This is a genomic window from Phocaeicola massiliensis B84634 = Timone 84634 = DSM 17679 = JCM 13223, assembly GCF_000382445.1.
Taxonomy (GTDB): Bacteria; Bacteroidota; Bacteroidia; order Bacteroidales; family Bacteroidaceae; genus Phocaeicola; species Phocaeicola massiliensis.
On sequence record NZ_KB905472.1, the window covers coordinates 118,654 to 207,620 of the forward strand.

Here is an 88,967-nt window from a genome sequence, read left to right on the forward strand (position 1 = left end):
ATAAAATAACAATTAATTAATTAATCTTAAAAATTAGACACACAATGAAAAAGTTATTTGCAATTCTTGCAGTGATGGGAGTCCTTACTTTGGGATCAGTTCAGCCTATTATGGCTCAGGATGAAGCTCCGGCTCAAACAGAACAGACAGCGGTAGTTGAAGAAGGTGGTGGTCTCCACAAAGAACTTAAAACCAAATTTATCGAAGGTGATGCCAGCTTCATGTCTTTGGTAGCTATCGCATTGGTTTTAGGTTTGGCTTTCTGTATTGAACGTATCATTTATTTAAGCTTGGCTGAAGTGAACACAAAGAAGTTGATGGCTAACATCGAAGCTGCTTTGGAAAAAGGTGATGTAGAAGCTGCTAAGACAGTATGTCGTAACACTCGCGGTCCTGTTGCCTCTATCTGCTATCAGGGCTTGATGAGAATTGACGAAGGTGTTGACGTAGTTGAACGTTCGGTTGTTTCTTACGGTGGTGTTCAGGCAGGTTACCTTGAAAAAGGATGCTCTTGGATTACATTGTTCATCGCAATGGCTCCGTCTTTGGGATTCTTGGGTACTGTAATCGGTATGGTTATGGCGTTCGATAAAATCCAACAGGCAGGTGATATTTCTCCGACAGTTGTAGCAGGCGGTATGAAAGTGGCTTTGATTACTACTATCTTCGGTTTGGTTGTAGCATTGATTCTTCAGGTATTCTATAACTACATCCTTTCTAAGATTGAAGCTATCACAAGCCAGATGGAAGATTCTTCTATCACTTTGCTTGATATGATTATGAAATATAACTTGAAATACAAAAAATAATTAGAACAATGGCTAAGTTATCATATAAAATGTCCTACTATGCATTATATGTCTGTTTTGCACTGATTCTGGTGGTGCTGGGCATGTTCTACTTCGTAGGATATAATAACCCGGTCGGTGAATATAACGAACCGGCTCATACAGAAACATTGATTTACTTGATGTATGGCATGTTTGGTGTTTGTGTAGCTGTAACTCTTGTAGGAGCCATTGCACAATTCGGAGCTGCATTGAGAGATAATCCAATGAGTGCTGTTAAATCTTTGTTAGGTATCGTATTATTGGTTGTTGTATTGGTGGTTTCTTACAGCATGGGATCGGAAGCTACTATCATGACCGGTGACGGTCCTTATTCGGATGCTTTCTGGTTGAAGATTACCGATATGTTGATTTACTCTATCTATTGCTTGTTTGGAGTGGCTGCTGTTGGTACTATCCTTAACCTGAGCGGTATCTTCAAGAAATAATAAACATTGATATTAACAATAAAAAAACGAAATAAGTAAAATGGCAAAAAAGAAAAGAGCAGTTCCTGGGATTAACTCCAGTTCAACAGCCGATATTGCCTTTATGTTGCTTATTTTCTTCTTGATTACTACATCTATGGATACTGACCGTGGTTTGGCGAGACGTTTGCCGCCTCCCCCCGAACAGAATCAGAAAGATGATAATATCTTAAAGAAAGAACGTAATGTGCTCCAGGTACGTCTGAATAAAGACGACCAACTGATGTGTGGTAAGGAGTATATTGATATAAAGCAATTGAGAGAAAAGGCAAAAGAATTTATCGCCAATCCGTACGATGATGAAAATCTCCCGGAAAAACATAAGAAGAATATTCCTTTGTTGGGTGATTGCATGGTTACAGAACAGCATGTAATTTCTGTTCAGAATGACGTTGGTACCAGCTATCAGGCATATATCAATGTTCAGAATGAATTGGTTGCTGCATATAATGAACTTCGTGACGAACTTGGTAAAGCTAAGTTTGGCAAGGCTTACAATGAATGTAGCGAAGACGAACAGAAAGCGATTCGTGAATATTATCAGCAGAAAATTTCTGAAGCTGAACCTAAAAAGTATGGAGGTAAGAAGTAATGGGAAAATTTAATAAAACAGGTAAACGTGGAATGCCTGAATTGAATACCTCTTCTTTGCCTGACCTTATCTTTACTATGTTGTTCTTCTTTATGATTGTAACAACAATGCGTGAGGTTACATTGAAGGTTCAATTTAGAGTTCCGCAGGCTACAGAACTTGAAAAGCTGGAAAAGAAGTCTTTGGTTTCCTTTATCTATATCGGTAAGCCATTGCCTGAATTCCAGAAGAAAATGGGTGCTGAAAGCCGTATTCAGTTGAATGATAAGTTCGCTGAAGTTTCAGAAGTTCAGGATTATATTTATCAGGAACGTGAAAACATGAAAGAAGAAGACCAACCGTTTATGACAGTATCTATGAAGGTGGATAGTGAAACTAAAATGGGTATTGTACAGGATGTTAAACAGGCTCTTCGTCAGGCGTATGCTTTGAATATTAACTACTCTGCTACTCAACGTCAGTAAAATAGTTAATACATGATATGAAAAAGGAAGTTGTTTTCGGCAACTTCCTTTTTTGTTTTGTTTCTACATGGTATATGGTCAGACCGGCTGACCGTATACTTCTTTATATAGCATGTTCTTTACTTTATCAAAGTCTTTTTCCATATCTATATCTCCATAAGTCATCAGTAACATGGGCAGGCCTGAGTCGCCGGTGCGGTAAGGAGGCTGCATATATGGCTTTTCGTGCAGTGTGAAATTCAATCGCTTGTAGAAGTTGATACGCCGTATGCTCATCTCTTCTGTCGGTTCTTCTACTTCCAGAACGATGGGACCTTGCAGTTTGGTTTGGATACTTTCTAATACACGTTTGCCGTACCCCCCGTTGCGCAGGGAGGGGTCGATGGCAAAATGCTCGATATAGTAGAAATCTCCCATGTCCCAATAGCTGATCATACCGACGGGTTTTCCGTCTTCCACTATCACATTGTTGCAGAAAAGGGGATTACTGTCCGAATACTCACGCTGTTGGGGAGTATCACGGCGTTCCTGTGCAGGAAACGCCGTGTGCATCAACTCTTCAACAAAACCGTATAGTTCTTGGTCTTCTGTCTTGACTTGTTTAATTTCAATCATTTCTGTCTTGGTTTAGTCATGTAATATATAACTTATTTCTCGGTATAAAAGTTTATCAGTCTTTCAAGTGCACGCTGGCAAACGGGGCAGAAAGCAGGTGCTTCATTGATTTTCATTCTACATTCGGTGACCGGGCGATAAATGCCTTTTTTGGTATAACCGGCTCCCTCATAAACTCCTACTTTGTTGTATATATCCGGCTTTTGAGTTGCTACCGGGGTAGGAATGGGAGTATGGGCAGGAATCATATCTTTCCATTTGCTTTCAAAGTCAACGAGACTGGTGATATTTTGTTCCCACGGTTCTACCTCGTAAGGATATTGCGGGCTGGGAGCTTCCGTATAAGCATATTCGTCTGCCAATCCTCCGAAGCTATGCCCGAACTCGTGCACCACTACCGGTTTGAACATCGGATGGTGGGCAGTGGTCAGTGTATACGAATTATAAATGCCTCCTCCTCCATAAGTGTCGGTATTGGCCAATATGATAATGTGTTCGTATGGGATGCCTGCCAACCAGTTATGAATACTTTTTACCCGGCTTGTAGTCAGGTACCGGTCGGAATAGAAAGTATTGAAATGAGAGCTGACAGCCGTCGATTTCCATTCACCTTTGCCGGGCACACTCACACCGCTGTCCTGCGACGGACTGGCTACTGCCACCACATTGAATTTGTTTTTCAACTTCTTGAAAGGTTCGTGACTGAATAAAGCATCGCAAGCTGTCTGTGCGTCCTTATAGAAAAGATCCATCTCTTGCTCTGTGTAACCTTCTGCCATAATAGCCACATCGATACAATCTTTGGAGCTTCCGCTTTGTAATAAGTAGCGATGAGGGGTGATACGTGCCAATCCTCTCTGATGGATGAGAATGTCATTCGGGTTGACTTCGTGCGTCAGCGAAGTGCTTACCTTATGATATACATTCTTAAGGGCAACGGTAACCACTGCCTCTTTCTTGGGATAAGGAAGCAAGAAGGAGTTTTCAAACCCTTTTCTCACGCGGGAAGCCTCTTCTTCGGTCACCCATTCCTGAAAAAGGCTGGAAAAAGAGGTGCGGTAAATAACTTGCCCTGTAGCTTTATCCTTCATGGTTATTTCTCCGTTTCCTCCTAAAGGAATTTCAGACAAATGGTGCCGGCGGCCTGCCCACTCGGGGAGGCTGGAAAGTTCGTCCAGATAAATATCCAGATGCCCGGCATCTCCCGTAAAGATGTAATCCACCCGAAGAGTCTTGTCTTCAAAAAAATCATCAAAATTCTGTGCGAATGCAGTGATGTTCATAACGCTGCATAAAAGGAAAATAAGTGTCTTTTTCATGTTTTCTTTAATTTTGAACAAAGATACGACTTTCTATTAATTTATAAATATTCATGCAATAAAAGTTATGGATTGTACAAATATTGTCGGGAAAAGTCATATCTTTGCAGAAAATTAAACTAAAAAGAATGGGACATCATCAATTAGACAGTTTGGATGAGCAGATTTTGAAGTTGATAGCCGATAATGCTCGTATTCCGTTTCTGGAAGTTGCCCGTGCGTGCAATGTGTCGGGTGCGGCTATTCACCAGCGCATTCAGAAACTGACCAACTTAGGTATTCTGAAAGGTTCGGAGTATGTTATCGACCCGGAGAAGATAGGTTATGAAACATGTGCATACATTGGTCTTTATTTAAAGGATCCCGAACAGTTTGACTCTGTCACGGAAGCGTTGAAAAAGATTCCGGAAGTCGTGGAATGTCACTTCACTACCGGGCAGTATGATATGTTTATCAAGATATATGCCAAGAACAATCATCATTTGCTTAGCATTATCCATGATAAACTTCAGCCGCTTGGCTTGGCTCGTTCGGAGACCATTATTTCTTTCAACGAAGCGATTAAAAGACAAATGCCTATTTTGAATTTGGCAGACGAGGATTAATATTTTGTTTTATCTTCGTTCGTAGTTGATGAAGCTATAAGGGTAGAGATGTTTCTCATCGGTATGATGGTCTTCTCTACCTGTTTCTTTCCATACTTTTTCATCTATTTCAGGGAAAAAGGCATCTGCCTGCTTGCCGGTGTCATGCACCAATGTGATATATAAACGGTGAGTCAGTGGCAGTGCTTCCTTATACACACTGGCACCTCCCATGATAAAGATTTCCTCTTCGGCATTACAATGAGCCAGGGCCTCCTCCAAAGAGGTGAAACATTCGGCACCTGCACAGACCAATCCGTCCTGACGTGATAAAACGATATTCCGGCGGTTGGGCAATGCACCTTTGGGCAGTGAATCAAAGGTCTTTCGTCCCATGATAACAGTGTGTCCGGTGGTGAGTGCCTTAAAGCGCTTCAAGTCGTTGGGCAACCAGTATAATAATTGATTGTCCTTTCCGATGCCATTGTTTTTTGCGATGGCCACTATGATAGACAGGTTATTCATCTTTTTGAGGTATTACAGTGTTAAACAGATACTTTTCCGGCAATGTGAGGCCACGGGTCGTAATTCACCAGCTCGAAGTCTTCGTATTTGAAGCTGAATATATCCTTTACGTCAGGATTAATTTTCATTTGGGGGAGTGGACGCGGCTCACGGGTGAGCTGCAATTTTACTTGTTCCAAGTGATTCAGATAAATATGTGTATCTCCCAGCGTGTGGACAAAATCACCCGCTTTGAGTCCGGTGACTTGTGCCATCATTTGCAACAGCAGGGCATATGAGGCGATATTGAAGGGTACTCCGAGGAATGTGTCGGCACTGCGCTGATACAGTTGAAGACTTAAACGTCCGTCGGCCACATAGAACTGAAAGAAGGCATGGCAGGGGGGGAGATTCATATTGCCCAAGTCGGCTACATTCCATGCGCTGACAATGATACGCCGTGAATCAGGATTATGTTTGATAGTCTCCACGGCTTCGCTGATTTGGTCGATGAATCCGCCTTTATAGTCAGGCCACGAGCGCCATTGGTAGCCATAGATATGTCCCAAGTCACCGTTTTCGTCCGCCCATTCGTTCCAGATTCGCACTCCGTTGTCTTGCAGGTATTTCACGTTGGTATCTCCTTGCAGGAACCAAAGCAGTTCGTGTATGATGGATTTGAGATGTAACTTCTTGGTAGTGATACAGGGAAAGCCTTCTTCGAGGTTAAAGCGCATTTGATGGCCAAACACGCTGATGGTTCCCGTACCGGTGCGGTCTTCTTTATGGACACCTTCGGTCAGGATGCGGTTTAACAGGTTTAAATATTGTTTCATCTTCGGATTTTCATTTTACAGACTGCAAAAGTACACAATTTATCGGAAACTGGCTACTCGTTGGACACCTATAATGATGACCACCACCGTAGCAATAGCCAATGAAATGAAGTTTGTGTTGCTCATCAGATTGTAAGATTGCGAAGTGATGACTTCTACAATGACACCGAACAAGAAATTGAAACCGTCAAACACATAGAACAGTATGCAGCAAAGCACGGTACAGACTGTAGTGAGTACATCGGACATCCATTTGGCATGTTCGGGCAGCTGCCGTATCACTCGGCGTGAGAATCCGTTGTCTTCTATTTCATGCTTGTTGGCATGCATGAATTGGCTAATCAATTTATCATCATTTTCCATCATAACCGTTCTGTTTTAAGAAGTTAGAAAGTTTTTCTTTTCCACGCGAGAGGTGGGATTTGACAGTTCCGGCAGGCATACCGGTTACTATCGCTATTTTTTCTATCGGCAGGTCCTCCATAAAGAACAGAGTGATGCATGTTCGCTCTGCCTCTTTCAGTCGGCTCAATCCCCGATATATGTCCATTTGCTCGCCTACCTTGGTTTGTTCCACTTGGCAGGAGGCATCTATTTCCCGCTCTTCCAGTCCCGAAGTCTCTTTCTTGCCGCGAATATAGTCATAAAATACATTATAGGCAATACGATAAAGCCAGGTGGAGAAGCTGGAGAGGTTTTTGAATGAGCTCAGATTGGTGTATGCCTTCAAGAAAGTTTCCTGTGCCAAGTCATCGCTCAGTTCTTCATCGCCCAATGTCTGGTGGAGGAAGAAACGGCGCACGGGCGATTGATACTTTTTGACCAAAGTATCAAACGCCCGGGTGTTTTTGAAGACCACCACTTGTGCTACCAACGATATGTCGTTGAGCTGCCCCATTCTTTATTGTTCGTTGTGTGGAGTGTCTTCGTGTCCGTCACCGCTCATCCGGGTAGGGGAGGAGCCGTCTTTTTTTTGTTTGCGGGGAGTGGTGGTATAAGCAATCAGCACTTGTCCTATTCCCATACAGAAGATAAGGAAACCGATAGCGGCCAGTCCTTTGACACCGGTCATAACCCATAGGAAAACTCCCAGTCCGATACCTAAAAAGATATGGGTAATCCCTTTGGTCATAATCTCGTTGTTGCGGTTTCTCTCATTGAAGAGTTCCTGCGGAATGCTGTGCCCTGCAGCGAGTGCTTCGGCTGCCAGCTTGTATTTGGCTTGTTTATTCTTATATCGGAACCATAGTGTGATAGCGACGATGAACAGCGGCAGTCCGAATATCATAATGACGGAAATCAGTACAATAATCCCACCCATATCGTTTGACATGTTGTCTCCGAAGAAACTGAAATTGGTATTTGAATGGGCATCGGTCGGGGCATAAGCATCCGCATCGCTAAGTTCACTTATCACTACAGTATCCATTCGTGTACTGTCACCGGCCGAAGGAACCAGTTTTATTTTTTCTGCTGAAGCCGTCAGGCTGTATCCAATCAGGAAGGCAAAGATTAAAAAAAGCTGTTTCATACGTTTTATCTGTTTATTATTATTTTCTATAAGTTAGACGGAAGATGACTTCCTTTTGGTTGCAAATAGACGAAATATTTTTCATAAAACAGAGAAAAAGGTGGTATTTCCTTTGTCAGGACGCCATCAGCCTGCCGCTTGGAGCCTTGCAACAGAAATGAAACCTGATTGTTACAAAACCTTTAATGCAGTGTAACTCCCACGCAATCCGGTTCATCTACTTTTGCGGCAGATTTATAACGCATAAAAAAATATATGAAAAAGGTTATTAGATTAGTCTCTTGTATGCTGCTGACAGCAGGTATTTGTGGAAATGCTTTTGCAGGGAACAATGAAACGGTGGTAAAACAAGGTGCCATTCGCGGACGTGTGATAGACAACGGCAAACAAACGCTTCCGGGAGCTTCTATTTTTATTGAGAATCTGAAAACAGGAGTGATTAGTGACGTGAACGGTTTTTATACCTTACCTAATCTGAAACCGGGTACTTATACCGTGAAGGTAACTTATGTGGGCTATAGCCCTATCGAAATGAACATCACAGTTCCCGAAGGCAAGACATTGGAGAAGGATATTGTGATGAGTGAAGGACTGGAGTTACAAGCTGTGCAGGTAAAAGGGGCTTTTCAAGGACAGAAGAAAGCTATCAATACGCAAAAAAACAATATGGGAATCACCAATGTGGTGTCGGCCGACCAGGTAGGCAAGTTCCCGGATTCGAATATCGGTGATGCATTGAAGCGTATCAGTGGTATCAATGTGCAATACGACCAGGGAGAAGCCCGTTTCGGACAGGTACGCGGTACGAGCGCCGATTTGAGTTCCGTTACCATCAACGGTAATCGTGTTCCTTCTGCCGAAGGGGATACGCGCAACGTGCAGCTTGACCTGATTCCGGCAGATATGATTCAGACCATCGAAGTAAGTAAGGTCGTTACACCTGATATGGACGGTGATGCTATCGGTGGCTCTATCAATTTGGTGACTAAGAATTCTCCTTATAAACGTACTATCAATGCGACAGCAGGAAGCGGTTATAACTGGATTAGTGAGAAAGCCCAACTGAACTTAGGATTCACTTATGGTGACCGTTTCTTTCATGACAGGCTGGGAATGTTGCTTTCTGCTTCTTATCAAAATGCTCCTTCGGGTTCTTATGATACCGAGTTTATGTGGGAAAAAAGCGAAGACGGAAAGGCGTATGTCAATGATTACCAGATGCGTCAATACTTTGTTACCCGTGAGCGCCAAAGTTATTCGGCAGCATTTGATTTCGATATCAATGAGAACCATAAATTGACTTTCAAAGGTATTTTCAATAACCGTAACGACTGGGAAAACCGTTACCGCACGACTATAAAGGATTTGGATGAGAACGGAAAGGGAACTGTCCGTATTCAGACTAAAGCCGGTACACCCGATAACCGTAATGCCCGTTTGGAACGTCAGCGCACTATGGATTTTGCTTTGGGCGGTGAACATTTGTGGGGAGCTATCGGTATGGACTGGAACGCCAGTTATGCCAAAGCTACGGAAGAACGTCCGAATGAACGTTATCTCGATTTTCAGTTAAAGAAGCAGCAGTTTGATATGGATTTGAGTGATGAACGGCAACCGTTTGCTACTCCTCAATCGGGTTCTACCCTGACGTTGAGTGATAAATTCAGCTTAAAGGAACTGACCGAGCAACAGGAGGATATAAAAGAAGAAGACTTGAAGTTCTCTACCAACTTCAAGGCAACGCTGAATAATGGTGCCAAACTGAAGTTCGGAGCGAAAGTGGTGCGTAAAACCAAAGAAAAAGAAATAGACTTTTATGAATATACACCGATAGATGAGGATGCCTTTATGGAAAACAGTCTGCGGAATATAGTCGACCAAAGTACAGATAAGTTTATGCCGGACAATAAATATCAGGTAGGTTCGTTTGCTGGTAAAGAGTATATCGGCGGATTGAATCTGAATGACCCTTCACAGTTCGAAAAGGAGCAGGTGCAGGCAGAATTGGCGGAGAACTTTGAAGCGCGTGAGACTGTCAGTTCGGGTTATGTACGTTTCGATCATCGGTTCAGCCGTGACATCAGCCTGATGGCAGGATTGCGTTTGGAACATACTTCTCTTCGATATACCGGGCGCAACTATGACGATGAAACGGACCAGACCACTAAGACCGACCGTATGACCAACAGCTACGTGAACTTCCTTCCTTCTCTCTTGGTGAAATGGGATGTAAATGATGATTTCAAGATTCGCGGTTCGTACACACAAACTTTGAGCCGGCCCAAATATTCGGCTTTGGTTCCGAGTGTGAATATTAACCGTGGCGACAACGAGATAAAGATTGGTAACTCAGACTTGAAACCGACTCTCTCTTATAATTTCGATTTGAGTGCGGATTATTATTTCAAGAGTATCGGTTTGGTGAGTGCAGGATTCTTTTATAAGAAGATAGATGACTTCATTGTCGATCAGGTGCTGACCAACTATGAATATCAAGGCACAGAATATACTCGTTTCACTCAGCCTAAAAATGCCGGAAACGCTAATCTGTGGGGATTGGAGTTTTCTTATCAGCGTGATTTCGGTTTCATCGCTCCGGCATTGAAATGTGTAGGTTTCTACGGAACATATACATATACCCACTCACGTGTAGAAGACTTTAACTTTGAAGGTCGCGAAAACGAAAGCGGACTGAGTCTGCCGGGGTCTCCTGAACACACTGCCAATGCTTCTCTCTATTTTGAAAAAGGAGGGTTGAATGTACGCTTAAGCTATAACCATGCATCCAGCTTTATCGATGAAATGGGACCGAGCACATTTTATGACAGATTCTATGATGCTGTGAATTATATGGATGTAAATGCCAGCTATACTTTTGGCAGAAAGGTGAAAATGACGTTCTATGCCGAAGCAAACAATTTATTGAACCAGCCGCTTCGTTACTATCAGGGAATGAAAGACCGGACAATGCAGGCCGAATATTATGGAGTGAAAGTAAATGCAGGTTTTAAAGTAAGTTTTTAAATAAATGAATAATATGAATATGTTGAAGATGATAGGAAAAATAAAAGAAGTATTGACATGGGTGTGGATTGCCGTTATCGGTACGGCTATCTGTGTGAATGTATGCGCTCAGACTCCGCAGGAGTGGAAGGGGCTGGAAAGACAACTGAATTTCTATATGGCTAATGATTTGGGAAGAAACGGTTATTATGACCAGAAACCTATTGCCGAGTTAATGGGCGAAATGGCTGATGCAATCGGTCCCGAATGTGTGTTTGCTGCCGGTGACGTACATCACTTTGAGGGGGTACGCAGTGTGAATGATCCGCTTTGGATGACTAACTATGAACTGATTTACAGCCATCCCGAGTTGATGATAGACTGGTTCCCGGTTTTGGGTAATCATGAGTATCGTGGGAATACACAGGCAGTATTGGATTATACGAACGTGAGTCGCCGTTGGTCAATGCCGGACCGTTATTATACGAAAGTATTCGATAAAAAGGGAACAAGTGTTCGCTTTGTGATGATAGATACGGCTCCGTTGATTGACAAATACCGCAACGAAAGCACTACTTATCCGGATGCTTGCAAACAGGATATGGACAAGCAGCTTGCGTGGATTGACTCTGTGCTGACTGTTGCCAAAGAAGATTGGATAGTGGTGATCGGTCATCATCCCATTTATGCGGAGACTCCGAAAGACAACAGTGAACGCAGTGATATGCAGAAACGTCTGGACCCTATATTGCGTAAACATAAAGTGGATATCTATGCCTGCGGACATATTCATAACTTCCAGCATATTCGTGTGCCGGGCAGTGATATTGATTACGTGGTGAATACCTCTGCTTCTCTGAGTCGGAAGGTGAAGGCTGTGGAAGGCACACAGTTCTGTAGTCCCGAACCGGGCTTTTCTATCTTCACGGTAGATAAAAAAGAGTTGGATATGCACATGATCGACAAGACGGGAAAAGTAATTTATACGGTAAAACGTACGAAATAGACTTAGCAATATGGGGAAAAAGAGTATATTTGCAGCATAATGTATGCTGACAACAATGAATTTACCATCTGATTTTTCCCAAAGAACCCATGAATTACTGGGTGATAATGATTATAGACAGTTGGAGGATGCCTTGCAGGACGAAGCGCCTGTGAGCATCCGTGTTAATAGTGCCAAATGTGATAAAGAGGTAAAAGGGGAGCGAGTTCCCTGGTCTGCCAATGGAATATATTTGGCAGAACGTCCGACTTTTACGTTTGATCCTTTGTTTCATGCCGGATGCTATTATGTACAGGAGGCTTCTTCTATGTTTGTGGAACAGGTGTTGAAGACCTATGTCTCGTCTCCGGTAGTGATGCTCGACCTCTGTGCAGCACCGGGAGGTAAGTCCACTGCTGCACGGGCGGTATTGCCTGATGGCAGTTTGCTGGTAGCGAATGAAGTGATGCGCAACAGGGTGCAGATTTTAGCCGAGAATCTTATTAAATGGGGAAATACGGAAGTGGTAGTGACCAATAACGACCCTTCGGATTTTGCCGCTTTGCCGGGGATGTTTGATGTCGTTTTGACGGATGTACCCTGCTCGGGTGAAGGAATGTTTCGTAAAGATGCTGTGGCGGTAGAGGAGTGGAGTGCTGATAATGTGCAAATCTGCCGGCAGCGTCAACGCCGCATCTTGGCGGATGTGTGGACGGCATTGAAGCCGGGCGGTCTGCTTATTTACAGTACCTGTACGTATAATAGGGAGGAAGATGAAGATAATGTAGCCTGGATAGCCCGCGAATTGGGAGCTGAAGTGCTGGAGGTACCTGTCCGGCCGGAATGGAATATTACCGGCAACTTGACCGAAGCGGATTTTCCGGTGTATCGCTTTTTACCTCATAAGACAAAAGGGGAAGGTTTCTTCTTGGCTGTACTTCGCAAGGATACCGAAGGAGGAGAAGAGGAAAGGACAGGAGATTACCTGAAAGAGCATGCCGGCGGCAGAAAAGATAAAAAGAAGGGTGGAAGAGAGAAACAGCAGGTGATGACCGTTCCTAAAGAAGTAAAAGACTGGTTGCAGCACCCTGAAGACTATCAGTTCGAGGTGAAAGGTACCGGTATTGTTGCTTTTCCCAAAAAACATAGTGAAACGTATGCGCTGTTGCAACAGGTTTTAAAGGTCATTCATGCCGGTGTGACATTGGGCGAATTGAAGGGAAAAGATATTGTGCCCGATCATTCTCTGGCAATGACTATAGCAATGAGACAAGGAAAGTTTCTACAGGCTGAACTGAGTTATGAACAGGCTATCGGCTATTTGCGTAAAGAGGCTGTGGTTTTGGACTCTTCCATTCCCCGCGGTTATATATTGCTTACCTATAAAAAGATTCCGTTAGGCTTTGCCAAGAATATAGGCAATCGTGCCAACAATCTATATCCGCAAGAGTGGCGTATCCGTAGCGGTTATTTGCCGGATGTGCTTAGCATGGTGTGGGACGACTGATACCTTCCGGCATCTATCAGAACGGTTTGCGAAAGGTGCAGCCGTTCTTCCATTCGGAACACCCGTAAGCTGTTTTTCCTTTGATAATCGTTCCTTTTCCACATAGCGGACAAGGTTTACCGATCCATTCATCGGCAGGCGGATTTTCCGGCTTCTCTTCTTTGGTGGCGGCTTTCGGTTTGCGGGGACTTGCTTTCCTTTTGGCAGCAGTCTTCTTGGAGGCTTCTTCTTTGACAGTTTCTTCCATGGTAGTGACGCGGCGATTGGTGTTGTCGCTCAATACGCTGTGCACCACTTCCGCTACCATTTGTTTCAGTTCGTCCAGAAAAGTGGAAGCATCATAGCTTTTCCGTTCTATCTCGCGCAGTTTCTTTTCCCAGATACCTGTCAGTTCTGCTGATTTCAACAGCTCTTCGTGAATCAGTCCGATAAGTTCCACTCCGGTGGGAGTAGCAATCAGGTTCTTGCGTTCTTTTCGGATATAGTGACGTTTGAATAAGGTTTCGATAATGGCAGCGCGGGTAGACGGACGTCCGATGCCGTTCTCTTTCAAGGCATCGCGCAATTCGTCATTGTCCACCAGTTTACCGGCAGTTTCCATGGCACGCAGCAAGGTAGCCTCTGTGTAGGGTTTGGGCGGCTGTGTCCATTTCTCGTTCAATGTGGGCAGATGAGGTCCGCTTTCACCTTTTACAAAAGTAGGCAGAGTGCGTTCTTCATCTCCTTCACGCGGTTCTGTATCAGGGTCGGTCATGCCGTCGGGCAGATTGGTCTGCGGTTTGGCAAAGATGACACGCCATCCCGGTTCCAATATTTGTTTTCCGGTAACTTTGAATTCTATTCCATCTGTTTCGCCAATCACGGTTGTGGTAGAAAACTTACAGTCGGGATAAAATGCGGCAATGAAGCGGCGTGCCACAAGGTCGAACACACGTTTCTCCATATCCGTCAGGTTGACAGGAGGTTGCCCGGTGGGAATGATGGCATGGTGGTCGGTGACTTTCGAATTGTCGAACACCTTCTTTGATTTATTCAGCTTGGTACCGGCAAGCGGAGCTGTCAGTGTTTCGTATGGTTTCAGACCTGCCAGAATGCCGGGACATTTAGGGTAAATATCGTCACTCAGGAAAGTAGTATCCACACGTGGGTAGGTGGTAACTTTCTTTTCGTAGAGCGATTGGATAAGTTTTAATGTATCATCAGCCGAATATCCAAACTTTTTATTGCATTCTACCTGTAAAGAGGTCAAGTCGAAGAGTCGGGGAGGTGCTTCTGTTCCTGCTTTTTTGGTCACTTCTGTCACGGTAAAAGGAACATTCTTGATACGTTCCATCAATGCTTCGCCTGTGGAGAGATCAGTGATGGGAGGTATTCCTCTGTTTTCTACAGTCCTCTTGCTCTTTTTAGCCGATTCTTTTTGGTCACTTTCCTCTTGTGCCAGTTCTTCATCGCTTTTTCGGATGATGGCGGTAAAGGTCGTAGCACGATATACAGTGGCAAGTACCCAATACTGTTGGGGAGTGAAGTTCTCAATTTCCAGTTGCCTTTTGACAATCAGAGCAAGGGTGGGTGTCTGTACGCGACCGATAGATAAAACCTGTCGGTTTTGTCCATACTTTAAGGTGTAAAGACGGGTGGCATTCATCCCCAATACCCAATCGCCGATGGCACGGCTTAAGCCGGCTTCGTACAACGGCTTGAAATCGGACTGGTCTTTCAGGTTTTGGAAACCTTCACGGATAGCTTCTTCGGTCAGTGATGAAATCCACAAGCGTTTCACCGGGCAGTGAGCGCCTGCTTTTTGCATCACCCATCGCTGAATCAGCTCTCCTTCTTGTCCGGCATCACCACAGTTTATAATCTCATCGGCTTTCTGCATTAAACTTTCGATTATGCGGAACTGCTTCTCTATACCCGGGTCATTGATGAGTTTGATTCCGAAACGTGGAGGAATCATCGGAAGGCTGGACAAGCTCCATGCTTTCCATGAAGGAGTATATTCATGCGGCTCCTTCAGGGTACAGAGATGCCCGAATGTCCAGGTCACCTGGTATCCGTTTCCTTCTATGTATCCGTCTTTTTTGTTTTTTGCTCCCAATACATCGGCGATATCGCGTGCAACGGAAGGCTTTTCGGCAATACAAACTATCATAATTTTCGTTCTGTCTAATAGGATTGCAAAGGTAACAAAAACGGCTGAAAGCAACTCTCTTTTCTCTTTAATTTATGAGAATTTAGAAACTGCTTTCAGCCGCTATCTGTACTTGATATGCTATTTAATCCATGTACCGTCTGCTTTTATTCTCAGGTTTTCCACTTCCTCGTCTGTGCTTTTGTTTTCCAAGTCGATGATATACCATTCTTCGGATACGGGTGTTTGTACGTATTCGGCATCATCGATGGTAAATCCGGGATACCGGGCATTAACAGCCTGTATCACAGCTTGGGGAAGTTCGGAAGCACGTACGTCCCAACTGGTTCCCACCCATGTCTTCTTACTGTCGAAATAAACGTCTTTTTCTTTATTTTCATCCCAAATACTCACTTCCATGTAATCTTTTTCTTTTTCGATATCAAGAATACGGGCATTGGGGTACATCTCTTTGATGAGGGCAGAGAAATCGTCCAAATCCGGTTGGGGAATGAAATCTTCATAGTAGTCCGAATCATTATCAACTTCAGTTCTGGTCAGAACACCTTCGGGCGAATAATATAAATCGACTTCCTGTTTGCCTTGCTCCACTTCGATTACATAAATGGTTTCCATGCCTGCTCGGGCTAGCATGTCTACATCGTCTATTTTCCAACCGGCATATTCACTTTGTTTGAAAGTCTCTTTCACCGGTTGTGGCAATGCTTCATAAGGTATATCGCTTTCCGTCATATACCATTCTGCCGACGAAGGATTATACCATGCTTCATGCGATGTTCCTTCGCTGTGGAAACTGGCAACGGCATAATTACCCTTTACTTCCCATTCCACAGACCGGGCTTGTGGATATTTGGAATTAAATGCTTCCCGGACAAGATTGGATACTGCCGATGCATCGGCAGTATCATTGTCGTCGTCACTACATGCGCTGAAAGTAAATACATTGATAGCTGCAAAAAATAAAAATAACATCCAGTTCTTTTTCATAATCGTTTTATTTTTATGGTTTCTTTGCGGCAAATTTAGAGGGAGAATCTAAAAAGATTCTGAAATTTGAAGCAAATTGCAGCTTTTCGGTTATTTTTTTACCTGCTTCTCTTTATTCGTTTTTATGAAGATACCAGTCTTTGTTTTGTGCACCGGAAGATCTTACCCATTCAGCGAATCCGGGGTATGCTGTAGTGATACGTACCTTTTCTGCCGGGACAGGGAAGTCTTTTACATCCGGTAAATGGATAGCAAAGGGCATATTGTCGTTGGATACATAAAACAAATTGTGCTCAGGTTGAGAGGCATCTTCTCCTGTACTCCATAAGTTGTTGTCGGCTTTATCGGTCGGCGGGTAATTGACAAGGTGCACTTCTTTGCCTCTTCCTTGGTCTGTGCTGCAGATAATAAACGGATTATAGGGCGGAATTAGTTTATTATAGTCTGCATTTGCTATTTCTATGGTCACAGTATAGGTCTTTCCTATCACGTTTTTGATATTGTCAAAGAGGAGGACAGTAGGGTAGGTCTGTCCGCTTTCCATATTGTCGTTGCCGATGAATGTGGAACGTTCAGGTCCCTCGATAGTGATACTTTTGACATCTGTATAAGTAATATTTGTCAATTGGTAGCCAAAGCCGTTGTTATAAATACCTCCGTTATGACGAGGGGTAAACTTATCGATAATTTTGGTGATTTTATTGGTTTCTAATGTTTTGTAAATAGTGGATTCATAGTCTATCATAACATCATTCATGTCATAATCACCTTCTTCCGGCCATTTATCCTCATAGGTAAGTGTACCAAAAGTCGTTTGTACATTGTCATCCGGAGTTGGAGCGTTTTCATCCGGTAAATCGGGAATTGTATTTTTTTCCACTGCATCCTTTTGTTCAATGTCAAGATAGAATGTAGCATCGGAAAAGTTGTTATCCTTACCGTCTTCAAAACCGATAGTTACCATTTGTGTAGAAATGGCGTCCAATAAAGCGATGGTTCGTTTTTCACCTTGATAGTTCAGGTTGGGGCTTGAATATTTAGTGGCATTCCAGGCATTTCCTTTTACCGGGTTTTCGATAGTACCGTTATTGTTGGAGAACCCATTGGGTTGAAGGAAAAATCCGATGGTGACCCCTGCCGGGAATTCATCTTGGAATTGTGTTCCATCCCAATATTTTAATTCTACTTGGTCACGGGAAAATATAGAAGCCTGGTCTGTTCTGGTGATATTGGGAAATGCAATAATCTTTGTTATTTTATTTTCTTCAGGGGTTTCATTTTTCGGATAAGTATAATATCCAACTACATTTTTGTATCCGGCTCCGCTATTCACAAATACCAATTTTATTTTGGTTGCTTTCGATAAAATGATATCCGAGCTGAAGTTGTTTTCGAGAAATTCCGGATGTACTATGGATATGTATTTATTCTTTATGGTAGAGTATGTTTCTTTTATATTATAAAGTATATAGTCTGGCGTATTTGCTTTGGGAAGTAAATATGTCGGTTTTCCACTTTCGCTCCAATCTCCTAATATCTTGTATTCATCAGGATATTTAAATTCATTGACGGGGGTCACTGCCCGTGTCCTGTCTCTGTGCGAGGCAATATAGTCGTTTTGATTGAAGCTGATACTTTTGTCTTTGATTGTCAGTTCTATGGGGGAAACTGTTCCCAAATAATCGGAGTATAACCATATTTTCTCGGTTCGGGCCGGGATGGTAACATTGCCTGAGAACCGTCCTGATTTATCCGTTGAGGCTTTAAAAAGCCCTTTTATATTCTCTTTTTTAATAATAGATCCATCCTCCGGTTCTTCTGTGGGGTTTTCATCGAAGAGTTCAAAAAGTACGAGATAGTCATTGAAACCATAATCAATGTTCACTTTAATAGTTTGCATTGTGTTGAAGTCAAAGTAGTCCTCTACGGAAGGTTTTTCCGGTTCGGGAGTCGGTTCGGGTGCACCGTTCAGTCCGTTTTTGTCCATGCAACTATATAACACGAACAGCGTTGCTGTGATTAGCACGCATTTTGTTAAATCCTTCATATCATTTTAAGATGTTAATCAAGCAAATGTAATTAAAAAATCGTTGATAACGAATAAAAGATGGGAATAAAAGCTTAAAAACAAGGATTATTTTATTTGGGGAGACAATTATCGGGATGAAGTGTAGTTTGGGTAAAATATAAAAGGCAAACTTGTTCGAAGTTCGCCTTTTATAAATTGAATGTGGTAAGGAAGACTTTTATTCTTCCAGCAATATTTCCATAATCTGTACTGCTGCTTTGGCTACAGAAGTACCCGGACCAAAGATAGCTGCTACACCTGCTTTATAAAGGAAGTCGTAGTCTTGGGCAGGAATTACACCTCCGGCAATAACCAGAATATCTTCGCGGCCTAACTTCTTCAACTCTTCCATCAGTTGCGGAATCAAAGTCTTGTGTCCGGCAGCCAGTGATGAAACGCCCACTGCATGAACATCGTTTTCCACTGCTTCACGGGCAGCTTCGGCAGGAGTCTGGAACAACGGTCCCATATCTACGTCGAAACCACAGTCTGCATAACCTGTAGCAACCACTTTCGCACCGCGGTCGTGTCCATCCTGTCCCATCTTGGCAACCATGATACGCGGACGGCGACCTTCTTTCTTTGCAAATTCTTCGGTCAGTTCGCAAGCTTTTGCGAAATCTGCATCTTTTTTACTTTCTGATGAATACACGCCTGATATAGTTCTAATTACTGCTTTATAACGTCCTACAATCTTTTCGCAAGCATCTGAAATTTCGCCTAAGGTAGCGCGGACACGGGCTGCTTCTACTGCCAGTTCCAGCAAATTGCCTTCTTTGGTCTCGACGCAACGGGTAATAGCATCCAATGCTTTTTTCACTTCTTCTTCGTTGCGGCCCTCTTTCAGACGTTTCAAGTTCTCAATCTGTTCCAGTCGAACGGCGGTGTTGTCTACTTCGAGGATATCGATGGGGTCTTCTTTTTCCAAGCGATACTTGTTGGTTCCCACGATAGTCTGTGCACCTGAGTCAATGCGGGCCTGAGTGCGTGCGGCAGCTTCTTCGATACGCATTTTGGGCACACCGGTTTCGATAGCTTTTGCCATACCGCCGAGGCTTTCGATTTCCTGAATATGTTCCCAAGCCTTGTGAGCCAGTTCATTTGTCAGAGACTCTACATAGTAAGAACCTCCCCATGGGTCTACATTCTTACAAATGTAAGTTTCTTCCTGAATATAAATCTGAGTATTACGTGCAATACGTGCAGAAAAGTCTGTCGGAAGAGCAATTGCTTCGTCCAATGCATTGGTGTGCAGTGACTGGGTGTGTCCCAGTGCGGCAGCCATTGCTTCGATACAGGTACGGCCTACGTTATTGAATGGATCTTGTTCGGTCAGTGACCAGCCTGAAGTCTGCGAGTGAGTACGCAAAGCCAGTGACTTCGGGTTTTTCGGGTTGAACTGTTTCACGAGTTTTGCCCATAACATACGTGCGGCACGCATTTTGGCAATCTCCATAAAGTGATTCATACCGATAGCCCAGAAGAACGACAAGCGCGGAGCAAAGGCATCGATATCGATACCTGCTGCAACACCTGCACGGAGATATTCCAAACCGTCGGCCAAGGTATAAGCCAATTCGATATCTGCCGTAGCACCTGCTTCCTGCATGTGATAGCCGGAGATAGAGATTGAATTGAACTTAGGCATCTTTTGAGAGGTGTATTCAAAGATGTCGGAGATAATCTTCATAGAGAAGGCAGGCGGATAAATATAGGTGTTACGCACCATGAACTCTTTCAAAATATCATTCTGGATGGTTCCTGCCATTTCTTCAAGTTTCGCTCCCTGTTCCAGTCCTGCATTGATATAGAATGCCATGATAGGAAGTACGGCTCCGTTCATGGTCATGGAAACGGACATCTTGTTCAAGGGGATGCCATCGAACAATACTTTCATGTTTTCCAGTGAACAGATAGATACACCTGCTTTACCTACGTCGCCTACTACACGCTGATGGTCGGGGTCATAGCCACGGTGGGTCGGAAGGTCGAATGCAACAGACAGACCTTTCTGACCTGAGGCCAGATTACGGCGATAGAATGCGTTACTTTCTTCTGCGGTAGAGAAGCCGGCGTATTGGCGGATTGTCCAAGGGCGGAATGTATACATCATGGAGTATGGGCCACGGAGATAGGGAGGAATACCTGCGGTATAGTTCAAATGTTCCATACCTTCCAGGTCTTCTTTCGTATAAACAGGCTTCACACTGATGTGTTCCGGTGTTTTCCAGTCGGCGGTAATGCCGTTGGCTTTTTGCCATTCCATACCGTTCTGCGGCTGGAATCCGGCATAAATATCTATGTTTTTAAAATTCGGTTTCATTGTCTTCCTTACTTAATTCCTAACTTAGCGTTGTATTCTTTCAAAGTTTCCAATACGTTTACACGTACATGGATAAAGTTTTCGATGCCTGCGGCTTTCAGGTCTTCCATGCAAGCCGGAGCACCTGCTACGATAAACATGGCGCGTCCGTTGAGCGCTTTGAATGCCGGAACAGCATATTCGGCATATTCATCATCGCTCGAGCAAATCACTACGATGTCGGCACCTGCTTTCATTGCAGCTTCTACACCTTCTTCTACAGTGGGGAAGCCCAAGTTGTCAATCACTTCATAACCTGCACAAGCCAGGAAGTTACAAGAGAACTGTGCACGTGCCTGACGCATAGCCAGATTGCCTATGGTGAGCATAAATGCTTTCGGACGTTTGCCTGAGCGTTCGGTTTGCAGGCGAAGTGTTTCAAATTCGCTGGCGGCACGGTTGAAGTTCAGTGTTGCGATAGGTTTCTCGCAACTGTTGCCGGAGCAGCAGCATTGTGCTTCGACCGGATTCTTTTCGCCTGCTTTTTCGTTGAAGTTAGGGAATTGGTTGGTGCCGAGCAATACTTCTTTGCGTTTGGAAACAGCATCATGGCGGGCCTTGTTGCTTGCATTGACGGCTTCCTGCACCTTGCCGGCTTTGACAGCTTCCAGCATACCGCCTTCTTCTTCCACATTGAGGAACAAGTCCCATGCTTGTTTGGCGATGGAGACAGTCAGGTTTTCGATAAAATAAGAACCGGCAGCCGGGTCGACTACCTTATTAAAATGACATTCTTCTTTTAACAGTAATTGTTGATTGCGTGCAATGCGTTCCGAGAAATCATCCGGAGTCTTGTAAGTCTTGTCAAACGGAGTGACGGTAATAGAGTTTACACCGGCCAAGGCTGCACTCATTGTTTCTGTCTGGGTGCGGAGCAAGTTTACGTGAGCGTCAAACAGAGTCAGGTTAAAAGTAGATGTTTCTGCATGGGCAATCATTTTGCAAGCACATTCACATTCGGGTTTATATTCGTTCACGATGTTGGCCCATAACATGCGTCCTGCGCGGAATTTGGCGATTTCGAGGAAGTAGTTGGAGCTGATACCGAAGTTGAATTTGATTCTTTTTGCAGCCGATGTAGCCGGAACTCCCGCCTCTATCAGTTTGTTCAGATATTCATTACCCCATGCCAATGCGTATCCCAACTCTTGTGAAATATAAGACCCTGCATTGTTTAACTCTACTGCGTTAACGCAGATGCAACGATACTTGGGCAATGGAGCCAGAACGTCTACCAATTCCTTGGCAATAGCAGCGAAATTGCTCAGGTCTTTGCCTTTTGCCATCATCTTGCCCATCGGGTCATAGTTGACAGAACCTTGCAGTTGAGTCAAGTCATAACCTTGCTTTTGGAAATATTCCACCAATAATTTAGCCAGTTCCACGGTATGTCCCTGACAGGTAGAGAAGTTCAGCTCTACGCATTCGGCACAAATACCGTTCAGCAATGTTTCAATGTATTCGGCATTCAAGTCTTTTGCATTGACCTTGAAACCAAGGGAGTCTATACCTTTATTCAGAATGTCGAGTGCTTTTGCATTTGCTTCTTTCGGGCATTCCACTTGGATATCTTGACGCACCAGCCAGGTGTTGTCATCCTTTTTTATACCTCTCACATAAGGGAACTGTCCGGGCAGCCCTTCTGTTGTTTTTAAACCTTCCAAGTCTTCCTGACGGTAGAAAGGTTTCACTTTAAAGCCTTCATTGGTTTTCCAAACCAGTTTCTTTTCAAAGTCAGCACCTTTCAGGTCTGCTGTAATCTTTTCCATCCACGCTTCCGTAGAAACGCCGGGAAAATCTGAAAAGAGTTTCTCTTTACTATCTGCCATAGTTTATTTGGTATTAATATTTAAGTTAGTAATATCTTGTATCTTGTTCAAGTGTTCGGGCAAATATAGTAATTCCTTTTAAATAGATTCCCTTTTTTACTTATTTTCGCAGCAAGCAACTGCTGATTTCTGTCATTTTGTTAAGGAAAGAAGTAGGTAACTGTGGGGTTTGCTATGTGGATATTGCAAAATAAATCATGCAGGTGAAATAATTATGCCCGGATTATTGGGCTGAGTGGAATGAATTTGCTAATTTTGCGGCAATTTTTAAAACACATTAAATATTATGGATTGGTTACAAAATCTATTTACTGATGAAAACTCGATTGCACACATAGTGCTGCTATATTCTTTTGTGATAGCAGTGGGTGTGTTACTCGGAAAGATTAAGATTTTCGGGGTGTCACTGGGTGTAACCTTCGTCTTGTTTACCGGTATTGTCTGTGGGCATTTCGGTTTTACGGGAAACACGCAGATTTTGACATTCTTGCAAGATTTCGGACTTATTTTGTTCGTCTTTTGCATTGGTCTTCAGGTGGGACCGTCTTTTTTCTCTTCTTTCAAGAAGGGTGGTGTTGCCATGAACCTGATAGCGATTGGCATTGTTTGTCTGAACGTTGCAGTTGCCCTCGGATTGTATTATGGGTTGAACGGACGTATCGAATTGCCCATGATGGTGGGTATTCTTTGCGGTGCGGTTACGAATACGCCCGGACTTGGTGCTGCCAACGAAGCTTTGTCGCAACTGAGCTATAACGGCCCGCAGATAGCCATGGGGTATGCTTGTGCTTATCCGCTTGGTGTGTTGGGTATTATCGGTTCTATCATTGCCATTCGTTACATTTGCCGTGTTAATCTGAAAAAAGAAGAAGAAGCTATTGCCAGGGAAGAGGCGGCTAACCCTCATCTTACTCCCAGAATGATGCATCTTGAAGTGCATAATGAGGCGTTGGAAGGGAAGACATTACTCCAGGTAAAAGACTTTATGGGACGTGATTTTGTATGTTCCCGCATTCTTCAGAACGGACATGTGAGTATTCCGAACCGTGATACTGTTTTTCACATCGGTGACCAGTTGTTTGTGGTTTGTGCCGAAGATGATGCCGAAGCTATCATCGCTTTCATTGGTCCGAAGATTGAAGTAGACTGGGAGAAGCAGGATACTCCGATGGTATCGCGCCGTATCTTGATTACGCAGCCCAAAATGAACGGTAAGCAACTGGGTGAGTTTCATTTCAGCAGTATGTATGGAGTAAATGTGACCCGTGTGAATCGTTCGGGTATGGATATCTTTGCTTCACGAAACCTGACTCTTCAGGTAGGTGACCGTGTCATGGTGGTAGGTGCACAGGATGCAGTAGAGCGTGTTGCCGGTTTGATGGGTAACTCGTTGAAACGCCTTGACCATCCTAATATCGTGACTATATTCGTAGGTATCTTCCTTGGAATCCTGTTCGGCAGTCTGCCCATTGCATTCCCCGGCATTCCTACTCCGGTGAAATTAGGTCTTGCCGGTGGTCCGTTGATTGTATCTATTTTGATCGGACGTTTCGGTTATAAGATGAAGCTGGTCACTTACACCACGATGAGTGCCAACCTGATGTTGCGTGAAATCGGTATCGCCCTGTTCCTTGCCAGTGTGGGCATCAAGGCGGGAGCCAATTTTGTGAGCACGGTGGTAGACGGTGACGGATTATTATATGTAGGTTGCGGATTCTTGATAACGGTTATACCTTTATTGATAATGGGTGCCGTAGCCCGTTTCCATTATAAGATGAACTATTTTATGCTGATGGGTCTTATTGCAGGTAGTAACACCGACCCCCCTGCATTGGCTTACTCCAATCAGACAGCGGGAAACAATGCGCCGGCAGTAGGATATTCTACCGTTTATCCGGTGTCCATGTTCCTTCGCATCCTGACAGCCCAGTTGCTGATATTGATATTGGCTTCATAACTTTTAGTGAGTGAAAATATAGTCAGGCACGGATTACGCGGAAAACACGGTTCTTTCTTTTTACGGACAGACTGTGGGCTCCGTGTCATCCGTGCCTGATTTGCTTTATTATAATAACAAAGAAAAAGAATAAATATGATTTCAGTAGATGGATTGACCGTCGAGTTTGGCGGAACCACCTTGTTTAGTGACATTTCTTTCCAGATAAACGAGAAAGACCGTATTGCCCTGATGGGAAAGAACGGTGCAGGCAAGTCTACCTTGTTGAAGATTTTGGCGGGTGTCCGTCAGCCTTCCCGCGGAAAAGTGACTGCCCCCAAGGATTGTGTAGTCGCTTATCTTCCACAGCATTTGATGACGGAGGACGGTCGTACGGTTTTTGAGGAGGCTTCTCAGGCTTTTGCCCATCTTCATGCCATGGAAGCGGAGATTGAGGCCATTAACAATGAGTTGGCTACGCGTACCGATTACGAGAGCGATTCTTATATGGAACTTATCGAGAAAGTTTCTACCATGAGCGAGAAGTTTTATGCCATCGATCTTACCCATTTTGAGGAAGATGTGGAAAAAGCGTTGCTCGGGCTGGGATTCACGCGCGAAGATTTCAACCGGCAGACCAGTGATTTCAGCGGCGGATGGCGTATGCGCATCGAGTTGGCGAAACTGCTCCTGCAGAATCCTGATGTTCTTCTTCTTGACGAGCCGACCAATCATCTTGATATCGAGTCCATACAATGGTTGGAAGATTTTCTGATAACAAGTGCAAAGGCTGTCATTGTCATCAGTCACGACCGTAAGTTTGTGGATAACATCACTACGCGCACCATCGAAGTAACCATGGGACGTATCTATGACTATAAAGTGAACTATTCGCAATATCTTGTCCTTCGTAAAGAACGCCGCGAGCAACAGATGAAACAATACGAAGAGCAGCAGAAAATGATTCAGGAGACAAAAGACTTTATCGAACGCTTCAAAGGAACTTATAGCAAGACATTGCAAGTGCAAAGCCGTGTCAAGATGCTCGAAAAGCTGGAGCTGGTGGAAGTGGATGAGGAAGACACTTCGGCGCTTCGCCTTAAGTTTCCCCCATCACCCCGAAGTGGAAATTATCCGGTTATTATGGACGGGGTAGGCAAGACGTATGGCGACCACGTAGTGTTCAGCAATGCGTCTCTCACTATCGAGCGCGGTGATAAAGTGGCTTTTGTGGGAAAGAACGGTGAGGGTAAGTCTACGCTGGTGAAATGTATCATGAAGGAGATAGAGCACGAAGGAACACTCACACTGGGACATAATGTTCAGATCGGCTACTTTGCACAGAATCAGGCTTCGCTGCTGGATGAAAACCTGACGGTCTTTCAAACCATCGATGATGTGGCTAAAGGTGAAATCCGTAATAAGATTCGTGACTTGCTGGGAGCTTTCATGTTTGGCAGTCCCGAGGCTTCGATGAAGAAGGTTAAGGTACTTTCGGGAGGTGAACGCACCCGTCTGGCAATGATAAAGTTACTTCTTGAACCGGTCAATCTGCTGATTCTCGATGAGCCTACCAATCACCTCGACATGAAGACAAAAGATATCTTGAAACAGGCTTTGCTTGATTTTGACGGTACGCTTATCGTGGTATCCCATGACCGTGATTTCCTTGATGGGCTGGTGAGCAAGGTGTATGAATTCGGCAACAAGAAAGTGAAAGAGCATCTTTGCGGCATCTATGAATTCCTGGAAACGAAGAAGATGGAAAGCTTGCAAGAGCTTGAAAAGAAATAATGTAAAAGTCACATTGTATCGCCTCCTGCTGCTTAACCGCGGCCAAAGGGAAGATTAAGTCGTTTCCTGCTGTCGGTCAAGGGCTTTTAAACGGAAGATTACTACAGTCTCCGGCAGCGGACTGTACAGTCCACCGTAGTAGACCATACAGTCTCCGGTAATAGACTGTACAGTCCATTGCCGAAGACTATAATACTTCGACTGATAAAAGGGGGTAATCTAACGGATGAGAATGCTTGTTACGGCTGATGAAAGGACATACTTCATTAGCTGTTTCTTTATTCTTGTATGCAAGTCCTCGGTTAGGATAGAACTGTTCCGGTGTTGGTCAAGCTGAAGTTAAAATAATCGGAAAGCGGTGGCAGCAGATTCACGATACATTGATTACCTGCTGCCACCGCTTCCGGTCTATTGATGTATTATCTGTTTTTATACATACTTTCGTAATACTTCTGATAATCACCGCTGGTTACATTTTCCACCCAAGCTTGATTCTCCAGATACCATTGTATTGTTTTCACGATGCCCACTTCAAATTTTGTTTCAGGATACCAGCCCAGTTCCTTTGTAATCTTTTCGGGGTCGATGGCATAACGCTGGTCATGTCCCAAACGGTCTTTGACGAACGTAATCAGTGACTCGTTAATCCAGTCAATGCTGATTTCGCCGTTCTCTTTCCGTTCCTTCTTCTTTAATACCTTGCGATATTCGGGATTTTCGGTCATCATCTGATGGATGGTGGCAATGGTAAGCTTGACTATTTCTATATTTTGCTTTTCATTATGTCCGCCTACATTGTAAACTTCTCCGTTGCGTCCCCGGCGTACCACTAAATCGATGGCTTTGCAATGGTCTTCCACATACAGCCAGTCGCGCACATTGCTTCCGTCGCCGTAGACAGGAAGCTTCTTGCCTTCCAGAATGTTCTTGATGATAAGCGGAATCAGTTTCTCGGGAAAATGATAAGGACCGTAGTTGTTGGAACAACGGGTGATGGTGACAGGCATCTTGTATGTATCACGATATGCCATTACAATCATGTCGGCACTTGTCTTTGAGGCGCTGTAAGGGCTGTGAGGGCAAAGCGGTGTTTCTTCTGTAAAGAAACCTTCGGCTCCCAGACTGCCATATACTTCATCGGTAGACACCTGATGATAGCGCACGTCTTTGCGCCAAGTGGGATATCCGTGTTCGTCCTTACCGGTGACCCATGCACGGCGGGCAGCATCCAGCAGGTTTTGTGTGCCGAGGATGTTGGTCTGTAAAAACAGTTGCGGATTCTCAATGCTGCGGTCTACGTGGCTCTCGGCAGCAAAGTTCACTACATAATCAAACTTATATTCAGCAAAGAGCTGGTCTGCAAGTGCTTGGTCACAGATATCTCCTTTTACAAAGAAGCAACGTTCATTATCAATGTCAGATGCGATGGTTCCCAGATTTCCGGCGTAGGTCAGGGCGTCAAGGACAACGACCTTGATATCGTCATGCTTGGCCAAAATGTACTTTAAATAGTTGGCGCCGATAAATCCGGCAGCTCCTGTAACGAGATAAGTCTTCATATTTTTAGTTATTACTGTTTTTGTGGGGCAAAGTTCGGAAAGATTTTCTTACTATCCAACTTATTCTGCCAATTCTATTACTTCTAAATCTTTAAATTCTCCTTGGTCTATTACAAAACGCACCAGTGTGCGAACGGTGTGGAAACCTGATTTGCCTGCTGCTCCCGGATTGATGTGCAGCAGGCCGAGAGTCTTGTCATATTTCACTTTCAGGATGTGAGAATGCCCGCTGATGAATAATTGGGGCGGCTTTACAAACAGGCTGCCGCGGATGGACGGGTCGTAATTGCCCGGATAACCGCCGATGTGCTTCATCAGTACTTCTGCACCGTCGACGGTAAAACGGTTTATCTGTGGATAAAGTTTACGGATTTCCTGTCCGTCGATATTTCCGTATACGGCACGAAAGGGTCGGAAGGCAGCTAACCGTTCGGCAACTTCCACCGAGCCGATGTCGCCTGCATGCCAAATCTCGTCACATTCCTCAAAGTATTTTAAATATTTATCGTCCCAATATGAATGAGTATCCGATAATAATCCAATTCTAGTCATTGTTTGTTTGTTTATTTCCAACAAAGGTACTATATTTGACACAAATCTTAGCATATTATGGAGAGCAAATATCATTATTTTAAACGTGATATCAGTTGGTTGTCATTTAATCATCGGGTATTACTGGAGGCCGATGATGACTCCCTTCCGCTATATGAGCGAATAAATTTTGTTTCAATATATTCTTCCAATCTCGAAGAGTTCTATAAGATACGTGTGGCAGAACATAAAGCGATTGCTTCGGGCGGTCACAGTGATGATATTACTCAGGAAGAGGCAAAACATCTTATTCATCAGATAACCGAGGTGGTGAATGAGCAGATGGAAGACCGTATTCGCATTTATGAACGCAAGCTGATTCCTGCTTTGCGTGAACAGCAGCATGTGGTGTTTTACCAAAGCAAGCAGGAGGTGGAGCCCGTGCATACGGAGTTCATCAGGAACTTCTTCAAAGAGGAGATTTTTCCTTATTTGCAGCCCGTGCCTGTATGTAAGAATCGCATCAAGACTTTTTTGCGTGACAACCGTCTTTATCTTTCGGTGCGTGTCATCCGTCGTGACACCGATGAGAAGGAATATTATATCATCAAACTGCCATATAGCAAAGTGCCCCGTTTCATCGAGCTTCCCCGGGTGGGTGAGTATTTCTATCTGATGTATATGGAGGATATCATCAAGGCAAATATTGACCGTATGTTTCCCGGCTATGAGTTGGATTGCAGCTATTGTTGCAAGATATCGCGTGATGCCGATATTTTTGTCGATGATGCCGAAAGTTCTGAAAAGATGGTAGAGCAACTGAAAAAGAAGGTGAAGAAGCGCAAGATAGGGGCGGTATGTCGTTTTGTGTATGACCGCAAGATGCCTGTGGACTATCTGGAATTCCTTGTGGATGCCTTTGACATCAATCGCGATGAGCTGGTTCCGGGTGACAAGCATCTCAACCTTGAAGACTTGTCGCATTTGCCCAATCCTAATCGTGGTAATGAAGCACCGGTCAAGCCGGTACCCATGAAACTGAATTATCTGGATGAAAAAGAATCCATCTTCCGATATGTCAATAAGCGTGATTTGCTGTTGCACTTTCCCTATCATTCGTTTGACCATTTTATCCATTTCCTTTACGAAGCGGTGCACGACCCTTCTTGCAAAGAGATTATGATTACCCAGTATCGGGTGGCAGAAAACTCGGAGGTTATCAATACGCTGATAGCTGCTGCACAAAACGGTAAGCAGGTGACTGTCTTTGTGGAGCTGAAGGCACGTTTTGATGAAGAAAATAATTTGGCGACGGCCGAACTGATGGAGAAAGCGGGAATACACATTATATATAGTATTCCGGGACTGAAAGTGCATGCGAAGGTGGCATTGGTGCTTCGCCGCAACAAGGAAGGAAAGCAAGTGCGCAGCTATGCTTATATCAGTACGGGGAATTTTAATGAGAAAACGGCAACGGTATATGCCGATTCGGGTTTGTTTACTTCGAATGAAGTAATTGTCAATGACTTGCATACGCTTTTCCGTGTGTTGCGTAAGGAGGTGGCTGAACCGAAATTCAAACGTCTGCTGGTGGCACGGTTCAATCTGTTGCCGGAGTTGCGCAGGCGGATTGGTTATGAAATAAATATGGCGAAAGCCGGAAAAGAGGCACATATCATTTTGAAAATGAATGCACTGCAAGACCCGGCTATGATTGATGAACTCTATAAGGCGAGTGAAGCGGGGGTGAAGATTGATTTGATAGTCCGTGGTATCTGCTGTTTGATACCCGGCCAGGCATACAGCAAGAATATCCGTATCACCCGTATAGTGGACAGCTTCTTGGAGCATGCCCGTATCTGGTACTTCCTGAACGGTGGGAAACCGCTTCTTTTCATGGGGTCGCCGGACTGGATGAGGCGTAATCTGTATCGGCGGATAGAGGCGGTGACTCCTGTCATGGACGAAGAGTTGAAACAGGAGATGATTGATATGCTTCATATCCAGTTGAGGGATAACCAAAAGGCAGGATGGGTGGATGAGAACTTAAAGAATGTGCTGAAAAAGAATCCGAATGAAGAACCGGTACGCGCCCAATATGCATTTTATGAGTATCTGAAAGAGAAGAATGACCGTAATCGGCTGTAGTCCGGTGAATTCTTCATTTGCGGTGGATGGCATGAATCTCCAATATTTTGCTGTTTTCGGGCGAGCAAACCTCGCCCGAAAACAGTTTGCTTTGTGCATTACTTCCAAGGCCGTGACCGTTGGTTTGGTCTGGACATATTTTCCAAGGTCTTTTTGAGTGTTATTTTTGGATTCCCAGTTTCAGCTTGACAAACTCTTTGATAAACTGCACAGTTCCGTCTATTCCCAATACCGATGAGTCAATGCACAGGTGGTAGGTTTCTGCAGCTCCCCATGTTTTATAGCTGTAATAATTATAATAGGAAGAGCGTTTCTTATCGGCTTTCTCCATTAACTCTTCGGCAGCCTCCGAAGGTATGTTGTGGATTCTCATCAGCCGCTCTATTCGCGCCTCTTTTGAAGCAGATACAAATACATTGACACATCGCGGATGGTCGCGAAGGATATAATCGGCGCATCTTCCCACAAAAAGGCAGGACTGTCTTTCGGCCAACTCGCGTATCACATCACTCTGAATTTTGAACAGTGAATCATTGCTCAGACAGCTTCCATAGGGGATGGCACCGTCACTGATAAAAGGAAAACGAGTACCAAACAGACCGCCGATGATGCTTTGTGAAGCGCGCTCATCGGCTTTCTCGAAGAACTCCTTACACAATCCGCTCTCATCGGAAGCAAGTTTTATCAATTCTTTATCATAGAAGGCGATACCGAATTCTTTTGCCAGCTTCTCGCCTATTTCTTTACCACCACTGCCTAGCTGACGGCCTAGGTTTATGACATAATTCTCGTTCATAGTCGTAATAAATTAGTGAGTATATCGGCAAATATAATTATTTAATTTGAAACTTGCTTCTGTGCATGAGACTTAAAAATCTGAAATTGCCGATAAAGCATGACGGCTGCCACGATGCTGGCTGCCAAGTCGGAAATCGGCATGCTCATCCATATTCCTTTTGAACCCCAGAACATGGGTAAAATAATGATGCAAGGTAACAGGAAAAGCAATTGGCGGGTAAGGGACAGGAAGATAGCCTTGGATGCCATTCCGATACTTTGGAAAAAGTTGGAAGTAACCATCTGAAAACCGATAATGGGGAAAAACATGACTACGATACGCAGTCCGGTGGCCGAACGCTCAATCAATCCTTCGTGGGTGGTAAAGGCGGATACAGCCAGTTCGGGCATCAGTTCGCCTACAAGGAATCCGCTGGTGGTGACAAGGGTGGCTCCGTAGATGGTCAGTTTTAATACTTGGTTAACCCGATGGTATTGACGGGCACCGAAATTGTATCCGGCAATGGGTTGCATGCCTTGATTGAGACCCATCACAATCATGACAAACAAGAATACGATACGGTTTACAATACCGAAAGCGCCAATGGCAAGGTCACCATCATATTCTTTCAATCCTTTGTTGATAAAGATGACAATGAAGCAGGCTGCCAAATTCATCAGGAAAGGAGACATACCGATGGCAATGGTGTTTTTTACGATGCTGCCGCGCAATTTGTAAATGCCGTGGCGCAGATGGAGCAATTCGTTTTTGTTGGTGAAGGTTTTGAACTGCCATGTCAATGAAATGATTTGTGCCAGGATAGTGGCAATCGCCGCACCTTCAATACCCCATTTGAATATATAAATGAAGATAGGGTCGAGCAGTGTATTGATGATAACGGTGGTGATGGTGGCTATCATTGCCTTTTGCGGATGTCCGGATGCCCGAAGCAAAGCGTTCAATCCGAGGTACATGTGTGTCACCACATTACCTAAAAGGATGATGTACATGTAGTCGCGGGCGTATGAAATAGTGTCTGCACTGGCTCCGAAGAAATAGAGAATAGGGTCGAGGAAGAGGAGTGTGAGGATGGTGAAGCCGATGCCGATAATGAGATTCAGGGTGATGACATTGCCCAGAATATGTTGGGCGGTATCATAGTCTTTTTGTCCCAATCGGACAGACACAAGTGTGGAAGCACCTACGCCTACCAGCGAACCGAAGGCGGCTGCCAGATTCATAAGAGGGAAAGTAATTGCCAATCCTGAAATAGCCAAGGGACCCACTCCGTGTCCGATAAAGATACTGTCTACCATGTTGTAAAGTGATGAGGCGGTCATTGCGATAATTGCGGGGATTGCGTATTGCATCAATAATTTTCCAATCCGTTCTGTGCCTAGTTCTGTTGCTGTTCCTGCTTTAGCCATATTCTTTACTTTTTACCTGTTTAATTCTGAAATTCGTTGCAAAGGTACGCAAAAATTGAGCTTGAGGGAAAAGATTATGTATCTTTGCGATGAAAAAAAATAATAAGTAAGAGTTGCTAAGATGAATTTTAAGAGTAGAATTATAATAGGTTGCCTGCTTGGGGTATGCACATTGCAAGTATCGGCGGAAAAGACTTATAAGTATCGTATCAATCTTCGTGATAAGGCAGAAACTGCTTACTCTGTCGGCAGTCCGCAAGCTTATCTTTCCGAGCGCGCCTTGGAACGCCGGGAACGGCAGGGGTTGAAGGTGGATGAAACAGACTTGCCGGTGTGCCGTACTTATATTGACGCCATTATCGGTAAGGGTGCCTCTGTGGTGACAAAAAGTAAATGGAACAATACAGTGGTGGTAGAAGTGGTCGACACCACCTTGATAGAACAAATAGCGAGGCTGCCTTTTGTCACGAAAACAAAGAAGGTATGGACTTCTCCCGACAGTATTCCGGCTCGTAACCCGGAGCGCAGGAAAGAGGTGACGAACAAGTTTTCGAAAACAGATAATTATTACGGTCAGGCTTACCGGCAGATTGCGGTTCACCGGGGAGACAGCCTCCATGCCGCAGGGTTCAAGGGGGAAGGAATGCAGATTGCAGTCATCGATGCAGGTTTTTATAATGCCGACGAGATGAAGTTTTTCAAGAAAATGCATCTTTTGGGTATTCGTGACTTTGTAAATCCGCAGTCGGATATTTATGCCGAGAACTATCACGGCATGAAAGTGTTATCGTGTTTGGCTGCCAACCAACCGGACGTATTGGTAGGGACCGCACCCGAAGCCTCATATTGGTTGCTTCGCAGTGAAGACGATGATACGGAGCAGCCGGTGGAGGAAGATTACTGGGCAGCGGCTTTGGAATTTGCCGATAGCGTGGGAGTCGATGTGGTGAATACTTCGTTGGGTTATTATGAGTTTGACGATAAAACGTGTAATTATCGTTATCGTGACTTGGACGGGCATTATTCTCTGATGTCACATTCGGCTTCGATGGCTGCCGATAAAGGACTGGTAGTGGTGTGCAGTGCCGGCAATTCCGGTCGCGGTACTTGGAAGAAGCTGACTCCTCCGGGAGATGCGGAGAATGTCATTACTGTGGGTGCCATGGATAAAAATCTGGTGAATGCAGATTTCTCTTCTGTCGGTAATACGGCAGACGGTCGCGTAAAACCTGATGTAATGGCAGTGGGGGTAAGTTCTGCGGTGGCCGGAAATGACGGGACAGTGTCGCGTGCCAATGGAACTTCGTTTGCATCGCCCACATTTTGCGGACTGGTGGCTTGTTTCTGGCAGGCATGTCCGTGGCTCACGGCAAAGGAGGTGATAGAAGCGGTACGTCGTTCGGCAGACCGGGCAGATGCTCCCGATAATATTTATGGCTATGGCGTTTCAAATATTTGGAAAGCTTATCAAACGGAATTAAAGAAAAGAAAATAATGGATGCACATCCTCTGTCTTTATATGAACTGAATGCGCTGGTAAAGCGCAGTATTACCTCTTGTATGCCCGATACTTATTGGCTGCAGGCGGAACTGAGCGATGTGCGCAGCAACTACTCCGGTCATTGTTACCTTGAATTTGTGCAAAAAGAGCCGAGAGGAAACAATCTGATAGCCAAGGCACGGGGAACGATTTGGAATAATGTGTATCGCCTGCTGAAACCTTACTTTGAGGAAGAGACCGGACAGGCATTTGTGGCGGGTATCAAGGTATTGGTGGAAGTATCGGTGGAGTTTCACGAACTTTATGGTTATTCGCTGACCGTACTCAATATCGACCCCACCTATACATTGGGAGACATGGCGCGTCGCCGGCGTGAAATATTGAAACAGTTGGACGAAGAAGGCGTCCTTACCTTGAATAAAGAGTTGGAACTCCCTTTGCTCACTCAGCGGATTGCTGTCATTTCATCGGCCACGGCAGCAGGTTACGGAGATTTCTGTAATCAGTTGGAACATAATCCGTATGGCTTTGTATTCTATCCGCGTCTTTTTCCTGCCGTCATGCAGGGTGACAGGGTGGAGGAGACAATCATTGCGGCTCTCGATACCATCAATGCGCGGCGCGATGATTGGGATGTGGTGGTCATTATCCGGGGAGGCGGTGCCACTTCCGATCTTTCGGGCTTTGATACATACGACCTGGCGGCAAATTGCGCGCAGTTTCCGTTGCCTGTCATTACCGGCATCGGTCATGAACGCGACGATACTGTTCTTGACAGTGTATCGCATACACGTGTAAAAACTCCGACAGCTGCTGCCGAGTTTCTCATCAACCATCTGCGCAGCACGGCCGAAACGCTGGAAGATTATGCTTCGTCCATTCTTTATGCGGTCACTACCCAGATGGAGAGGGAAAAGACAAGACTCACCCGCCTGGTGGAACGTATACCGATGCAAACCCGGATGCGCTTACGCGAAGAACGTTATCGGCAGGAACGTGTAATCAGGCAGATGGAAGTCAATTTGCAATCCCGGTTGATGAGGGAAAGTCATCGGTTGGAATTGGTTGAGAAGCAATTGGGCAGTCTGTTGCAGAAGAAACTGACGGAAGAGAATCATCGTCTCCGGTTCCTGGAGCAACAGATAAAGGCAGCCTCGCCCGAACATCTGCTGAAACGCGGTTACAGCATTACCCTTAAAGAAGGCAAAGCAGTCACGGATGCCTCCTGCCTGAAGGGGGGCGACAAACTCGTCACCCGTTTTGCAAAAGGAGAAGTAGAAAGTATAGTAATCACCGATAAATAACATTCAAAGTATATGGCAGCAAAGAAACAGACATACGAACAGGCCATGAAGCGCCTTGAAGAGATAGTAACCCGCATCGATAGCAATGAACTGGATATCGACAGTCTGGGCGAAAGCCTTAAGGAGGCGCAGGAACTCATTAAGTTCTGTCGTGAGAAGCTTTATAAGGCTGACGGAGAAATCAAGAAAATATTGGAAGAGGAAGATAAATGATAAACAATTCTTTTCATTTGGTTGGAATTTGCAAATATAAACCTTAATTTTGCTCGCAATCGTAAATAATAACATTAAAAGCATACACAATGAAAGAGATTGATTGGGCGAATCTGTCCTTCGGTTATATGAAGACAGATTATAATGTACGTTGTTACTATCGCGACGGTGCATGGGGAGAATTGGAACTTTGTTCGGAAGAAACATTGAACATTCACATGGCAGCCACTTGTCTGCATTATGGACAGGAAGCTTTTGAAGGATTGAAAGCGTATCGCGGTAAGGACGGTAAAATCCGTATTTTCCGTCCGGAAGCCAATGCACAGCGTTTGCAGAGTACATGTAACGGTATACTGATGCCTGAATTGCCGACAGAGACTTTTCTTGCAGCAGTGAAGAAGGTGGTGAAAGCCAATGAGCGTTTCATTCCGCCATATGAAAGCGGCGCTTCTCTTTATATCCGTCCGTTGCTTATCGGTACAGGTGCACAGGTAGGTGTACATCCTGCCAACGAATATATGTTTGTGGTATTCGTAACTCCCGTCGGGCCTTATTTTAAGGGAGGTTTCTCTACTAATCCGTACGTTATCATCCGTGAGTTTGACCGTGCGGCTCCTTATGGAACCGGTCGTTACAAGGTAGGTGGAAACTACGCCGCCAGTCTGCGTGCCAATAAGAAAGCACATGACTTGGGCTACTCTTGCGAGTTCTATTTGGATGCCAAAGAAAAGAAATACATCGATGAGTGCGGTGCCGCCAACTTCTTTGGTATCAAAAACAATACGTATATCACTCCGAAATCATCTTCCATCCTGCCTTCCATTACTAACAAGAGCTTGATGCAACTGGCAGAGGATATGGGTATAAAAGTGGAATGCCGTCCTGTTCCCGAAGAAGAACTGGAGACTTTCGAAGAAGCGGGTGCTTGCGGAACAGCAGCCGTTATCAGCCCCATTCAGCGAATTGATGATTTGGAAAACAACAAATCGTATGTTATCTCGAAAGATGGTAAACCGGGACCGATTTGTACTAAGCTGTACACAAAGTTGCGTGCCATTCAGTATGGTGATGAACCTGATACTCATAACTGGGTTACTATTCTCGATTAATAGATAAAGAATAATAAGGTTTGCAAGCGAATTGCAAGCCTTATTTTTTTCTCTTTCTTAGATATTCCCTACCTTTGCCCGACAAAACAATAATCATAAGAATTTGCATGGGAAAAGGAAAACTGGAGAAATTTGCAGATATGCGTGACTACCCGCACGTGTTTGAATATCCCTATTCGGTGGTCGATAATGTTCCGTTTGAGATGAAAGGGAACTGGAATCGTGACTTTTTTAAGAATGATAACCCGATTGTGCTTGAACTGGGATGCGGACGCGGGGAATATACCGTGGGATTGGGACGTATGTATTCTGATAAGAACTTTATCGGAGTAGACATAAAAGGAGCCCGTATGTGGACAGGCGCCACAGATGCGCTGAAAGCAGGCATGAAGAATGTGGCATTTCTGCGTACCAATATTGAAATTATCGAACGCTTCTTTGCTCCCGGCGAGGTAAGTGAAATCTGGCTCACCTTCTCTGACCCTCAGATGAAGAAGGCTACCAAACGGCTCACTTCTACTTATTTTATGAACCGTTATCGCAAGTTCTTGAAACCGGACGGATTAATTCATTTGAAGACAGACAGCAATTTTATGTTCACTTACACTCGCTATATGGTGGAGGAGAATCGTCTTCCCGTCGAGTTCCTGACCGAAGATTTGTATCATTCGGGACTTGTGGACGATATCTTGGGCATTCGCACTTATTATGAACAACAATGGCTGGACCGTGGTTTGAATATCAAATATATGAAGTTCCGTTTGTCGCAGGAAGGAGAGTTGCGCGAACCCGATGTGGAAATAGAGCTGGACGAGTATCGCAGTTACAACCGCAGCAAGCGAAGCGGTTTGCAAACAAGTAAATAATAAATATGTAAATTATGACCTTATATCCGAAATTGATTTTAGACGCTCTGGCAACGGTGCGTTATCCCGGAACGGGAAAGAATTTGGTTGAAGCGGAGATGGTTGCCGACAATCTCCGTATTGACGGAATGTCTGTCAGTTTCTCTCTGATATTTGAGAAGCCCACCGACCCGTTTATGAAATCTATGTTGAAGGCTGCCGAAACAGCTATTCATACTTATGTATCTCCTGATGTTCAGGTAACTATCTCTACGGAGAGCCGTCAGGCGGCACGCCCCGAACCGGGAAAGATGCTTCCTTTGGTGAAGAATGTTATTGCTGTTTCCTCAGGCAAAGGAGGGGTAGGTAAATCTACCGTAGCTGCCAATCTTGCAGTAGCATTGGCTAAGTTGGGTTATAAAGTAGGTTTGCTGGATGCCGATATATTCGGTCCTTCCATGCCTAAAATGTTTCAGGTGGAAGATGCACGCCCATACGCCGAGCAGATTGACGGACGCGATTTGATTATTCCGATTGAGAAGTATGGCATCAAACTTCTTTCCATAGGTTTTTTTGTAGATCCCGACCAAGCGACTTTGTGGCGCGGCGGCATGGCAAGCAATGCCTTGAAGCAATTGATAGGTGATGCTAATTGGGGTGAATTGGATTATTTCATTCTTGATACTCCTCCGGGCACCAGCGATATTCATCTTACTTTGGTACAGACACTTGCCATTACGGGAGCTGTGATTGTCAGCACACCACAGCAAGTAGCACTGGCTGATGCGCGTAAGGGTATTAATATGTATACCAATGATAAGGTGAATGTGCCTATTCTCGGATTGATAGAGAATATGTCATGGTTTACTCCTGCCGAACTGCCCGAAAACAAATATTATCTGTTTGGCAGAGAAGGTGCGAAGCAGTTGGCAGAAGATATGAATGTTCCTTTGCTGGGGCAGATTCCTATCGTACAGAGTATTTGTGAGAATGGTGATAAGGGTACTCCTGCTGCTTTGGACGAAACGACTATCACGGGACGTGCTTTCTTGGAATTGGCGGAAAATGTAGTGAAACAGACAGAGAAGCGTAATGCCGAGCAAGCACCGACACATATTGTAGAGTTGAAAAAGTAACGATGCATTGAACTTTTACAGGAGAATATGCTGGAGGTAAGCTTATTGCTATGGGCACATTCTCCTGTTTATTTTCATTTTTTATATTCTTTAATTTTAAATGGAAGTCTGTTTTGTACTTTCTTTTGAAATGAATAACCATTTAATCTAGTACTATGTATAAAATATTTCATGGCTTCGCTTTGGTGGAAGCCTATCAAAATTTGAAGAAAGCTAAACGTTTAGCTGAAAATAAAAGTGTATCACGGTTTGTGAAGCTGGCAATAGCCATTGTTGTATCTCTTGTATTATGGTGTCTGCCTATCGAAATCTTCGGGGTGGAGGGGCTGACTGTTATTGAACAAAGATTAATTTCCATATTTATTTTTGCAACGTTTATGTGGGTGTTCGAGGCAGTTCCGGCATGGACTACTTCTGTGCTGATTGTAGTTTTATTGTTACTCACTGTTTCGGACAGCAGCCTATGGTTCTTCGTGCAAGGTATTCCTGCTGAGGAATTGGGAAAAGCAGTGAAGTATAAATCCATTATGCACTGTTTTGCCGACCCTATTATTATGCTTTTCATTGGTGGATTTATTTTGGCGATTGCCGCTACTAAGAGTGGATTGGATGTGTTGTTGGCACGTGTTATGCTACGGCCTTTCGGTACTCAGTCGCGCTACGTGTTATTAGGTTTTATTTTGGTGACTGCAGTGTTTTCTATGTTTCTCAGTAACACTGCCACGGCTGCCATGATGTTGACCTTTTTGACTCCTGTGCTGAAAGCACTTCCGGCTGATGGAAAAGGAAAAATTGGTTTGGCTATGGCTATTCCGGTTGCTGCTAATGTGGGCGGTATGGCTACTCCTATTGGTACTCCGCCCAATGCTATTGCATTGAAGTATTTGAATGACCCTGAAGGTTTGAATCTGAACATAGGTTTCGGTGAGTGGATGGGATTCATGCTGCCTTATACTATTGTGGTATTATTCATTGCTTGGTTTATTTTGTTGCGATTATTCCCTTTCAAGCAGAAGACTATTGAGTTGCATATAGAAGGTGAAGCAAAAAAAGATTGGCGTTCTATCTTGGTTTATATTACTTTTGCCGTAACGGTACTTTTGTGGATGTCGGACAAGTTTACGGGAGTCAATTCAAATGTAGTAGCCATGATACCTGTGGCAGTGTTCTGTGTAACAGGAATCATAACAAAGAGAGATTTGGAAGAAATCAGTTGGAGTGTGCTTTGGATGGTGGCAGGAGGTTTTGCATTAGGTGTTGCTTTGCAAGAAACAGGTTTGGCTCAACACATGATTGAGGCTATTCCGTTTAACACTTGGCCTCCTATATTGATGATTGTCGGTTCCGGTCTTATTTGCTATGCAATGGCCAATTTTATTTCTCATACGGCTACTGCTGCTTTGTTAGTCCCCATTTTGGCAATTGCAGGTGTCAGTATGCGTGAAAATTTGTTGCCTTTAGGTGGTGTGGAAACGTTGCTTATCGGTATTGCCATAGGTTCTTCCTTAGCCATGGTACTTCCTATATCTACTCCTCCCAATGCTTTGGCACATGCCACCGGCATGATTCAGCAAAAGGATATGGAGAAAGTGGGTATTATAATGGGAATCATAGGACTGATATTAGGATATTCCATGTTGACCGTGTTGGGATCAAATAACCTGTTGTAAGAGACGTTATTCTACATATTGAGATGTCAGATATCAAAGAGGATGTACTTCACATTTTGAAGTACACCCTCTTATGAATGATAGATTTCTTTATTGTAACTTGAAAATAATCGGAACAGTATATCCTACGCGTACAACTTTACCTCTTTGTTTTCCGGGTTTCCACTTGGGCATGGAATTGACCACTCGTAATGCTTCATCGTTGAGCAATGGGTTACCACCTTTTATAATTTGGGGATTACTGATTGAACCGTCTTTTTCTACAACAAACTTAACAGATACCTTTCCTTCCACTTTCTGAGCTTTTGCCTTTTCCGGATATTCGGTATTAGCCATGAGGAATTTTAAACAAGCCCCCATACCACCGGGAAATTCAGGCATTTCTTCTACAATCTGAAATAGTTGGTTTTCATCGAAATCGGAGCCGGATTGAGCTTGCGTTGCATTGCTTTTGGTATTACCCTTAGCTGTACTCATTGCTTTCTGATAACCTTTGCCGTCTAATGAAAATATAACAGGGACAGTGTAGGATACTCTTACTTCCTTACCTCTTTGTTTACCCGGTTTCCACTTGGGCATGGAGTTAACCACTCTCAATGCTTCTTCATTGAATACCGGGTTGTCAGCTCTTACGACTTTGGCATCCGTAATGCTTCCGTCTTTTTCGATAACGAACTTAACCGATACTTTGCCTGATATTTTATCTCTCTTGGCTTGTTCGGGATACTTGGTGTTATCCATAAGGAACTTTAGACATCCTTGCATTCCGCCATCAACGAATTCAGGCATTACCTCAACAATGGTAAATATCTGATCGTTGTCTTGGTAAACTGCTGGTGTGTCTACAGCTCCGGGTTTGGGTGTTTGGATGGCTGCTACCGTTTCGACCACCTCATTGGTGATACGTTCGGTAGTCCGTGCCACCGTTTCAATGTTGCTGACCAAGAGTAGAGCAGCGGTCAGCGGTGCAAACAGGGCATACTTGATACGACCTGCTGTGCGGGTTCTTCTTTTGTTCATCATAATAATGCGTTTTTTTAAATGTAATAAGTTGAAGTTATTATATAAACCGGTTTGTTTGTGTTGGTTGGCAAGTCCCAGCAAATGATACTGGTACTGTTGCCTGTTGGTTCCCGACTCCATGACCGTGTGGTCGGCAAGGTATTCCAAATTCAGCCTGATTTCACCTTTCAACAGCCACATGAAAGGATTCATCCAACAGATGATATTCACTACCTCACTGGCAATGACATCAATGGAATGGAGCTGACGTGTATGAGTCAGTTCATGTGTCAGGATTTCCTGTCTCTCATTTTCTTTCAGCTCCGGAAGATAGATAAAAACCCAATGCCAGAATGAGAAAGGATTGTTCGGATAAGGAAGGTTTTTTATCCGAATTCCATTTACTGTTTCTTCCTTACTTATCAAAGAGAGCCGGAAGATGCTGAGCAATTGGATGATGAACCGGGCGGAGAGCAGCGCTACTCCGATAAAATATACCCATGTAAACAAGGTCATTAGCGTGGGAGTAGGAGCAGTAACCGCGGTGGTTGCTATTTCATTATTTGTGTTTGTGTTGCCAGTGATTAAAAGTGTATAATAGTCTGTCAGTTCATATATGGCAGGCTGTTCTTTTATCCATGTCTGTATGTTGAGCAATGGGTAAAGGAAAGAAAGCGTAAGAAAGCTGAGCAGAGCAATCCGACGCCACTTAAAGAATGTGTCGCTGCCGCAAAACAGTTTGTAGAAAGCATAGAATAAGGCAATGCCTACATTCACTTTCAGCATGTAGATAAGTTCGGGAGTCATAGTATTGACTTGTTGATGAGGTTATTTTTCTTTTCCTTTTTCTATCAGGTTGATAATGTCTTTCAAGTCATCTGCCGAAATCTTTTGTTCTTTGGCAAAGAAAGACACCATCTCCTTGTAAGAGTTGGCAAAGTAGTTCTGTACTACTCCTCCCATGAATGTACGCTTGTATTCGCTTTGTTTTATCAATGGAGTATATTGGTAGGTGTTTCCAAAGCGTTGAGCAGCCACATAACCTTTACGCTTCAGGTTGTTGACAATGGAAGCGACTGTGGTGTATGGCGGTTTGGGATCAGGAAATTTTGAAACAATTTCTTTAACAAAGCAATCTCCTATGCTCCAAATGTAGAGCATCACTTCTTCTTCTTGTATTGTTAGTTTTTCCATAAGTATATGAATTAATTACGATGTTTTCGCAAACTTACGAAATTATCGTAATCAATCAATGCAAGGAGGGTTAATTAATGCAAAGAGGGTGCATTAAATTAGTGATTGTCTATTTCCGTACCGGTGAGACAGTCCGGCGGGATGCCTGGACAGCTCTACTTATGGTTTGTTGTGCTGAGGATTAGCTCATTTGTTGCATATCGCACAGTTTTTTGTAGTATCCGTCCATGGCTAATAAGTCTTCGTGCTTGCCGCGTTCCACAATGCGTCCTTCGTGTAAAACGCAGATTTCATCTGCATTGCGGATGGTGGACAACCGGTGTGCAATGGCAATGGTTGTTCTGTTTTTCATTAATTTCTCCAAAGCGTCCTGCACCATTCGTTCGCTTTCGGTGTCAAGGGCCGAAGTAGCTTCATCCAAAATGAGGATAGGCGGATTTTTCAGGATTGCCCGGGCAATGCTGATACGTTGCCGCTGACCGCCCGAAAGTTTACCGCCCCGATCGCCAATCATGGTGTCGTAACCATTTTCGCTTGCCATGATGAAATCGTGTGCATTGGCTATCTTGGCAGCTTCAATCACTTGTTCCATGGTGGCATTCTCCACACCGAAGGAGATATTGTTGTAGAAAGTGTCATTAAACAGAATAGCTTCCTGATTTACATTTCCCATAATGCTGCGCAAGTCGTGCAGTGTAGTATCCTTTACATTGATACCGTCTATCAGGACTGCACCCTGTTGTACATCGTAATAACGGGGAATAAGGTCTACCATGGTTGATTTTCCTGAGCCCGACTGTCCGACGAGTGCTACCGTTTTCCCTTTTTCTATGGTGAGGTTGATGTCTTGCAGCACCCATTGGTTTTCGTATTTGAAGCAGACATCGCGGAATTCTATTTTCTCCTTCAGCGGACCGACGGGAACAGGGTTCGGACTTATCTTCATCTTATTTTCCGCCATCAGGATTTTGTCTACACGTTCCATGCTGGCAAGCCCTTTGGGAATATTGTAGCCTGCCTTTGAGAAATCCTTCAGCGGGTTGATAACACTGTAGAGGATGGTCAGGTAAAAGATAAAAGAAGGCGCGGTGATGGTGCTGTTATTGTGTAATATCAGCGTACCTCCGAACCACAATACGATGACAATGAGTATCGTTCCCAGAAACTCACTCATCGGGTGTGCCATTTGCTGGCGGATGTTGACGTGGTTGATGGTGTTGCGGTATAGGTTGTTGGATTCGGTGAAGCGGGTGTTCATTTTCTTTTCTGCGTTGAAAGCCTTGATGATGCGCAGACCACCGAGTGTTTCTTCAAGTTGTGACATTAAGTCACTCCATTGTCCTTGGGCGATGAGCGAGCCGCGTTTCAGTTTCTTTCCTACTGTTCCCATTACCCAGCCCATGATGGGCACGATGGCAATGGTAAATAAGGTGAGTTGCCAGCTGATAATAATAAGTGTAGTGAAATAAGAGATAATAAGAATAGGATTCTTGAGCAACATGTCCAATGAGGACATGATGGAGTTTTCTATCTCGTTCACATCGCCGCTCATGCGGGCAATGATGTCACCTTTCCTTTCTTCCGAAAAGAAGCCGAGAGGAAGGCTGAGCAGCTTCTTATAGAGCTGAACCCGGATATCGCGGACAATGCCGGTACGAATGGGAATCATGGTAGCGGAAGAGAGGAAATAACATCCTGTCTTCAGGAAGGTCATGCACGCCATGAACAGTCCCAACAGCAACAGGGTGGTGCTGGGACCGTATTGATTGATGAGCTCTGTGATATAATATTGGAAGTTGTTGATGACGATGTCCTTGATGGAAGCATCCGAACTCCACGGCATAAAAGTATAAGTGGCTTTCTCCATCTGAAACAGGATGCTCAGTATGGGCACGATGAGTGAGAAGGAGAAGATGTTTAAAACGGCTGATAATATATTGAATAGAGTACTTAAAGCTAGGTACTTCTTATAGGGAGGTACGAACCGACGGAGTATCTGTATAAATTCTTTCATGTTTAATCTGTTGATTGATGGGCGCAAAGGTAGTAAAAAGCCATGAATAAAACGGAGGAAAGTGATAAAAGATGGGAGGGAGGGGGAAAAATCTGTCTGAAGGCGTACCAAAAATCCGGAGTAACTGTTATCCTATTTACTGTAAGAGGGTATTCAAAACTAAAACGGCCTATCGAATCGTCAACTGTAGGGGCAGGGTTTGCCTGCCCGAACCAACGGTCACAACTTTGGGAGTAATATGCAAAGCAAACTGTTTTCGGACGAGCGAACCTCGCCTCTACCGGCAAAATAACATTATTATCAATGCTTTGCCCCCTGAAAAGTTATAGATTGTAGCTGATAAATATAAGAATTGATATAGGGTGTCAGGTTTCAGATTAAAACTTCTTTTCTCTGAAGTTGACTTTGACACCCTCATTATTGGGAGAATTTTTCAATTATTGTTGTTTATGTAATATGTAGTGTTCTGCCAACTCACCGGTTATTTCTTGCTTGTCCCGATCAAGGGCAGTCAGCGTATTCTCGCCTACTTTATAGTAATTCTTTTCTGTTCCATTCTGCAGAGTTATCAGGTTACCTTCGATGGTATAGTTTCCCTTATCGGTGAAGGTGGCATCTTTTCTGTCGATGTATTCTGAGACAAGAGTAAATGTCTTATCCTTGTTCAGCGTAAGGGTGATGTTGATACCCGGGCAATCTGCAGCAGGGAATGTTCCGGTGTAAGTCCCATCGTAGTCCAATGCGTTTTCTGCATTATGCATATCGGTGACTTCGGTATCGGCAGCAATAGTAGTATTGTCTGTACTCTTTTTGTTACTGTTGCATGCAGCAATCAATAGGCAGGCGCAGGCCAGCATGAAAATTTTCTTCATAAGTCTTTCTTTTTAGGTTTATAAAACAAATTCAGACCTCTTTGGGTTTATGTCTGTTTTTTATCTCTTTCAGTCTTGCATATACATGTGTACGGCTGAGGGTTATCTGTCGGCGATAGACAATGCAAGTAGTGAGGAAATAAATGCCCGCTTGTAGCCATAGGGTGTGATACTCTGTGGCAACATCGGGCAGTGTAGCCCCCATATTATTGATTCGTACAAAGCCGTTGATGCCGAAAGTGGAGGGAAATATCCATGAAACAACTTTCCAAAACTCAGGAATGGCGGAACCGGGCCATGAAATGCCCGAAATGAATAGCAACGGCACGGAAGTGAATACATATATCATCATGCAGGCTTCGCGGTGGTGGATAAAGATAGAGCAAGTCATCGCAAAGAAAATGCATGCCAATATATAAGGTAGTACAAAAGCGAAAAGTGTGCCTGCCTGTGCTATCTGCACCAGACTGAACATCTTGGGTACCAGACAAAGCATATAGACCGACATGATGACGTAAATCATGAAATAGGTAAGTGACTTGCCCAATACAATGCGGAGTGTGCCGTGATAATGGCGGCTTAAAGGAACTAAGTCGCGGAAACGGTTGGTTTCACGGGCTGTTCCGGCAGATAAACCGATACCCAGCAGCAGGGTTTGCTGAATGATGAGCATCAATACGGCAGGAATCAGAAAGCCGGCAAATCCGTTTTGCGGGTTGAAGATAGAGATGTCTTCATACTCGATGGGTGAGGAGCTGACTTCGTCCTGACGCTCGGTGGTGTTGCCGGAGCGTTCTATCTTTATCTGCTTGTTCATGGTCAGCGATGCATTGGTATTGGCAGTCAGCATGGCTTTGTAGTATAACATTCCGCTCATGTCGCAGTAAAGTGTGACGCGGGTCTGGATGCCTTTGGCAATATCTCGGCTGAAGCTTTCGGGAATATAAATGATGCCATATGCTTTTCCCTCCTTCAGCAATGCCTTGGCCTCTTCCATATCCGCACAATGAGAAACAATGTGGAGGTCGGGACCGGCATCCACCAATCGCAGATACTCCCGGCTGAGCGTGGAACGGTTATTGTCTACTACCACTGCTGGTACTTCGCGGACGGTTTCGTTCGTATATATAAAGGTATAAAGTAGTGGATATCCCAATGGAACCAAGATAAAGAAAATCAATACACCTTGGTCTTTTACCACAGCCTTCAGCTCTTGCCACCAGATATAGAACAGGTCTGCAATGCCTTCCGAAACTATCTCTTTGAATCTCTTCTCTTTCATAACCGGTTAGTTTTTTAAGGGATATATACATAGTGCAATAGCACGGTGCGAAGCCTTTTCAGTATGAAGAAAGGCAATAGCATGAAAAGCATCAATGCTACTACCGAATGCCATGCATAAATCAAGGGATAGCCGTTGAGTGCCAGGTTGACGTAGATGAGGAAGTAATGCCGTAGCGGAAACAGACAGGCTAATCCCTGCAACACAGGATTCATAGCCATGACGGGAAAGCTCATTCCTGAAATGGAGAAGGAAATGACTCCCCATAGCGAAGCTGTGCTTAAAGCAAGCCGCATGGTGGTGAACAGTCCGAACAAGAAAATGCCAAAGGCTTGTGATGCCAATACCAGCAACAGTCCTGCCAAGAGCATGGGGAGGATACCGCTGTTGCACGGATAATGCAGGAATCCATACAGGTATACATTATAAAAGGTGGCCATGATAAAGAATATGAGGGTCTGTGGCAACAGTTTGCCGGATAGAGCCAAAGTGACGGAATTATCGGCCATTTGCATCCATTCTTTCTGGGTATTGCCTTTTATTTCACTTCCGATGGTATAGATGGTGGTCATGAATATCAGTAACATCAAGATACCCGGTATAATGGTATTGCTCAGGTAAACGGAATAGTTCAACCATGGGTTGTTCAGTATGTGAGAATCAATGACAATAGGTTGCAGGAAAGCCACGGCTTGGTCGTCGGTAGCACCCTTGGCACGCAAAGTGGCGCGACCGATGGCACCGCTTGCCAGTTCGGACATGGTGCGTTGGTCTTTATAAAGCAGTGAGCCGGCTACCAGATAAGAATAATTGGTATAAAAAGAAACCTTGGGCTGACGACTGGCAAGTGCCTTTGCCGTTGTACCTTCAGGAATAAAGTAAAAAGCATAAATCTTTCCTTCCTGCATGGCTTTGCGCGCATCGGCAAAGCCGGCATAATGTGCCACAATTTTGGTTTGCTGAAAGGCATCCAGGTTGCGGATAATGTTGCGGGTGGTTGCTGTATTGTCCAAGTCGACAACCCCTGCCGGCATATCCGTGGGAAGTCCGTTCCACATCAGCGTTGTGAAGAAGATGTAGCAGAACAAAGGAGCTATGACCATGCAAAACAGGTATAGCGGCCTTGTGGCGATGCGGAACACTTCGCGCTTGGCTATCTGGAAGATGATATGCGTTGTTCTCATTTATTTCTCTATAATGGCGCTCATTCCGGGGCGTAAGCCTTCTACTTTCTCCACAGGAACGGCTTTCACTTCAAATGTCTTCAAGTCAAACTGTCCGGTTGTTTTCGTTGCCTTCCAAGCGGCGTATGTGCCAAGGTCTTTCATGTAAGTCACTTTGAATTTCACTTCTTTATCGAATGCCGGAATAAAGGCGTTGATTTCTTCTCCCACAGTGAAGTCTTTCAAGAAATCTTCGCGCACATTGAAAGTCACCCACATATCATCCAGTCGGGCGATATTCATAATCGGAGCACCGGTGCCGACCAGCTCGCCCACTTTGGGGAATATTTCGGTCACTTCACCGTCGGCAGCAGCTGTGAGGATGGTCTCATCCATGTAGGAAGATACCTCGGCAACTGCTCCTTTGGCACGTTCCACTTGTGCGGCGGCAGCTGCTTTGTCTTCCTGCCGGGCGCCATTCTTAGCCATTTCGTACTGTGAACGGGCAGCTTTTTCGGTGGCTGCCATTGCGTCAAATTGTGCTTTGGCTTCATCGCGCTTTTGTGCGGACATCACGCCTTGCTCAAAGAGTCGGTTCACACGGTTGTATGACTTCTCGGCAATTTCTACTCCGGCTTTGGCTTTCTGCCACATTTCGAAAGCAGCTTGCAACTGTTCCCGGCGAGTCCCTCGCTGTGCCTTCTCGCTGATTGCCCGGGCTGCTTGTTCGGCAGCTTGTGCCTGCGACAGCTTTGCCATCACATCGGGAGCTTCGAGGATAACCAGGGTATCGCCGGCTTTTACCTTATCTCCTTCTTTTACACGGAGTTCAAGAATGCGTGCCGGGACTTTTCCGGACACACGGTATTCGTCTGCTTCAGCTTGTCCCTGAATAATTTCGGGACCTTTGCCCAATGTGAAGAAACCTATCAGAGACACGACTGCAATGACTGCCGTCAGTGAAATGAATGCCAGCAAAATGTTGCTGCGTTGTGTTCTTTCTGCCATATCTTGTTCTTATTTTAATGTTCCCATTGATTTGCGTAGATATACTTGAGTCAGTTTCACGTCTATCTGTGCATCTATTTTGTCCGATTGAGCCGATAACCATGCTGTTTGTGCTTCCAGTACGTTGCTGGTGGGGATAACTCCTTCACTGAATCCCAGCTTGGCATAACGGAGGTTTTCTTCCGCCTTTTCCATGTTCTTGGTAGCCATTGCCAGTTTCTTTCCGGCTTCATTTACTTTGAAGGTGGCCTGATTGACTTGCAGCTCCACCTTTTCTTTTACGTCCGACAACTGATAGCGGGCAATATTGGCTTCGGCTTTGGCGGCTTTTACCTTATACATTCCTTCGCCCCAATTCCAAATGGGTATTTTCACCATTGCTCCTACGGCCCACATACCGCGGAGTTTGTTCTCAAATCCGTTGACCAATGAAGGATTAGTCACCATATAATTGGCTGTCAGGGCTACAGTGGGCAAGAACTCGGCACGGGTGACATTGACTTTCTGTGCATATATTTTGGCAGCCAGGTCGAGGCTTCGCAGTTCTTCGCGATTGGCAAGGGCAGTGGCAACATTGTCGGAGGCCTGTGCTTCATCAGCAACCAGGAGGTTCTCTACCTCTTCGTCCGCCAATCGGATGTCCTCATTCAAGGGAATGCCGCAAAGCTGGCACAATACCATTTTAGAAAGGCTCAGTCCGTCTTCCACTTGCGTCAGTTTCATTTCGGCTTCATTTACTTTCACCTTTACGCTGAGACCATCGGCTTTGGTAGCCACTCCTTCGGCTATCATTTTGTCTATATCGCTGTCCAATTGCTGTACCAGTCGGAGATAACTTTCCGCCAGCTTTTTCTTGTTTACCAATGAGATGACCTGCCAATAGGCTTGGTCGGTACCGAGAATGATGTCCTGCATGCCGGTGGCATGTTGTGATTGGGCCAGTTGTTCGGCATATCGGGTTATCTTGTTGTAGGCTGCAATTTTGCCTCCCATAAAGATGGGTTGGGTGAGAGTGACGGCACCTGCATACATATTGCGGGTATCGGTGTGCAACGCATCGACCAGCCCTTGCCCTATGCCATTCAGTTTGTTCCCTATGCCGGGGATGAGCGGAGCCAGCGGCTGGAGCAGGGCGCCCAGTTCGGGGCTGGAAGCGGCCAGTTGTTGGAAAGTTTCTTGGATAGACCCTTGTGCGGCGGTTCCTATGTTGCCGATAGCTCCTTTCTGGTCATTGCTTAATAAGGAGATTTCTTTTTGGGTGCGCATATACGTTCCCATAGCGGCAATCTTGGGCAGGTAGTTCGTAAAAGCAGCTTTCTTTTCATAATGCGCCACATTTATTTTCTCGGCGGATATGCGTAGCTCTTTGTTGCTCTTTAGTGCCATAGCACGACAACTATCCAATGTCAGTGTGTGTTGGGCTGAAACCCCTACTGATACCCATATAGACAGGACAAAACCGAAAATTCTCTTCATCTTAGTGTTGTTGCTAATGTGTTTAAAGTTGCTTATGCAACGATGCAAAGATACGACTAAAATGTGAATAGGCAATATCAGCCGAATAAAAAGATATAAAAAAAAGGAGTGTGTCAAAACTAAACCGGTCTATCCCATCGTCAGCTGTAGGGGCAGGGTTTGCCTGCCCGAAGACACAAAGCAAACTGTTTTCGGACGAGCGAGTCTCGCCCCTACAAACTAAACGACAGCATTATCCACGTTTTGACACACTCCCTTTTTATAATACAATAAAGGAATTTATTTCATGCTGAATGCCTGTTGCCCTATCATGGTTCCTTCGGCAAAGATATACACATGGTAAGTGCCTGCCGGAAGGTATTCTTCCACATCCCAGTAAACAGTCACGTTTTGTTCCTCTCCTGTATACTCTATATATTTCTTGATAGAATAAGTCAGTTCGCGGTTCTCGTATGGGAATGTGTTGGATGCATTTTTGGTCAACACATCGTTATCCGGTTTGGCTATGCGTATATATAAGGTGCGTTCGCCTGTTTTGGCGGTGATGTTTTTGACGATAGTGAAGGAAACAGCTATCTTCTTTACATCTTTCACCTTCTTGGCTGTTTTTCCCCGCTTGTTTTTGGGAAGTACAGTGATGGCGGTTGCATCCAGTTGCGATGCTAACGTCACCTTTTCGTTCAGGTTCTTTTTCTCCTGAGACAGATTGCTGATTTGGCGGGTTGCCTGCGTATATTTCTGTTTTACTTCTTGGTTTTCTTCTGCCAAAGCCTGATTGAGCTTGTTCAGTGAATCGATTTGGATGACATAGGTGCGCAATACGGCGCGGACAGTCTTCAGCTCCTTTTTCAGTCGCATGATTTCGGCGGCATTGCTTGTTTTTACCTGGCGCAACTCTTCCAGCAGTCGTTGAGTCTTCAATTTCTCACTTTCCAGTCTTTCGCGCAGGGAGTCATTGTTGATTTGCACCTGAAGCTCATCATATTGCGTTGCAAAAGTGGTGTACTCATTCTCCATTTCCAACTTTTCGACAGCAAAGAGTTCGCTCATTTCTTTATTCTCCTTTGCCTGATGGAAAGCATAGAAAGAAACTCCGCCGATGATAATAATCAGCAGAATAATGACAATAATCAGTTTTTTGCTCTTATCCATAGTGTTACATTGAATTTTGGGCAAAAGTACAATATTTTGTGCATACTGCCCGAAAATAATTATGGAAATTTTTCCCTAATTCGGAATATCATTGTAACTTTGCAGTGCTTTTAAGAACACGATTTTATTATCAACTTTAAATAAAATAGAGATTATGTCAAAAGTAACCGTAGTAGGCGCAGGTAACGTAGGTGCTACATGTGCAAATGTTCTTGCTTTTAACGAAGTGGCAGACGAAGTAGTAATGCTGGACGTTAAAGAAGGTGTATCGGAAGGTAAAGCAATGGATATGATGCAGACAGCTCAGTTGTTGGGCTTCGACACAAACATTGTTGGTTGCACTAACGATTATGAAAAAACAGCAAACTCTGATGTTGTTGTTATCACTTCAGGTATTCCTCGTAAGCCGGGTATGACTCGTGAAGAACTGATTGGTGTTAATGCAGGTATCGTTAAATCTGTAGCTCAGAACATTCTGAAATATTCTCCTGACGCTATCATCGTTGTTATTTCTAACCCGATGGATACTATGACTTATTTGTCATTGAAAGCTTTGGGCTTGCCGAAGAACAGAATCATCGGTATGGGTGGTGCTTTGGATAGCTCACGTTTCAAATATTTCTTGTCTCAGGCTTTGGGTTGCAATGCAAACGAAGTGGAAGGTATGGTAATCGGTGGTCATGGTGATACTACTATGATTCCTTTGACTCGCTTCGCTACTTACAAAGGTATGCCTGTTTCTAACTTCTTGTCTGAAGAAAAATTGCAGGAAGTTGCTGCCGCTACTATGGTAGGTGGTGCTACTCTGACTAAGTTGCTGGGTACTTCTGCATGGTACGCTCCGGGTGCAGCCGGTGCATTCGTGGTTGAATCTATCATCCACAATCAGGGTAAGATGGTTCCTTGTTCGGTTTATTTGGAAGGCGAATACGGTGAATCAGACATTTGCTGTGGCGTTCCTGTAATCTTGGGCAAGAATGGTATTGAAAAGATCGTTGAATTGCCTTTGAACGAAGAAGAAAAAGCTAAATTTGCTGCAAGTGCTGCTGCTGTTCGTAAGACTAACGCTGCTTTGCACGAAGTAGGTGCTCTTTAATCCAAACAATATATATTAGTAAAAGGGACTGTCTGGCAAAACGGACAGTCTCTTTTTTTATATCCCTGTCTCCTTGGTTGCTTTCCTTTGTCATTTCCTTGCATTTTTTCTAGGTTGTTCCTTCGGACAGGGTAAGCGTTTGCTTACCTTGGGTTAAGCCTTTTTCTGCGTCCGGTTATTACGTTCTGCTGCCGCAGGACGTATATCCCACTGTAATGGGACGTACGTTCCACTGTAGCAGGACGTACGTTCCACTGCCGCAGGACGTAATAATCTGCCGTTCAAAAAGACTTAGCCGTCCGTAGGAAAGGGCTTATTCTTTCCTTTGTTGTGAGACAGGTATATATGGATATTGCTTTTATTTGATGCCGATGAAGATGGCGGGAATCTCATTGTTTCCGCTTGTCCAATGTTTGAGTTCGTATTCGGGGTAGAGGAGGGAGTTTGTGTCCACCCATTCATTGAGGGAAGATAAAACGGATTTGCCGTTCGAGCCGATGAAGTTTGCATCATAACTGTAGGTATTTGTCATTTGACTTTCCTTGAGTCCGGTTTTTTTTCCACTGTAATATTTGTAAAAGCAATGTTCGGTTCTGCTGGAATTGGCTTCTCCGGTGATTATGCCAAATGAACTTTGATTTGAAGAACAATCCACATAACAGTTGATGACTGTTAAAGAATTTGCATTCCCTTTACCATATATTCCACCGGCACTGGCTCCGGTAGTATTGTTTTTTATAGTGTCATTAACAAAGAAACTATTTATTATTTTCCCGCTTGCTTCTCCTGCTGCTCCTCCGGCACTTTGCGATTCCAGGTGACAAGACACAACAGAACAGTTTACAATGGTTCCGGTTGAAAAAGCCGCTATACCACCGGAACGGGCATTGGATTTTACCGTCGATTTCTGAATTGAACAATTTATGATATAGCCTTTATTGTAACCTACCAGTATGCCGGCGTCCGACTTTCTTTGAGCATTGGGCTTTGCTCCCTTTATGCAAAGATTTTTAATCATAGCATTTTCTGATGTATGACCGAAGAGTCCGCTTTTTCCCGAACTGGTATTGGGAAGAGTGAGATTGCAGATGCTGAATCCTTGTCCGTCAAAGATGTCTTTATATTCTAATGTTTTACCGTCCATTCCTATAGGCTTCATCCGTTTACAATCCTCGTCCGTCAATTCAATATCATTCAGAAGCCTATAAGTGGTAACGCCGTCTTTGGTGATGCCGAAGTCGCTCAGCGATTTACCATTGTATTCTTTATTATTGATTAATAAACTGAATGCAATCAAATCTTCAGCAGAGGAAATGCCAATATTCGATTGTTCATCAAGAATCTTGATATTGCATGTATATTCGTAATTGCTTAAGAAATCTTGTGGGTTCAATTCTTTGACAAAGCTCGCATGATTGGTGATAATCTCGACCTTCAAACCGATATTCTCGCTCGGAGGAATGATAAATGAATAGCTTTCGGAAGCATCTCCGGGGGTGATGGTCGTATGGCTTTGTTCTGCATCAAGTTTCAGGTCTGCCGTGGCAGGAATAATCTTGTCGACAATGACAGGAGTTGTCAGTCTGATTTCTTTTATTTCTCCTTGTAATTCTTCACTGATGTGAAAGGTGAGGCGGGAAAATAGATGCTTAAATTGAAAACCGATTCCCCGTCCGGCCTCGAATCTGTCTTTTATGTAGAGCACGTCTTCCAATCGTCCTTCCGGGTACAGGTCATCATACAGATTGTCCTTATAAGTGGGGTATAAGGCAACAATATCGGTCGTCCCCGATAAATCAGTCCATGCGATGGGTAAGTCGCTTTCCCACACATCTCCCGAATAGGTGAAAATTTGGTTCTCTAATTGCAGACTTCCGGTGGCATTCAGCACTGCCCGGCTGCCTGAAGGCAATGAAGTGGTGTTTGTCGGATTATTGATAAACCGGCAGCAGTTGCCTGTGATTATGCTTCTATCGCTTTGGATAAAATCAGTAAGGTTATCGGAACAGGCGCAGAAGACTGATGCCGATAACCCCAATAGTAAATGAGTGTATTTCAATTTGTTCGTTTGTTTAGGCTGATTGTTGTCATGCTTCCTCCGGGATAGAAAACTCCTTGTCGGCAAACAGTTCCATCAGTCCTGATATCTGTTTCAGACGTAATAGTTCGTCGGCATCCATTCCGATATATTTCTTAATCCATTCGTCGCTCATTCCGGCTTTAGTGAGCTCTGCCACAATGTCGACCATCAGTTCGACGCTATGAGTGCCGCGGGCACGGTTATGGCGAATGGTACTTGCCATTCGGTTAGACAAGTCTTTCTCAATAACCACCACCGGCAATAATCCTTTTTCGCGTTCGAATACCCGTTTGGAAGTCCTGAGAACGCAGTAACGGTGATAGCCGTCTACGAGTTCGTAAACATCTTCATCCGGGATATAATAACAAACACAAGGCATGGTGTATCCGTCTTCCCAAATGCTAAGCTCGAGCAGCTTCATTTCGGGGGGCGCTACATGGTTGGGGTTATAACTGTTGGCACGTACTTTCTCTACCGGTACACGGCGTACATGATATACAGGACTCTCGTATTCTTTTTTCATCTCATGATATTTTTGTATTTTTGCATTACTTTATCTCTTCTCTGCTTTTCCTTTTTGGTCAGGGCAAATCCCATGTATTTGCAAACATGGTCATTCTTCAGGATACATATACACATACGTTTGTAAGTTGGAATTTCCTTGAATTCGGGTATATCTATGTCGTCCAGATAATCCATTTGTACAGGCAGTTTATCTGTCTTATAGTTGGTTGTTTTCTGTACATGCATATTGATGCCTAACTCATTTAATTTGCGTATGGTTTCCAAGCTGAGGCATCCTCCCCGATATTTCCAGAATTCTCTGCTTACCCTTAACTTTTCAAGATAGGCGTTTTTCATATCTTCGGGGAGTGTTTCCAGTAGAAAATACATATACTCTCTCCATGTATAGCCTTTGGGGAGTTTTATGCTTTGCCAGCCCATGGCACGGGTTCCTCCGTAGATGCCGGTGAAGTTTACGCCATTTACCCGGCCCAACATTCTTCCCCATGTATTGGGGTCGATGGCTTTGTAAAGTTTCAGGGTTTCCTGTGCTGTACTTAAAAAAGGGCTGGCAACGCGTTGCTTGTCCAAGGGGACTCCTGCCTTATAATATAGTTCATAGAGCTGATTGAAGGGCCATTTGAAGCGTGCATAAGCCACCCATATATCTTCGGTACGCCAATCATAAATGGGGTAAAGGTTGAAGAGGTCGTATCCTATTCTGCGTGACCATTTTAAATTATGATATGTGAACAGGCGATTGTTGCTGTAAATAGTCCTCCAGCGGTCGAGGCTTTCCTGTGTTCGGATACCTACGAGGCAGGCAGTGCGTACGGCATCCTTTTTTTTATGATACCATCTTCCGAATTCCACTTGAAAATTGTAATCCCACATTTCGTCGTTATAAAAAGGGAAGTCTTCCTTCTTATAGCAATTCTTCGGCATCGGACGCACCCAGTTGGCATGCATCTCTTCATCCCAGGGACGCCAGAACTGTTGGTACATGGATGCACAGGTAACGACTTTGAATGGTACGCATACATGATAGATTTCCAGAATATCCAAATTCTGCCTGAATGTTTCTTCCACATAATCCGTCGTCATTTTGTATTGTGCCTCATAGTCCATGTGGAAGACGCCTATTTTTCTATTCAGATTATGTTTACGGATATAATCAATGCATAGGTTGAGTAAGACCCCGCTATCCTTGCCTCCCGAAAAGGAGACATAAATATTATCAAATTCGTCAAAAATAAATTTAAGTCGCTTTTGTATCAGTTCGTAAACATTTTCGGTATTGGTTCCCTTTTTCTTCATTTTTTGTCGTGGTTGGTATATATCATTTTAATATAATTGGTCCATTGGTGTTCCGGCTCAAACCCCAATTTCTTGAATATGTCCAAGTGCTTGGATAATACAATCGCAGTTATATCTTTTTTTATATCAATTTGGCAAAAAAGGAGTTTCAGTAATTCTCCGTCGTCTTCTTTAAGATAGTAGTTATTAATAACAGAAGTGCTTTTTTTGTTTTCCACAGGCAGAAAGCCCATTACTTCTTCTTGATCGTTTACTGCAATATACCATTGATGATTTGCCGTAGTCTTGAATGGATAATTGTTATTAGCCTTCAGTACTTTCGGATTCATCACTAACGGACCGATTAATGGGTATAAATCAGTGTCCAGACCTTTCAGTTGTATTACTTTCATAGAATATCAATTTATGAGCTTTTCAAATTGGTACAAATTTATAAATAAACTTTGGAATTTTCAATAAAAAACGCTGCCATACCTTCACAGGCGGGCAGCGCAAGCTACAATACAAAATACAAATACAACTAAACGAGATATTTTTTTATGCTAATAGAATGCTTTATACAATTCCTTGAGCCATCATTGCGTGAGCTACTTTCATAAAGCCTGCAATGTTTGCTCCTTTCACATAGTTGATGTATCCGTCGGGTTCTGTTCCGTACTTCACGCATTGTTCATGGATGCCATACATAATCTGATGCAATTTATCATCCACTTCTTTTGCGCTCCAACTCATGTGCATTGCATTTTGACTCATTTCCAAACCTGATGTTGCTACGCCGCCTGCATTGACTGCCTTACCCGGTGCATAAAGCATCTTGTTTTCGATAAATGCGTCAATAGCTTCGGGAGTACAACCCATGTTTGATATTTCTCCAATGCAAAGAACGGAATTTTTTATTAAATTGCAAGCATCTTCGCCATTTAATTCATTTTGAGTTGCACAAGGCAGTGCAATATCTACTTTTACTTCCCATGGACGACGTCCTGCAACGAATTTGGCATTCGGATATTTTTCTGCATAAGGAGCTACGATGTCATTGCCTGACGCACGCAATTCCAGCATATAGTCTATTTTATCACCACTGATACCGTCCGGGTCATAAACATATCCGTCCGGACCGGAGATAGTCACCACTTTGGCTCCTAATTCGGTTGCCTTGGTTACAGCACCCCATGCCACGTTACCGAAACCGGAAACAGCTACGGTTTTACCTTTAATGTCAATACCTTTATTCTTAAGCATTTGGTTTACAAAATATAAGCCGCCGAATCCGGTTGCTTCGGGACGGATTAATGAACCGCCGAATTCCAAACCTTTGCCGGTAAATGTACCTGTAAATTCGCGGGTGAGCTTTTTGTACATACCAAACATGTAGCCGACTTCACGACCGCCTACACCGATATCTCCGGCCGGTACATCCATATCGGGACCTACATGACGCCATAATTCAAGCATGAATGCCTGGCAGAAGCGCATGATTTCGGCATCACTCTTACCACGAGGTGAGAAGTCGGAACCGCCTTTACCTCCGCCCATGGGCAATGTTGTCAATGCGTTTTTAAATGTTTGTTCGAATCCCAAGAATTTCAGTATGGAGAGATTGACCGATGCATGGAAACGAATGCCGCCTTTGTACGGACCGATGGCATTGTTGAACTGTACGCGGTAACCTAAGTTTACCTGTACCTTGCCTTTATCATCCACCCAAGGCACCTTAAATGTAAAGATACGGTCCGGTTCCACCAATCTTTCGATAAGTGATGCCTTTTCAAATTCCGGGTGTTGATTGTATATGTCTTGAATAGAAAGCAGCACCTCTTTAACTGCCTGCAAGTACTCTGATTCACCAGGGTGTTTAGCTTCAAGAGAAGCCATGATTTGATTGATATCCATAATAGTTTGCATTTAAGGTTTTGACAAAATGAAATTCATTTCTGATGCAAAGGTATGTTTTTATCCGACTTGGCAAAATATTTTTGCGGAAAAATTAGGGTTACTATAATAAAAAGTTAATAGGGGGCTTTCCTCCTTTATTTCCAAAAGTTCTTTTTTCTTGCAAATAAGTTGCATAAGACAATATTATTAACGTATTTTGCTATTACATTATCTGTGTAAATCTAAGAATTATGCTCAGCAAGTTAAAATTAAATCAATTGTATTTCAAGGATACTTCGTTCGTAAACCTTATGACTAAACGAATATTCAATGTCCTTTTGGTTGCTAATCCGTATGATGCTTTTATGTTGGAAGATGACGGACGAATCGATGAAAAGATATTTAATGAATACATGAACCTCAGCCTTCGTTATCCTCCTCGTTTTACACAGGTATCTACCGAAGAGGAGACTTGGAAGCAATTGGCGAATACTACATTCGATCTTGTCATCTGTATGCCGGGTACTGATAACAGTGATACGTTTGAGATTGCCCGCAGCATTAAAAACAAGTATTCCCATATTCCGTTGGTGGTGCTGACTCCGTTTTCTCATGGCATTACAGCACGTATGGAACACGAAGACTTGAGTATTTTTGAGTATGTGTTTTGTTGGTTGGGAAACACTGATTTGCTGGTGTCTATCATTAAATTGATAGAAGACAAGATGAATTTGGAGCATGATGTAAAAGAGGTCGGGGTACAGATGATTATGCTGGTGGAAGACTCTATCCGTTTTTATTCTTCCGTGTTACCTAATTTATATAAGTTTGTTTTGAAACAAAGTCAGGAATTTGCCACTGAAGCATTGAATGCCCACCAGCGCACACTTCGTATGAGGGGACGTCCCAAAATTGTTCTGACACGCACATACGAAGAGGCAATGGACTTATATAACAAATATGAGAAGAATGTATTGGGAATCATTACCGATGCACGCTATCCCCGCGGTGGGGTAGTAGACCCGATGGCAGGTATAAAGTTACTTGCCGAAATTCGTTCCCGTGATCCGTTCATCCCTTTAATTCTCCAATCATCGGAAGTTGATAATAAGGTATATGCCGGCAGATACGATGCAAGTTTTGTGGATAAGAACTCCAAAAAAATGAATATAGACTTGCGTGAAATCATTTCCGAGCATTTTGGCTTTGGGGATTTTATTTTCCGTAATCCCGATACTTTTGAAGAAGTGGCGCGTGTCCGCAACTTGAAAGAGTTACAGAATATCATCTTTTCCATTCCGAAGGAATCTTTGCTTTATCACATCAGCCGCAACCACGTCTCTCGTTGGCTCTACTCCCGTGCCATGTTTCCGCCTGCCGAGTTCCTGAAACAGATTACTTGGAAGTCTTTGCAGGACATAGATGCGCATCGCCGGATAATTTTCGAAGCGATTGTGAAGTATCGTAAGATGAAGAATCAAGGCGTGGTGGCGGTATTTCAGCGTGACCGTTTTGACCGTTATTCCAATTTTGCCCGTATCGGTGAAGGGTCTTTGGGAGGGAAAGGACGCGGACTTGCTTTTATAGACAATATGGTAAAGCGTCATATCGAATTCGATGAATTTGAAAATGCTACTGTCGTAATACCTAAAACGGTAGTGCTCTGTACCGATATTTTTGACGAATTCATGGATACCAACGGACTGTATCAGGTGGCTTTGAGTGATGCGGATGACGATACGATATTGAAAGCTTTTCTTCGTGCCAAGCTGCCCGACCGTTTGGTGGAGGACTTTTTTGCATTCTTTGATGTGGTGAAGTCTCCGATAGCCATCCGTTCTTCCAGTTTGTTGGAAGATTCCCATTATCAACCTTTTGCAGGTATTTACTCTACCTATATGATTCCCTATTTGGAAGATAAGTATGAGATGCTGCGTATGTTGAGCGATGCCATAAAAGGTGTTTATGCCTCGGTTTATTATAGAGACAGCAAAGCCTATATGCAGGCTACCAGCAATGTCATCGATCAGGAAAAGATGGCTGTAATTTTGCAGGAAGTGGTGGGAACACAATATGGCGACCGTTTCTATCCTTCCATCTCCGGGGTTGCACGTTCGCTCAATTATTATCCGATTGGCGACGAGACGGCGGAAGAAGGTACGGTAAGTCTGGCATTAGGCTTGGGCAAATACATTGTAGATGGAGGACTGACTTTGCGTATCTGCCCGTATCATCCGAATCAGGTGTTGCAAACCAGTGAGATGGAGATAGCGCTTCGCGAAACCCAAACCCGGTTCTACGCACTCGATTTGAAGAATACAGGTCATAATTTCTCTTTGGATGATGGCTTTAATTTATTGAAACTCCCGGTGAAAGAAGCCGATAATGACGGAGCGTTGAACTTTATTGCGTCTACTTACGATCCATACGATATGGTGATTCGTGACGGTATTTATCCGGGAGGCAGAAAACTGATTACTTTTGCCAACGTATTGCAGCACGATGTCTTTCCATTGCCTCGCATATTGCAATTGGCTCAAGAATATGGGCAGAGTGAGATGCGTCGTCCTGTCGAGATAGAGTTTGCCGTAACGCTGAATGCACAGAAGAAGACAGGTGTATTTTATCTGTTACAAATTCGTCCGATGGTAGATATCAAGGCTGTTTTGGATGAAGACTTGAACCTTATTAAGGATGAGAATGTTTTATTAAGGAGTAATAATTCATTGGGACATGGCATTATGGAGGATATTCATGATATAATCTATGTAAAAACAGAAGGTTATACAGCTTCAAACAATCCTACCATTGCGTATGAAATAGAGAAAATGAACCGCAAATTTCTGGATGAAGGCAAACATTATATATTGGTAGGACCGGGGCGTTGGGGAAGCAGTGATTCTTGGTTGGGGATTCCTGTGAAGTGGCCTCATATTTCGGCTGCCCGTATTATAGTGGAAGCCGGTTTGACCAATTATCGTGTAGATCCGAGCCAGGGAACTCATTTTTTCCAGAATCTGACTTCTTTTGGAGTGGGTTATTTCACAATTAATTCGTATATGAATGATGGTGTATATAATCAGGACATACTCAACGCACAACCGGCGGTGGAGGAAACTCAGTTTATCAGGCATGTCCGTTTTGATAACCCTTTGATAGTGAAGATGGACGGAAAGAAGAAACAGGGAGTGGTGATGTTGCCTGAATAGTGTTCCAAATAACACAAAATATGTTCTAAATATCGAAAAAGGTGGTCGGACGTTTAACTTTTTAGTATATTTGCACGATTTTTGAGTATAAATTTAATTAACTAGAAAATGAAAAAGAATCTCTTTTATTATTTGTTTGCTGTGATATGCACAATAGGATTATTTACCTCTTGTAGCGATGATGACGAAAAGGTGGTAAACCCTATTCCACAGACAACTTTTAACAGTGAGAATGGTTTGCAACTTACTTATAACGGTGCGCCTCTGTTGGGTAAAAAAGTAACTTTCACCCCTGATGCAACCGAAGCGACTAAAGCTACTTTACGTTTAGAAGGAGAGTTTGACTTGACCGGCATCTTGAAAGGACAACGCTCGAACATGACTTCTCCGACCGGTCCCGGTGTATTTCCGGGTAGTCCTGTGACTACTTTGTCTGTCGACTTGTCTATCAACGGAAATCAATGTACTTTTTCCGGTGTTTCAGAGACAGAGTATTGCACATTTTCTTATGCAGGTAAAGTAACTGCAGGCACAATGGATTTGTCCTTTACTGATGTTACTTTGAAAAATACAGCTTTGGCCGGTACTGTTTGGAAGCCTACTCCATTGGCAAATACTGAAGACGGCGGGATGGACGAACCGATTCATTTTGTTTGGAAATCCGGCACGAAGGCTGCTATTGAAATATTCCCCGGTCATCCTTCAGAAATAGAGATAAACGATTTACTGCTCTTAGCGTTGCGCTTTCCTTTATTTGACGATGGAAGTGGAGACAGAGTCAGTGTGGAACAAATGTTGTGTTCTGTTTTAAAAGATGTGACATTAGGGGCAGATGGTAATATTGTTGCCACTTATATGGATGCTGCTAATGGCGGTACTGAATGGGTTACATCTCCTTCTAATATGGCTCAATATGTAGTGACCGGTGACAATCAATTGCTCTTGTTCCTCAATCCGCAGGCTATTATGGCGAATGTTGATAATGTTGAGAAATCTGTCAGAACGGTAGATGTAGGTGCTATCTTGCAACAAGCAATAGCTGAATTATATCCTATGTTGATTAACGGTGTACCTTTAACTTATACAAAAGAAGGTAACAGAATGAAGGTATTCTTAGGTACCGACCTATTATTGCCGTTAATGAAGAATATTGTAGCTCCGTTGTTTGAGGATGAAGAGTTCCTTAATATGGTTATTGAAGCGATGAAAAGCGATCCTCAGTTTGGTGGCATGGCGGGAATGATGGTTCCCACTTTGAAGTTATTGCCTGAAATCATCAAAAACACGACTCAATTGGAGATAGGTTTGGACTTAACTCAGGTAAAATAATCCACTACAAGAAAGGGAAAGCCAAAGCTGATTGAAAATTATTATAAACCTAAGTGTTAATTTAAAACGATGTAACAATGAAAAAGAGTGTTTTTTATTATTTGTTTGCTGTGATATGTACGGTATGTCTGTTTACAGCTTGTAGTGATGACGATGATGATGATAACAAAGTTTTGACTGTTGATAATATTGTAGGTACTTATCCCGGTGACTTGGATGTAACGCTTGCAGGAACGGAAGTAGCTAAAGATGTTGCTGCATCTATTGTTGTAACTAGAGTGGACGATAGTAAAGTGAAGGTTTCTTTATCCAACTTTACTATTCCCGGCGTATTGCCTGTTCCTATGACAATTGATGCGACATGCGATGTGGTTCCTTCGACAAACGAATTGAAGTTAAATGGTCAAACTACGATTGATATGAGTGCTCTTGGAATGGGAGAATTGGCTGTAGTTATTACAGGTGATGCTGATGGTAAAGAGCTTGATTTGGATATTGCAGTTGCTACAATGAAAGTCGTTGTTGATTTTGAAGGAAGAAAACAATAATTGTTCTTTCTGAAGAATATAATAATATAAAAGAAGGCATCCTATTTTCGGGATGCCTTTTTGTGCTATGATGAATCTTTGGGAAAAAGAAGAAAGTCTTTTAGAAATGAAGCTTAGAATGCATATCCGAAGCCTACGTTTAAATAGACTGCATACATATCGAAAGTGATTGTTTTGAAGTCCTTGTTAAAGATATCATTCATTCCCCAATTCAGGTCAGCATATACTTTTAAATGCTTGAATGCTTTCCAGTCTACTCCTAATTGTGCTCCCCATTGAAAATTGCGTAAATCGGAAGAGAAATCATAAGAAGCAATTGCTCCGTTATTAAAGTTTACTTTTTCTCCTGTCGGATCATCTTTACGCAGATAACCTTCATATACGTGTCCGCTAAAATCACCGTCCATCAGATAAGAAAAATAAGCACCGGCTTTCAGATTTACACGCTGGTTCAATTTATAAGCAGCCAGAATAGGAATGGTGAGGTATGAGTTTTGTACCTTGGTGCGTACGCCTCCCGTCCAGTTGCCTTTTAAACGATTGCCATCTTCACCGATAATTTCCATACCATAGTTCTTTACTTCTGCTTTTGTACGCATACCTTTATTCTCCAGACGAAGTCCGGTAACTACCCCCCAACGCTTTTGTTCTCCCAACCATTTAGTCATATTACCTTCGATGGTAATCGAAAGGGTAGGGTTATAGCTTTTGATGTTGCGTATTTCTTCGGGAAAAGGCAAAGGTAATGTTCCGCCAATGTTGAAGCCGGCTTTCAATTCATACTCCCAACCGTGCAATGCAGCGTTTATCAAGGTCTTTGTCCTGTTTTCTTGAGCCCATGTGTGGACACTTACCAATGTGATAGCCAAAAGCAATATATATTTTTTCATATCGAGAATCTTTTAAGTTATTTGTACTCTATTTCCAAATCGTCAATAAGTAATGTGCTGCCGGGGGCACCTTTGAATTCGTCTCCGTTTTTGCTGGCGGACAGGATAATACTTATGTTGTATTGTCCTTTGGCCAGTTTTTCCAAGTCGATGGTTTTGCCAAAGCGTTCGTAGTCGAAAGGCAATTCAAAACGTTTCCATTCTTCAGTTTCCACGGCATCTGCTTGGTCTATTATTGCCAAAGCCACCATATTGGGGTGTTCGTAATTGTTTGTTGCAATATGTCCGTCTAAGGTTTGTACTTTATCATCTTTTTCATAAAATAAAGCATATATATTGAACACATCTTTACGGTCGGTATATTCCCCGTTTTCGTAAAATTTAGGTCCTGCTTTATACTTGTAATAGCCGGTCAGTTTGGTAGGTTGATAGTAAAATGTTGTCCCGAACTTGGTTGCTGCCAAAGCATCTCCTAATGCGTTGAGTAGTTCAAATTTCCCTATAAATAAATTACCTGCTGCAATAGGTTTCCCTACTTTATTACCTAAGTCTCCGGTAGTATGAGTCACCAGCTTCAGACAATTGCCGGAACGTCCTTCTGAGCTGATGGTAGTTGGGTACTCCTCGGGAGAGTTACCTCCTCCTGTCAGTGCGAATCCTTGGTTTCCACTGGCCCAGGTCAGGGTGGCATGTCCGGGCGCCTCTTCGTAGAAAACATAATAGTTACTTACTTTTTTTACTGTCTCAAAATGGAAAGAAGTCGGGATATTTGTTGTTGACGGATAATGAAGACTGATGGCATAAGTACGATGCCATTTTCCGTCTTCCGAAGTGGTGGTATAGCGCACTGGTTTTGTAAAGTTGTGCGTTGTTCCACTGGCCGGATTAATAGTTGCTCCCGGAGTCAGTTCAAAAGTTGGTGCCTGTGCGGTCAGGTCAGTTCCATTGTTTACTTCTATGTAAATGGGATAGGCATTTAGGCTTTCATCGAATGGTAAGTTGTAGTCGATTTCCGTTCCTGAAAGAATATCGGCGGGTAATATACATTTTTCGATATCTGCTTCCGCATTAGGTGCTTCGTCCTTGATGCACGATGTACAAAGGAATATGCCTATGGTACAGGTTAGTAAGTCTTTCAATCTCATGAATTGGTAATTTTATAAGTTCTTTGATAATAAACATATATATAGTTTACAAAGTTAAGGCTTTTCCTGAAATTTTTCTGATTATTGCAATAAAATGAATTGGTCGTTTTTTTTTTTTATGGTATAGAAGCAAAAAAAGGTGCAAGAAATAAATTCCTGCACCCTCTCTGTATGTTATGACTAATATAAAGGCATGAGCTTTATTAGACGATGCCTTGAGCCATCATTGCTTTTGCTACCTTCATGAAACCGGCAATGTTTGCACCTTTTACATAGTTTACATATCCGTCTTCTTCCGTACCGTATTGTACACAAGCTGTATGGATATTCTTCATAATGCTTTTCAGCTTTTCGTCAACTTCTTCCGAACTCCAACCTAGCTTAATAGAGTTTTGAGTCATTTCAAGACCGGATACCGATACACCGCCTGCATTGGCAGCTTTACCCGGGGCATACAGAATTTTGGCTTCTTGAAATACACGGATAGCTTCGGGAGTAGAAGGCATATTTGCACCTTCGCTGACAGCCATAACACCGTTGGCGACTAGCTGGCGTGCTTCGTCACCGTTCAGTTCGTTCTGAGTGGCAGAAGGCAGCGCGATGTCTGCTTTCTCACCCCACGGACGGGCACCTGCTACATATTTACAACCATATTTTTCTGCATATTCGCGGATACGTCCACGATATAAGTTCTTCAGTTCCATGATGAAGTCCAACTTTTCACGGTCGATACCGTCCGGGTCGTAGATGTAACCGTCAGAGTCTGACATAGTGACTACTTTACCGCCTAGCTCAATTACTTTTTCTACGGTATATTGAGCTACGTTACCCGAACCCGATACCAGACAAGTTTTGCCTTTTAGGTCGGTTCCTTTGGTTTTCAGCATTTCCATCAGGAAATAGATGTTACCGTAACCCGTTGCTTCCGGGCGAATCAGTGAACCACCGAACTCGCGTCCTTTGCCGGTAAATGTTCCGGTGAATTCGTGAGACAACTTCTTATACATACCGAACATAAAACCTACTTCGCGTCCGCCTACACCGATATCACCGGCCGGTACATCGGTTTCGGGACCGATATGACGCCATAGCTCCAGCATGAAAGCTTGGCAGAAACGCATTACTTCTGCGTTGGATTTACCGCGTGGAGAGAAGTCTGAACCACCTTTACCGCCACCCATAGGCAGGGTAGTCAGTGAGTTTTTGAATGTCTGCTCAAAGGCAAGGAATTTTAGGATTCCCAAGTTTACAGAAGAGTGGAAACGAATACCGCCTTTATAGGGACCGATAGCGTTGTTGTGCTGTACGCGGTAGCCCATGTTGGTTCGGATGTTGCCTTTATCGTCCATCCAAGTAACACGGAACTGATATACACGGTCGGGAATGCAAAGGCGCTCAATCAAGTTTACCTTATCAAATTCAGGGTGTTTGTTGTATTCTTCTTCAATTGTACCGAGCACTTCTTCTACTGCCTGATGATATTCAGGCTCATTAGGGAATCTTCTTTTTAATTCATCTAATACCTTAGCTGCATTCATAATCTATTTCTTTTATGGTTACTAATTAGTTTTTATTGCTTTATTGATGATGCAAAAATATAGATAAGAATTGGATTGTGCAACAAAATATAAATAAAATGCGATTAAAAATATCAGATTGTGCAAAATGTAAGCAAAAACATGAATAAAAGATTATTTCTCCCTATTCTTTAAAAACTTTAGTAAAGGAATAAAGACTAAAGTGCCCGAAATGATAATGGATAAGATTAGTGGTCCGTCTATTTGTTCGCTTCCGGTGAGGATGATATAGCAGATTGTTATCCATAGAAGGGCAAGGATTACGATTTGGGGGAGGGATAGTGGTTTTCGGCTCATGGTAATATACAGGTGTTTTTAGTGACAGATTTTATCAGGTTGGAGAACAAAAGAACAAATATTAAGTATATGCAGATTGCGCTACTGAGAAAATTTGTTCTTTTGTCCCTTTTCTGAAACAGGTTATTATTTATTTGCCTTTTTCTTCTTTTCTACGATGGCGTCGATAACTGCTACAGCGGTGATGTTCACGATATCGCGTACCGATGCTTCACAGTCGGTGAAGTGGATGGGTTTGTTCAGTCCCATTTGGATTGGACCAAGCACTTCTGTTTCGCTGCTCATAGACTGAATCAGTTGATAAGTGGCATTGGCAGAGCTTAGGTTGGGGAATATCAATGTATTTACTTCTTTACCTTTCAGGCGTGTAAATGGATATTTCTCATCGCGAAGTGTCGTGTTCAGGGCGAAGTTTACCTGCATTTCACCGTCGATAGCGAGTTCGGGGTATTCCTTCTGCATATAGTCCACTGCTTCGTGCACCTTGGCAGGGCTGCCTTCCGTGTCCGAACCGAAGTTGGAGTAAGACAGCATGGCCATTGCCGGGGTATGATTGAAGAATTCCACAGTTTTCTTTGATAATTTAGCAATATCAATCAGTGTATCTGTGTCCGGGTGGCGGTTAATCAGTGTGTCGGCCACAAAGTAAGTGCCTTTTTTTGAATTCAGGATATGCATGGTGCCGAAGTGCTTGTATTCCGGCTGGATACCAATTACTTCTTTCGCTACTTTGATGGTATTGGAATACTTGGTGTACAAACCGGTGATAAACGCATCGGCTTCTCCTGTTTCTACCATCATCATGCCGAAATAGTTGCGCTCAAACATTTTGTCATTTGACTCCTGAAGATTAGCCCCTTGACGAGCACGCTTTTCTGAAAGAATGCGTGCATAGCGTTCGCGGCGTTCTGCTTCGCGATCATGGCGAAGATTGATTATTTCGATGCCTTCCAAACTCAAATCAAGCTCTTTTGCCAGTTTCTCGATGCGTTCATCGTTACCCAACAAAATCGGATGGCAGATGCCTTCTGCTTTGGCTTCGACGGCAGCTTTCAGCATGGTAGGATGGATGCCTTCTGCAAAGACAACCCGTTGTGGGTCACGGCGCGCTGTTTCATACAGTTGGCGGGTAAGTTTGCTTTCCTGTCCCATAAGCTCGCGCAGACGGGTTTTGTAAGCTTCCCAATCTGTAATGTTTTTGCGGGCAACACCTGAATCCATAGCAGCTTTGGCAACAGCCATTGAGACTTCGGTTATCAAGCGGGGATCTACCGGTTTCGGAATGAAATAATCGGGACCGAAGGTGAAGTTATTTACGTGATAAGCTTCGTTTACCACATCAGGTACGGGTTGTTTTGCCAGATTGGCAATAGCACGGACGGCAGCTAGTTTCATTTCTTCGTTGATAGCTTTTGCCTGTGTGTCGAGTGCTCCGCGGAATATGTAGGGGAAACCGATTACATTATTAATTTGGTTGGGATAATCCGAACGTCCGGTAGACATCAAGACATCCGGGCGTGATGCCATAGCATCTTCGTAGGAAATTTCGGGAGTAGGGTTGGCAAGGGCGAATACGATCGGATGATCGGCCATACTGCGCACCATGTCTTGTGTGAGAACGTTTCCTTTGGATAAGCCAAGGAATACGTCTGCGCCCTTGATGGCTTCTTCCAGTGTGTGCACGTCGCGGCGGTCAGTGGCAAAGAATTTTTTGCTTTCGGTCAGGTTGGGGCGGTCGCTAGTGATAACGCCTTTGCTGTCAAGCATCAGGATATTCTCTTTACGTGCCCCCAGTGCTACATATAGTTTGGTGCAAGAAGTGGCGGAAGCTCCGGCACCGTTTACTACAATTTTTACATTCTCTATTTTCTTACCTGCCACTTCGAGAGCATTCAGCAGTCCGGCAGAAGAGATGATTGCTGTTCCGTGCTGGTCATCGTGCATAACCGGAATGTCTAGTTCTGCTTTCAGACGGTCTTCTATTTCAAAACATTCGGGAGCCTTAATATCCTCTAGATTGATACCTCCGAAAGTGGGAGCAATAGCTTTTACAGCTTGAATGAACTTTTCAGGGTCCTTTTCATTGACTTCGATGTCGAACACATCAATGCCTGCATAAATTTTGAATAACAGTCCTTTACCTTCCATGACCGGTTTGCCACTGAGGGCACCGATGTCACCTAGTCCGAGGACAGCAGTACCATTGGAGATAACAGCTACTAAGTTGCCTTTCGCTGTATAGTCGTATGCTGTTTTCGGGTCTTTTTCAATTTCCAGACAAGGTTCGGCTACTCCGGGGGAGTAAGCTAGTGACAGGTCCGTTTGTGTGCTGTACGGCTTGGTGGGTACTACTTCAATTTTTCCGGGCTTACCTTGTGAGTGATAGAGTAGGGCAGCCTCTTTGGTAATCTTAACCATAATATTTTCTTATTTATTAGTGTTATTGTTTTAAATTGGTGGCAAAAATACAAATAAAATTATAAAATGACGCTCTTGTGCTGTAAAATGATGTCGAATTGTTGAAATTTTAAATGCGATATTTGACACAGGCTTATTTCATTGTGGTAGTAAAGATATAAAATTCCGGATAATTTCCCTGTCTTTGTGTATCGGTATGACGGATTATACCTACTGCTTATTTAAACCTTTCCAAACACTTTTTAGCTACGAGTTATTTATAGTTAAAGCTCACTGAATAAGGATATAAATGGCGAAAAAATAACTAATTTTGCGCCATTAAAAACTTAATTGGGCTAGAAAGTTTTCTGATAAGTCCAACTTCTTTTGCTAAATAAGTAAAGTTCAATAATATTAGTTATGAAGATGACAGTAAACAAAATGAAATGCATTTCATTAAGCCGCACAGCGATTATTATGGCGGCAATGACCGTGTTAAGCAGTTGCGGAGGCGGTCAGAGTGGTATGAAATTGGGTGATGACGAATTTACCGTAATGGCGGTACACTCTACGGCCAGCCAGCAATCCACTTCATATCCGGCCACTATCAAAGGTATTCAGGATATCGAGGTACGTCCGCAGGTGTCGGGCTTTATTGTGAAACTGTGTGTAGATGAGGGTGCTACAGTTCGCAAAGGCGAGGCTTTGTTTCAAATAGACCCTACACAGTATGCGGCTGCCAAACGCCAGGCAAGTGCGGCTGTGGAGATGGCTAAGTCGAATGTTAATACCTTGACATTGAATGAACAACAAAAGAAAAATCTGCATGATAAGAATATCATCAGTGATTTTGAATATCAAAGTGCAGTAGATCAGTTGCTCTCTGCTAAAGCTAGTTTGGCACAGGCACAGGCGCAATTGACAAGTGCCACACAGAATTTGGATTTTTGTACTGTGACAAGTCCTTCTAATGGTGTAGTCGGAACATTCCCTTATCGTGTAGGAAGTTTGGTAAGTCCATCGGTGGCTCAGCCTCTTACTACTGTAAGCGAAATCGGTGATATGTATGTCTATTTTTCGATGACTGAAAAACAATTGCTTGCCATGACTAAGGCAGGCGGTACATTGAAAGACCAGTTGGAAAAAATGCCGGCCGTGAAATTGGAATTGGCTGATGGAACAGTATATGCGGAAGAGGGTAGAATTGATGCTGTCAGTGGTGTTATTGATCAGTCTACCGGTTCTGTAAGTATGCGTGCTATTTTCCCCAATAAGCAGTCTGTGTTGCGCAGTGGCGGTATGGCTAATGTAATTTTCCCTTATACTATGGAAGATATTATTCTGATTCCTCAGTCGGCCACACAAGAAATTCAGGACAAAAAATTTGTTTATGTACTCCAGTCGGATAATACGTTGAAACATACTGAAATTCAGGTGTCGAATTTGAATGATGGCAAGAATTATATTGTTACCGGTGGCTTGAAACCCGGTGATAAAATTGTAGTTGAAGGTGTACAGACTCTGAAGGACGGACAGACGATAACTCCGATTACTCCGGAACAGAAAGAGGCTAAATACCAACAGCATCTGAAAGATCAAAAGGAAGGTAATATTGCTACGGCCTTTGAATAATCACTATAACTTAAAAGATTAATTTCACTTATATAAATAAGGTATATAGAGAATGAAACTAGATAGATTTATTAACCGTCCGGTACTATCAACAGTAATCTCTGTCTTGATAGTTATTTTGGGTGTAATCGGACTTGCTACATTGCCGATTACGCAATATCCGGATATTGCACCTCCTACGGTGCAGGTACGCGCCACTTATACCGGTGCGAATTCTACAGCTGTATTGAATTCGGTTATCGCTCCGTTGGAGGATCAGATAAACGGTGTGGAGAATATGATGTATATTCAGTCTACAGCGTCTAATAACGGTGCTGCTGATATTAATGTTTACTTTAATCAGGGAACAGATCCGGATATGGCGGCTGTCAATGTACAGAATCGTGTTTCTATGGCACAAGGATTGCTGCCTGCTGAAGTAACCAAGGTGGGTGTAACTACTCAGAAACGCCAAAATTCAATGTTGATGGTGTTTTCATTGTATGATGAAACCGATTCGTATAATATTGAGTTTATTGAAAACTATGCTAATATTAACTTGATTCCTGAAATCAAGCGTGTGAAGGGTGTGGGTGATGCCAATGTCTTGGGACAGGATTATTCTATGCGTATCTGGTTGAAACCGGATGTGATGGCGCAATACAAACTGATTCCTACCGATGTGTCGGCAGCTTTGGCCGAACAGAATATTGAGGCGGCTCCGGGACAGTTTGGTGAACGTGGTAATCAGACTTTTCAATACACGATCCGTTATAAAGGACGTTTGCAGCAAACAACTGAATTTGAAGATATTGTCATCAAGGCATTGCCGGATGGAAATGTGCTTCGTTTGGGTGATGTGGCAGATATTGAATTGGGACGTTTGGCTTATACTTTCAATAATATGGTAAACGGTCACAAGGCGGTGTCTTGTATCGTTTATCAGATGGCGGGTACCAATGCTACCGAAACAATCTCCAATTTGGAAGAGGTGCTTGCAAAGGCACAGGAGTCATTGCCGACAGGTTTAAACATCAATATAGCCCAAAATGCTAATGACTTTTTGTTTGCCTCTATTCATGAAGTAATCAAAACCTTGATTGAAGCGTTTGTTCTGGTGTTTATCGTGGTGTATATCTTCTTGCAGGATATGCGCTCTACATTGATTCCGGCCATTGCCATTCCGGTGGCGTTGGTGGCTACTTTCTTTGTATTGAAACTGATTGGCTTCAGTGTGAACCTGTTGACACTTTCGGCGATGGTGCTTGCTATTGCGATTGTAGTAGACGATGCCATAGTCGTCGTCGAGGGTGTTCATGCTAAGTTGGATCAGGGATATAAATCTTCCCGTGAGGCTTCTATCGATGCCATGAGCGAGCTGGGCGGTGCCATCGTTTCTATTACATTGGTCATGATGTCTGTGTTTATTCCGGTAAGTTTCATGGGAGGTACGGCCGGTACATTCTATCGCCAGTTCGGTATTACCATGGCTATTGCTATCGGTTTCTCGGCCTTGAATGCGCTGACTCTGTCACCGGCATTGTGTGCCATCTTCCTGAAGCCGCATGATGAAGGACACGGAGCGAAGAAAATGACTCGTGTAGAACGTTTTCATACAGCTTTCAATGCGGCTTATGATTCTATATTGAAGAAGTACAAGAAGCATGTAGTGTTCTTTATCCATAAGAAATGGTTGTCATTCGGGTTGGTTGCCGCTTCTATCATTCTGTTGGTATTCTTTATGAAGGTTACTCCGACGGGCATGGTGCCCAATGAAGATACCGGTACCATTATGGGTGCGGTGACACTGCCTCCCGGTACTTCACAGGAACGTGCAATGGAAATCTTAAACCGTGTAGACAGCTTGGTGGCTGCCGAACCGGCAGTAGATTCTCGTACGGTGATTTCCGGTTTCGGCTTTATTGGTGGTCAGGGTCCTTCATACGGTTCTATCATTATTAAACTGAAAGACTGGGAAGAACGTTCCATGATGCAGAATTCGGATGTTGTGGTGGGTACTTTGTTTATGCGTGCGCAGAAAATCATTAAAGATGCACAGGTGTTGTTCTTTGCTCCTCCTATGATTCCGGGTTATTCGGCATCCAGCGATATTGAGTTGAATATGCAGGATAAGACCGGTGGTGACTTGAATCATTTTTATGATGTGATTTTGAATTATATGGATGCGTTGAAGGCACGTCCCGAAATAAATTCGGCCCAGACTACCTTTAACCCGAATTTCCCTCAATATATGTTGGATATTGATGCGGCCGCTTGTAAGAAGGCAGGGATTAGTCCTAATGATATCCTGACTACCATGCAGGGATATTTCGGTGGTTTGTATGCTTCTAACTTTAACCGTTTCGGTAAGATGTATCGTGTAATGATTCAGGCAGAACCCGAAGCAACCAAGAATCTGGAGTCTTTGAATAGTATTAAGATACGTAATGGAAATGAGATGGCTCCTATTTCCCAGTTCGTTTCTATCAAAAAGGTGTATGGACCGGACGTTATCAGTCGTTTCAACCTTTATACGTCTATCAAAGTGATGGTGGCTCCTGCCAGCGGTTATACTTCCGGACAGGCTTTGCAGGCTATTGCAGAGGTAGCAAAAGAGAATTTGCCTGCCGGTTACGGTTATGAGTTGGGAGGTATGGCTCGTGAAGAGGCATCTACCAGTGGCAGTTCTACAGGTATTATCTTTATCTTGTGTTTTGTATTCGTTTACTTGTTGTTGAGTGCACAGTATGAAAGTTATATTCTGCCGTTGTCCGTATTGCTTTCAGTACCGTTCGGTTTGTTAGGTAGCTTCCTGTTTGTAAACGGATTTGCAGCTTTGGGAAGTATTCCGGCACTGAAGATGATTTTGGGAACCATGTCAAATGACATCTATATGCAGATTGCATTGATTATGTTGATGGGTCTGTTGGCGAAGAATGCCATTTTGATTGTAGAGTTTGCTTTGGATCGCCGTAAACAAGGTATGAGTATTTCATGGGCGGCTGTATTGGGAGCGGCAGCTCGTTTGCGCCCGATTCTGATGACTTCATTGGCCATGATTGTCGGTTTGATTCCGTTGATGCTGGCTATGGGAGTAGGTGCGCACGGTAACCGTACTTTGGGAGCCTCGGCCATTGGTGGTATGTTGATTGGTATGATTTTCCAGATATTCATCGTGCCGGTGTTGTTCGTGGTATTCCAGTGGTTGCAGGAAAAATTCAAACCGATAGAATGGGAGAATGTAGATGATACAGAGGTTGAACCCGAAATAGAACAATACACCCGTAAATGAATAGAAAAACAATGAAAAAGATAATAGGACTGTGTTGTGCAACGCTTTTGTTGAGCAGTTGTCACATCTATAAATCATATGATCGTCCCGAGTCGATAGATGCCAGCGGTATCTATCGCGACCCGGCGGCAGTTAACGATACGTTGGCTGCTAATGATACAACTAATATGGGCAACCTGTCGTGGAAGGAAATTTTCCGCGATCCGAAGTTGCAGGCTTTAATTGAAGAAGGATTGGCAAATAATGTGGATATGCAGGCTGCCGTGTTGCGTGTGAAAGAATCGAAAGCACTTTTGAATTCTGCCCGCCTGTCTTATCTGCCTTCGTTGGCACTTGCTCCGCAAGGTTCGTTGACTAGTGTAGATAAAGCTACTCCTGTAAAGAACTATACTTTACCCGCTTCTGCAAGTTGGGAAGTAGATTTATTTGGCAAGTTACTGAATGCACACCGTGGGCAGAAAGCATCTTATTTGCAAAGTAAAGCTTATCAGCAGGCTGTACGTTCACAGTTGATTGGAGGTATTGCCAATGCTTACTATTCATTGTTGATGCTTGACCGTCAGGTGAGTGTAACTGAAGAGAATGTAGCTCTGATGAAAGAAACAGTTCGCACCATGGAGGCTATGAAAGAAGCCGGTATGACTACTGAATCTGCCGTAGCACAGAGTAAAGGGGCTTATCATCAAACTGAAGCTTCGCTGGCCGACTTGAAACGTCAGGTGCGCGAAACGGAAAATTCTATTTCCGTATTATTGGCCAAGGCTCCTCAAAATATAGAGCGTGGAACATTGGAAGAACAAGTAATGCCGACAGAATTGGCAGTAGGTGTACCCTTACAGTTGCTTGAAAACCGTCCGGATGTAAAAGCGGCTGAACTGGCGTTGGCAAGTGCTTACTATACCACTAATCAGGCACGTTCGGCTTTTTATCCGGGGGTTAATATAACCGGAACATTGGGATGGACGAACGGTTCTAACGGAACGGTCATCTCCAACCCGGCTGTGATGCTTTGGAATGCCATTGGTTCGTTGACTCAGCCTATTTTCCAGCGTGGAAAACTGGTTGCCAATTTGAAAGTGTCGAAAGCAGAAGAACAGATTGCCAAGATGAACTATCAGCAAACTATTCTGGAAGCAGGTAAGGAAGTAAGTGATGCTTTGTTCCTTTATGACACGGCAGACAAGAAACTGACTGAACATCAGGCACAGGTTTCGGAAATGCAGAAAGCAGTAGAAATGAACAAAGATTTGTTTCAGGCGGGTAAAGCCACTTATTTGGAAATCATTACTGCCCAGCAATCATTGCTAAGTGCTCAGTTGAACGAAGTTTCCGATACTTTCCAGCGCATGCAGGCTGTTATCAATTTGTATAGCGCACTAGGAGGTGGACGAGAATAATTAACCTTAAAAACGATACGAATATGATTAGTCCGTTGGCTTATGTAGACCCGTCAGCAAAGATTGGGAAAAACGTAACAATTCACCCTTTTGTCTACATTGATAAGAATGTGGAAATAGGAGATAATAATGTCATCATGCCTAACGCCAGTTTAATGAGTGGTGCACGCATTGGTAACGGAAATACGATTTATAACGGAGCTGTAATAGCAGCAGCTCCGCAAGATTTTAACTATAAAGGTGATGAAACTATTGCCCGTATAGGTGATAATAACACGATTCGTGAGAACGCTGTGATTATTCGTGCCACTTTTGGCGGCGATGAAACAGTGGTCGGAAACAATAATTTTATCATGCAGGGAGCGCGTATCTCGCATGATGTGATTATTGGTAATGGTTGCATTATTGGTAATGGTTCGCAGGTATCGGGATGTTGTGTCATCGAAGATTATGCTATTTTGACTTCCAATGTGTTGATGCAGGGACACACTCGTTTGGGCACTTATGCAGCTGTGCAGGGCGGATGCCGTTTTACTAAAGATATTCCTCCTTATTGTGTGGCAGCTCACGAGCCGACTTCATTTTATAGTATCAATACAATGGTATTGCAGCACGAAGGATTTTCGGAAACGGTGCTTAAGCACATAGCCCATGCTTTTCGCATTTTGTATAAGGCGAATACCTCTGTTGAGGATGCATTGCGCCGTATTGAAGAACAAGTGCCTTCCAGCCCTGAAATAGTGCATTTGGTGGAATTTGTTCGAAATTCGAAGTTGGGTATTATAAAATAAGTGTATCTTTGTCTCCTCTCTATTTATGATGAACAGTGTTAAGAAGAAAAAAGCAGATAAAACGATAGTAAGAGAGCATGTTGTTCAAGCGGCTGCAAAAGCATTTACCCGGAAAGGGGTAAAGACAGTCAGAATGGATGATATTGCTGCCGATTTGTCAATATCGAAAAGAACGCTGTACGAGTTATTTCATGACAAAGAAGACTTATTGCTTGATGTGATGAGATTGCATCGGGAGGAGATGAAGAAATCAATGGAAGAAATAGCTTCCAAGGCAGAGAATGTCTTGGAAGTTATTCTTCGTTTTTATCAGAAGAGCGTACAGGATTTCCAGAATACAAATCGGAAGTTCTTTGAGGATATGGAAAAGTATCCTAGAGTTGTGGCTTATATTGCCGAAAGCCGTAAAGAAAACCTGGATGCCGCAATGGAGTTTTATCAAAAGGGGGTCAATCAAGGAATATTTCGCAAAGATGTGAATTATGCTATTGTTCGCGTTATGGTAGGTGAGCAGATGGATATATTGCTTCGCTCTGAAATATGTAAATCCTATTCGCTGGCTGAAATATACGAGACAGTTGTATTTATGCATATGCGGGGCATTTCTACGGAAAAGGGATTGAAGATTGTAGATAATTTCCTTCATAACCAGAAAGGAGAGGAGTATAACAAGAATGGATAGAACTAGTTAGTTACCTAATAATAAAGAGTAAACAGTAAATGAAGTTTTTTTTAAAGCCTAAGTTAGCCTTGTTGTTGCTGGCAGTGGCAGCAGCACACAGTGCACAAGCACAAGATACGTTAAAAGTTACTTTACAGGAAGCGGTCAGGATAGCGTTGAGCGAGAATCCGACTATTAAAGTAGCTGGTCAAGAAATCAAATTAAAGAAGGAAGCCCGTCGGGAAGCCTATTCAGGTCTGTTTCCCGAAGCCAATTTAGTGGGTAGTTATTCACGAGCCATCAAGAAGCAGTCTTTCGCTATGGAGGGGAAGGTGATTGAAGTGGGAACAGACAACACGTATAGCGGGGGGCTGTCTGTGAGTCTTCCTGTCTTTGCACCTGCACTTTATAAGAGTATCAGTTTGACAAAGACAGATGTGGATTTGGCTGTGGAAAAAGCGCGGTCTTCGCGTCTCGATATGGTAAACCAAGTAACAAAAGCTTTTTATCAGTTGCTTTTGGCACAGGATAGTTATGAGGTGCTGCTGAAAAGTTATAAGCAGAGCGAAGACAACTATAATGTGGTGAAAGCCAAGTATGAGCAGGGCTCTGTCAGCGAGTACGATAAAATCAGTGCAGAAGTGCAGATGCGCAGTCTGAAACCGACGGTTGTGTCTGCCCGTAACGGTGTAAATCTGGCTACTCTGCAACTGAAAGTTTTGATGGGAATGGAAGCAGAAGTAAATGTAGCAGTGGATGGTAATCTGAAAGATTATGAAATGTCTATGTTTACTCGCCAGGCAATGCCACGACCCAATAATCTGATAAACAACAGCACTTTGAAACAATTGGAACTGAATGCATTGCAACTGAAACAAAATCTGAAACTGCAATATACCAATTTTATGCCTACACTGTCTGCCAACTTTCAGTACATGTACACTTCTATGAATGATAACTTTAAATTCAAGGAGTATGACTGGCGCCCTTATTCAACTCTCGGTTTGAATCTGACTATTCCTTTATTTAAGGGAAGTAACTTTACCAAGTTGAAACAAACCCGTATTCAGATGAAACAGCTTGAAGAGAATCGTATTAATACAGAACGTCAACTTACCATGCAGGCTACCAGCTATCTGGATAATATGGCAGCAAGTTCTGAACAAGTTGTTAGTAATAAAGAAGCTGTGTTTCAGGCAGAAAAAGGACGGACTATTGCTGAAAAAAGATATGAAGTGGGCAAAGGGACTATCTTGGAATTAAATAGTTCGGAGGTAGCTTTGACAGAGGCAAAACTTACATATAATCAGTCCATTTATGACTACTTGGTGGCAAAGGCTGATCTTGATTTGGTGATGGGTGAAGAAGTGGTAATGGAATAATAACAACATAACATAAAGATAACAGTATGAGAAAAACTTTTCAAATAGCAGCTTTGCTGGTGGTGGCTTTACTGAGCGCTTGTTCAGGCGGAGAAGAGAAGAAAGAAGGAACACAGGAAGAGGCTGCGCAGCTGAATAAACCGGTGGTGAAATTGGCATCAGTGACTTCACGAGAGGTTGAACAAATAGAAGAATATACTGCAACAGTGGAAGCTGAAGCGAAAAATAATATAGCTCCGACTTCTCCGGGACGTATAGATAAGATATTTGTCGAAGTAGGAGATTATGTTTCCAAAGGTCAAAAGTTGGTGCAGATGGATGCTGCTAGCTTGAAGCAGTTGAAACTGCAATTGGAAAATGAGGAAACGGAGTTTAAGCGTGTGGATGAATTGTATAAAGTGGGAGGTGCTTCCAAGTCGGAATGGGATGCCGCTAAGACTACATTGGATGTGCGTCGTACTTCTTATAATAATTTGCTCGAAAATACTCAGTTGCTGAGTCCTCTGAATGGTGTAGTGACTGCGCGTAATTTTGATAATGGTGATTTATATTCTTCTGTTGCTACTCCTGTATTGGTGGTTGAGCAGATAACTCCGGTCAAACTTCTTATCAATGTATCCGAGCCATATTTTCCAAGAGTAAAAAAGGGAATGGATGTAAGTGTAAAATTTGATGTTTATGGTGATGAAGTATTCGAAGGAAAAATAAGTTTGGTGTATCCTACCATCGATGCGACGACCCATACTTTTCCGGTTGAAGTGAAATTGACCAATACCAACAAGCGGGTACGTCCGGGAATGTTTGGACGTGTGACACTTAGTTTCGGTACGATGAATCATGTCGTGGTTCCTGACCGGGCTATCGTGAAACGTGCCGGTTCGGGTGACCGTTATGTATATGTATACAAAGAAGGTAAGGTGTCTTATAATAAGGTAGAGCTTGGACGACGTATGGGTGCCGAATATGAATTGCTTTCGGGAGTAGATGATAACTCGCAGGTAGTCATTGCAGGTCAGACCCGCCTTGCCGATGGAGTGGAAGTTGAAGTAAGTAAATAATTTAAGAGTATAATTATATGAGTTTATACGAAGGAGCAGTCAAGAAACCGATTATGACCTCACTTTGCTTCCTTGCGGTAGCAATCTTTGGTCTTTTCTCACTGTCGAAACTTCCGGTAGACTTGTACCCGGATATTGATACCAATACCATTATGGTAATGACGTCTTATCAGGGTGCCAGTGCTTCCGATATAGAAAATAATGTGACTCGCCCGTTGGAAAATACGCTGAACTCGGTGAGTAATCTGAAACATATCACGTCAAAGTCTTCCGAAAATATCTCTGTGATTACATTGGAATTTGAATATGGCTACGACATCGATGTGCTTACCAATGATGTTCGCGATAAGTTGGACATGGTGAGTTCACAGCTTCCCGATGAAGTGAACACACCTATTATCTTCAAGTTCAGTACGGACATGATTCCTATCCTGTTGCTTTCCGTTCAGGCGGAAGAAAGCCAGCCTGCACTTTATAAGATTTTGGATGATAATGTGGTGAATCCTTTGGCACGTGTTCCAGGTGTGGGTACTGTATCTATTGCCGGTGCACCCAAGAGAGAGGTGAATGTCTATTGTGACCCGAATAAACTGGATGCTTATAATCTGACTATTGAAACAATCAGTTCTATTATCGGTGCCGAAAATAAAAATACTCCGGGAGGTACGTTTGATGTGGGTAGTAATACCTATTCATTGCGTGTGGAGGGAGAATTTAAAGATCCTCGCGAGATGGCAGATATTGTAGTGGGTACACACAACGGTGCATCTGTCTATTTGCGTGATGTGGCAAAGATTGTAGACTCGGTGGAAGAGCGTGCGCAGGAAACGTATAATAATGGTGTGCAGGGTGCCATGATTGTTGTTCAGAAACAGTCGGGAGCCAATTCGGTAAATATTTCCAAAAAGGTGATGGAACAGCTGCCTAAGCTGCAAAAGTCACTTCCCAGTGACGTGAAATTGGGGGTAATTGTCAATACATCTGATAATATTTTGAATACCATCGACAGTTTGTCGGAAACCATTATGTATGCCATACTCTTTGTGGTGTTGGTTGTGTTTATTTTCTTGGGGCGTTGGCGCGCCACGGTAATTATTTGTATTACCATTCCGATGTCATTGATTGCCTCTTTCATTTATCTGGCGATAACAGAGGGTGGGTCTTTGAATATTATTTCACTTTCCTGTCTGTCTATTGCTATTGGTAATGTGGTGGACGATGCTATTGTGGTTTTGGAGAATGTGACTACTCATATCGAACGTGGTTCCGAGCCTAAGCAGGCTGCTATTCATGGTACGAATGAGGTGGCTATTTCTGTTATTGCATCTACGTTGACTATGATTGCCGTGTTCTTCCCGTTGACCATGGTAAGTGGTATGTCGGGAGTCTTGTTCCGTCAGTTAGGTTGGATGATGTGTGTGATTATGACCATTTCTACCATTTCGGCTTTATCGTTCACTCCGATGATGTGTGCACAGATGCTTCGTTTGCAGAAAAAGCAAAGTAAGTGGTTTATTACTTTCTATAAACCGATTGAGCGTTCGTTGGACGGGTTGGATACTTGGTATCAGAACCGTTTGGACTGGGCAGTTCGTCATCGTAAGACGGTGATTTCAGGATGTTTGGGATTCTTTGTGCTCAGTTTGATTTGTGCAAAAGGTATAGGTACGGAGTTTTTCCCGTCACAGGATAACAGCCGTATTTCCGTGCAGCTTCAGTTGCCTATCGGTGCACGGGTGGAGCGTGCACAGGCGTTGGCTCAAGAGTTAACCGAGAACTGGTTGAAAAAGTACGATGGAGTGATGCGTGTCTGCAACTACACGGTGGGACAGGCAGATGCTGATAATACTTGGGCTTCCATTCAGGATAACGGTAGTCATATTATTTCGTTTAATATTAATCTGTATAACCCTGCTGACCGTGAGATGACACTGGCGGAAGTTTGTGACGGTATGCGTGAGGATTTGAAAGCATATCCCGAATTGGATAAAGCTCAGGTGATTTTGGGCGGAAGCAGTGGAGGTATGGGTGGGCAGTCTACAGCCGATTTTGAAATTTATGGCTACGACTTCACGGCGACCGATAAGGCTGCTGCTGACTTGAAAGCGGCTTTGCTGAATGTAAAAGGCGTATCAGAGGTGAACATCAGCCGTCAGGATTATCAGCCGGAATATCAAGTGGATTTTGACCGTGAGAAGCTGGCTTTACAAGGACTGAATCTTTCTACGGCTGCCATGTATTTGCGTAATCGCGTGAATGGTGCTTTGTCATCCTATTATCGTGAGGATGGCGACGAATATGATATTAAAGTGCGTTATGCGCCCGAATTCCGTACCAGTATTGAAGATTTGGAGAATATCCTTATTTATAATAATGCCGGGAAAGCTGTTCGTGTAAAAGATGTGGGAAAAGTAGTCGAACGTTCGGCTCCTCCTACCATTGAACGTAAAGACCGCGAACGTATTGTTACTGTGTCTGCGGTAATATCGGGGGCTCCTTTGGGAAGCGTGGTGGCAGAAGGTAATGCCATTATTGACAAGATGGACTTGCCCGGTGGAATTAGCATTCAGATAGCAGGTTCGTATGAAGACCAACAGGATTCGTTCGGTGATTTGGGTACGTTGGCAGTACTGATTATTATCTTGGTATTTATTGTGATGGCGGCACAGTTTGAATCACTGACCTATCCGTTTATTATCATGTTCTCTATCCCATTTGCATTCAGTGGTGTGTTGATGGCACTCTTCGGAACGGGAACGACACTGAATGTTATGAGTTTGTTGGGTGGTATTATGTTGATTGGTATCGTAGTAAAGAACGGTATCGTATTGATAGACTACATTACTCTGTGCCGTGAACGTGGTATGGCGGTTATCCATTCGGTGGTGACAGCCGGTCGGAGTCGTCTGCGTCCTGTGCTGATGACTACATTGACCACTATTTTGGGTATGGTGCCAATGGCTATCGGAGGTGGAGAAGGTTCTGAGATGTGGCGTCCGTTGGGCGTTTCCGTAATAGGTGGTCTGACTGTATCAACGGTGTTGACATTGATTTTAGTTCCTGTGCTGTATTGTTCATTTGCCGGTACAGGCATTAAGCGTGCCCGTAAGAAGATGAAGTCAAATCGTGAGCTGAACGATTACTATCAGTCACACAAAGAAGAGATGACTAAAGGAAAAAATATATAAATCATAAATTTGAAAATATGAAATCAGTATTCATCACATTCGACCAAGCCTTTTATGAACGTATTTTGGCATTGCTCGACCGTCAAAACTGTCGTGGGTTCAGCTATTGGCAGCAAGTACAGGGACGTGGAAGTGTCAAGGGCGAGCCTCATTACGGCAGTCATGCATGGCCGAGTATGTGTTCGGCTATTATTACTGTTGTGGATGATGCGAAAGTAGATTCTTTACTTGATGCTCTGCACAAAATGGATAAGGAGACCGAACAATTGGGACTTCGTGCTTTTGTGTGGAACGTAGAAAAGACGATTTAAATATCCATAGAGGGAGGTGTCAAAAGTAATCTTTGCTATCATATTACTTTTGACACACTTCCTTTTTCTGTTCTCCTGCCGTCACTTTGTTTTTCCTATGCTCCTCTCTATCTTCTATATGTGGTATTCTAAACAAAAAGAATTCCCAAACGCTTCCGTTCTTCATGTTATAACAATAAGTTGCATCCACTTATGCGTACTCTGCCGGTATGCAATGTTTCTGTATCTTCTTTTATTCATGAAAGCAAAATATCTGTTAACCACCCCCGTGACTAAGTCTAACCACCCGGGTGGAGAGGTTTAACCACCCCCGTGGTTAAGCAATCACAATCTGCTTTCCGGCAAACTATGTATTTGCGCTATAAGCACAAGCATTATTGGGCTGAGCAATCTTTTTTTTCTTTTTCATAAAGGCTCTCGTCTAAAAAAATATTACTTTTGCGTCTGATTCACAAATAACATAATATGAAAAATTATATATCAGCCACATTCTTTCTCACATTACTGACGGTGGGAGCTTTATTGGGGCTGTATTTTCTTCCGTCGATGAAACTGGATGGTGAACAGCTTCGCAAAGTTGACCTGCTGGCCGATATCCGTCCGGATGTGGAGGAAGTGGCGGATTCTGATACCATTGTTCTTCCTCCTCCCGTAAAGCCGATTTTTGTAGATACTTGCAAAACGGGAATGACCTGCATAGAAGACTATTCGGATTCTACTATGAGGGGAATGAAGCATTTTTATGAAGCACTTTCTTCCATCAGGACAATGAAACGTCCTGTTCGTATTGCCTATTTCGGTGATTCTTTTATCGAAGCAGATATCTTCACGGCTGATTTGCGCGAAAGGTTTCAGAGTGAATTTGGAGGGTGTGGAGTAGGTTATGTGCCCATAACTAGCTCTATTAGTGGCTATCGCCCCACTGTTCGTCACTCTTTTGGTGGTTGGAACAGTCATTCGAGCAATGATTCTGTAGGTTTTGACAGAAGTCTGCAAGATATTTCCGGGCATTACTTTTTTGCTCGTGAGGGAGCATACGTGCAACTGAAAGGGCAGTCCAAGTATGCTTCTCATTTGGATACATGTGAGGTGTCTACTCTCTATTACCTGAACAAGGGATTTGCCGGTATTCGTTCTCAAATAAACGGGGGAGCAGATGTGCTGCATGAAGAGCCGGGGAACGACCGATTGCAGATGCTCTCTGTGGAGGGGCGAATCGGACAAGTGAAATGGAGTGTGGAACAATCCGATTCTGTCACTTTCTTTGGGGCAGCAATGGATGGCAAGCAAGGGGTGGCTGTCGATAATTTCAGTGTGCGCGGAAGCAGTGGCTTGCATTTGCGAAGTATCCCCTTGAAGACATTGAAGGCTTTTCAACGGGTGCGTCCTTATGACTTGATTGTTCTTCAGTACGGACTGAACGTAGCAACCGAACGCGGTGTGAATTACGAGAGTTATAAAAAAGGTATGCTTACGGTGATTGCTCATCTCAAGGAGGCTTTTCCCGAAGCTGCTATCCTGCTGGTGAGTGTAGGCGACCGAGAATTTAAGGATGACAGACGAAATGGTGAATTGCGCACCATGCCGGGTGTGAAGAACTTGATTCGTTATCAGCAGTCTATTGCAGCCGATAGCCGGATTGCATTTTGGAATATGTATGAAGCTATGGGCGGTGAAGGAAGTATTCTTGATATGATAGACCGGAAGATGGCAAATCTTGACTACACGCATATTAATTTTAAAGGAGGAAAACATCTGTCAGGCATTTTGTTTGAAACGTTGATGTATGGTAAGGAACAATACGAAAAGCGGAAGGCTTATGAAGCGGAATAAAACGAACGGATGCTTTGTTGTGGCAGTGACGGTGGTATTTCTGCTTTGCTCGTCTTTGGAAAGGCTTTATGCTCAAGACCCACTTCCTCCGATAGCCCGCGTATTGGAACCATTGAATTTGCCGGGGCAGACTAAAGAAATGCATTCATTCGGACGGCTTATTGTTTTTCACGATTCTTTGCCGGAAAGTTTCAAACATACAGCAGATAATGTGATAGAAGACAGTACACGTTCGATGGTTCCTTTTTTTCGAAAACTGAATGAGATGAACGGGCCGGTACGTGTCGTTCATATTGGTGACTCTCATGTGAGAGGGCATGTATATCCTTTGGTTACCCGTCGTTGCTTGGAAAGTGATTTCGGTGCTGAGGCTGTTTATCCTGATAGTATAACCTACCGTACGGGTGGATTGGCGCATGAGACGGGCGAGCCCGGACTTGTTTATCATATAATGGGGGTGAACGGAGCTACTTGTGTTACCTTTACTACAGAAAATAAGATAAAAGAAATAGCTGCTCTCCGGCCTGATTTGATTATTCTTTCATTTGGAACAAATGAAGCGCATAGCCGTCGCTATTTGGCTCCGGTACACGAAATGCAGATAGACCGTCTGCTTTCAATGTTGAAAAAGGCTTGCCCCGAAACCGTGTTTCTTTTGACGACTCCTCCGGGAGCGTATGTAGGGCGTCGCCGTTCCAGAGTTATTAATCCGAGAACAGTGACCGTATCGCGCATCATCCGGGAATATGCGCGCAAACATGGGATGGCTGTGTGGGATATGTATACTGTGGTGGGAGGGAAGACCGATGCTTGCAAAAATTGGACGCGTAATCATCTGTTGAGGGCAGATGGGATTCATTTTACTCCCGAAGGGTATCGGCTGCAAGGTAACTTATTACATCAAGCATTAATTAAAGCGTATAACGAGTATGTGGCAACTGGATTGGAATAAATTGGCAGAGGTATTGACTTATAATGCCAAACAACCGATGATATTTAGTAGCGGATTGTTTTTGTTTCTGTTTTTGGGCTTTAGCCTGATATATGTGTTATTGCAGAAGAAGGACACGGCGCGTATTTTGTTTGTTTCTCTATTTTCCTATTATTTTTATTATAAGAGCAGTGGCTTTTATTTCTTTTTATTAGGGGTGGTGACGGTTACAGACTTTTTCCTGGCAGGACGTATGGCTGTGACGGAAAGTAAATGGGGTAGGAAAGGCCTTCTGTTGTTGAGTTTGTTTGTCAATTTGGGACTGCTTTGCTATTTTAAATATACTAATTTTTTTTATGAGATGCTGACCCCATTGTGGAATGGCAACTTTGAACCATTGGATATTTTTTTGCCGGTAGGCATTTCATTCTTCACTTTCCAGTCATTGAGTTATACTATTGATGTATATCGCCGACAGTTGCAGCCGTTGGAACGTTTGTTGGATTATGTGTTTTATGTATCTTTCTTTCCCCAATTGGTGGCAGGTCCTATTGTTCGTGCACGTGATTTTATCCCTCAGATTCGTGAGCCGTTGATGGTTTCGCGAGAGATGTTTGGTACGGGGGTATTCTTTGTTGTTAGTGGTTTGTTTAAAAAAGCAGTTATTTCTGATTATATTAGTGTGAATTTTGTTGAGCGTATTTTCGATAATCCTGCTTTGTATTCAGGAGTAGAGAATTTGTTTGGTATTTATGGTTACGCTTTGCAAATTTATTGCGATTTTTCAGGTTATAGCGATATGGCAATCGGTATTGCCTTATTACTCGGTTTTCGTTTTCCGATGAACTTCAATTCTCCTTATAAAGCAGATAGTATTACTGATTTTTGGCATCGTTGGCATATCTCTTTATCTACTTGGTTGCGTGATTATTTGTATATTTCATTGGGCGGTAACCGCAAAGGAAAAATACGCACTTATATTAATTTGTTTCTTACAATGTTACTGGGGGGGCTGTGGCATGGTGCGTCTTGGAATTTTGTTATTTGGGGAGGCTTTCATGGAGTGGCATTAGCTGCACACAAGTTTTGGCGTAACCTTTTGGGCAAACCTAAAACAGCTGTGAGCTATGGCATTCGAAAGGTCTTTGCAGTGATGCTTACATTTCATTTTGTTTGTTTCTGTTGGATATTCTTCCGTAACAGTACTTTTGAAGCATCAGTCACGATGATAAGGCAAGTGTTTACAGCTTTTCATCCCGAAGTGCTTGGGCAGCTTATTGAAGGATATTGGAAAGTATTTGTGTTGATGGGAATAGGTTATTTGTTACATTTTGCTCCTGATGACTGGCAAGACGCTTGTTGTCGTGGAGTGGTGCGACTGCCTTTATTGGGAAAGGCATTATTGCTGGTGGCATTAATTTATTTGGTTATTCAGATAAAGAGTAGCGATATACAACCGTTTATTTACTTCCAGTTCTGAGAAGAAATAAATGTTATATGAAGATATCTTTGAACCGCAATTTGCATTAATATATATAATAATGTGTATGCTTTGTTTTCCTATTGTTTATGTTTTGTTATTTATGTTCTACAACAGGTTTATAAATCAGTTAGTTAGCATAAGTCGGTTCAGAAATTAATAAAAAAGTGTTTGATATATTTGGATTGGATTCTAAAATGTTCTACTTTTGCATCCGCTAAGCAAGAGAGCTGGTTTTTAATTGACAGATTTATAATTATCGGTTACTGATGAAGAAACAAAAAAGTTTTGAAAAAGTTCGATAAAAATTTGGCAGATTAAAATAAACGCTTTATCTTTGCAAAACCTTTCCGAATAAAATGAGGAAAGCACATAAAGAAGAGTTCTTTGAAACGATTATAGATAAACAAACAAGTAGTACAAGTCTGCATGTTATATAATATATAATGTGTATGAAAACAGAAACCGTCAATTATAGATTATTGATAGATTTGGTTCTTGAGCAGATTATCAACTTACGTGTTGAAAAATAATATTTTTACAATGAAGAGTTTGATCCTGGCTCAGGATGAACGCTAGCTACAGGCTTAACACATGCAAGTCGAGGGGCAGCATGGTCTTAGCTTGCTAAGGCCGATGGCGACCGGCGCACGGGTGAGTAACGCGTATCCAACCTGCCTTACACTCTTGGACAGCCTTCTGAAAGGGAGATTAATACAAGATGTTATCATGAGTAAGCATTTTCGCATGATTAAAGGTTTACCGGTGTAAGATGGGGATGCGTTCCATTAGATAGTAGGCGGGGTAACGGCCCACCTAGTCTTCGATGGATAGGGGTTCTGAGAGGAAGGTCCCCCACATTGGAACTGAGACACGGTCCAAACTCCTACGGGAGGCAGCAGTGAGGAATATTGGTCAATGGACGAGAGTCTGAACCAGCCAAGTAGCGTGAAGGATGAAGGTTCTATGGATTGTAAACTTCTTTTATACGGGAATAAACG

The 88,967-nt window shown here is 43.5% G+C and carries 68 protein-coding genes; 34 read left to right on the forward strand and 34 right to left on the reverse strand.

Features of this window, described 5'->3' with window-relative positions; all coding sequences use genetic code 11:
• The first annotated feature begins 44 nt into the window (after positions 1 to 44).
• Genes HMPREF1534_RS18290 through HMPREF1534_RS18275 form a run of 4 tightly spaced genes read left to right on the forward strand, consistent with a single transcriptional unit; the run spans position 45 to position 2,371 of the window.
• Entirely contained in the window at positions 45 to 809 is a 765-nt protein-coding gene (locus HMPREF1534_RS18290; RefSeq protein ID WP_005935621.1) for a MotA/TolQ/ExbB proton channel family protein, read from the forward strand.
• An 8-nt stretch (positions 810 to 817) separates the two neighbouring features.
• Positions 818 to 1,276, forward strand: a complete 459-nt coding sequence (locus HMPREF1534_RS18285) for a hypothetical protein (RefSeq protein WP_005935623.1) — start codon at positions 818 to 820, stop codon at positions 1,274 to 1,276.
• Between the two features lie 40 nt (positions 1,277 to 1,316).
• Positions 1,317 to 1,907 (forward strand): ExbD/TolR family protein, encoded by a 591-nt coding sequence (locus HMPREF1534_RS18280; RefSeq protein WP_005935625.1) that lies wholly within the window; start codon positions 1,317 to 1,319, stop codon positions 1,905 to 1,907.
• The gene (locus HMPREF1534_RS18275; protein ID WP_005935627.1) at positions 1,907 to 2,371 is read left to right on the forward strand and encodes an ExbD/TolR family protein; all 465 of its coding nucleotides are present in this window, start codon (positions 1,907 to 1,909) and stop codon (positions 2,369 to 2,371) included. The genes HMPREF1534_RS18280 and HMPREF1534_RS18275 overlap by 1 nt, the downstream gene beginning before the upstream one ends.
• A 78-nt stretch (positions 2,372 to 2,449) precedes the next feature.
• Here HMPREF1534_RS18275 and HMPREF1534_RS18270 read toward each other — a convergent pair whose 3' ends face one another.
• Together HMPREF1534_RS18270 and HMPREF1534_RS18265 are read right to left on the reverse strand one after the other, a co-directional pair.
• Positions 2,450 to 2,986 (reverse strand): GNAT family N-acetyltransferase, encoded by a 537-nt coding sequence (locus tag HMPREF1534_RS18270; protein ID WP_005935629.1) that lies wholly within the window; start codon positions 2,984 to 2,986, stop codon positions 2,450 to 2,452.
• 32 nt (positions 2,987 to 3,018) lie between these two features.
• The gene (locus HMPREF1534_RS18265; protein ID WP_005935631.1) at positions 3,019 to 4,305 is read right to left on the reverse strand and encodes a M64 family metallopeptidase; all 1,287 of its coding nucleotides are present in this window, start codon (positions 4,303 to 4,305) and stop codon (positions 3,019 to 3,021) included.
• A 128-nt stretch (positions 4,306 to 4,433) separates the two neighbouring features.
• Between HMPREF1534_RS18265 and HMPREF1534_RS18260 the strand changes: the two genes are divergently transcribed.
• Positions 4,434 to 4,910, forward strand: coding sequence for an Lrp/AsnC family transcriptional regulator (locus tag HMPREF1534_RS18260; protein WP_005935633.1), 477 nt, complete (start codon positions 4,434 to 4,436; stop codon positions 4,908 to 4,910).
• Between the two features lie 9 nt (positions 4,911 to 4,919).
• On the opposite strand, the gene HMPREF1534_RS18255 is transcribed toward HMPREF1534_RS18260, so the two are convergent.
• Genes HMPREF1534_RS18255 through HMPREF1534_RS18235 form a run of 5 tightly spaced genes read right to left on the reverse strand, consistent with a single transcriptional unit; the run spans position 4,920 to position 7,760 of the window.
• Positions 4,920 to 5,414 (reverse strand): dihydrofolate reductase, encoded by a 495-nt coding sequence (locus tag HMPREF1534_RS18255; protein ID WP_005935635.1) that lies wholly within the window; start codon positions 5,412 to 5,414, stop codon positions 4,920 to 4,922.
• 20 nt (positions 5,415 to 5,434) lie between these two features.
• The gene (locus HMPREF1534_RS18250) at positions 5,435 to 6,229 is read right to left on the reverse strand and encodes a thymidylate synthase (protein ID WP_005935637.1); all 795 of its coding nucleotides are present in this window, start codon (positions 6,227 to 6,229) and stop codon (positions 5,435 to 5,437) included.
• A gap of 39 nt (positions 6,230 to 6,268) precedes the next feature.
• Positions 6,269 to 6,595 (reverse strand): DUF5056 domain-containing protein, encoded by a 327-nt coding sequence (locus HMPREF1534_RS18245; protein WP_005935639.1) that lies wholly within the window; start codon positions 6,593 to 6,595, stop codon positions 6,269 to 6,271.
• The gene (locus HMPREF1534_RS18240; protein WP_005935641.1) at positions 6,582 to 7,127 is read right to left on the reverse strand and encodes an RNA polymerase sigma factor; all 546 of its coding nucleotides are present in this window, start codon (positions 7,125 to 7,127) and stop codon (positions 6,582 to 6,584) included. The genes HMPREF1534_RS18245 and HMPREF1534_RS18240 overlap by 14 nt, the downstream gene beginning before the upstream one ends.
• A 3-nt stretch (positions 7,128 to 7,130) precedes the next feature.
• The gene (locus tag HMPREF1534_RS18235) at positions 7,131 to 7,760 is read right to left on the reverse strand and encodes a DUF6249 domain-containing protein (protein WP_005935643.1); all 630 of its coding nucleotides are present in this window, start codon (positions 7,758 to 7,760) and stop codon (positions 7,131 to 7,133) included.
• Positions 7,761 to 8,015: 255 nt separating this feature from the next.
• Between HMPREF1534_RS18235 and HMPREF1534_RS18230 the strand changes: the two genes are divergently transcribed.
• Genes HMPREF1534_RS18230 through HMPREF1534_RS18220 form a run of 3 tightly spaced genes read left to right on the forward strand, consistent with a single transcriptional unit; the run spans position 8,016 to position 13,255 of the window.
• Complete coding sequence (locus tag HMPREF1534_RS18230) at positions 8,016 to 10,784, forward strand: TonB-dependent receptor (RefSeq protein WP_005935645.1); 2,769 nt, start codon at positions 8,016 to 8,018, stop codon at positions 10,782 to 10,784.
• A gap of 13 nt (positions 10,785 to 10,797) precedes the next feature.
• Entirely contained in the window at positions 10,798 to 11,769 is a 972-nt protein-coding gene (locus tag HMPREF1534_RS18225; protein WP_005935647.1) for a metallophosphoesterase, read from the forward strand.
• 55 nt (positions 11,770 to 11,824) lie between these two features.
• Positions 11,825 to 13,255: a methyltransferase RsmF C-terminal domain-like protein gene (locus tag HMPREF1534_RS18220; protein WP_005935650.1), complete on the forward strand. Its 1,431-nt coding sequence runs from the start codon at positions 11,825 to 11,827 to the stop codon at positions 13,253 to 13,255.
• A gap of 16 nt (positions 13,256 to 13,271) precedes the next feature.
• Here the strand turns inward: HMPREF1534_RS18220 and HMPREF1534_RS18215 are convergent, their stop codons facing one another.
• From HMPREF1534_RS18215 to mutA, 5 genes are all read right to left on the reverse strand, one after another.
• On the reverse strand, positions 13,272 to 15,407 hold the full coding sequence (locus HMPREF1534_RS18215; protein WP_018451999.1) for a DNA topoisomerase 3: 2,136 nt from the start codon (positions 15,405 to 15,407) through the stop codon (positions 13,272 to 13,274).
• A 120-nt stretch (positions 15,408 to 15,527) separates the two neighbouring features.
• Positions 15,528 to 16,394, reverse strand: coding sequence for a PepSY-like domain-containing protein (locus HMPREF1534_RS18210; RefSeq protein ID WP_005935656.1), 867 nt, complete (start codon positions 16,392 to 16,394; stop codon positions 15,528 to 15,530).
• Positions 16,395 to 16,506: 112 nt separating this feature from the next.
• Positions 16,507 to 18,441 carry an LruC domain-containing protein gene (locus HMPREF1534_RS18205; protein ID WP_005935659.1) on the reverse strand — a complete coding sequence of 645 codons (1,935 nt, stop codon included), beginning with the start codon at positions 18,439 to 18,441 and terminating at the stop codon, positions 16,507 to 16,509.
• Positions 18,442 to 18,640: 199 nt separating this feature from the next.
• Positions 18,641 to 20,785 (reverse strand): methylmalonyl-CoA mutase, encoded by a 2,145-nt coding sequence (scpA, locus tag HMPREF1534_RS18200; protein WP_005935661.1) that lies wholly within the window; start codon positions 20,783 to 20,785, stop codon positions 18,641 to 18,643.
• A gap of 8 nt (positions 20,786 to 20,793) precedes the next feature.
• Positions 20,794 to 22,653, reverse strand: a complete 1,860-nt coding sequence (mutA, locus tag HMPREF1534_RS18195; RefSeq protein WP_005935664.1) for a methylmalonyl-CoA mutase small subunit — start codon at positions 22,651 to 22,653, stop codon at positions 20,794 to 20,796.
• Positions 22,654 to 22,939: 286 nt separating this feature from the next.
• Between mutA and HMPREF1534_RS18190 the strand changes: the two genes are divergently transcribed.
• Positions 22,940 to 24,610, forward strand: coding sequence for a putative transporter (locus HMPREF1534_RS18190; RefSeq protein ID WP_005935667.1), 1,671 nt, complete (start codon positions 22,940 to 22,942; stop codon positions 24,608 to 24,610).
• 135 nt (positions 24,611 to 24,745) lie between these two features.
• On the forward strand, positions 24,746 to 26,383 hold the full coding sequence (locus HMPREF1534_RS18185; RefSeq protein ID WP_005935670.1) for an ABC-F family ATP-binding cassette domain-containing protein: 1,638 nt from the start codon (positions 24,746 to 24,748) through the stop codon (positions 26,381 to 26,383).
• 419 nt (positions 26,384 to 26,802) lie between these two features.
• Here the strand turns inward: HMPREF1534_RS18185 and rfbB are convergent, their stop codons facing one another.
• Positions 26,803 to 27,942 carry a dTDP-glucose 4,6-dehydratase gene (gene rfbB, locus HMPREF1534_RS18180; RefSeq protein ID WP_005935672.1) on the reverse strand — a complete coding sequence of 380 codons (1,140 nt, stop codon included), beginning with the start codon at positions 27,940 to 27,942 and terminating at the stop codon, positions 26,803 to 26,805.
• Positions 27,943 to 28,002: 60 nt separating this feature from the next.
• Positions 28,003 to 28,494: a metallophosphoesterase family protein gene (locus HMPREF1534_RS18175; RefSeq protein WP_005935675.1), complete on the reverse strand. Its 492-nt coding sequence runs from the start codon at positions 28,492 to 28,494 to the stop codon at positions 28,003 to 28,005.
• 57 nt (positions 28,495 to 28,551) lie between these two features.
• Here HMPREF1534_RS18175 and HMPREF1534_RS18170 point away from each other — a divergent pair, with 57 nt between their 5' ends.
• Positions 28,552 to 30,621, forward strand: coding sequence for an RNA degradosome polyphosphate kinase (locus tag HMPREF1534_RS18170; protein WP_005935678.1), 2,070 nt, complete (start codon positions 28,552 to 28,554; stop codon positions 30,619 to 30,621).
• Positions 30,622 to 30,781: 160 nt separating this feature from the next.
• Here HMPREF1534_RS18170 and HMPREF1534_RS18165 read toward each other — a convergent pair whose 3' ends face one another.
• Together HMPREF1534_RS18165 and HMPREF1534_RS18160 are read right to left on the reverse strand one after the other, a co-directional pair.
• Positions 30,782 to 31,417 (reverse strand): cytidylate kinase-like family protein, encoded by a 636-nt coding sequence (locus tag HMPREF1534_RS18165; protein WP_005935680.1) that lies wholly within the window; start codon positions 31,415 to 31,417, stop codon positions 30,782 to 30,784.
• A gap of 41 nt (positions 31,418 to 31,458) precedes the next feature.
• Positions 31,459 to 32,826, reverse strand: a complete 1,368-nt coding sequence (locus HMPREF1534_RS18160; RefSeq protein WP_005935683.1) for an MATE family efflux transporter — start codon at positions 32,824 to 32,826, stop codon at positions 31,459 to 31,461.
• Positions 32,827 to 32,947: 121 nt separating this feature from the next.
• Here HMPREF1534_RS18160 and HMPREF1534_RS18155 point away from each other — a divergent pair, with 121 nt between their 5' ends.
• From HMPREF1534_RS18155 to HMPREF1534_RS18125, 7 genes are all read left to right on the forward strand, one after another.
• Complete coding sequence (locus tag HMPREF1534_RS18155; RefSeq protein WP_005935686.1) at positions 32,948 to 34,321, forward strand: S8 family peptidase; 1,374 nt, start codon at positions 32,948 to 32,950, stop codon at positions 34,319 to 34,321.
• Positions 34,321 to 35,631 (forward strand): exodeoxyribonuclease VII large subunit, encoded by a 1,311-nt coding sequence (gene xseA / locus HMPREF1534_RS18150; RefSeq protein WP_005935689.1) that lies wholly within the window; start codon positions 34,321 to 34,323, stop codon positions 35,629 to 35,631. The genes HMPREF1534_RS18155 and xseA overlap by 1 nt, the downstream gene beginning before the upstream one ends.
• Before the next feature lie 12 nt (positions 35,632 to 35,643).
• Positions 35,644 to 35,844 carry an exodeoxyribonuclease VII small subunit gene (xseB, locus tag HMPREF1534_RS18145; RefSeq protein ID WP_005935692.1) on the forward strand — a complete coding sequence of 67 codons (201 nt, stop codon included), beginning with the start codon at positions 35,644 to 35,646 and terminating at the stop codon, positions 35,842 to 35,844.
• An 89-nt stretch (positions 35,845 to 35,933) separates the two neighbouring features.
• Positions 35,934 to 36,953: a branched-chain amino acid aminotransferase gene (locus tag HMPREF1534_RS18140; protein ID WP_005935695.1), complete on the forward strand. Its 1,020-nt coding sequence runs from the start codon at positions 35,934 to 35,936 to the stop codon at positions 36,951 to 36,953.
• Between the two features lie 107 nt (positions 36,954 to 37,060).
• Positions 37,061 to 37,819: a tRNA (guanosine(46)-N7)-methyltransferase TrmB gene (gene trmB / locus HMPREF1534_RS18135; RefSeq protein WP_005935698.1), complete on the forward strand. Its 759-nt coding sequence runs from the start codon at positions 37,061 to 37,063 to the stop codon at positions 37,817 to 37,819.
• Between the two features lie 14 nt (positions 37,820 to 37,833).
• Entirely contained in the window at positions 37,834 to 38,934 is a 1,101-nt protein-coding gene (locus HMPREF1534_RS18130; protein WP_005935701.1) for an Mrp/NBP35 family ATP-binding protein, read from the forward strand.
• A gap of 155 nt (positions 38,935 to 39,089) precedes the next feature.
• The gene (locus tag HMPREF1534_RS18125; protein ID WP_005935704.1) at positions 39,090 to 40,604 is read left to right on the forward strand and encodes an SLC13 family permease; all 1,515 of its coding nucleotides are present in this window, start codon (positions 39,090 to 39,092) and stop codon (positions 40,602 to 40,604) included.
• A 90-nt stretch (positions 40,605 to 40,694) separates the two neighbouring features.
• Here the strand turns inward: HMPREF1534_RS18125 and HMPREF1534_RS18120 are convergent, their stop codons facing one another.
• The 9 genes from HMPREF1534_RS18120 to HMPREF1534_RS18080 all read right to left on the reverse strand — a co-directional run bounded on the left by HMPREF1534_RS18120 (position 40,695) and on the right by HMPREF1534_RS18080 (position 51,767).
• On the reverse strand, positions 40,695 to 42,413 hold the full coding sequence (locus HMPREF1534_RS18120) for a M56 family metallopeptidase (protein ID WP_005935706.1): 1,719 nt from the start codon (positions 42,411 to 42,413) through the stop codon (positions 40,695 to 40,697).
• Positions 42,414 to 42,434: 21 nt separating this feature from the next.
• Positions 42,435 to 42,800: a BlaI/MecI/CopY family transcriptional regulator gene (locus HMPREF1534_RS18115; RefSeq protein ID WP_005935708.1), complete on the reverse strand. Its 366-nt coding sequence runs from the start codon at positions 42,798 to 42,800 to the stop codon at positions 42,435 to 42,437.
• A gap of 181 nt (positions 42,801 to 42,981) precedes the next feature.
• The gene (locus HMPREF1534_RS18110; RefSeq protein WP_005935711.1) at positions 42,982 to 44,814 is read right to left on the reverse strand and encodes an ABC transporter ATP-binding protein; all 1,833 of its coding nucleotides are present in this window, start codon (positions 44,812 to 44,814) and stop codon (positions 42,982 to 42,984) included.
• Positions 44,815 to 45,251: 437 nt separating this feature from the next.
• On the reverse strand, positions 45,252 to 45,686 hold the full coding sequence (locus HMPREF1534_RS18105; RefSeq protein WP_005935714.1) for a copper resistance protein NlpE: 435 nt from the start codon (positions 45,684 to 45,686) through the stop codon (positions 45,252 to 45,254).
• Between the two features lie 31 nt (positions 45,687 to 45,717).
• Positions 45,718 to 46,968 carry an ABC transporter permease gene (locus tag HMPREF1534_RS18100; RefSeq protein WP_005935717.1) on the reverse strand — a complete coding sequence of 417 codons (1,251 nt, stop codon included), beginning with the start codon at positions 46,966 to 46,968 and terminating at the stop codon, positions 45,718 to 45,720.
• A 14-nt stretch (positions 46,969 to 46,982) separates the two neighbouring features.
• A complete protein-coding gene (locus HMPREF1534_RS18095) occupies positions 46,983 to 48,152 on the reverse strand; it encodes an ABC transporter permease (protein WP_005935720.1) in 1,170 nt (389 codons plus the stop codon).
• Positions 48,153 to 49,139 carry an HlyD family secretion protein gene (locus HMPREF1534_RS18090; protein WP_005935723.1) on the reverse strand — a complete coding sequence of 329 codons (987 nt, stop codon included), beginning with the start codon at positions 49,137 to 49,139 and terminating at the stop codon, positions 48,153 to 48,155.
• Between the two features lie 9 nt (positions 49,140 to 49,148).
• Positions 49,149 to 50,615, reverse strand: a complete 1,467-nt coding sequence (locus HMPREF1534_RS18085) for a TolC family protein (protein ID WP_005935726.1) — start codon at positions 50,613 to 50,615, stop codon at positions 49,149 to 49,151.
• A 279-nt stretch (positions 50,616 to 50,894) separates the two neighbouring features.
• A complete protein-coding gene (locus tag HMPREF1534_RS18080) occupies positions 50,895 to 51,767 on the reverse strand; it encodes a hypothetical protein (RefSeq protein WP_005935728.1) in 873 nt (290 codons plus the stop codon).
• A 154-nt stretch (positions 51,768 to 51,921) separates the two neighbouring features.
• On the opposite strand from HMPREF1534_RS18080, the gene mdh reads away from it, so the two are divergent.
• Positions 51,922 to 52,863 carry a malate dehydrogenase gene (mdh, locus tag HMPREF1534_RS18075; protein ID WP_005935730.1) on the forward strand — a complete coding sequence of 314 codons (942 nt, stop codon included), beginning with the start codon at positions 51,922 to 51,924 and terminating at the stop codon, positions 52,861 to 52,863.
• Between the two features lie 358 nt (positions 52,864 to 53,221).
• Here the strand turns inward: mdh and HMPREF1534_RS18070 are convergent, their stop codons facing one another.
• From HMPREF1534_RS18070 to gdhA, 5 genes are all read right to left on the reverse strand, one after another.
• Positions 53,222 to 54,922 (reverse strand): fimbrillin family protein, encoded by a 1,701-nt coding sequence (locus HMPREF1534_RS18070; RefSeq protein ID WP_005935732.1) that lies wholly within the window; start codon positions 54,920 to 54,922, stop codon positions 53,222 to 53,224.
• A gap of 28 nt (positions 54,923 to 54,950) precedes the next feature.
• Positions 54,951 to 55,466 carry an IbrB-like domain-containing protein gene (locus HMPREF1534_RS18065; protein ID WP_005935734.1) on the reverse strand — a complete coding sequence of 172 codons (516 nt, stop codon included), beginning with the start codon at positions 55,464 to 55,466 and terminating at the stop codon, positions 54,951 to 54,953.
• A complete protein-coding gene (locus tag HMPREF1534_RS18060; protein WP_005935736.1) occupies positions 55,463 to 56,764 on the reverse strand; it encodes a DUF3440 domain-containing protein in 1,302 nt (433 codons plus the stop codon). The genes HMPREF1534_RS18065 and HMPREF1534_RS18060 overlap by 4 nt, the downstream gene beginning before the upstream one ends.
• The gene (locus tag HMPREF1534_RS18055) at positions 56,761 to 57,156 is read right to left on the reverse strand and encodes a hypothetical protein (RefSeq protein ID WP_005935738.1); all 396 of its coding nucleotides are present in this window, start codon (positions 57,154 to 57,156) and stop codon (positions 56,761 to 56,763) included. The genes HMPREF1534_RS18060 and HMPREF1534_RS18055 overlap by 4 nt, the downstream gene beginning before the upstream one ends.
• Before the next feature lie 163 nt (positions 57,157 to 57,319).
• Positions 57,320 to 58,657, reverse strand: coding sequence for an NADP-specific glutamate dehydrogenase (gene gdhA / locus HMPREF1534_RS18050; protein WP_005935740.1), 1,338 nt, complete (start codon positions 58,655 to 58,657; stop codon positions 57,320 to 57,322).
• Positions 58,658 to 58,890: 233 nt separating this feature from the next.
• On the opposite strand from gdhA, the gene HMPREF1534_RS18045 reads away from it, so the two are divergent.
• The 3 genes from HMPREF1534_RS18045 to HMPREF1534_RS18035 all read left to right on the forward strand — a co-directional run bounded on the left by HMPREF1534_RS18045 (position 58,891) and on the right by HMPREF1534_RS18035 (position 63,725).
• Positions 58,891 to 61,848 (forward strand): PEP/pyruvate-binding domain-containing protein, encoded by a 2,958-nt coding sequence (locus HMPREF1534_RS18045; protein WP_005935745.1) that lies wholly within the window; start codon positions 58,891 to 58,893, stop codon positions 61,846 to 61,848.
• Between the two features lie 108 nt (positions 61,849 to 61,956).
• On the forward strand, positions 61,957 to 63,177 hold the full coding sequence (locus tag HMPREF1534_RS18040) for a DUF4925 domain-containing protein (protein WP_005935748.1): 1,221 nt from the start codon (positions 61,957 to 61,959) through the stop codon (positions 63,175 to 63,177).
• A gap of 77 nt (positions 63,178 to 63,254) precedes the next feature.
• Positions 63,255 to 63,725, forward strand: coding sequence for a calycin-like domain-containing protein (locus HMPREF1534_RS18035; RefSeq protein WP_005935750.1), 471 nt, complete (start codon positions 63,255 to 63,257; stop codon positions 63,723 to 63,725).
• Positions 63,726 to 63,838: 113 nt separating this feature from the next.
• Here the strand turns inward: HMPREF1534_RS18035 and HMPREF1534_RS18030 are convergent, their stop codons facing one another.
• The 4 genes from HMPREF1534_RS18030 to HMPREF1534_RS18015 all read right to left on the reverse strand — a co-directional run bounded on the left by HMPREF1534_RS18030 (position 63,839) and on the right by HMPREF1534_RS18015 (position 70,052).
• Positions 63,839 to 64,615 carry a porin family protein gene (locus tag HMPREF1534_RS18030; protein WP_005935753.1) on the reverse strand — a complete coding sequence of 259 codons (777 nt, stop codon included), beginning with the start codon at positions 64,613 to 64,615 and terminating at the stop codon, positions 63,839 to 63,841.
• A 17-nt stretch (positions 64,616 to 64,632) separates the two neighbouring features.
• The gene (locus HMPREF1534_RS18025) at positions 64,633 to 65,760 is read right to left on the reverse strand and encodes a PCMD domain-containing protein (protein ID WP_005935756.1); all 1,128 of its coding nucleotides are present in this window, start codon (positions 65,758 to 65,760) and stop codon (positions 64,633 to 64,635) included.
• Positions 65,761 to 65,963: 203 nt separating this feature from the next.
• The gene (locus tag HMPREF1534_RS18020; protein ID WP_005935758.1) at positions 65,964 to 67,298 is read right to left on the reverse strand and encodes an NADP-specific glutamate dehydrogenase; all 1,335 of its coding nucleotides are present in this window, start codon (positions 67,296 to 67,298) and stop codon (positions 65,964 to 65,966) included.
• Between the two features lie 462 nt (positions 67,299 to 67,760).
• Positions 67,761 to 70,052 carry an NADP-dependent malic enzyme gene (locus HMPREF1534_RS18015; RefSeq protein WP_005935761.1) on the reverse strand — a complete coding sequence of 764 codons (2,292 nt, stop codon included), beginning with the start codon at positions 70,050 to 70,052 and terminating at the stop codon, positions 67,761 to 67,763.
• Between the two features lie 399 nt (positions 70,053 to 70,451).
• Here HMPREF1534_RS18015 and HMPREF1534_RS18010 point away from each other — a divergent pair, with 399 nt between their 5' ends.
• The 12 genes from HMPREF1534_RS18010 to HMPREF1534_RS17955 all read left to right on the forward strand — a co-directional run bounded on the left by HMPREF1534_RS18010 (position 70,452) and on the right by HMPREF1534_RS17955 (position 87,966).
• The gene (locus HMPREF1534_RS18010; protein ID WP_005935764.1) at positions 70,452 to 71,663 is read left to right on the forward strand and encodes an efflux RND transporter periplasmic adaptor subunit; all 1,212 of its coding nucleotides are present in this window, start codon (positions 70,452 to 70,454) and stop codon (positions 71,661 to 71,663) included.
• A 52-nt stretch (positions 71,664 to 71,715) separates the two neighbouring features.
• Positions 71,716 to 74,934 (forward strand): efflux RND transporter permease subunit, encoded by a 3,219-nt coding sequence (locus HMPREF1534_RS18005; protein WP_005935767.1) that lies wholly within the window; start codon positions 71,716 to 71,718, stop codon positions 74,932 to 74,934.
• A gap of 11 nt (positions 74,935 to 74,945) precedes the next feature.
• On the forward strand, positions 74,946 to 76,331 hold the full coding sequence (locus HMPREF1534_RS18000) for a TolC family protein (RefSeq protein ID WP_005935770.1): 1,386 nt from the start codon (positions 74,946 to 74,948) through the stop codon (positions 76,329 to 76,331).
• 23 nt (positions 76,332 to 76,354) lie between these two features.
• Positions 76,355 to 77,122, forward strand: coding sequence for an acyl-ACP--UDP-N-acetylglucosamine O-acyltransferase (gene lpxA, locus HMPREF1534_RS17995; RefSeq protein WP_005935773.1), 768 nt, complete (start codon positions 76,355 to 76,357; stop codon positions 77,120 to 77,122).
• Positions 77,123 to 77,150: 28 nt separating this feature from the next.
• Positions 77,151 to 77,804 (forward strand): TetR/AcrR family transcriptional regulator, encoded by a 654-nt coding sequence (locus HMPREF1534_RS17990; protein ID WP_025066916.1) that lies wholly within the window; start codon positions 77,151 to 77,153, stop codon positions 77,802 to 77,804.
• Positions 77,805 to 77,842: 38 nt separating this feature from the next.
• A complete protein-coding gene (locus tag HMPREF1534_RS17985) occupies positions 77,843 to 79,165 on the forward strand; it encodes a TolC family protein (protein WP_005935778.1) in 1,323 nt (440 codons plus the stop codon).
• 26 nt (positions 79,166 to 79,191) lie between these two features.
• Complete coding sequence (locus HMPREF1534_RS17980) at positions 79,192 to 80,223, forward strand: efflux RND transporter periplasmic adaptor subunit (RefSeq protein WP_005935782.1); 1,032 nt, start codon at positions 79,192 to 79,194, stop codon at positions 80,221 to 80,223.
• A gap of 17 nt (positions 80,224 to 80,240) precedes the next feature.
• Positions 80,241 to 83,411 carry an efflux RND transporter permease subunit gene (locus tag HMPREF1534_RS17975; protein ID WP_005935785.1) on the forward strand — a complete coding sequence of 1,057 codons (3,171 nt, stop codon included), beginning with the start codon at positions 80,241 to 80,243 and terminating at the stop codon, positions 83,409 to 83,411.
• 17 nt (positions 83,412 to 83,428) lie between these two features.
• A complete protein-coding gene (locus tag HMPREF1534_RS17970; RefSeq protein WP_005935788.1) occupies positions 83,429 to 83,722 on the forward strand; it encodes a PG0541 family transporter-associated protein in 294 nt (97 codons plus the stop codon).
• 465 nt (positions 83,723 to 84,187) lie between these two features.
• The gene (locus tag HMPREF1534_RS17965; RefSeq protein WP_005935789.1) at positions 84,188 to 85,555 is read left to right on the forward strand and encodes an SGNH/GDSL hydrolase family protein; all 1,368 of its coding nucleotides are present in this window, start codon (positions 84,188 to 84,190) and stop codon (positions 85,553 to 85,555) included.
• Complete coding sequence (locus HMPREF1534_RS17960) at positions 85,542 to 86,507, forward strand: GDSL-type esterase/lipase family protein (RefSeq protein ID WP_005935793.1); 966 nt, start codon at positions 85,542 to 85,544, stop codon at positions 86,505 to 86,507. The genes HMPREF1534_RS17965 and HMPREF1534_RS17960 overlap by 14 nt, the downstream gene beginning before the upstream one ends.
• On the forward strand, positions 86,485 to 87,966 hold the full coding sequence (locus tag HMPREF1534_RS17955) for an MBOAT family O-acyltransferase (RefSeq protein ID WP_005935796.1): 1,482 nt from the start codon (positions 86,485 to 86,487) through the stop codon (positions 87,964 to 87,966). The genes HMPREF1534_RS17960 and HMPREF1534_RS17955 overlap by 23 nt, the downstream gene beginning before the upstream one ends.
• The last annotated feature ends 1,001 nt before the right edge of the window (positions 87,967 to 88,967 follow it).

Coding starts and splice junctions, on each gene's coding strand:
- HMPREF1534_RS18290 (WP_005935621.1), top strand. CDS start 45: ATGAAAAAGTTATTTGCAATTCTTGCAGTGATGGGAGTCCTTACTTTG.
- HMPREF1534_RS18285 (WP_005935623.1), top strand. CDS start 818: ATGGCTAAGTTATCATATAAAATGTCCTACTATGCATTATATGTCTGT.
- HMPREF1534_RS18280 (WP_005935625.1), top strand. CDS start 1,317: ATGGCAAAAAAGAAAAGAGCAGTTCCTGGGATTAACTCCAGTTCAACA.
- HMPREF1534_RS18275 (WP_005935627.1), top strand. CDS start 1,907: ATGGGAAAATTTAATAAAACAGGTAAACGTGGAATGCCTGAATTGAAT.
- HMPREF1534_RS18270 (WP_005935629.1), bottom strand. CDS start 2,986: ATGATTGAAATTAAACAAGTCAAGACAGAAGACCAAGAACTATACGGT.
- HMPREF1534_RS18265 (WP_005935631.1), bottom strand. CDS start 4,305: ATGAAAAAGACACTTATTTTCCTTTTATGCAGCGTTATGAACATCACT.
- HMPREF1534_RS18260 (WP_005935633.1), top strand. CDS start 4,434: ATGGGACATCATCAATTAGACAGTTTGGATGAGCAGATTTTGAAGTTG.
- HMPREF1534_RS18255 (WP_005935635.1), bottom strand. CDS start 5,414: ATGAATAACCTGTCTATCATAGTGGCCATCGCAAAAAACAATGGCATC.
- HMPREF1534_RS18250 (WP_005935637.1), bottom strand. CDS start 6,229: ATGAAACAATATTTAAACCTGTTAAACCGCATCCTGACCGAAGGTGTC.
- HMPREF1534_RS18245 (WP_005935639.1), bottom strand. CDS start 6,595: ATGATGGAAAATGATGATAAATTGATTAGCCAATTCATGCATGCCAAC.
- HMPREF1534_RS18240 (WP_005935641.1), bottom strand. CDS start 7,127: ATGGGGCAGCTCAACGACATATCGTTGGTAGCACAAGTGGTGGTCTTC.
- HMPREF1534_RS18235 (WP_005935643.1), bottom strand. CDS start 7,760: ATGAAACAGCTTTTTTTAATCTTTGCCTTCCTGATTGGATACAGCCTG.
- HMPREF1534_RS18230 (WP_005935645.1), top strand. CDS start 8,016: ATGAAAAAGGTTATTAGATTAGTCTCTTGTATGCTGCTGACAGCAGGT.
- HMPREF1534_RS18225 (WP_005935647.1), top strand. CDS start 10,798: ATGAATATGTTGAAGATGATAGGAAAAATAAAAGAAGTATTGACATGG.
- HMPREF1534_RS18220 (WP_005935650.1), top strand. CDS start 11,825: ATGAATTTACCATCTGATTTTTCCCAAAGAACCCATGAATTACTGGGT.
- HMPREF1534_RS18215 (WP_018451999.1), bottom strand. CDS start 15,407: ATGATAGTTTGTATTGCCGAAAAGCCTTCCGTTGCACGCGATATCGCC.
- HMPREF1534_RS18210 (WP_005935656.1), bottom strand. CDS start 16,394: ATGAAAAAGAACTGGATGTTATTTTTATTTTTTGCAGCTATCAATGTA.
- HMPREF1534_RS18205 (WP_005935659.1), bottom strand. CDS start 18,441: ATGAAGGATTTAACAAAATGCGTGCTAATCACAGCAACGCTGTTCGTG.
- scpA (WP_005935661.1), bottom strand. CDS start 20,785: ATGAAACCGAATTTTAAAAACATAGATATTTATGCCGGATTCCAGCCG.
- mutA (WP_005935664.1), bottom strand. CDS start 22,653: ATGGCAGATAGTAAAGAGAAACTCTTTTCAGATTTTCCCGGCGTTTCT.
- HMPREF1534_RS18190 (WP_005935667.1), top strand. CDS start 22,940: ATGGATTGGTTACAAAATCTATTTACTGATGAAAACTCGATTGCACAC.
- HMPREF1534_RS18185 (WP_005935670.1), top strand. CDS start 24,746: ATGATTTCAGTAGATGGATTGACCGTCGAGTTTGGCGGAACCACCTTG.
- rfbB (WP_005935672.1), bottom strand. CDS start 27,942: ATGAAGACTTATCTCGTTACAGGAGCTGCCGGATTTATCGGCGCCAAC.
- HMPREF1534_RS18175 (WP_005935675.1), bottom strand. CDS start 28,494: ATGACTAGAATTGGATTATTATCGGATACTCATTCATATTGGGACGAT.
- HMPREF1534_RS18170 (WP_005935678.1), top strand. CDS start 28,552: ATGGAGAGCAAATATCATTATTTTAAACGTGATATCAGTTGGTTGTCA.
- HMPREF1534_RS18165 (WP_005935680.1), bottom strand. CDS start 31,417: ATGAACGAGAATTATGTCATAAACCTAGGCCGTCAGCTAGGCAGTGGT.
- HMPREF1534_RS18160 (WP_005935683.1), bottom strand. CDS start 32,826: ATGGCTAAAGCAGGAACAGCAACAGAACTAGGCACAGAACGGATTGGA.
- HMPREF1534_RS18155 (WP_005935686.1), top strand. CDS start 32,948: ATGAATTTTAAGAGTAGAATTATAATAGGTTGCCTGCTTGGGGTATGC.
- xseA (WP_005935689.1), top strand. CDS start 34,321: ATGGATGCACATCCTCTGTCTTTATATGAACTGAATGCGCTGGTAAAG.
- xseB (WP_005935692.1), top strand. CDS start 35,644: ATGGCAGCAAAGAAACAGACATACGAACAGGCCATGAAGCGCCTTGAA.
- HMPREF1534_RS18140 (WP_005935695.1), top strand. CDS start 35,934: ATGAAAGAGATTGATTGGGCGAATCTGTCCTTCGGTTATATGAAGACA.
- trmB (WP_005935698.1), top strand. CDS start 37,061: ATGGGAAAAGGAAAACTGGAGAAATTTGCAGATATGCGTGACTACCCG.
- HMPREF1534_RS18130 (WP_005935701.1), top strand. CDS start 37,834: ATGACCTTATATCCGAAATTGATTTTAGACGCTCTGGCAACGGTGCGT.
- HMPREF1534_RS18125 (WP_005935704.1), top strand. CDS start 39,090: ATGTATAAAATATTTCATGGCTTCGCTTTGGTGGAAGCCTATCAAAAT.
- HMPREF1534_RS18120 (WP_005935706.1), bottom strand. CDS start 42,413: ATGACTCCCGAACTTATCTACATGCTGAAAGTGAATGTAGGCATTGCC.
- HMPREF1534_RS18115 (WP_005935708.1), bottom strand. CDS start 42,800: ATGGAAAAACTAACAATACAAGAAGAAGAAGTGATGCTCTACATTTGG.
- HMPREF1534_RS18110 (WP_005935711.1), bottom strand. CDS start 44,814: ATGAAAGAATTTATACAGATACTCCGTCGGTTCGTACCTCCCTATAAG.
- HMPREF1534_RS18105 (WP_005935714.1), bottom strand. CDS start 45,686: ATGAAGAAAATTTTCATGCTGGCCTGCGCCTGCCTATTGATTGCTGCA.
- HMPREF1534_RS18100 (WP_005935717.1), bottom strand. CDS start 46,968: ATGAAAGAGAAGAGATTCAAAGAGATAGTTTCGGAAGGCATTGCAGAC.
- HMPREF1534_RS18095 (WP_005935720.1), bottom strand. CDS start 48,152: ATGAGAACAACGCATATCATCTTCCAGATAGCCAAGCGCGAAGTGTTC.
- HMPREF1534_RS18090 (WP_005935723.1), bottom strand. CDS start 49,139: ATGGCAGAAAGAACACAACGCAGCAACATTTTGCTGGCATTCATTTCA.
- HMPREF1534_RS18085 (WP_005935726.1), bottom strand. CDS start 50,615: ATGAAGAGAATTTTCGGTTTTGTCCTGTCTATATGGGTATCAGTAGGG.
- HMPREF1534_RS18080 (WP_005935728.1), bottom strand. CDS start 51,767: ATGGATAAGAGCAAAAAACTGATTATTGTCATTATTCTGCTGATTATT.
- mdh (WP_005935730.1), top strand. CDS start 51,922: ATGTCAAAAGTAACCGTAGTAGGCGCAGGTAACGTAGGTGCTACATGT.
- HMPREF1534_RS18065 (WP_005935734.1), bottom strand. CDS start 55,466: ATGAAAAAAGAATACGAGAGTCCTGTATATCATGTACGCCGTGTACCG.
- HMPREF1534_RS18060 (WP_005935736.1), bottom strand. CDS start 56,764: ATGAAGAAAAAGGGAACCAATACCGAAAATGTTTACGAACTGATACAA.
- HMPREF1534_RS18055 (WP_005935738.1), bottom strand. CDS start 57,156: ATGAAAGTAATACAACTGAAAGGTCTGGACACTGATTTATACCCATTA.
- gdhA (WP_005935740.1), bottom strand. CDS start 58,657: ATGGATATCAATCAAATCATGGCTTCTCTTGAAGCTAAACACCCTGGT.
- HMPREF1534_RS18045 (WP_005935745.1), top strand. CDS start 58,891: ATGCTCAGCAAGTTAAAATTAAATCAATTGTATTTCAAGGATACTTCG.
- HMPREF1534_RS18040 (WP_005935748.1), top strand. CDS start 61,957: ATGAAAAAGAATCTCTTTTATTATTTGTTTGCTGTGATATGCACAATA.
- HMPREF1534_RS18035 (WP_005935750.1), top strand. CDS start 63,255: ATGAAAAAGAGTGTTTTTTATTATTTGTTTGCTGTGATATGTACGGTA.
- HMPREF1534_RS18030 (WP_005935753.1), bottom strand. CDS start 64,615: ATGAAAAAATATATATTGCTTTTGGCTATCACATTGGTAAGTGTCCAC.
- HMPREF1534_RS18025 (WP_005935756.1), bottom strand. CDS start 65,760: ATGAGATTGAAAGACTTACTAACCTGTACCATAGGCATATTCCTTTGT.
- HMPREF1534_RS18020 (WP_005935758.1), bottom strand. CDS start 67,298: ATGAATGCAGCTAAGGTATTAGATGAATTAAAAAGAAGATTCCCTAAT.
- HMPREF1534_RS18015 (WP_005935761.1), bottom strand. CDS start 70,052: ATGGTTAAGATTACCAAAGAGGCTGCCCTACTCTATCACTCACAAGGT.
- HMPREF1534_RS18010 (WP_005935764.1), top strand. CDS start 70,452: ATGAAGATGACAGTAAACAAAATGAAATGCATTTCATTAAGCCGCACA.
- HMPREF1534_RS18005 (WP_005935767.1), top strand. CDS start 71,716: ATGAAACTAGATAGATTTATTAACCGTCCGGTACTATCAACAGTAATC.
- HMPREF1534_RS18000 (WP_005935770.1), top strand. CDS start 74,946: ATGAAAAAGATAATAGGACTGTGTTGTGCAACGCTTTTGTTGAGCAGT.
- lpxA (WP_005935773.1), top strand. CDS start 76,355: ATGATTAGTCCGTTGGCTTATGTAGACCCGTCAGCAAAGATTGGGAAA.
- HMPREF1534_RS17990 (WP_025066916.1), top strand. CDS start 77,151: ATGAACAGTGTTAAGAAGAAAAAAGCAGATAAAACGATAGTAAGAGAG.
- HMPREF1534_RS17985 (WP_005935778.1), top strand. CDS start 77,843: ATGAAGTTTTTTTTAAAGCCTAAGTTAGCCTTGTTGTTGCTGGCAGTG.
- HMPREF1534_RS17980 (WP_005935782.1), top strand. CDS start 79,192: ATGAGAAAAACTTTTCAAATAGCAGCTTTGCTGGTGGTGGCTTTACTG.
- HMPREF1534_RS17975 (WP_005935785.1), top strand. CDS start 80,241: ATGAGTTTATACGAAGGAGCAGTCAAGAAACCGATTATGACCTCACTT.
- HMPREF1534_RS17970 (WP_005935788.1), top strand. CDS start 83,429: ATGAAATCAGTATTCATCACATTCGACCAAGCCTTTTATGAACGTATT.
- HMPREF1534_RS17965 (WP_005935789.1), top strand. CDS start 84,188: ATGAAAAATTATATATCAGCCACATTCTTTCTCACATTACTGACGGTG.
- HMPREF1534_RS17960 (WP_005935793.1), top strand. CDS start 85,542: ATGAAGCGGAATAAAACGAACGGATGCTTTGTTGTGGCAGTGACGGTG.
- HMPREF1534_RS17955 (WP_005935796.1), top strand. CDS start 86,485: ATGTGGCAACTGGATTGGAATAAATTGGCAGAGGTATTGACTTATAAT.